General features: G+C 70.6%; 106 protein-coding genes, 6 pseudogenes and 1 riboswitch. Of the genes and pseudogenes, 64 read left to right on the forward strand and 48 right to left on the reverse strand.

Going from position 1 to position 104725, the window contains the following annotated elements; genetic code table 11:
* Positions 1-184 precede the first annotated feature (184 nt).
* The 10 genes from ACIQMR_RS32325 (at position 185) to ACIQMR_RS32370 (ending at position 10411) form a co-directional block, all read left to right on the forward strand.
* Entirely contained in the window at positions 185-793 is a 609-nt protein-coding gene (locus tag ACIQMR_RS32325) for a CDP-alcohol phosphatidyltransferase family protein (RefSeq protein WP_401394878.1), read from the forward strand.
* A 114-nt stretch (positions 794-907) separates the two neighbouring features.
* Positions 908-3403 carry a sugar phosphate nucleotidyltransferase gene (locus tag ACIQMR_RS32330; RefSeq protein ID WP_401394881.1) on the forward strand — a complete coding sequence of 832 codons (2496 nt, stop codon included), beginning with the start codon at positions 908-910 and terminating at the stop codon, positions 3401-3403.
* 109 nt (positions 3404-3512) lie between these two features.
* Positions 3513-4442, forward strand: a complete 930-nt coding sequence (locus tag ACIQMR_RS32335; RefSeq protein ID WP_401394884.1) for a DUF881 domain-containing protein — start codon at positions 3513-3515, stop codon at positions 4440-4442.
* On the forward strand, positions 4439-4771 hold the full coding sequence (locus tag ACIQMR_RS32340; protein ID WP_242332811.1) for a small basic family protein: 333 nt from the start codon (positions 4439-4441) through the stop codon (positions 4769-4771). Before ACIQMR_RS32335 ends, ACIQMR_RS32340 begins: the two co-directional genes overlap by 4 nt.
* A gap of 5 nt (positions 4772-4776) precedes the next feature.
* Positions 4777-5718, forward strand: coding sequence for a DUF881 domain-containing protein (locus ACIQMR_RS32345; RefSeq protein WP_401394887.1), 942 nt, complete (start codon positions 4777-4779; stop codon positions 5716-5718).
* Between the two features lie 82 nt (positions 5719-5800).
* Complete coding sequence (locus ACIQMR_RS32350) at positions 5801-6733, forward strand: FHA domain-containing protein (RefSeq protein ID WP_401395140.1); 933 nt, start codon at positions 5801-5803, stop codon at positions 6731-6733.
* A 15-nt stretch (positions 6734-6748) separates the two neighbouring features.
* Positions 6749-7486, forward strand: a complete 738-nt coding sequence (locus ACIQMR_RS32355) for a MerR family transcriptional regulator (protein ID WP_401394890.1) — start codon at positions 6749-6751, stop codon at positions 7484-7486.
* A 75-nt stretch (positions 7487-7561) separates the two neighbouring features.
* Positions 7562-8035, forward strand: a complete 474-nt coding sequence (locus ACIQMR_RS32360) for a bifunctional nuclease family protein (protein ID WP_026281837.1) — start codon at positions 7562-7564, stop codon at positions 8033-8035.
* A gap of 231 nt (positions 8036-8266) precedes the next feature.
* On the forward strand, positions 8267-8815 hold the full coding sequence (locus ACIQMR_RS32365) for a MerR family transcriptional regulator (RefSeq protein WP_401395142.1): 549 nt from the start codon (positions 8267-8269) through the stop codon (positions 8813-8815).
* An 87-nt stretch (positions 8816-8902) separates the two neighbouring features.
* Positions 8903-10411 (forward strand): DNA polymerase IV, encoded by a 1509-nt coding sequence (locus ACIQMR_RS32370; protein WP_401394893.1) that lies wholly within the window; start codon positions 8903-8905, stop codon positions 10409-10411.
* Between the two features lie 146 nt (positions 10412-10557).
* On the opposite strand, the pseudogene ACIQMR_RS32375 reads toward ACIQMR_RS32370, so the two are convergent.
* Positions 10558-10755, reverse strand: a pseudogene (locus ACIQMR_RS32375) (PRC-barrel domain-containing protein); the annotation flags it as partial.
* A gap of 62 nt (positions 10756-10817) precedes the next feature.
* A riboswitch (glycine riboswitch) is annotated at positions 10818-10913 on the forward strand.
* 178 nt (positions 10914-11091) lie between these two features.
* Between ACIQMR_RS32375 and gcvP the strand changes: the two are divergent.
* On the forward strand, positions 11092-13977 hold the full coding sequence (gene gcvP, locus ACIQMR_RS32380; protein ID WP_401394896.1) for an aminomethyl-transferring glycine dehydrogenase: 2886 nt from the start codon (positions 11092-11094) through the stop codon (positions 13975-13977).
* A 79-nt stretch (positions 13978-14056) separates the two neighbouring features.
* On the opposite strand, the gene ACIQMR_RS32385 is transcribed toward gcvP, so the two are convergent.
* Positions 14057-14254, reverse strand: a complete 198-nt coding sequence (locus tag ACIQMR_RS32385; RefSeq protein ID WP_401394898.1) for a DUF5999 family protein — start codon at positions 14252-14254, stop codon at positions 14057-14059.
* Between the two features lie 291 nt (positions 14255-14545).
* Positions 14546-15136, reverse strand: coding sequence for a hypothetical protein (locus ACIQMR_RS32390; protein ID WP_401394901.1), 591 nt, complete (start codon positions 15134-15136; stop codon positions 14546-14548).
* Between the two features lie 479 nt (positions 15137-15615).
* Between ACIQMR_RS32390 and ACIQMR_RS32395 the strand changes: the two genes are divergently transcribed.
* Complete coding sequence (locus ACIQMR_RS32395) at positions 15616-17118, forward strand: glutamate-cysteine ligase family protein (protein ID WP_401394903.1); 1503 nt, start codon at positions 15616-15618, stop codon at positions 17116-17118.
* An 84-nt stretch (positions 17119-17202) separates the two neighbouring features.
* On the forward strand, positions 17203-18006 hold the full coding sequence (locus tag ACIQMR_RS32400; RefSeq protein WP_401394906.1) for a CPBP family intramembrane glutamic endopeptidase: 804 nt from the start codon (positions 17203-17205) through the stop codon (positions 18004-18006).
* A 107-nt stretch (positions 18007-18113) separates the two neighbouring features.
* On the opposite strand, the gene ACIQMR_RS32405 is transcribed toward ACIQMR_RS32400, so the two are convergent.
* Positions 18114-18935: a PhzF family phenazine biosynthesis protein gene (locus ACIQMR_RS32405; RefSeq protein WP_401394909.1), complete on the reverse strand. Its 822-nt coding sequence runs from the start codon at positions 18933-18935 to the stop codon at positions 18114-18116.
* A gap of 140 nt (positions 18936-19075) precedes the next feature.
* Here ACIQMR_RS32405 and ACIQMR_RS32410 point away from each other — a divergent pair, with 140 nt between their 5' ends.
* Positions 19076-19699 (forward strand): PadR family transcriptional regulator, encoded by a 624-nt coding sequence (locus ACIQMR_RS32410; protein ID WP_401394911.1) that lies wholly within the window; start codon positions 19076-19078, stop codon positions 19697-19699.
* Between the two features lie 111 nt (positions 19700-19810).
* Here ACIQMR_RS32410 and ACIQMR_RS32415 read toward each other — a convergent pair whose 3' ends face one another.
* Entirely contained in the window at positions 19811-20239 is a 429-nt protein-coding gene (locus ACIQMR_RS32415; protein WP_401394914.1) for an SRPBCC family protein, read from the reverse strand.
* Positions 20240-20458: 219 nt separating this feature from the next.
* On the opposite strand from ACIQMR_RS32415, the gene ACIQMR_RS32420 reads away from it, so the two are divergent.
* From ACIQMR_RS32420 to ACIQMR_RS32430, 3 genes are all read left to right on the forward strand, one after another.
* Positions 20459-20989 (forward strand): Clp protease N-terminal domain-containing protein, encoded by a 531-nt coding sequence (locus ACIQMR_RS32420; protein WP_401394917.1) that lies wholly within the window; start codon positions 20459-20461, stop codon positions 20987-20989.
* A gap of 40 nt (positions 20990-21029) precedes the next feature.
* Positions 21030-22022 (forward strand): EamA family transporter, encoded by a 993-nt coding sequence (locus ACIQMR_RS32425; protein WP_401394920.1) that lies wholly within the window; start codon positions 21030-21032, stop codon positions 22020-22022.
* A 232-nt stretch (positions 22023-22254) separates the two neighbouring features.
* Positions 22255-23232: a DMT family transporter gene (locus tag ACIQMR_RS32430; protein WP_401394922.1), complete on the forward strand. Its 978-nt coding sequence runs from the start codon at positions 22255-22257 to the stop codon at positions 23230-23232.
* A 110-nt stretch (positions 23233-23342) separates the two neighbouring features.
* On the opposite strand, the gene ACIQMR_RS32435 is transcribed toward ACIQMR_RS32430, so the two are convergent.
* Positions 23343-24014: a pyridoxamine 5'-phosphate oxidase family protein gene (locus tag ACIQMR_RS32435; protein ID WP_401394925.1), complete on the reverse strand. Its 672-nt coding sequence runs from the start codon at positions 24012-24014 to the stop codon at positions 23343-23345.
* Positions 24015-24050: 36 nt separating this feature from the next.
* On the opposite strand from ACIQMR_RS32435, the gene ACIQMR_RS32440 reads away from it, so the two are divergent.
* Positions 24051-25382, forward strand: a complete 1332-nt coding sequence (locus tag ACIQMR_RS32440; RefSeq protein WP_401394928.1) for an aminotransferase class I/II-fold pyridoxal phosphate-dependent enzyme — start codon at positions 24051-24053, stop codon at positions 25380-25382.
* On the opposite strand, the gene ACIQMR_RS32445 is transcribed toward ACIQMR_RS32440, so the two are convergent.
* On the reverse strand, positions 25373-26389 hold the full coding sequence (locus tag ACIQMR_RS32445) for a DMT family transporter (RefSeq protein ID WP_401394930.1): 1017 nt from the start codon (positions 26387-26389) through the stop codon (positions 25373-25375). The genes ACIQMR_RS32440 and ACIQMR_RS32445 overlap by 10 nt on opposite strands.
* Before the next feature lie 74 nt (positions 26390-26463).
* Here ACIQMR_RS32445 and ACIQMR_RS32450 point away from each other — a divergent pair, with 74 nt between their 5' ends.
* Entirely contained in the window at positions 26464-27363 is a 900-nt protein-coding gene (locus ACIQMR_RS32450) for a LysR family transcriptional regulator (RefSeq protein ID WP_401394933.1), read from the forward strand.
* A gap of 79 nt (positions 27364-27442) precedes the next feature.
* On the opposite strand, the gene ACIQMR_RS32455 is transcribed toward ACIQMR_RS32450, so the two are convergent.
* A complete protein-coding gene (locus tag ACIQMR_RS32455; RefSeq protein ID WP_401394936.1) occupies positions 27443-27910 on the reverse strand; it encodes a pyridoxamine 5'-phosphate oxidase family protein in 468 nt (155 codons plus the stop codon).
* Positions 27911-28037: 127 nt separating this feature from the next.
* On the opposite strand from ACIQMR_RS32455, the gene ACIQMR_RS32460 reads away from it, so the two are divergent.
* Entirely contained in the window at positions 28038-28688 is a 651-nt protein-coding gene (locus ACIQMR_RS32460; RefSeq protein ID WP_401394939.1) for a cysteine hydrolase, read from the forward strand.
* 142 nt (positions 28689-28830) lie between these two features.
* On the opposite strand, the gene ACIQMR_RS32465 is transcribed toward ACIQMR_RS32460, so the two are convergent.
* Positions 28831-29337, reverse strand: coding sequence for a Rieske (2Fe-2S) protein (locus tag ACIQMR_RS32465; RefSeq protein ID WP_401394942.1), 507 nt, complete (start codon positions 29335-29337; stop codon positions 28831-28833).
* A gap of 382 nt (positions 29338-29719) precedes the next feature.
* Here ACIQMR_RS32465 and ACIQMR_RS32470 point away from each other — a divergent pair, with 382 nt between their 5' ends.
* Both ACIQMR_RS32470 and ACIQMR_RS32475 read left to right on the forward strand, forming a co-directional pair.
* On the forward strand, positions 29720-30379 hold the full coding sequence (locus ACIQMR_RS32470) for a DJ-1/PfpI family protein (protein WP_401394944.1): 660 nt from the start codon (positions 29720-29722) through the stop codon (positions 30377-30379).
* 2 nt (positions 30380-30381) lie between these two features.
* Entirely contained in the window at positions 30382-30711 is a 330-nt protein-coding gene (locus tag ACIQMR_RS32475; protein ID WP_401394947.1) for a hypothetical protein, read from the forward strand.
* A gap of 35 nt (positions 30712-30746) precedes the next feature.
* On the opposite strand, the gene ACIQMR_RS32480 is transcribed toward ACIQMR_RS32475, so the two are convergent.
* The 3 genes from ACIQMR_RS32480 to ACIQMR_RS32490 all read right to left on the reverse strand — a co-directional run bounded on the left by ACIQMR_RS32480 (position 30747) and on the right by ACIQMR_RS32490 (position 33144).
* A complete protein-coding gene (locus ACIQMR_RS32480; RefSeq protein WP_401394950.1) occupies positions 30747-31217 on the reverse strand; it encodes a DUF6114 domain-containing protein in 471 nt (156 codons plus the stop codon).
* Between the two features lie 85 nt (positions 31218-31302).
* Entirely contained in the window at positions 31303-31929 is a 627-nt protein-coding gene (locus ACIQMR_RS32485; RefSeq protein ID WP_401394953.1) for a DUF6230 family protein, read from the reverse strand.
* A gap of 393 nt (positions 31930-32322) precedes the next feature.
* On the reverse strand, positions 32323-33144 hold the full coding sequence (locus ACIQMR_RS32490; protein ID WP_401394956.1) for an isocitrate lyase/phosphoenolpyruvate mutase family protein: 822 nt from the start codon (positions 33142-33144) through the stop codon (positions 32323-32325).
* Between the two features lie 255 nt (positions 33145-33399).
* On the opposite strand from ACIQMR_RS32490, the gene ACIQMR_RS32495 reads away from it, so the two are divergent.
* Entirely contained in the window at positions 33400-34215 is an 816-nt protein-coding gene (locus ACIQMR_RS32495) for a GntR family transcriptional regulator (protein WP_401394959.1), read from the forward strand.
* Positions 34216-34502: 287 nt separating this feature from the next.
* Complete coding sequence (locus tag ACIQMR_RS32500) at positions 34503-35654, forward strand: hypothetical protein (RefSeq protein WP_401394962.1); 1152 nt, start codon at positions 34503-34505, stop codon at positions 35652-35654.
* A gap of 226 nt (positions 35655-35880) precedes the next feature.
* On the opposite strand, the gene ACIQMR_RS32505 is transcribed toward ACIQMR_RS32500, so the two are convergent.
* Positions 35881-37941, reverse strand: coding sequence for a phosphocholine-specific phospholipase C (locus ACIQMR_RS32505; RefSeq protein WP_401394965.1), 2061 nt, complete (start codon positions 37939-37941; stop codon positions 35881-35883).
* Positions 37942-38381: 440 nt separating this feature from the next.
* The gene (locus ACIQMR_RS32510) at positions 38382-38636 is read right to left on the reverse strand and encodes a hypothetical protein (protein ID WP_401394968.1); all 255 of its coding nucleotides are present in this window, start codon (positions 38634-38636) and stop codon (positions 38382-38384) included.
* A gap of 670 nt (positions 38637-39306) precedes the next feature.
* On the opposite strand from ACIQMR_RS32510, the gene ACIQMR_RS32515 reads away from it, so the two are divergent.
* The 9 genes from ACIQMR_RS32515 (at position 39307) to ACIQMR_RS32555 (ending at position 46386) form a co-directional block, all read left to right on the forward strand.
* Positions 39307-39522: a hypothetical protein gene (locus ACIQMR_RS32515; protein WP_401394971.1), complete on the forward strand. Its 216-nt coding sequence runs from the start codon at positions 39307-39309 to the stop codon at positions 39520-39522.
* 490 nt (positions 39523-40012) lie between these two features.
* Positions 40013-40144, forward strand: a complete 132-nt coding sequence (locus tag ACIQMR_RS32520) for a hypothetical protein (protein ID WP_401394973.1) — start codon at positions 40013-40015, stop codon at positions 40142-40144.
* 166 nt (positions 40145-40310) lie between these two features.
* The gene (locus tag ACIQMR_RS32525) at positions 40311-41156 is read left to right on the forward strand and encodes a HipA family kinase (protein ID WP_401394975.1); all 846 of its coding nucleotides are present in this window, start codon (positions 40311-40313) and stop codon (positions 41154-41156) included.
* Positions 41153-41536 carry a DUF3037 domain-containing protein gene (locus tag ACIQMR_RS32530; protein WP_358663934.1) on the forward strand — a complete coding sequence of 128 codons (384 nt, stop codon included), beginning with the start codon at positions 41153-41155 and terminating at the stop codon, positions 41534-41536. Before ACIQMR_RS32525 ends, ACIQMR_RS32530 begins: the two co-directional genes overlap by 4 nt.
* Positions 41537-41766: 230 nt before the next feature.
* Positions 41767-42528, forward strand: coding sequence for a 3-oxoacyl-ACP reductase FabG (fabG, locus tag ACIQMR_RS32535; RefSeq protein WP_401394978.1), 762 nt, complete (start codon positions 41767-41769; stop codon positions 42526-42528).
* Positions 42529-42544: 16 nt separating this feature from the next.
* Entirely contained in the window at positions 42545-43318 is a 774-nt protein-coding gene (locus tag ACIQMR_RS32540; protein WP_401394980.1) for an SDR family oxidoreductase, read from the forward strand.
* 118 nt (positions 43319-43436) lie between these two features.
* Complete coding sequence (locus ACIQMR_RS32545) at positions 43437-45017, forward strand: ABC transporter substrate-binding protein (protein WP_401394983.1); 1581 nt, start codon at positions 43437-43439, stop codon at positions 45015-45017.
* A gap of 100 nt (positions 45018-45117) precedes the next feature.
* Complete coding sequence (gene ung, locus ACIQMR_RS32550) at positions 45118-45801, forward strand: uracil-DNA glycosylase (RefSeq protein ID WP_401394985.1); 684 nt, start codon at positions 45118-45120, stop codon at positions 45799-45801.
* A 111-nt stretch (positions 45802-45912) separates the two neighbouring features.
* Entirely contained in the window at positions 45913-46386 is a 474-nt protein-coding gene (locus ACIQMR_RS32555; RefSeq protein WP_266376047.1) for a hypothetical protein, read from the forward strand.
* 19 nt (positions 46387-46405) lie between these two features.
* On the opposite strand, the gene ACIQMR_RS32560 is transcribed toward ACIQMR_RS32555, so the two are convergent.
* Positions 46406-46915 (reverse strand): DinB family protein, encoded by a 510-nt coding sequence (locus ACIQMR_RS32560; RefSeq protein WP_401394988.1) that lies wholly within the window; start codon positions 46913-46915, stop codon positions 46406-46408.
* A gap of 287 nt (positions 46916-47202) precedes the next feature.
* On the opposite strand from ACIQMR_RS32560, the gene ACIQMR_RS32565 reads away from it, so the two are divergent.
* Positions 47203-48108, forward strand: a complete 906-nt coding sequence (locus ACIQMR_RS32565) for a Gfo/Idh/MocA family protein (RefSeq protein WP_401394991.1) — start codon at positions 47203-47205, stop codon at positions 48106-48108.
* Here the strand turns inward: ACIQMR_RS32565 and lnt are convergent.
* The 4 genes and pseudogenes from lnt to ACIQMR_RS32585 all read right to left on the reverse strand — a co-directional run.
* Complete coding sequence (gene lnt / locus ACIQMR_RS32570) at positions 48032-49639, reverse strand: apolipoprotein N-acyltransferase (RefSeq protein WP_401394994.1); 1608 nt, start codon at positions 49637-49639, stop codon at positions 48032-48034. The genes ACIQMR_RS32565 and lnt overlap by 77 nt on opposite strands.
* A 72-nt stretch (positions 49640-49711) precedes the next feature.
* Positions 49712-50173 carry a nuclear transport factor 2 family protein gene (locus ACIQMR_RS32575; protein WP_401394997.1) on the reverse strand — a complete coding sequence of 154 codons (462 nt, stop codon included), beginning with the start codon at positions 50171-50173 and terminating at the stop codon, positions 49712-49714.
* Positions 50174-50222: 49 nt separating this feature from the next.
* Entirely contained in the window at positions 50223-52235 is a 2013-nt protein-coding gene (locus ACIQMR_RS32580) for an APC family permease (protein WP_401395000.1), read from the reverse strand.
* Positions 52236-52339: 104 nt separating this feature from the next.
* Positions 52340-52471 (reverse strand): annotated as a pseudogene (locus tag ACIQMR_RS32585) (undecaprenyl-diphosphatase); the annotation flags it as partial.
* A 439-nt stretch (positions 52472-52910) separates the two neighbouring features.
* Here ACIQMR_RS32585 and ACIQMR_RS32590 point away from each other — a divergent pair.
* From ACIQMR_RS32590 to ACIQMR_RS32600, 3 genes and pseudogenes are all read left to right on the forward strand, one after another.
* The gene (locus ACIQMR_RS32590; protein WP_401395003.1) at positions 52911-53177 is read left to right on the forward strand and encodes a hypothetical protein; all 267 of its coding nucleotides are present in this window, start codon (positions 52911-52913) and stop codon (positions 53175-53177) included.
* A gap of 160 nt (positions 53178-53337) precedes the next feature.
* Positions 53338-53487: pseudogene (locus tag ACIQMR_RS32595) on the forward strand (transposase); the annotation flags it as partial.
* A gap of 76 nt (positions 53488-53563) precedes the next feature.
* Positions 53564-53833, forward strand: a pseudogene (locus ACIQMR_RS32600) (3'-5' exonuclease); the annotation flags it as partial.
* An 81-nt stretch (positions 53834-53914) separates the two neighbouring features.
* Here the strand turns inward: ACIQMR_RS32600 and ACIQMR_RS32605 are convergent.
* The 7 genes and pseudogenes from ACIQMR_RS32605 to ACIQMR_RS32635 all read right to left on the reverse strand — a co-directional run bounded on the left by ACIQMR_RS32605 (position 53915) and on the right by ACIQMR_RS32635 (position 58112).
* Positions 53915-54268, reverse strand: coding sequence for a DUF4333 domain-containing protein (locus ACIQMR_RS32605; RefSeq protein ID WP_401395006.1), 354 nt, complete (start codon positions 54266-54268; stop codon positions 53915-53917).
* A 92-nt stretch (positions 54269-54360) separates the two neighbouring features.
* Positions 54361-54873 (reverse strand): hypothetical protein, encoded by a 513-nt coding sequence (locus ACIQMR_RS32610; protein WP_401395008.1) that lies wholly within the window; start codon positions 54871-54873, stop codon positions 54361-54363.
* A 59-nt stretch (positions 54874-54932) separates the two neighbouring features.
* The gene (locus ACIQMR_RS32615; protein ID WP_401395011.1) at positions 54933-55430 is read right to left on the reverse strand and encodes a hypothetical protein; all 498 of its coding nucleotides are present in this window, start codon (positions 55428-55430) and stop codon (positions 54933-54935) included.
* A 58-nt stretch (positions 55431-55488) separates the two neighbouring features.
* On the reverse strand, positions 55489-56820 hold the full coding sequence (locus ACIQMR_RS32620; RefSeq protein WP_401395013.1) for a hypothetical protein: 1332 nt from the start codon (positions 56818-56820) through the stop codon (positions 55489-55491).
* 11 nt (positions 56821-56831) lie between these two features.
* The gene (locus ACIQMR_RS32625; RefSeq protein WP_401395016.1) at positions 56832-57239 is read right to left on the reverse strand and encodes a hypothetical protein; all 408 of its coding nucleotides are present in this window, start codon (positions 57237-57239) and stop codon (positions 56832-56834) included.
* Positions 57240-57349: 110 nt separating this feature from the next.
* Positions 57350-57575 (reverse strand): annotated as a pseudogene (locus ACIQMR_RS32630) (aminoglycoside phosphotransferase family protein); the annotation flags it as partial.
* Between the two features lie 222 nt (positions 57576-57797).
* Positions 57798-58112, reverse strand: a complete 315-nt coding sequence (locus tag ACIQMR_RS32635; protein WP_401395019.1) for a hypothetical protein — start codon at positions 58110-58112, stop codon at positions 57798-57800.
* Between the two features lie 63 nt (positions 58113-58175).
* On the opposite strand from ACIQMR_RS32635, the gene ACIQMR_RS32640 reads away from it, so the two are divergent.
* Both ACIQMR_RS32640 and ACIQMR_RS32645 read left to right on the forward strand, forming a co-directional pair.
* Positions 58176-58556 (forward strand): carbamoyltransferase N-terminal domain-containing protein, encoded by a 381-nt coding sequence (locus tag ACIQMR_RS32640; protein WP_401395022.1) that lies wholly within the window; start codon positions 58176-58178, stop codon positions 58554-58556.
* Between the two features lie 5 nt (positions 58557-58561).
* Positions 58562-58744 (forward strand): carbamoyltransferase N-terminal domain-containing protein, encoded by a 183-nt coding sequence (locus ACIQMR_RS32645; RefSeq protein ID WP_401395145.1) that lies wholly within the window; start codon positions 58562-58564, stop codon positions 58742-58744.
* Between the two features lie 324 nt (positions 58745-59068).
* On the opposite strand, the gene ACIQMR_RS32650 is transcribed toward ACIQMR_RS32645, so the two are convergent.
* From ACIQMR_RS32650 to ACIQMR_RS32665, 4 genes are all read right to left on the reverse strand, one after another.
* Positions 59069-59944 carry an undecaprenyl-diphosphate phosphatase gene (locus ACIQMR_RS32650; protein ID WP_401395025.1) on the reverse strand — a complete coding sequence of 292 codons (876 nt, stop codon included), beginning with the start codon at positions 59942-59944 and terminating at the stop codon, positions 59069-59071.
* A gap of 217 nt (positions 59945-60161) precedes the next feature.
* Positions 60162-61241 carry a winged helix-turn-helix transcriptional regulator gene (locus tag ACIQMR_RS32655; protein ID WP_401395028.1) on the reverse strand — a complete coding sequence of 360 codons (1080 nt, stop codon included), beginning with the start codon at positions 61239-61241 and terminating at the stop codon, positions 60162-60164.
* Between the two features lie 47 nt (positions 61242-61288).
* A complete protein-coding gene (locus ACIQMR_RS32660) occupies positions 61289-61753 on the reverse strand; it encodes a winged helix-turn-helix transcriptional regulator (protein ID WP_401395031.1) in 465 nt (154 codons plus the stop codon).
* A gap of 67 nt (positions 61754-61820) precedes the next feature.
* Positions 61821-62525 carry a TVP38/TMEM64 family protein gene (locus tag ACIQMR_RS32665; protein ID WP_401395033.1) on the reverse strand — a complete coding sequence of 235 codons (705 nt, stop codon included), beginning with the start codon at positions 62523-62525 and terminating at the stop codon, positions 61821-61823.
* A 49-nt stretch (positions 62526-62574) separates the two neighbouring features.
* Between ACIQMR_RS32665 and ACIQMR_RS32670 the strand changes: the two genes are divergently transcribed.
* The 5 genes from ACIQMR_RS32670 to ACIQMR_RS32690 all read left to right on the forward strand — a co-directional run bounded on the left by ACIQMR_RS32670 (position 62575) and on the right by ACIQMR_RS32690 (position 66737).
* On the forward strand, positions 62575-63273 hold the full coding sequence (locus ACIQMR_RS32670; protein WP_401395036.1) for a DNA alkylation repair protein: 699 nt from the start codon (positions 62575-62577) through the stop codon (positions 63271-63273).
* A 98-nt stretch (positions 63274-63371) separates the two neighbouring features.
* Positions 63372-63539, forward strand: a complete 168-nt coding sequence (locus ACIQMR_RS32675) for a hypothetical protein (protein ID WP_401395038.1) — start codon at positions 63372-63374, stop codon at positions 63537-63539.
* Positions 63540-63649: 110 nt separating this feature from the next.
* A complete protein-coding gene (tuf, locus tag ACIQMR_RS32680) occupies positions 63650-64819 on the forward strand; it encodes an elongation factor Tu (protein WP_401395041.1) in 1170 nt (389 codons plus the stop codon).
* A 66-nt stretch (positions 64820-64885) separates the two neighbouring features.
* Positions 64886-65782 (forward strand): patatin-like phospholipase family protein, encoded by an 897-nt coding sequence (locus ACIQMR_RS32685; protein WP_401395044.1) that lies wholly within the window; start codon positions 64886-64888, stop codon positions 65780-65782.
* A gap of 109 nt (positions 65783-65891) precedes the next feature.
* On the forward strand, positions 65892-66737 hold the full coding sequence (locus ACIQMR_RS32690) for a spermidine synthase (RefSeq protein ID WP_401395047.1): 846 nt from the start codon (positions 65892-65894) through the stop codon (positions 66735-66737).
* Between the two features lie 32 nt (positions 66738-66769).
* On the opposite strand, the gene ACIQMR_RS32695 is transcribed toward ACIQMR_RS32690, so the two are convergent.
* Genes ACIQMR_RS32695 through ACIQMR_RS32705 form a run of 3 tightly spaced genes read right to left on the reverse strand, consistent with a single transcriptional unit; the run spans position 66770 to position 69748 of the window.
* Positions 66770-67273 carry a nucleoside deaminase gene (locus ACIQMR_RS32695; RefSeq protein ID WP_401395049.1) on the reverse strand — a complete coding sequence of 168 codons (504 nt, stop codon included), beginning with the start codon at positions 67271-67273 and terminating at the stop codon, positions 66770-66772.
* Between the two features lie 29 nt (positions 67274-67302).
* Positions 67303-68640: an MFS transporter gene (locus ACIQMR_RS32700; protein WP_401395051.1), complete on the reverse strand. Its 1338-nt coding sequence runs from the start codon at positions 68638-68640 to the stop codon at positions 67303-67305.
* 43 nt (positions 68641-68683) lie between these two features.
* Complete coding sequence (locus ACIQMR_RS32705; RefSeq protein WP_401395054.1) at positions 68684-69748, reverse strand: hypothetical protein; 1065 nt, start codon at positions 69746-69748, stop codon at positions 68684-68686.
* A 95-nt stretch (positions 69749-69843) separates the two neighbouring features.
* Between ACIQMR_RS32705 and ACIQMR_RS32710 the strand changes: the two genes are divergently transcribed.
* The 4 genes from ACIQMR_RS32710 (at position 69844) to ACIQMR_RS32725 (ending at position 72292) form a co-directional block, all read left to right on the forward strand.
* The gene (locus ACIQMR_RS32710; RefSeq protein WP_401395057.1) at positions 69844-70299 is read left to right on the forward strand and encodes a DUF4442 domain-containing protein; all 456 of its coding nucleotides are present in this window, start codon (positions 69844-69846) and stop codon (positions 70297-70299) included.
* A 195-nt stretch (positions 70300-70494) separates the two neighbouring features.
* Entirely contained in the window at positions 70495-71196 is a 702-nt protein-coding gene (locus tag ACIQMR_RS32715) for a DedA family protein (RefSeq protein WP_401395060.1), read from the forward strand.
* Between the two features lie 34 nt (positions 71197-71230).
* Complete coding sequence (locus ACIQMR_RS32720) at positions 71231-71767, forward strand: gamma carbonic anhydrase family protein (RefSeq protein ID WP_401395063.1); 537 nt, start codon at positions 71231-71233, stop codon at positions 71765-71767.
* 351 nt (positions 71768-72118) lie between these two features.
* Positions 72119-72292 (forward strand): CsbD family protein, encoded by a 174-nt coding sequence (locus ACIQMR_RS32725; protein WP_401395065.1) that lies wholly within the window; start codon positions 72119-72121, stop codon positions 72290-72292.
* Positions 72293-72754: 462 nt separating this feature from the next.
* Here ACIQMR_RS32725 and ACIQMR_RS32730 read toward each other — a convergent pair whose 3' ends face one another.
* Positions 72755-74026, reverse strand: coding sequence for an aromatic acid exporter family protein (locus ACIQMR_RS32730; RefSeq protein ID WP_401395068.1), 1272 nt, complete (start codon positions 74024-74026; stop codon positions 72755-72757).
* Between the two features lie 156 nt (positions 74027-74182).
* Here ACIQMR_RS32730 and ACIQMR_RS32735 point away from each other — a divergent pair, with 156 nt between their 5' ends.
* On the forward strand, positions 74183-74920 hold the full coding sequence (locus ACIQMR_RS32735; RefSeq protein ID WP_401395071.1) for an acyltransferase: 738 nt from the start codon (positions 74183-74185) through the stop codon (positions 74918-74920).
* Positions 74921-74937: 17 nt separating this feature from the next.
* Here the strand turns inward: ACIQMR_RS32735 and ACIQMR_RS32740 are convergent, their stop codons facing one another.
* Positions 74938-75804: an EamA family transporter gene (locus ACIQMR_RS32740; RefSeq protein ID WP_401395072.1), complete on the reverse strand. Its 867-nt coding sequence runs from the start codon at positions 75802-75804 to the stop codon at positions 74938-74940.
* A gap of 92 nt (positions 75805-75896) precedes the next feature.
* Between ACIQMR_RS32740 and ACIQMR_RS32745 the strand changes: the two genes are divergently transcribed.
* Both ACIQMR_RS32745 and ACIQMR_RS32750 read left to right on the forward strand, forming a co-directional pair.
* Positions 75897-76469 carry a helix-turn-helix domain-containing protein gene (locus ACIQMR_RS32745; RefSeq protein ID WP_401395075.1) on the forward strand — a complete coding sequence of 191 codons (573 nt, stop codon included), beginning with the start codon at positions 75897-75899 and terminating at the stop codon, positions 76467-76469.
* 44 nt (positions 76470-76513) lie between these two features.
* Complete coding sequence (locus ACIQMR_RS32750; protein WP_401395078.1) at positions 76514-77071, forward strand: YbaK/EbsC family protein; 558 nt, start codon at positions 76514-76516, stop codon at positions 77069-77071.
* A gap of 19 nt (positions 77072-77090) precedes the next feature.
* Here the strand turns inward: ACIQMR_RS32750 and ACIQMR_RS32755 are convergent, their stop codons facing one another.
* The gene (locus ACIQMR_RS32755) at positions 77091-77498 is read right to left on the reverse strand and encodes a CoA-binding protein (RefSeq protein ID WP_401395081.1); all 408 of its coding nucleotides are present in this window, start codon (positions 77496-77498) and stop codon (positions 77091-77093) included.
* Between the two features lie 58 nt (positions 77499-77556).
* Here ACIQMR_RS32755 and ACIQMR_RS32760 point away from each other — a divergent pair, with 58 nt between their 5' ends.
* Positions 77557-78183 (forward strand): YigZ family protein, encoded by a 627-nt coding sequence (locus tag ACIQMR_RS32760; RefSeq protein WP_401395083.1) that lies wholly within the window; start codon positions 77557-77559, stop codon positions 78181-78183.
* A 144-nt stretch (positions 78184-78327) separates the two neighbouring features.
* Here the strand turns inward: ACIQMR_RS32760 and fmdA are convergent, their stop codons facing one another.
* The 3 genes from fmdA to ACIQMR_RS32775 form a co-directional block, all read right to left on the reverse strand.
* A complete protein-coding gene (gene fmdA, locus ACIQMR_RS32765) occupies positions 78328-79578 on the reverse strand; it encodes a formamidase (RefSeq protein ID WP_401395086.1) in 1251 nt (416 codons plus the stop codon).
* Positions 79579-79602: 24 nt separating this feature from the next.
* Positions 79603-80238: an AmiS/UreI family transporter gene (locus tag ACIQMR_RS32770; protein WP_401395088.1), complete on the reverse strand. Its 636-nt coding sequence runs from the start codon at positions 80236-80238 to the stop codon at positions 79603-79605.
* A 183-nt stretch (positions 80239-80421) separates the two neighbouring features.
* Positions 80422-80964, reverse strand: coding sequence for an FmdB family zinc ribbon protein (locus ACIQMR_RS32775; protein WP_401395090.1), 543 nt, complete (start codon positions 80962-80964; stop codon positions 80422-80424).
* On the opposite strand from ACIQMR_RS32775, the gene ACIQMR_RS32780 reads away from it, so the two are divergent.
* The 4 genes from ACIQMR_RS32780 (at position 80963) to ACIQMR_RS32795 (ending at position 87525) form a co-directional block, all read left to right on the forward strand.
* On the forward strand, positions 80963-82126 hold the full coding sequence (locus ACIQMR_RS32780) for an NAD-dependent formate dehydrogenase (protein ID WP_401395093.1): 1164 nt from the start codon (positions 80963-80965) through the stop codon (positions 82124-82126). The genes ACIQMR_RS32775 and ACIQMR_RS32780 overlap by 2 nt on opposite strands.
* Before the next feature lie 218 nt (positions 82127-82344).
* Positions 82345-82767: a hypothetical protein gene (locus ACIQMR_RS32785; RefSeq protein WP_358663966.1), complete on the forward strand. Its 423-nt coding sequence runs from the start codon at positions 82345-82347 to the stop codon at positions 82765-82767.
* A gap of 193 nt (positions 82768-82960) precedes the next feature.
* The gene (locus ACIQMR_RS32790; RefSeq protein ID WP_401395096.1) at positions 82961-84127 is read left to right on the forward strand and encodes an exonuclease SbcCD subunit D; all 1167 of its coding nucleotides are present in this window, start codon (positions 82961-82963) and stop codon (positions 84125-84127) included.
* Positions 84124-87525, forward strand: coding sequence for an AAA family ATPase (locus ACIQMR_RS32795; protein WP_401395099.1), 3402 nt, complete (start codon positions 84124-84126; stop codon positions 87523-87525). The genes ACIQMR_RS32790 and ACIQMR_RS32795 overlap by 4 nt, the downstream gene beginning before the upstream one ends.
* Here the strand turns inward: ACIQMR_RS32795 and ACIQMR_RS32800 are convergent.
* Complete coding sequence (locus ACIQMR_RS32800) at positions 87515-87961, reverse strand: Lrp/AsnC family transcriptional regulator (protein WP_401395102.1); 447 nt, start codon at positions 87959-87961, stop codon at positions 87515-87517. The two genes, ACIQMR_RS32795 and ACIQMR_RS32800, sit on opposite strands and share 11 nt — an antisense overlap.
* A 94-nt stretch (positions 87962-88055) precedes the next feature.
* Here ACIQMR_RS32800 and ACIQMR_RS32805 point away from each other — a divergent pair, with 94 nt between their 5' ends.
* On the forward strand, positions 88056-88550 hold the full coding sequence (locus tag ACIQMR_RS32805) for a rhodanese-like domain-containing protein (protein ID WP_401395104.1): 495 nt from the start codon (positions 88056-88058) through the stop codon (positions 88548-88550).
* 91 nt (positions 88551-88641) lie between these two features.
* Here ACIQMR_RS32805 and ACIQMR_RS32810 read toward each other — a convergent pair whose 3' ends face one another.
* Positions 88642-90336 carry a DUF885 domain-containing protein gene (locus ACIQMR_RS32810; protein ID WP_401395106.1) on the reverse strand — a complete coding sequence of 565 codons (1695 nt, stop codon included), beginning with the start codon at positions 90334-90336 and terminating at the stop codon, positions 88642-88644.
* 58 nt (positions 90337-90394) lie between these two features.
* Complete coding sequence (locus ACIQMR_RS32815) at positions 90395-90904, reverse strand: Lrp/AsnC family transcriptional regulator (RefSeq protein ID WP_358663970.1); 510 nt, start codon at positions 90902-90904, stop codon at positions 90395-90397.
* Between the two features lie 60 nt (positions 90905-90964).
* On the opposite strand from ACIQMR_RS32815, the gene ACIQMR_RS32820 reads away from it, so the two are divergent.
* Entirely contained in the window at positions 90965-92230 is a 1266-nt protein-coding gene (locus ACIQMR_RS32820) for a trans-sulfuration enzyme family protein (RefSeq protein ID WP_401395109.1), read from the forward strand.
* Here the strand turns inward: ACIQMR_RS32820 and ACIQMR_RS32825 are convergent.
* The 3 genes from ACIQMR_RS32825 to ACIQMR_RS32835 form a co-directional block, all read right to left on the reverse strand.
* On the reverse strand, positions 92130-93635 hold the full coding sequence (locus tag ACIQMR_RS32825) for a GNAT family N-acetyltransferase (protein ID WP_401395112.1): 1506 nt from the start codon (positions 93633-93635) through the stop codon (positions 92130-92132). The two genes, ACIQMR_RS32820 and ACIQMR_RS32825, sit on opposite strands and share 101 nt — an antisense overlap.
* Positions 93636-93838: 203 nt before the next feature.
* Entirely contained in the window at positions 93839-95398 is a 1560-nt protein-coding gene (locus ACIQMR_RS32830; protein WP_401395115.1) for an alkaline phosphatase D family protein, read from the reverse strand.
* A 280-nt stretch (positions 95399-95678) separates the two neighbouring features.
* Positions 95679-96509 (reverse strand): alpha/beta fold hydrolase, encoded by an 831-nt coding sequence (locus tag ACIQMR_RS32835; RefSeq protein WP_401395118.1) that lies wholly within the window; start codon positions 96507-96509, stop codon positions 95679-95681.
* A gap of 196 nt (positions 96510-96705) precedes the next feature.
* Here ACIQMR_RS32835 and ACIQMR_RS32840 point away from each other — a divergent pair, with 196 nt between their 5' ends.
* Together ACIQMR_RS32840 and ACIQMR_RS32845 are read left to right on the forward strand one after the other, a co-directional pair.
* Positions 96706-97587, forward strand: a complete 882-nt coding sequence (locus ACIQMR_RS32840; protein WP_401395148.1) for an RNA polymerase sigma-70 factor — start codon at positions 96706-96708, stop codon at positions 97585-97587.
* 291 nt (positions 97588-97878) lie between these two features.
* On the forward strand, positions 97879-98643 hold the full coding sequence (locus ACIQMR_RS32845) for a GntR family transcriptional regulator (RefSeq protein ID WP_401395121.1): 765 nt from the start codon (positions 97879-97881) through the stop codon (positions 98641-98643).
* A 36-nt stretch (positions 98644-98679) separates the two neighbouring features.
* On the opposite strand, the gene ACIQMR_RS32850 is transcribed toward ACIQMR_RS32845, so the two are convergent.
* From ACIQMR_RS32850 to ACIQMR_RS32860, 3 genes are all read right to left on the reverse strand, one after another.
* Positions 98680-99837 (reverse strand): ROK family transcriptional regulator, encoded by a 1158-nt coding sequence (locus tag ACIQMR_RS32850; RefSeq protein WP_401395124.1) that lies wholly within the window; start codon positions 99835-99837, stop codon positions 98680-98682.
* Between the two features lie 89 nt (positions 99838-99926).
* Positions 99927-100577: a response regulator gene (locus ACIQMR_RS32855; protein ID WP_385480683.1), complete on the reverse strand. Its 651-nt coding sequence runs from the start codon at positions 100575-100577 to the stop codon at positions 99927-99929.
* Between the two features lie 4 nt (positions 100578-100581).
* Positions 100582-101760 carry a sensor histidine kinase gene (locus ACIQMR_RS32860; protein WP_401395128.1) on the reverse strand — a complete coding sequence of 393 codons (1179 nt, stop codon included), beginning with the start codon at positions 101758-101760 and terminating at the stop codon, positions 100582-100584.
* Positions 101761-101866: 106 nt separating this feature from the next.
* On the opposite strand from ACIQMR_RS32860, the gene ACIQMR_RS32865 reads away from it, so the two are divergent.
* From ACIQMR_RS32865 to ACIQMR_RS32880, 4 genes and pseudogenes are all read left to right on the forward strand, one after another.
* Positions 101867-102802, forward strand: coding sequence for an ATP-binding cassette domain-containing protein (locus ACIQMR_RS32865; protein ID WP_401395131.1), 936 nt, complete (start codon positions 101867-101869; stop codon positions 102800-102802).
* 1 nt (position 102803) lies between these two features.
* On the forward strand, positions 102804-103541 hold the full coding sequence (locus ACIQMR_RS32870; protein ID WP_401395134.1) for an ABC transporter permease: 738 nt from the start codon (positions 102804-102806) through the stop codon (positions 103539-103541).
* Positions 103542-103581: 40 nt separating this feature from the next.
* On the forward strand, positions 103582-104019 hold the full coding sequence (locus tag ACIQMR_RS32875) for a hypothetical protein (RefSeq protein ID WP_401395137.1): 438 nt from the start codon (positions 103582-103584) through the stop codon (positions 104017-104019).
* A 37-nt stretch (positions 104020-104056) separates the two neighbouring features.
* Positions 104057-104565, forward strand: a pseudogene (locus tag ACIQMR_RS32880) (IS5 family transposase); the annotation flags it as partial.
* Positions 104566-104725: the final 160 nt, after the last annotated feature.

The raw sequence follows: 104725 nt of genomic DNA on the forward strand, positions 1-104725 counted from the left end.
GGGGACCCTGTGGGAGAGTAGGACACCGCCGAACAAATTGTGGGGAAAGCCCCGGACCAGGTACTGGTCCGGGGCTTTTCTGCGTTCCAGGGCCCATGGGTGACGACCCCTGTGTATACCCCGAATCCGCCTGAGGGTAAGGTCATGGGGCATCGTTGGTACGTTCGGCACAGGAGGCCCCCGGGTGGAGGTCCAGGAGACCCGTGTTCAGACCGACCGGGTACTCACCATCCCCAACATCCTCAGCATGGCTCGCCTGCTTGGCGTACCGCTGTTCCTGTGGCTGATCCTGCTGCCCGAGTTCGGCGGCCCGAAGGCCGACGGCTGGGCACTGCTGGTGCTGGCGCTGAGCGGGGTCACTGACTATCTGGACGGGAAGCTGGCCCGGCGCTGGAACCAGATCAGCAGCCTGGGACGGATCCTCGACCCTGCCGCCGACCGGCTTTACATCCTTTCCACCCTGGTGGGCCTGACCTGGCGCGAGATCCTGCCACTGTGGCTGACCCTGGCTCTTTTGGCACGGGAGTTGATGCTCCTGGTGATGGTGGGAATCCTCCGCCGGCACGGCTATCCGCCTCCCCAGGTGAACTTCCTGGGGAAGGCCGCTACCTTCAACTTGATGTATGCGTTCCCGCTCCTGCTGCTCAGTGACGGAAACACGTGGCTTGCGTCACTTGCCGAAGTCTTCGGATGGGCGTTCGCAGGATGGGGTACAACTCTGTATTGGTGGGCAGGGATCCTCTACGTGGTTCAGGTCCGCCGACTCGTCAAGGCTGATGCCGTGGCTGATTGAGCCGTATGCACAGAGCTGTGCAGAGTCCGCCGGTCCGACGTGACATCGAGAAGGACCTGCCCGGACGGGTGAAGTCGGCTGGACCGTCGTCTCTTCAAGGAGGACGCTTCCGACATGAAGGCCGTCGTGATGGCTGGCGGCGAAGGTACGCGACTTCGCCCCATGACCTCGAGCATGCCCAAGCCACTCCTGCCGGTGGCCAATAGGCCGATCATGGAGCATGTGCTGCGCTTGCTGAAGCGGCATGGGCTCAATGAGACGGTCGTAACCGTCCAGTTCCTGGCCTCCCTCGTCAAGAACTATTTCGGTGACGGCGAAGAGCTGGGAATGGAGCTCACCTATGCCAACGAGGAGAAGCCACTCGGCACCGCGGGGAGCGTGAAGAATGCCGAAGAGGCGCTGAAGGACGACGCGTTTCTCGTCATCTCCGGGGACGCTCTCACCGACTTCGACCTGACCGATCTCATCTCGTTCCACAAGGAAAAGGGCGCACTGGTCACGGTGTGCCTGACCCGGGTGCCGAATCCTCTCGAATTCGGCATCACCATCGTGGACGAACACGGGCAGGTCGAGCGGTTCCTCGAAAAGCCGACCTGGGGCCAGGTCTTCTCGGACACCGTGAACACCGGCATCTACGTGATGGAGCCCGAGGTCTTCGACTATGTCGAGGCCGATGTGCCGGTGGACTGGTCCGGTGATGTCTTCCCGCAGCTCATGAAGGAAGGCAAGCCGATCTACGGCTACATCGCCGAGGGCTACTGGGAGGACGTGGGCACCCACGAGAGCTATGTGAAAGCCCAGGCGGACGTCCTCGAAGGCAAGGTCGACGTCGAGCTCGACGGCTTCGAGATCTCGCCCGGCGTATGGGTGGCCGAAGGTGCCGAGGTCCATCCGGACGCCGTACTGCGCGGGCCGCTCTACATCGGGGACTACGCAAAAGTCGAAGCCGATGTCGAGATTCGCGAGCACACCGTCGTCGGGTCGAACGTGGTCGTGAAGAGCGGCGCGTTTCTGCACCGTGCCGTCATCCACGACAACGTGTACATCGGGCAGCACAGCAATCTGCGCGGCTGCGTGATCGGTAAGAACACCGACATCATGCGAGCCGCACGGATCGAGGACGGCGCCGTCATCGGCGACGAGTGCCTGATCGGCGAGGAATCGATCGTCCAGGGCAATGTGCGCGTCTACCCGTTCAAGACCATCGAGGCCGGCGCCTTCGTCAACACATCGGTGATCTGGGAGTCGCGCGGCCAGGCGCATCTCTTCGGGGCCCGGGGCGTTTCCGGGATCATCAACGTCGAGATCACGCCCGAGCTGGCCGTGCGCCTCGCGGGGGCGTACGCCACCACGCTCAAGAAGGGCGCCACCGTCACCACGGCACGTGACCACTCGCGAGGTGCGCGGGCGCTCAAACGGGCCGTGATCTCCGCGCTGCAGACCAGCGCCATCGACGTGCGCGACCTGGAGAACGTGCCGCTGCCCGTCGCCCGTCAGCAGACCGGCCGCGGAAGCGCCGGCGGCATCATGATCCGTACGTCGCCCGGTGTGCCGGACTCCGTCGACATCATGTTCTTCGACGAGCGCGGAGCCGACCTGTCGCAGGCCGGACAGCGGAAGCTGGATCGCGTCTATGCGCGTCAGGAGTACCGGCGGGCGTTCCCGGGCGAGATCGGTGACCTGTACTTCCCCGCCAGCGTCTACGACTCGTACACGGGTTCGTTGTTGCGCAACGTCGACACGACGGGGATCGCCGAGGCGGGACTCAAGGTCGTCGTCGACGCGTCGAACGGCAGCGCCGGGCTCGTTCTGCCGAGCCTGCTCGGCAAGCTCGGCGTGGACGCGCTGACGATCAATCCCGGGCTCGACGAGTCCCGCCCCACCGAGACGGTCGATCAGCGCCGGTCCGGTCTGGTGCGGCTCGGTGAGATCGTGGCGTCCGCACGGGCCGCGTTCGGCGTGCGCTTCGACACCGTCGGTGAACGGCTGTCACTCGTCGACGAGCGGGGGCGCATCATCGAGGACGACAGGGCACTGCTCGTCCTGCTCGACCTCGTGGCCGCCGAGCGTCGCAGTGGACGGGTCGCCCTGCCGGTGACGACGACACGGATCGCCGAGCAGGTCGCCGCGTACCACGGCACACAGGTGGAGTGGACGACCACCTCGCCCGACGACCTGACCCGGGTCGGCCGGGAGGAATCCACCATCTTCGGCGGAGACGGCCGTGGCGGGTTCATCGTGCCCGAGTTCAGCAGCGTCTTCGACGGGACGGCGGCGTTCGTGCGGCTCATCGGGCTGGTGGCCCGCACCCAGCTCACGCTGAGCCAGATCGACGCGCGGATTCCGCGGGCGCATGTGCTGCGCCGGGACATGGCGACGCCATGGGCGGTGAAGGGCCTCGTGATGCGCAGGGTGGTCGAGGCAGCGGGAGACCGCTCCGTCGACACGACGGACGGCGTGCGCGTCGTCGAGGCGGACGGCCGGTGGGTGATGGTGCTGCCCGCCCCGGCCGAGGCCGTCACCCATCTGTGGGCCGAGGGTCCGGACGACGCGTCCGCCCAGGCGCTCCTCGACGAGTGGTCGGCTGTGGTGGACAGCGCAGGTCAGTGAGCAGGTCGGTGACCTGACAGCGGTGCGCCGGAGGACGGGTGGGCCCGTCCTCCGGCGTAGTGGTGGGGCCATTCGGCGGTAGCGCTTGCGGCGTGCGACGATGTGCGGCATGCCGCAGCAGCCCCCCGTCCGGAGCACCGCCTCACCGCCGCCGCGCCCGGATGCGTCCATGTCGCTGCTGAACAATGTCATGGACCACAGCCTCGACGACGGTTACGCGGAGGCCGCGGCCCGCAGGCAGGCCGAGGGAGGGCCGCTGCCGAAGACGCTGCGGGCCCGGCTGTGGCTCGGGGCGGGACTGGTGCTGGCGGCACTCGTCGTGACGCTCGGTGCCGCGCAGGCGCGGATATCGGCACCCGTGGTGGCGAAGGAGCGCGAGGAGCTGATCGACCGCATCGACGCGGAGACGTCGGCGGCCGACGAGTTGGAGAAGAGCGTCGACCGTCTCCGTGACGAGGTCGGCGAACGGCAGCGCAAGGCCCTGGAGAAGCACGGCGGCAGCCAGGGCGACCTGGTCGCCCTGCTCTCCGGCGCCACCGAGGTGACCGGCCAGGGCGTCAAGCTCGTGGTCGACGACGCCAAGGACAGCGAGTCGGCCGGCGGCGGTCCGCGTGAGAACAGCGGCTTCTCCGACACGGGGCGGGTTCGCGACCGCGACATGCAGCGCGTCGTCAACGGGCTCTGGGAAGCGGGTGCGGAGGCCGTCTCGATCAACGGACAGCGGCTGACCGCGCTGTCCGCGATCCGTGCGGCCGGCGACGCCATACTCGTCGACAACAGACCGCTGGTGCCGCCCTACACGGTGCTCGCGGTGGGGGACGGGAAGAAGCTCAGCACCGGCTTCCAGGACGGTGCGGACGGCCAGTACCTCCATGCGCTGCAGGAGAACTTTGGCATCCGCACCAGCATCGCCGCCCAGGAAGAGGTGCGCCTGCCTGCCGCGCCGAGCCTGATCGTACGTACCGCAGAGCCGAGGACCGCCGGTGCCGCAGCGCGCACCGGGCAGGGCACGGCAGACACAGGGAAGGGCACATCGTGATCGCCGTACTGGGCCTCGTCGTGGGAGTCGTGGCGGGATTGTTGCTCCGCCCCGAAGTTCCGGCGGTGGTCGAGCCCTACCTGCCGATCGCCGTCGTCGCGGCCCTCGACGCGGTCTTCGGCGGACTGCGGGCCATGCTCGACGGGATCTTCGTCGACAAGGTCTTCGTCGTCTCGTTCCTGTCGAACGTCGTGGTCGCCGCGCTGATCGTCTTCCTCGGCGACAAGCTGGGCGTCGGAGCCCAGCTGTCCACGGGTGTGGTGGTCGTGCTCGGCATCCGGATCTTCTCCAACGCGGCAGCCATCCGCCGCCACGTGTTCCGGGCGTGAGGCCGATGAGCGACAACGACACGACTCCTCTGAAGCCGGTCGATCACCAGGCGCAGCCCCTGCCGAGCCAGTCCGCGGCTGCGGAGACCGCGGAGAGGGACGCCCCGAAGGCGCAGTCCCCGAAGGCACAGCCCCCGGCGACGCAGGCCGCGGGCACACCGGACGCGGAGACGCCCGACGCGCAGACGGCGGCCGCCGAGAGGGCGCCGTCCGCCGAAGGAGCGCAGCTGACAGGCCGGCAACGGCTGGTCGAAGGGCTCTGGCCGCCCCGCTTCTCCCGCGCCCAACTCATCGTCGCGCTCCTGCTGTTCGTCCTCGGTCTCGGTCTGGCGATCCAGGTCCGCTCCACGAGCGACAACAGCGCGTTGCGCGGCGCGCGTCAGGAAGATCTCGTGCGCATCCTCGATGAACTCGATGACCGCACCGCGCGTCTGGAAGATGAGAAGCAGCGTCTCGAAGATCAGCGCACAGAGCTGGAGACCAGCTCGGACCAGGCCGAAGAGGCGCGGAAGCAGACCCAGGAAAAGGAGCGCCAGCTGGGCATCCTTGCCGGTACGGTGGCGGCCGAGGGTCCCGGTATCACGCTGACCATCGACGACGGCGCGGGCGCCGTCGAGTCGGACATGCTGCTCGACGCGATCCAGGAGCTGCGCGCCGCGGGCGCCGAGGCGATCCAGGTCAATGGTGCCCGGGTCGTCGCGGACTCGTACTTCTCCGGCGGTGACGGCGACATCGAGGTGGACGGGAAGAAGATCACTGCCCCGTACCGGTTCAAGGTGATCGGCAAGCCCCAGGACCTCGAGCCGGCGCTCAACATTCCCGGGGGCGTGGTGCAGACCTTGGAGAAGGAGCAGGCCACCGTCACGGTGGCGCGGTCTCAGAAGATCGTCGTGGACGCCTTGCGACCTGTGGAACGGCCTGACTACGCTCGGTCGTCCTCCCGGTGAGGCGGGGGTGTGAGGGGGAGGCCGGACATGGACAAAGGGTTGCGGGGGGTCGGCGCATCGTAAGCATGCCGCGTGGTGGAAACTGTCCGGAGGGTACGGACGTTGTGAGGGTGTCCGGGTCGGCAAGTGTGTTCGTTCAGGGTTCCTGCCCCACGGGCGGGTCTATTTCGGTCAAGGGGAATCGCCCGTGAAGTTGTTCGGGAAGTTGTTCGGCAAGAGCGCACGCGATGACAGCGGCTCGGCCCGCCATCGCGCACCGCGCCATGGCCAGGAGGCGGAGCAGAGCGGCGAGCGCCCGCTCTTCCGGGACGAGGTCGCCGGGGGCGACATTCCCGGCGGTCAGGGCGCGTCTGCTGTTGACCCTGCCGGTCCCGGCCGCATAGGTTTCGGGGAACCGTCAACCTCAAGTGCGGGTGGAGGGTTTACGCCCGACCCGTATGCATCCCATGCCACCGCGGGGCAGCCGCGGCAGGAGGATCCGTCCATGCCGGTGTGTACGCGATGCGGCAATCGCAACGCCGAAACCAGCCGCTTCTGCTCCAACTGCGGCGCGCCGCTGCGGTCCGGAGCGCCTGCGGAGCGCGCTTCGGAGACGACCTCGACGATCTCCATCTCCGGGATCGAGGCCTATGAGGCGGAGGCCACAGGCCAGACGCCCATTCCCTCGCTCTCGCCCGAGGCCCAGGCGGCCGTCGAGGCGCTGCCGCTCGGCTCGGCGCTCCTCGTGGTGCGTCGCGGACCGAACTCGGGCAGCCGCTTCCTCCTGGACAGCGAGCTGACGACGGCGGGCCGTCACCCCCAGAGCGACATCTTCCTCGACGACTTCACGGTGTCCCGTCGCCATGTGGAGTTCCGCAGGGGAGCCGACGGCACGTTCACCGTCACGGATGTCGGCAGCCTCAACGGCACGTACGTCAACCGCGAGCCCATCGACTCGGTCGTCGTGGCGAACGGTGACGAAGTTCAGATCGGCAAGTACCGGCTGGTCTTCTACGCGAACCAGCGGGGCGTGTGACCCTCAGGGAAGTCCATGCTGCGAACTCCGACGGGCGGTGCCGGTCACGGCACCGCCGGTGGCAACCGGCTGGTCAGCATCGGCTCGGTGCTGACCCAGCTGCGTGACGAGTTTCCCGAGGTCACGATCTCCAAGATCCGGTTCCTGGAGGCCGAGGGGCTGGTCGAGCCGCAGCGCACCCCCTCGGGCTACCGCAAATTCAGCCCGGAGGACGTCGAGCGGCTCGCGCAGGTCCTCCGCATGCAGCGGGATCACTATCTTCCTCTGAAGGTCATCCGGGAGCATCTCGACGCCCTGGGGCGCGGTGAGGAGCCGTCGCTGCCGCCCCAGGGCGCGCCGGGGGACGCCGCCGCGGCAGGGGAGCTCCAGCCGGAGCGGCCCACCGCTGCCCGGGTCGGCCGGGCCGAGCTGCTCGCCGCCGCCGAGGTGACCGAGGCGGAGCTCGACGAATGGGAGTCCTACGGGCTCATCACTCCGGCGGCGGACGAGGGTTACGACGCCGAGTCCGTGACCGTGGCCAAACTGATCGCCGATCTGGGCAGATTCGGTCTGGAGCCGAGGCATCTGCGCGCGATGAAGGCGGCCGCGGACCGTGAGGCCGGGCTGGTCGAACAAGTGGTCGCCCCGCTGCGTCGGCATCGCAATCCGCAGACCAGAGCCCATGCCGAGGCGACCACGAAGGAGCTCGCGGCGCTCTCCGTACGGCTCCACGCGGCCCTGGTGCAGACGGCACTGGGTGTACGACTGCCCTGAGCATGCCCCGGGCTCGCAGCGAGCTCGGGGGAGCCCGACTACCCAAACCTGCCGAGCACGTCCTAGGGTTGCTGTGTGAACGAGCTCGACGTTGTGGGTGTCCGGGTGGAAATGCCCTCGAACCAGCCGATCGTGCTCCTGCGTGAAGTGGGAGGCGACCGCTACCTCCCCATCTGGATCGGACCGGGGGAGGCGACCGCGATCGCCTTCGCGCAGCAGGGCATGGCCCCCGCCAGGCCGCTGACCCACGACCTGTTCAAGGACGTGCTGGAAGCCGTCGGCCAGGAACTCACCGAGGTCCGGATCACGGATCTCCGTGAGGGGGTGTTCTACGCCGAGCTGGTCTTCGCCAGCGGGGTCGAGGTGAGCGCCCGGCCCTCCGATGCCATAGCGCTCGCGCTGCGCACCGGTACGCCGATCTACGGCAGTGACGGGGTCCTCGACGACGCGGGCATCGCGATCCCGGACGAGCAGGAGGACGAGGTGGAGAAGTTCCGCGAGTTCCTCGATCAGATCTCGCCCGAGGATTTCGGCTCCAGCAGCCAGTGACCAGGTACCCGCGACGTAAACCGGCGCACATGGGCAGATTCGAGCAGCCTTTCCCGGGAAATGGGAACGGGAAACCACTCTCAGGGTGATTATCACTCGGCGTGCCGAGTGTGGCGATCGTTGACGCACCCTTGGCGACTCCCTACCGTCGAGGAGGGCAGGTCAAGGACGGAGGTCGGCGTGAGAAGCAGCGGCGACGGTACGGCAGCGGGTCCCCTCGGACGCAGTCCGATGGAGGGCGTGCCGTATCCGCTTGACGGAAGCGCGACGGCCGAGCCGACGATCGAGACCATCGGCTACCGGGGGCCGACGGCGTGCGCGGCGGCGGGCATCACCTATCGGCAGCTCGACTACTGGGCTCGGACCGGTCTGGTCGAACCCAGCGTGCGGCCGGCGTACGGATCGGGCACCCAGCGGCTCTACAGCTTCCGGGACGTTGTCGTCCTCAAGATCGTGAAGCGCTTCCTGGACACGGGAGTCGCGCTGCAGAACATCCGGGCGGCGGTCCAGCACCTGAGGGCGCGCGGCTTCGAGGACCTGGAGCGCATGACGCTGATGAGCGACGGCGCGACGGTGTACGAGTGCTCGTCGCCCGACGAGGTCGTCGACCTGCTCCAAGGCGGGCAGGGCGTCTTCGGGATCGCCGTCGGTGTGGTGTGGCGGGATGTGGAGGCCGCGCTGTCGCAGCTGCACGGCGAGCGCATCGACACCGGAGAGACGCTGATCGGCCACGATCCGGGCGATGAGCTCGCGCGGCGCCGCCGTGAGCGGGCCGGCTGACCGCGTACCGACACCGGAGAGCGGCCGCGGGTCCGGCTCGCACGCTCGTGCGGCCGAATGTCAGTGCCGTAGGGCAGCATCAGAGCTGTGAGATCCGCGCCCACCATCCTGCATCTGGACATGGATGCGTTCTTCGCCGCCGCGGAGCAGGCGGCGAAGCCCAGCCTGCGCGGGAAGCCGGTCGTCGTCGGCGGCTTGGGTGTGCGCGGAGTGGTGGCCACCGCGTCGTACGAGGCGAGACGGTTCGGTGTGCACTCCGCGATGCCCATGGCGCAGGCGCGGCGTCTGTGTCCGAACGCCGCGTATCTGGTGCCGCGGTTCTCGCTCTACAGGTCGGTCAGCGACCAGGTGATGGAGCTGCTGGGCCGGCTGTCGCCCCTGGTCGAGCCGCTGAGCCTGGACGAGGCCTTCGTGGACCTGGAGGCGGGCGGCACGGCCCATGACGCGCACTCGGCGCGTGAGGCCGGTGAGCGGCTGCGCAGGGACATTCTCGAGGCCACGCGGCTGACCGGTTCTGTGGGCCTGGCCGGATCGAAGATGCTCGCGAAGATCGGCTCGGAGCAGGCCAAGCCCGACGGGCTGGTGCTGATAGAGCCGGGAACCGAGCGGGAGCTGCTCGGCCCGATGCCGGTCCGGACCCTGCCCGGGGTGGGCCCGGCGACCGGTGAGCATCTGCGGCGGGCGGGCATGACCACGGTCGCCGAGCTGGCGGAGGCCGGCGAGGACGAGCTGGTACGGCTCCTGGGGAAGGCGCACGGGGCCGCGATCCACCGGATGGCGATGGGATACGACGACCGGCCCGTGGTCGCCGAGCGGGACGCCAAATCGGTGTCGGTCGAGGACACGTTCGACGTTGATCTGCACGACCGTGTGCGGATCAGGACGGAGGTCGAGCGTCTCGCGGACCGCTGTGTGCGACGGTTGCGCGGGTCCGGTCACTCAGGGCGGACGATCGTGCTGAAGGTGCGGCGGTTCGACTTCTCGACCCTGACGCGGTCGGAGACGCTGCGCGGGCCCACCGACGACCCCGCGGTCGTGCGGGAGGCCGCGGCCCGGCTGCTGGAGGCGGTGGACACGACGGGCGGAGTCCGGCTGCTGGGCGTGGGGGTGAGCGGGCTCGCCGACTACACGCAGGAGGATCTGTTTGCTCAGGCCGCCGCGGGGGAGAGCCGGGAGGACGAGGCGGACACAGGTCCGGTGCGGGAGCCGGCCGGCGAGGAACCGCAGGAGCACCAGGAGACGCCGGCCCCGGCCGAACGTCGCTGGTCCGCGGGCCAGGACGTGCGGCACGCGGAGCACGGTGCGGGATGGGTCCAGGGCAGTGGGCTGGGACGCGTCACCGTCCGCTTCGAGGAGCCGTGGTCCGTGCTGCCGGGGCGGGTGCGGACGTTCGCCGTGGACGACGCCGATCTGGAGCCCTCGGAACCGCTGCCACTGGTGCGGCAGCCGCCGGATCAGTCGTCGTGCCCGGCAAGTCGGCCGAAGTCGCGGTCGCCCGCCGGTCCCGTGGCGGGGCCGGGCTTCCCGGCGGCGTCGTCGGAGGCCGAGGGAGGGGGGGTCGGCTTCTCCGGCGGAGCGGGCAGGTCCAGACCGTAGTGGTGGTACAGCTGCAGTTCCTGATCGGGGGAGAGATGCCGGCCGACACCAAAGTCGGGTGCGTCCTTGATCAGGGCGCGCTCGAAGGGTATGTGCAGGCCGTCCCCCTCCAGCTCGCTGGGCTCCAGCGGAACGAACGCGTCCCGGCTGAACAGCCCGGTGCGTACCGCAGCCCACTCGGGAACCCCCGTCGCGTCGTCCAGATACACCTCGTCCACGGTCCCGATCTTGGCGCCGTTGCGGTCGAAGGCCTTGCGGCCGATCAGGCTGCGCGGATCGATTTCGGTCTGCACGGTCCCTCCAACAGGTCGCAACGGATTACTGAATACTACGAAAGTGCACATCTGGGGCGTCGGCCACTCGACGGTCCCGGACGAGACGTCGCTGGTACGCTGGCAGCGGCTGCTGACCCCGTGCGGGAGAGCGCACCGGTGAAAGCCGGAGCCGCCGAAGGAGCAAATCCTCCCCGGAATCTCTCAGGCCCCTGTACCGCACGGACGAGGTCACTCTGGAAAGCAGGGCGGGCGTCGGACGGCATCCGCTCTCACCGACGGTGAAAGCCGGACCGCCCCCGGGGCGATCCGGTGAAGCTCTCAGGTTGAGATGACAGAGGGGGAGGCCGTCCGGGCACCCGCGCCGTGGTGCCCCTCGAAGGTCGTAACGACCAGGAGGCCTCCGCAATGACCGCCAACCGCATTCCGCTCTCCCAGCTGGAGCGAGGCACCCCCTTCGAGCAGCGCCACATCGGGCCCGACATCGAGGCCCAGGCGAAGATGCTCGCGCAGGTCGGCTACGGCTCGCTGGACGAGCTGACCGCCGCCGCCGTACCGGACGTGATCAAGAACGCGGAGGCCCTGGGGCTCCCCGAGGCCCGCACCGAGGCCGAGGTCCTCGCCGAGCTGCGCATCCTCGCCGACCGCAACAAGGTCCTCGCCCCGATGATCGGCCTCGGCTACTACGGCACGTTCACGCCGCCGGTCATCCTGCGGAACGTCATGGAGAACCCCGCCTGGTACACGGCGTACACGCCGTACCAGCCGGAGATCTCCCAGGGCCGCCTCGAAGCCCTGCTCAACTTCCAGACGATGGTCGCCGATCTGACCGGGCTGCCCACCTCCGGCGCCTCCCTGCTCGACGAGGGCACCGCGGCCGCCGAGGCCATGTCCCTGTCCCGCCGGGTCGGCAAGGTCAAGAACGGCGTCTTCCTGGTCGACGCCGACGCCCTGCCGCAGACCATCGCCGTGATCGAGACCCGCGCCGAGCCGACCGGCGTCGAGGTCGTCGTCGCCGATCTCAGCGACGGCATCCCCGCCGGGATCGCCGAACGCGGCGTCTTCGGCGTGCTGCTCCAGTACCCGGGTGCCTCCGGCGCCGTGCGCGACATCAAGCCGGTCATCGACCAGGCCCATGAGCTCGGCGCGATCGTCACCGTCGCCGCCGACCTGCTCGCGCTGACGCTGCTCACCTCGCCCGGCGCGCTCGGTGCGGACATCGCCGTCGGCACCACGCAGCGCTTCGGTGTCCCCATGGGCTTCGGCGGTCCGCACGCCGGCTACATGGCGGTCCAGGACAAGCACGCCCGCAGTCTCCCCGGCCGCCTCGTCGGCGTCTCCGTCGACGCCGACGGCAACCGGGCCTACCGTCTCGCCCTGCAGACCCGTGAGCAGCACATCCGCCGCGAGAAGGCCACCAGCAACATCTGCACCGCGCAGGTGCTGCTCGCCGTGATGGCCGGCATGTACGCGGTCTACCACGGTCCCGAGGGCCTGAAGGCGATCGCGCGCCGCACCCACCGCTACGCCACGATCCTCGCCGAAGGTCTGCGCGCCGGGGGCGTCGAGCCGGTTCACGGCGCCTACTTCGACACGCTGACCGTCCGGGTTCCCGGCACGGCCGCCGGCATCGTCGAGGCCGCCCGTGAGAGCGGTGTCAACCTGCATCTCGTGGACGCCGACCATGTCTCGATCTCCTGCGACGAGACCACCCTGCGCGCCCAGCTGACCGCCGTCTGGTCCGCCTTCGGCGTCGACGGCGACATCGAGGCGCTCGACGCCACGGCCGCCGACACCCTCCCGGCCGCGCTGCTGCGCAACGATGACATCCTCACCCACCCGGTCTTCCACGCGCACCGCTCCGAGACCGCGATGCTCCGCTACCTGCGCAAGCTCGCCGACCGCGACTACGCGCTGGACCGCGGCATGATCCCGCTCGGCTCCTGCACCATGAAGCTGAACGCGACGACCGAGATGGAGCCGGTCACCTGGCCCGAGTTCGGCCAGATCCACCCCTTCGCTCCCGTCGGGCAGGCCCAGGGCTATCTGACCCTGATCCGTGAGCTGGAGGAGCGTCTCGCCGAGGTCACCGGCTACGACAAGGTGTCCATCCAGCCGAACGCCGGATCGCAGGGCGAGCTCGCGGGTCTGCTCGCGGTGCGCGCCTACCACCGCGCCAACGGGGACGAGCAGCGCACCGTCTGCCTCATCCCGTCCTCCGCGCACGGCACCAACGCCGCCAGCGCCGTCATGGCCGGCATGAAGGTCGTCGTCGTGAAGACCGCGGACGACGGCGAGATCGACATCGCGGACCTGCGCGCCAAGATCGAGCAGTACCGTGACGAGCTGTCCGTCCTCATGATCACGTACCCGTCCACGCACGGCGTGTTCGAGGAGCACGTCGCGGACATCTGCGCCCAGGTCCACGAGGCCGGCGGCCAGGTGTACGTCGACGGCGCCAACCTCAACGCGCTGGTGGGGCTCGCCAAGCCGGGCAAGTTCGGCGGCGACGTCTCGCACCTCAACCTGCACAAGACGTTCTGCATCCCGCACGGTGGCGGCGGCCCCGGCGTCGGCCCGGTCGGCGTTCGCGAGCACCTCGCCCCGTACCTGCCGAACCACCCGCTCCAGCCCACCGCGGGCCCGGAGACCGGAGTCGGTCCGATCTCGGCCGCCCCGTGGGGCTCCGCCGGCATCCTGCCGATCTCCTGGGCGTACGTCCGGCTGATGGGCGGCGAAGGCCTCACGCGCGCCACCCAGGTCGCGGTGCTCGCGGCGAACTACATCGCCAAGCGCCTGGAGCCGCACTACCCGGTGCTCTACACCGGCCCGGCCGGGCTCGTCGCGCACGAGTGCATCGTGGACCTGCGGCCGCTGTCGAAGGCGACCGGCGTCAGCGTCGACGACATCGCCAAGCGCCTGATCGACTACGGCTTCCACGCGCCGACGATGTCGTTCCCGGTGGCCGGCACACTGATGATCGAGCCCACCGAGAGCGAGGACCTGACCGAGATCGACCGGTTCTGCGATGCGATGATCGCGATCCGCGCCGAGATCGAGAAGGTCGCCTCGGGTGAGTGGCCCGCCGAGGACAACCCGCTGCGCGGCGCGCCGCACACCGCTGCCGCGCTCGGCGGCGAGTGGGACCACGCGTACAGCCGTGAGGAGGCCGTCTTCCCGGCCGGCGTCCAGCCCTCGGACAAGTACTGGCCGCCGGTGCGCCGCATCGACGGCGCCTTCGGCGACCGCAACCTGGTCTGCTCCTGCCCGCCGCTGGACGAGTACGACGGCTGAGGCACCCGCCGGGTCACCCCCGGACACACGTCAGGGCCGGTTCGGAGTTCTCCGAGCCGGCCCTTTCGTCCGTACTGACTCAGGCGGCCGTGACCACGCGCAGCGGCCGGTGCGGGGCGATGATCCGACCGTCCGGAAGCAGCTCACCCGTGTCCTCGAAGAGCAGGACGCCGTTGCACAGCAGGCTCCAGCCCTGCTCCGGATGGTGTGCCACGAGGCGCGCGGCCTCCCGGTCGGCGGAGGCGGCGGTCGGGCATGGTGGCTCGTGCTGGCACATGGGTGGGTTCTTTCGCTGCGATGTGGTGAGTGTCCTGCGGCTCGGTGCGGTGCTCATTGCCGCCCCCCGTATCTGTCGTCCGGTCCCAGTGTTGCCCCACGGGAGTCAATCCGCAGGTATTTCACGGCAGCTCGTCCTACCACTTAATGACGTGTCACCCGCGCGGACGGTTCAGCTCAACTGCACCGTCCCTTCGGGTGGTTCCAGGTAGCCGGAGCGGGCTAGTCCGGACGGGGCATGGTCATGCCCCGTGACCTGGGGTCACGGGGCATGCACACCCTGCTCCGGCGGTCAGGCGGGCGAGCCGAGCAGCGGCGCGGGGGTGACGCGCAGCGTCAGCACCGGCAGCAGATCGGCGACCCGGTGCGCCCGGTGCGCGGCGATGCCGGGCGGCGCGGGGGCCAGGGGCACCAGCAGGTCGGCGGGCGCGGGCCTGCCCTTGGCCGCGTCGGCCTCGCAGTCTCCGTGCAGCCACAGGGTCAGCATGTACAGCTCCGGTACGGAGAGCAGACGTGGCTGATAGCTCCCGGGAAGGGCCTCCGCCTGTTGGAGTGCTCGCTCGGTCGACGCGATGTACGGGCCTTCGAAGAAGTGCGAGAAGGCCCAGCCGTCCGGGGTCAGCATCGTGTCCGCGGCGGCGATGGCACGTTCACCGCCGCGGATCAGGAAGCGCCAGCCCGCCAGCCGGGTGCGTGGCCTGCGATTGCCGTGCGGAACCACCTGGTCCAGCACATGGACGGGGAGCGGGAGTTCGGCACTCACCGCTCCCTGGACGGAACGGAGGGCGGGGGTGCGGGCCTCGCGGACTGCGGCGGGGGAACCGAGTGCCGCGAGGACGCTGCGCAAAGCGGGTGCGGGAGCCGGAGGAACGTGCAGCGGCATGGTGGGTCGCCTCTCACTCAAGAGACAGGGTGATGCGAAGGGAGGTGCGGACGGCACTGTCAGCGTGGGCCGGAGGGGGCCGAAATTCCATGGCCGGGCGCCAACTCTCCGGTCCGTACGCAGAGTTTATACGACGCGTGTTCACTCAACGTTTCAGCTACCTGTCTCCGGCATTGCAGTCAAGGCCGAATCCGGCCTTTGCCACGGGGAGTTCCTCAAGATTCTCTGCGAACGCACCGCCATCACCTGGGCTGTTACCCCACAGGCGGACGGCCGAATCTCGTCGGAGTTTTTCACCACTCACCGGAAAGTGGAAACTGCGTACTGCGCCATGCCGACGGAATGTGCCGCACGAATGCAGGTTCGCGCGGGCGGTCCGCCGTCGCGCGCGAGGCGTTATGGATCACCGGGTCTGGGCATTATCGTCCGTGACATCAGCGGCTGGGCCAGGGGCTGCCCACTCGAGGAGGGACGCTTCGATGGGGGAGAAGGTCGTGGCAGGCGGGTTCGACCTGTCCGATCGGCAACGGTACCGGAGGAAGCTCCAGCAGTGTCTGGCGGGACTGGGGAGGCTCCTGGCGGAGAAGAGGTTCGATCGTCCCAAGAATCTGATGGGGCTGGAGATAGAGCTGAATCTCGCGGGCCCCGACGGGCTGCCGAGGATGATGAATGCTCAGGTGCTCGACCGCATTGCCAGTCGTGATTTCCAGACCGAGCTCGGAATGTTCAACCTGGAGGTCAACATAGCTCCCCACCGGCTGGGCGGCCGTGTCCTCGACCGGCTGGCGGAGGAGCTCCGCACCGGTCTTGGATATGCCCACCGCAAAGCCGCGGAGGTCGACGCCGGGATCGTGATGATCGGAATACTGCCGACCCTCTCCAGCAATGACCTGGTCTCCGCGAATCTCTCGGAGGTCGACCGCTACGCCCTGCTGAACGATCAGATCGTCGCGGCCCGCGGTGAGGACTTCGTCCTCGACATCGACGGGGTGGAGCGCCTCAGCTGCACCTCGACCTCCATCGCGCCCGAGGCGGCCTGTACGTCGGTGCAGTTGCACCTCCAGGTGACACCCGGCCGGTTCGCCCAGGTCTGGAACGCCGCGCAGGCCATCGCGGCGGTGCAGATCGCCGTCGGCGCCAACTCTCCGTTCCTGTTCGGCAGGGAGCTGTGGCGCGAGTCCCGGCCGCCGCTGTTCCAGCAGGCCACCGACACCCGGCCGCCCGAGCTCCAGGCACAGGGGGTGCGCCCGAGGACCTGGTTCGGCGAACGCTGGGTCGACTCCGCGTACGAGCTCTTCGAGGAGAACCTGCGGTACTTCCCCGCGCTGCTGCCGATCTGCGACGACGAGGATCCGCTGCGCGTGCTCGACGACGGCGGCGTACCGAGGCTGCAGGAACTCGTCCTGCACAACGGCACCGTCTACCGCTGGAACCGGCCCGTGTACGGGCTCGCCGACGGGGTGCCGCATCTGCGGGTGGAGAACCGGGTCCTCCCGGCCGGGCCGACCGTCACCGACGTGGTGGCCAACGCGGCCTTCTACTACGGACTCGTGCGGGCGCTGGCGGAGGAATCACGACCGCTGTGGACCCGGATGCCCTTCGAGACCGCCGCCGCGAACTTCGAGACCGCGTGCCGTCACGGCATCGACGCCGAACTCCAGTGGCCCCGACCGGGCCGCGGCGGCGGCCTCACCCGCGTGCCCGCCGTCAAGCTGGTACGCGACGAGTTGCTGCCGCTCGCCGCTGCCGGGCTCGACGCGTGGAACGTCGAGCCGGCGGATCGGGACTTCTACCTCGGCGCCATCGAAGGACGGTGCCGGCGCAGGGTGAACGGGGCGTCGTGGCAGGTGGACGCCTTTCACCGGGCGCTGGAGTCGGGCCTGGACCGGGAGGCCGCGCTGGCCGCCGTCACCCGCCGCTACAGCGAACTGATGCATCTGGGCGAACCCGTGCACACCTGGCCGTCGGCGCCGGCGCGCTGACGCCCGTCCGGCTCGGCCCTGCCTTCGACCTCCGCGCCGCCGTCGGGCAAGCTGTGACGGCGGACGAGGCAACAGGAGGCGGTTGTGCAGGCGGAGGCGGGACACGTGTCCGGATGGCTCCCGGAGGGGGGCTTGTCGCGCAGGACCCTGCGGTCCGAGACCCTGCTGGTACTGGCGCTCTCCCTGGGCGCCAGTGCGCTCTCGTCGCTGATCAGCTTCATCGGGTCGCTGACGAGGCCGGGCGGCCTCAAGGACCAGGCGGCCACGCTCAACAGCTCGTACGCCCCGGGCCGGCCCTGGCTCGACCTCGCCTGGCAGCTGTTCGGGATCGCGACGGCCCTGGTACCGGTCGCGCTCGTCGCCCACCTGCTGTTGCGCGAGGGCGTCGGCGGGCTGAAGGCCATCGGGTTCGACCGGATCCGCCCATGGTCCGACCTGGGACGGGGCGCGCTGGTCGCCGCCGGGATCGGCAGCGCGGGACTGGCGTTCTATCTCGCGGTCAGGGCCGCCGGGGGCAACCTGACGGTGGTGCCCGAGGCGCTTCCCGAGGTGTGGTGGAAGTACCCGGTGCTGATCCTCTCCGCGGTGCAGAACTCCGTGGTGGAAGAAGTCATCGTCGTCGGGTATCTGCTGCGCCGGCTGGACCAGTTGGGCTGGAGCCCGATGGCGGCCCTCGCCGCCAGTTCGGTGCTGCGCGGCTCCTACCACCTCTACCAGGGGATCGGCGGCTTCGTCGGCAACATGGTGATGGGCGTGGTCTTCGTGCTCCTGTACCGGCGGTGGGGCCGGGTGGGCCCGCTCGTGGCCGCGCACGCTCTCCTCGACATCGTGGCCTTCGTCGGTTACGGGCTGCTGGCCGGCCATGTGAGCTGGCTGCCCACCGGGTGAGCCGGGAGGCGACCGGCGGGCTCGATTCCGCGGGCCGCACCCCGGTGACGGTGATTCAGGGACGGGGACGCACCGTGGCGTGAGGCGCCGGCTCTGACCCACGCGCCTCAGGGCTTGCTGAGCAGTTCACCGTCGACGACCGTCACCGCGCGTCCGGTGAGCAGGACGCGATCGCCCCGCAGCGTCGTCCTGACCAGGCCCGAGCGAGCGGAAGCCTGCAGTCCGGTCAGTTCCGGGCTGCCCAGGCGGGCCGACCAGAACGGGGCGAGCGCGGTGTGCGCACTGCCGGTGACCGGGTCCTCGTCGATGCCGACGTTCGGGAAGAAGCAGCGCGAGACGTAGTCGTAGCCGCTTTCGGGGTCCGAGGCCGCGGCAGTGACGATGATGCCGCGCTTCGAGTGGGCGGCCAGCGCCCGGATGTCGGGCGCCAGGCCGCGCACGGTCGCCTCGTCCGCCAGTTCCACCAGCAGGTCACCGATGTGCTCGGCGGTGTCCCGTACCGACAGCGGAGCCGCTCCCAGCGCTTCGGCGACACCGTCCGGAGCCTCCACCCGGGTCAGCGACGACGCCGGGAAGTCCAGGGTGATCGTGCCGTCGTCGTGCGCCGTCGCGGCGAGGATCCCGCAGCGCGCCGCGAAGCGCACCGTGCCGGTCGCGGCGCCCGTCTCGCGCAGGACGTGCGCCGTGGCGAGGGTGGCATGCCCGCACATGTCCACCTCGGTGGCCGGGGTGAACCAGCGCAGTGCCCAGTCCGCCCCGCCGTCGGCGGGCAGCCGGTGGGCGAACGCCGTCTCGGAGAGGTTCATCTCCGTCGCCACGCTCTGGAGCCAGCCGTCGTCGGGGAAGGCGTCGGTGTCGAGAAGCAGCACTCCGGCGGGGTTGCCCGCGAAGGGCCGGTCGGTGAACGCGTCGACGATTCGAATCCGCATGCCGCCGACCGTAGGGGGGCCGGGAAGCCGCAGGCCAAGGCCAATCTCGAGGCACTGGACCGATCGAGGGTTGCTGAGCGACCTGTTCCGATATATCGTTGAGCCATCGCGACAGATCAACGATGGAGGGGAGCGTAGCAATGCGTTCACATGGACACGGTCATGGATCCGGGCCGGGACAGGGCAACTGCGGACCCGGTCATCGCGGTCGAGGTGAAGGCGGCGGTGAGTACGAGGGGCGCCGAGCCGCCTTCGGCCCGTTCGGGCCGGGATTCGGCGGGCCCCCGTGGGCCGGCGGCGGCGGACGCGGCCGAGGCCGGGGAAGGGCTCGCCGCGGTGATGTGCGTGCCTCGATCCTGGCCCTGCTGAAGGACCGTCCGATGCACGGTTACGAGATGATCCAGGAGATCGGCGAGCGCAGCGGCGGCGCCTGGAAGCCCAGCCCGGGCTCGGTCTATCCCACACTCCAGCTGCTGGAGGACGAGGGGCTGATCGCCAGTGAGAGCGAGGGCGGCAAGAAGCTGTTCACGCTCACCGACACCGGGCGCGCCGAAGCCGAGTCGGTTCCGGACGCCCCGTGGGAGGAGGCCGGCCGGGGTATCGACTGGGATGCCATGAACGAGATACGGCAGGCGGGATTCGGGCTGATGGAGGCGTTCGGCCAGGTCTGGAAGACCGGCACGCCCGAGCAGCGCCAGAAGGCGATCTCGGTGATCAACGAGGCCCGCAAGAAGCTGTATCTGATCCTGGCCGACGAGCACTGATCGACGGGCATTGACCGACGAGTACGGTGCGCCGGTGCGCCGGCGCACCGGCGGCCGCCACGGCGAAGGGCCCCGCACCGAGCGGGGCTCTTCGCTCGTGTCCGGAGGAGGTCAGCCGACCAGTCCGCCCAGCTTGCGCAGGGACTCGTTCAGGGCGGCGGTCGCCGAATCCTTGAGCTTGCCCGCCATCAGTGAGACGGCCGCGCCCGTGAACTCCCCGTCGATCCGGACCGTGGTGGCGTCGCCTTCCGGGGTGAGTGTGTAGCGGTTGCCGACGAGGACGCCCATCGGCCCCTTGCCCTTGATGGCGAAGACCCGCTCCGGCTCCAGTTCCTCCACGGTCCAGTTCACCTCTGCGGGAAAGCCCATCAGCTTCATGTTCTCGGCGAACGTCGCACCGGCCTCGAGCGTCTCCGGGCCGCCCTGCGGGAAGCTGGTGTGGGTGGCGTTCCACTGGCCGTACGAAGCGAAGTCCGTCAGCTGGGCCCACACCTTTCCGGCGGGCGCCTCGATGCGTGCCTCCGCGCTGACCTCGGCCATACGACCACCCCTTCTTCATCGGGTTCCGGTGCCGATCCGGTTCCGGTGTCGCGGAACGTAGCCGTGTGACCTCGAACATTCAATACTGATGAAGTGTCAGATCTCGATGGGTCTCCTCCATAAGGAGGAGGTGGGGGCCCACGTGCCCAACTTCTGCGGGATGCCCAGATGCTCCCGCGTGGCGATGTTCCTGCCGTGCGGGACTGATGAGGTGGAAGCGTGCAATTCCCTGTCCCGCGGGTACCCCAGCAGCCCGTACCCACCCGCGCCGGGACCGACGCCGGACTCACCGAGGAACTGGCTTCGGCCGTCGCGGGTGCGCGTCGGCGCGCGCTGCGGGACGGCGACCGCCAGATCGACACGGCCCATCTGCTGCACTCGCTGATCGAGTCCGACCCGGAAGTGCGCATGGTCTTCGCCGGCGCCGGTCAGCTCGCGCGGGTGCTCGGCTATCTCGTGCAACGCAGCATCGGGTACGGGCTGCGGTGGCAGGCGAGGGTCGAGGACTCCGGGACGCTCCCCGTGGCCGGGGACCCCGAGCAGGCGGGCTGGTCACCGTCGGCGGCGGCCGCCATGGAGGACGCGCTGGCGCGGGCCGGGCGACGCGGGGTGACGCGTGCCGCCGGTCTCGATCTGCTCGCCGCCCTCGCCGCGGACCGTGACTGCCGGGCGGTCGATGTGCTGGAGCACGCGGGGGTCGACACCGCGCGGCTGGCGGGCCGCATCGGCGAGCTGTCTCAACAGGTGTAACGGATGTGACGCTCCTGACGCGGGCTGCCATGATGTGCCGATGCACGCGTCTCAGGGAAGGAGCGCCGGCCTGGGACTCGCCCTGGCCTCGGCGTTCGCATTCGGTGGTTCAGGTGTGGCGGCCAAGCCGCTCATCGAGGCGGGACTCGACCCGCTGCATGTGGTGTGGCTCCGGGTGGCAGGTGCGGCCCTCGTCATGCTTCCGCTCGCCTGGCGCCACCGCGACCTGCTGATACGCAAGCCGGCGCTGCTCGCCGGCTTCGGGCTGCTCGCCGTCGCCGGTGTCCAGGCCTGCTACTTCGCCGCGATCTCCCGTATCCCCGTCGGGGTCGCCCTGCTGATCGAGTACCTGGCTCCCGCACTGGTCCTCGCCTGGGTCCGCTTCGTCCAGCGCCGACCGGTCACCCGGGCCGCCGCGGCCGGTGTGGTCCTCGCCGTCGGCGGTCTCGCCTGCGTGGTCGAGGTCTGGTCGGGAGTGAGCTTCGACGTGATCGGACTGCTGCTGGCCCTGGGGGCGGCCTGCTGCCAGGTCGGCTACTTCGTCCTGTCCGACCAGGGCGGCAGCGGTGACGACGCCCCGGACCCGCTCGGCGTGATCGCGTACGGGCTGCTCATCGGCGCCCTGGTGCTGACCGCCGTCGCGCGACCGTGGGAGATGGACTGGGAGTTGCTCGGCGGCACCGCCGCGATGAGCGGGGCAGCGGTTCCGGCGGCTCTGCTGCTGGGCTGGATCGTGCTGATCGCCACGGTCGTCGCCTATGTGACCGGTGTCGTCTCCGTACGCAGGCTCTCACCGCAGGTGGCCGGGGTGGTCGCATGTCTGGAGGCGGTCATAGCGACCGTGCTGGCGTGGGTGCTCCTGGGCGAGCACCTCTCCGCGCCGCAGATCTTCGGGGGTGCGGTGGTCCTGGTGGGTGCCTTCATCGCCCAGTCCTCCACCCCCAAGGCGGCATCGGGGCCGGTGGCAGGCGGCCCCGGGCAGGTGCCGTCGGCGGCAGAGGGTGACTTGTCGGCCGGACGGGCCACGGCTTAGGGTGTCGATCATGCGTTTGACCGTACTTCCGCCGCCCGCCGCATAGCGCGGGCGGCTCTCCGCTGACGAAGACCGGATCCGGGGTGTCATGTCCCCCGGACGGTTCGTCGCTGCCCGCGTGCGGAGCCCAGCGGCCAACTGCCCTGTCTTCAACGGCCCGTCGTGGGGATGCCCCACACCCTCAGTGGGAGGGCCGCCGGGGAATGCCCCGGACACTCAGTGGAGTCTTCACGTGTCGAATCCTTCTTCGGCTGCCGCTTCCGGCCTGCCCGTCGGACGCAGCCTGATCTATCTCGTCGTGGCCGGTGTGGCCTGGGGGACGGCGGGGGCTGCCGCCTCGCTGGTCTTCGAGGTCAGTGATCTGGGCCCGCTCGCCCTGTCGTTCTGGCGCTGCCTCGGCGGAATGGTGCTGCTGGCGGGTGCGCTCGCGCTGCGCGAGCGCACCCCGGCGTCCTCGGCGTCCCCGGCCGAGCCACGCCGTCGCCGACTGCTGCGCATCCTCGGCACCGGCATCGGTCTGACCGTCTTTCAGAGCGCCTACTTCGCCGCGGTCGAACAGACCGGCCTCGCGGTCGGCACCGTCGTCACCCTGGGTGCGGGACCTGTCCTGATCGCCCTCGGTGCCAGGATCACGATGGGCGAGCGGCTCGGCGGTGGAGGGATCGCCGCGGTCCTCGGCGCGCTCACGGGCCTTGTCGTGCTGGTGCTCGGCGGTGAGGGCGGCACCGTGCGGCCGGCCGGCGTGGTGCTGGCGGTGCTGTCGGCCGCGGGCTATGCGGCCATCACCCTGCTCACCCGGTGGCTGGGACGGGACGGACGTGGTGCCGACGCGCTGTCCACGACCATGTGGACGTTCGTGGTCGGAGCGGTCGGGCTGCTGCCGCTCGCGCTCATGGAAGGGCTACTGCCGCACACCGCGGAACCGGCGCGGGTGCTGTGGCTGTTGGTGTACGTCGCCGCCGTGCCCACGGCGCTCGCGTACGCGCTGTACTTCGCGGGCGCGGCGGTCGTCCGGGCCGCGACGGTGTCGGTGATCATGCTGCTGGAGCCGGTCAGCGCGGCGGTACTCGCGGTGACCGCGCTGAACGAGCGGCTGACCGCCGCGACCGTGGCGGGAACGGTGGTGCTGCTCGCCGCGGTCGTCGGCCTGGCCTGGCAGGAGGCCCGGCTGGCGGCGAACCGGCGCAGAGCGGCGCACGCGCTGACCTGACCTGGCTCGACCTGATCCGATCTGCCCGACCTGGCTCAACAGCGGCGGGCGGGCCGGTGCGACCGCGCCGGCCCGCCCGCTCGTTCGCTCGTCCGTGTCCCGAACGCGCCCTACGGAGCCGAGAGGTACTCGGGCAGTGCCACCGACGGGTCCAGGTCGTCCGCGGGAACCGGGGTGCCGTGGCCGTGGACCAGCGGGACCACGCCCGTCCAGTACGGCAGGGACAGGTCCTCGGGATCGTCGCTCGGCCCGCCCGTGCGGACCTTCGCGGAGACCTCGTCCAGGTCGAGGCGGAGCACGGCCGTCGCGGCCAGCTCCTTGGCGTCGGCCGGTCGGGAGTCGCGCGAGCGGCCGGGCACCACATGGTCCACCAGGGCGTCGAGCGCCGAGCGCTTCTCCTCGGGGTCGGTCACCTGGCGGGCGGTTCCGTGGACCACGACGGAACGGTAGTTGATCGAGTGGTGGAAGGCGGAGCGTGCCAGAACCAGGCCGTCGACGTGGGTGACCGTCAGGCAGACGTCGAGTCCCGGGTCTGCCTGGCCGGCCATGCGCAGCGGCCGGGAGCCGGTCGAGCCGTGCACGTACAGCGTGTCGCCGACGCGCCCGTAGAGGGTGGGCAGCACGACCGGTGCCCCGTCGCGGACGAAGCCGAGATGGCAGACGTACGCCTCGTCGAGTATCGAGTGCACCAGCTCGCGGTCGTAGGAGGCGCGGTCGCGTGAACGCGTGGGGACGGTCCGTTCGGTCGTCCGGTAGGAGGGGTTCGCCTGCAGCGGGGCCATTGCTGATCTCCATTGCACTAGTGCATAATCTGTTTTGTGCTAGGAGAGTATCGAATCACGGGTCGTCGCGCATCGGAGATTGCCGCGAGCGTCGAACGCGGAATCGGGGCCGGGGACCTCGCCCCGGGTCAACTGCTGCCGCCCATGCGGGAGTTGGCGGGCGAGCTGGGTGTCAATCCGAACACCGTCGCGGCCGCGTACCGGACCCTGCGCGACCGTGGGGTGATCGAGACGTCCGGGCGCAGGGGCAGCCGGGTGCGGGAGCGGCCCGCCAGCACGGTCCGCGGCTCGCTGCGCATCGACGCCCCGCCGGGCGTACGGCAGATCTCCGAGGGCAACCCGGACACCGCTCTGCTGCCCCCGCTGCACCACGCCTTCGCGGCTGCGGCACGGCACCACGACGACCGGCCCGTGCTCTACGGGCAGGCGTCCGTGGACCCGGAGCTGGCGCGGCTCGCCCGCGCCGGGCTGGACGCGGACGGGGTGCCGGACGGTCCCATCGCCGTCACCTCCGGTGCGCTCGACGCCATCGAGCGGGTGCTCGGCGCCCATCTGAGGCCCGGTGACGCCGTCGCCGTCGAGGATCCCGGCTGGGGGAGCCTGCTGGACCTGGTCCCCGCCCTCGGACTGCGGCCCGTACCCGTCGCCCTCGACGACGACGGACCGCGCCCCGAGGAGGTGGACCGGGTGCTCGGCCACGGGGCCAGGGCCCTGATCGTCACCGACCGGGCGCAGAACCCCACCGGAGCCGTCATCGCCCGTGCGCGGGCGGGAGCGCTGCGCGACGTGCTCGCCCGGTATCCGCGGACACTGCTGATCGAGGACGACCACGGCCACGCGATCGTGGACCAGCCGCTGCACCCACTCGCCGGGGTCACGGACCACTGGGTGCTCGTACGCTCCGTGGCCAAGGCGTACGGACCGGATCTGCGGCTCGCCGTGCTCACCGGGGACGAGGTCACCGTCGACCGGGTCCAGGGTCGGCAGCGCCTCGGTCCGGGCTGGGTCAGCCGGCTCACCCAGCGGGCCGTGGTGGAGCTGTGGACGTCGGGCGCCGTCGACCCCGCGGCGGTCGCGCGTGCCTACGGCGAGCGGCGGGACGCGTTGCTGCGGGCGCTGGCCGGGCGAGGCGTCGAGGCGCGGGGCCGTAGCGGGATGAACGTGTGGGTGCACGTGGCGGACGAGACCGGAACGGTGGCACGCCTGCTGCACGCGGGATGGGCGGTCGCTCCCGGGGCGCGCTTCAGGATCTCCTCGCCGCAGGGCGTGCGTCTCACGGTGTCCGGCCTGACCGCGGACGACATCGGCCGGCTCGCCGAAGCGGTGGCCTCGGCGACCGGCCCGGTGCGCCCGCGCACCTACGGCTGACCGTCGGGGCGATCCGCCCGCACGGGACTCGTCCTCGCCCTCGGCCTGCTCTGGGTGAGCGCGGCGCCCGCAAGTACGACCAGGGCGCCGACCGGGGTGTTCCAGCCGAGCCGCTCGCCGAGCAGTGTCACGCCGGCCGCCGTGGCGATGACCGGGATGAAGTACGTGACCATCGTCGCGGTCGTGGGCCCGACCTCGGCGACCAGCCCGTACTGCAGGAGCATCGCGAAACCCGTCCCCAGCGCGCCGAGGGCGACCACGGCGAGCAGCGGAACGACCGGGAACGCACTCGGCAGCGTGGTGAACACCGGGGTCACCACCGCCAGTTGGAGCGTGGCGAGCAGCAGCTGGGCCCCGGTCAGCGACAGGTTCGAGTGAGAGGAGCCCGCGAGCGTACGGCGGACGTAGATCCAGCCGACCGGGTAGCTCAGCGAGGCGAGCAGCGCCAAGGCGGTGCCTCCGGCATCGAGCCCGGAGAAGCCCTGCCAGGCGCCCAGCACGGTGAGCACGCCGATGAACCCGATCCCGAGGCCGGCCACGCGGCGACGGGTGGGCCGGTCCTCGGACAGTGCCACGAGGGACAGCGCCATGCCCCAGAGCGGGGACGTGGCGTTGCAGATCCCGGCCAGGGTCGAGGGGATCGTCAGCTCGGCGTAGGCGAAGAGCGAGAACGGAAGCGCGTTGAGGAAGAAGGCGGCGACGGTGAGATGCGCCCAGGTGCGCGCGCCGCGCGGCAGCCGCTCGCGCTTGACCGCCATGGCCGCGGCGAGCACCGCCGTACCGAAGAGCAGCCGGCCGAGGGTCACCTGGAAGGGTGCGTAGCCCTCCGTTCCGACCTTGATGAGCAGAAAGCTGAAGCCCCAGATCAGGGCGAGCACGGCGAACCTGATGCGCCAGTCGAGGGCGGGGCGGCGGGTGGCCGGGGGCAGCGCTGTAGTGGGAGTGGAAGCAGGCGGGGAACCCGGGGTGGAAGTGGGCCTGGGCGACGGCGGCGTGACGGTGCTCATGTCGTCCACTCTGGAGCCAGTATTCTCGTAGAACAAGCGAGACTTCTTTGAAGGATTCGCTTAGCATTGCTTACATGTTGAACCTGGAGCGCCTGCGGACCCTCGACGCGCTGGCCCGGCACGGTTCGGTCAGCGCCGCGGCGGACGGGCTGCATGTCACCACCTCGGCCGTGTCCCAGCAGATGGCGAAGCTGGAGCGTGAGGTGGGCCAGCAGCTGCTGGCCAAGTACGGGCGCGGGGTGCGGCTCACCGATGCCGGACGACTGCTCGCCGACCATGCCGCGCGCATCCTCTCCCAGGTGGAGCTGGCCCAGGCCGATATCGAGGCGCAGCGCGGACAGGTCGTCGGTGAGGTGCGGGTCGGGGCGTTCCCGACGGCCGCGCGCGGTCTCTTCCCCGCGGCTCTCGCGGCCCTTCGGGCCGACCATCCCGAACTGCGCGTGCGCACCAGCGAGCTGGAGCCCGAGCACGCCGTACGCCATGTCATCCGGGGCGACCTGGATCTGGCCGTCGCGCTGGACTGGAGCAACAAGCGGCTGCCGGTGCCGGGCGGGCTGGCGCGGGAACAGCTCATGGACGACGCGGCCGACGTGGCGATGCCGGCGGACCACCCGCTCGCGGGCCGCGCCGAGGTGGACCTCGAGGACTTCGCGAACGACGAGTGGGTGTCCTGGCCCGAGGGCGAATTCTGCTACGAGTGGCTGATGTTCACCCTGCGCGCGAAGGGGATCGAGCCGCGCATCGCCCACATGGCGGGCGAGCACCACACCCAGCTGGCCCTGATCGCGGCGGGATTCGGGGTCTGTGTGACGCCGCGGCTGGGACGGGGGCCGGTGCCGGACGGCGTCAGGCTCGTCCCCGTACGGCAGAAGACGCTCCGGCACATCTACGCGATCTGGCGCACCGATGCCGACAGGCGGCCGTCGATCCGCGCGGCCGTGGGTGCGCTGCGGGTCGCGGCGGCGTCCGCCTGACGCGCGCTGGGCGTCGGCGGCCCATGACGGCGCTCCGCGTCGGCACCCCCGGACCGGCGCGCTCGGACGGCAGCCGGGTTCAGAGGTCGCCGAGTTTGCGGAAGTCCCACGACGCGATCGCGTCCGGCGTCAGCCGCACCCATGCGTGGCGGCCGTCGTGCGGCATCGTGTCCAGGCCGAAGTTCTTGCCGGCGAACAGACGCTCGGGCGCCTCGAGTTCCGGGCAGGGCTCGCCGGTCCGCGGGGACTCGCCGACGAAGACCGCCGTGCCGGACAGCTCCACGCCACGCAGCTCGCCGTAGTCCTCGCCGGCGTCCACCACCACCGCGATCCGCGCATCGCGGCTCAGTTCCGCCCAGCGGCGGCTGCGGGTGATCGAGTAGAGCCACAGGGACGTTCCGTCCCAGACGAACCAGAGGGCGCTGACATGCGGCCGCCCGTCGGCCGACACCGTCGCCACCCGGCAGGTGCGCTGCTCGGCGAGGAACGTGTCCAGTTCCTCCGGCGCCATCATGATCCGGCGGCCCCGGCGCTGAGTGACGGCCATCCGAGGCCCCCTCCCGATAGGTGACTAGGTGTCAGAAATCATGAGGGCTCTTCCCTCGTGACGCAATGGCGGTTAGCGTCGCGCGCCCGGTCACCCCGTGACACGCATCGACGAGAGGGGCGCAGCGATGCCCTCGTACGAACAGCTGGTGCAGCAGCTCGACCCGGCCGGCACGGTCCTGCTGACCGTCGAGTGCCAGCAGGGTGTCGTCGGCAGGGACAGCGCCCTGCCGGAACTCGCCGCGCAGGCACGGTCGTCCGGGGCGCTGGAGAATGTGGGGCGGCTCGTCGCCGTCGCCCACGAGACCGGTGTGCAGGTCATGCACGCGGTGGCGGAGCGCCGCCCCGACGGACGTGGCGCCAACCACAACGCCCGCCTCTTCAGGGCGGCCGCGCGGCTGCCCGTGCAGCAGCACTCCGGCAGCAAGGCGGTCCGCATCGCCGAGCCGATCGAGGTCGCGGACGAGGACATCGTCGTCCGCAGAATGCACGGCCTGTCGCCGATCGCGGGCACGGACGTCGACGCGCTCCTGCGCAATCTGGGCTGCCGCACCCTGGTCATCACGGGTGTCTCGGCCAATGTGGCGATACCGAACACCGTCTTCGACGCCGTCAACCTCGGTTACACCGCGGTCGTTCCCGCGGACGCGATCGCGGGGGTGCCCCCCGAGTACACCCCCGCGATGATCAGGAACACGCTCGCTCTCGTCGCCACCATCACCGCCACGGACGACGTGCTCGCGTGCTGGAAGGGCCCGCGCCGAGCCGCGCGGTCGTGAAGGGGCCGGGGACGCGATCCGGTCCGGCCCGGTCGGCTCCGGTCCGATCCCGTACGGTCCGATCCCGTACGGTCCGATCCCGTACGGTCCGGCTCGGTCCGGCCCGGCCCGACGCGGTCAAGCGCGGCCCGGCACCGCACGATCAAGCGAGCTTGATCGAGTCGCCCTCGACGACGATCGACGTGGCCGACAGCGGCGACGTCGCCGGTCCGCCCTTCACACTGCCGTCCGTCGCGTCGAACATGCTGTTGTGGCACGCGCAGTTGATCATGCCGTCGGAGACGTCCTTGACCGCGCAGCCCTGATGGGGGCACTTCGACGAGAATGCCTTGAACTCACCGGCCTTCGGCTGGGTCACCACGACATCGCCGAAGACCTTGCCGCCACCCTCCGGGACGTCCGCGGTGCTGCCGAGGACCTTGCCGCCGGCTCCGCCCGTCGTTCCGCCGGTGCTCCCACCGGTCGACCCACCGGTGGACCCGCCTGTCGTACCGCCTGTCGTGCCGCCGTCCGCCGGCGTCTCCGCCACGCTGCCCGAGCTGTCCGATCCACCGCACGCCGTCAGCGCCACGGCGAGTCCGGCGCCGCCCGCCGCCGTGAAGACGGTGCGGCGCGCCACGGCGCGCGCCGGTCCCTGCGTTCCCGTCATGCCGGCTCCCTCTTTCCACGGTCGGCCCCCGTCCTGGGCCGCTCGTGTTGTTCTACGGGACCCGGCGCCACCACGTTCAACGGCCACGCCGGAAAGCCACGAAGTAATCGACCTCGTTCCCCGGCGTCCTCAAGGCCGACGATCACCCGTACGGACGTCATGCACGCCCGGCCGCGGGCTGTTGACCGGCGGCTCCCGGCAGCCCCGAGCGGCTGCTTCCGGCTGGCCGATCTGACCAGGCAATGTGGGCATCATGCCTGGTCAAGCGGGTTGGCGAGAATCAGTTGACCCATGGCAACCCGGCCTATGTTCATGATCGCGGGGCCTGGCTACCGTCGATCCACCGACCGCTGGTCGCCACAAGCCAGGAGGAGGGAGCGACATGATCGCCCAGGTGGTTCTGTTCGACGGATTCGACCCGTTGGACGCCGTCGCACCGTACGAGGTGCTGTCCGCAAGCGGAATGGTCACCCGGAACGGCGTAGAGGTGGAGTTCGTCTCCGCGGAGGGTCCGCGCGAGGTGCCCAGCGGACTCGGTGGACTGTCCCTGCGCGCCACGGCCGCCCTACGACCGCAGCACGCGGACCTGGTGGTGGTGCCCGGCGCGCTCGGGAGGCTGCCCGACGGGAACGAGCCGGCCGAGGACAGCATCCCCGCCGTCCTCGCACGCACGCTCGACACCCCGCTGCCCGCCCTGCTCAAGGAGTCCCTGGACCGGCCGGGGTTGACCGTGGCCACCGTCTGCGGTGGTTCACTCGTGCTGGCGATGGCGGGACTCATCGAGGGCCGCCCCGCCACGACCCACCACCTGGGCAGGGAACTGCTCGGGGCGACCGGAACCGTCGCGGTGGACGCCCGCGTGGTCGACGACGGCGACCTGGTGACCGGCGCGAGCGTGACCTCGGGCCTGGACGTGGCGCTCTACCTGCTGGAGCGCGAGCTCGGCCCGCGCGTGGCCCACGCGGTGGAGAAGCTCATCGCCTACGAACGTCGTGGCACGGTGTGGCGCGCGACCGGCGCCGAGCCGACGGTGGAGGTCTGAACATGGCCACGAACACCGTCGAGGGCACCTGGAACCTGGTCATCGCGACGCCGATCGGCAAGCAGCGCGTCGTCCTCGTCCTGACCGCCGAGCAGGGCGCACTGTCGGGTGTCGCGCGCGACGAGCGGCACGGCCTGGAGAGCGCCCTCACCGCCCTCACCCAGGAGGGCGAGCGCCTGACCTGGGCCCAGTCGGTCACCAAGCCGATGCGACTGAACCTGACCTTCGACGTCACCGTCGACGGCGACCGGATGACCGGCAAGGCGACGGCCGGCCGACTGCCCTCCTCCACCGTCACCGGGCACCGTGCCACGACGGACCCGCCGGTGTGACCCACCGTGGGGCCGGACTCCCGCCCCGGAGCGAATCAGGGGGTTCCGGGACGTGCCGTGGGCTGCGGCCGGGCGGCGGTGCTCGGCGGAGTCCAGGCGCAGGCCAGTGATCCGCCGATGAGTCCGGAGAGCAGACCGAGCAGAAGACCCCCGAGGTTGGCGACGGGGAAGGAGACGAGGGCGAGGAGGAGGGCCGCCGCCCCGGCGAAGACACGTACCTCCTGGTGGAACCAGAGGGTGAGGCCCAGGACGATGAGCAGGACCCCGATGATCAGGGACCCTGCCCCGGCCGAGGTGGAGAGGGCCAGAGGAATGCCTGCCAGGCTGAGGTTCACGTAGGCGAAGTAGATGATGGGCACCCCGGCCGCGAGGGTGAAGAGGCCCGCCCAGAAGGGGCGTTCCCCTCTCCAGGTCCTGAATCCCCGCAGGGCTTCGGCGCATCTGCGGCGCAGTCCGGGGAGGGCGCCGGACGGTTGCGGACGGGCGCCGGACGGTTCCTTGATCATGCTGGTCTTCCCTGTGGTGGAGCGGGACGGGCGGGACGTACGGCGAGTTGCTACGGAGCGTCCGCCCCGGCACCGGTGGACGAGGTCAGAAACACTCGTGAAGGCCCTGCTTCAGCCTCAGCTCGAGGTCGGGGGCGCTGAGGGTGGCGGCAGAGACCGCGACCGCCCGGTACTGCACGTCGGTGAGGACGACCTCCTCGGCCTGCTGGGCGATGCCGTCGGGGTTGAAGAAGGGCGACTTACGGTCGCCTCGGTTGATCTCCCCCTCCGTGAGCGAGCCCGCCGCGATGCCGATGTCGAGGTCGGAGAGCGATGCCTGATCGGCTTCGAGGGTCGTCGCGTCGACATAGAAGTCCTTCGCCACCGCCTGGCCGCCCTGCTCCGCGGCTGTGAGCCTGAGCGTGTAGGGGCCGAGGACGGGAACCGGGACCACCACGGACTGGCAGAGTGCGTCGATCTTCACGTGCTTGGCTCCGGTGACCACGACCGGCACGAGGTCACCCTTCCTGGTCCTGTCGACCATGCCGTAGATGCTCAGTCCCCGGGCGGCCAGCCTGTCGGCGGAGAGCTTGAACTTCTGGCCGGAGATGAGGAACGACGCGGCTAGAGCCCCCTGCGCCATGGTGAGACCAAGGGCCGCGGTGACCAGCAGGCTCGGCACCATGACGAGTGCGAAGCGCCTCCAGCGGGTCCTGCCGCTGTTCTGCGACATCCCGTTCCTCTCTCGTAAGTTGTCAGCCGTACAGCCGAGCCCTGCGCCGTCGGGCAGGCTCGCCTGTCAGGTGAGGCGCGGACCGTGCCGATCGCGAGAGGTGATCCCCGGTGCTGCACACGAGCCTGCTGTGCACGGAAGCTGTCGGCACGTCAGCAGACGCAAGCGGGTGACCGGCACATCCTCATCGGCCCGAGGCCGCGCGGGAGCCTCGGGCCGTGCATGTGTGAGGGGGCGTCGCATGCCCTGGATCGTGAACCGATCCCGGCGGACGGCCTGGGGAGATGCCGACGGAGGTCACAGCGACGCGTCACGACACGCCCGCGCGTGAGGGCGGCATCGAGCGGTTCCAGAAGACGGCGATCCGGCGGTGACCGCGGGACCGCCCGCGTCTCAGTGTGCGGGTTCGGCCAGGAGCAGGGTGTTGAGGGTGGCGTAGTCGAATCCGCCCCGCAGCGTGTCCGTCGTGCCCTGGGACAGCAGTTCGTGGGCGGCGCGCCGGACCAGTCCGTACGCCGCCTCGGCGATGGAGGACCCCGCGCTGATGCGGGCGACTCCCGTCCCGGCGAGCTCGGACGCGGGCAGCGCACCGGGGCCGGTCAGGACGTTCACCGGCAGGGGCGAGGAGTCCACGAGCGTCTCGACCGTCCGGGCGTCCAGCGTGCCGAGAACGAAGATGCCGTCCGCGCCGGCCTCCGCGTATGCGCGGCCGCGGGCCAGCGTCTCGTCCAGCCACGCCGCGCGGTCACCGGGCGGCAGTCGGTGCGTGTCGATGCGGGCGTTGATGAACAGCGGGATGCCCGCCTCGTCCGCGGCCCTGCGGGCGGCTGCGATCCGTTCGGCCTGCTCGGCGACGGGACGCAGGGTGTCCTCGAGGTTGATGCCGACGGCGCCGGCCGCCAGGACGCCTCGTACGGTCTCGGCCACGCCGGCCGGGTCGGTCGCGTAGCCGCGCTCGATGTCCGCGGTGACCGGTGCGTCGACGGCGGCCGTGATCCTGGCGATCGCGCGCAGTGCCTGGTCGCGGCCGAGATGGTCGCCGTCGCCGTACCCGAGTGACCACGCGACCCCGGCGCTGGTGGTCGCGACCGCGCGGGCGCCTGCCTCCGCCACCACGCGCGCGGACGCCGCGTCCCACGCGTTGGGAAGGATCAGCGGACTGCCCGGCACATGCAGAGCGCGGAACGTCTGTGCCTTGTCAAGAAGTGTCGCCATGAGCGGTATTGCACCACGAGCACCCGAGAAGCCCTGCTACGGGAGCGGGTACCCGCTGCTGTCCGGCTCGCGCGCCGTGTCCGGACGCGGACGCGGGCGCGGAAGCCGACGTTCCACCGGACAGGGACCCGCGGTGATGACGGCTTGTTTCAGCTTGTGGGATGGCCGGGTCCCGGCTTGGCTTAGAGGTGTAGACCAATGCTAGCTTGATGCCGCACTGCGCTCGGACCGTCACATTCCGTGAGGTGAATTCCCGTGTCCCCATCGCGCCGTCAGCGTGATGCCGTTCCGGCCTATCTGCGCATCTCCGCACACCTTGAGGGTGAGATCGCGGCAGGCCGTATGCCCTCGCACACCAAGCTGCCTCCCGAGCGGATACTCACCGCCCGGTTCAGCGTGAACAGGTACACCGTCAGAGCCGCTCTTCAACGCCTGCGGGACAAAGGTCTCGTGGTGACGGACCGCCGGGGCACGTACGTGGCCGGGGCCGCCGCCGCGTCAGGACCGGAGTCCGGCGCGCAGGTCACCCGCGCGGCGTTCACGGAGGCGGAGCAGGCCGTGCCGGTCTTCCCCGTCGATGTCGCCGACTGTCTGATCCAGGGGCGTCTGTTCAGCGCACCGGTTTCCGCGGCCATGGCCGGTGTGCTCGGCATCGCGCCCGCCCGGGCAGCTCTGGTGCACCACCAGCGCGCCGTCACCGTCTCCGGCGAGCCGATGCACGAGGCCGTCACCCGCTTCACGCCCATGGCCGTGATGGAGGTCCCGGAACTCTCCCGCTACCTGTCCCGGCTGCCGGTCACCGACCCCGATCTGCGGCTGTTCCATCAATGGATCATCCGTGCCGGATTCCGTCCGGCCGTCAGAGAGACGATCACGCTCACCCGCCACGACACGCAGCCCGGGTCCGCGACCAGCCCTGAGCTGACCGTACGCCGGTACCTGCGTGACCAGCGGGGCCGTCTGCTCGCCGTCACCGACCTGACGTTCCACCATGCCTGGCAGCAGATCACCCTCGACTACACCGATCCCGTCGCCAGCACCCACTGCGTGCAGGCAGCACCGCCCTGCTGATCCCGCGGACGAGCGCGATGTGCTCTCAGCGGAGGGCTGACTCAGGCGTGGCCCGTGCTCAGGAGGTCAGGAGGTCAGGAGGTCAGGGCCACGTTGACGACGGTGCCTGTGCGACGGGCGTGTCCCGCGGCGCGCCGATCCGGCTCGTGCAGGATCGCTCACAGGGCATTCCCTTCGAACTCTGCGTACGGCCCTTCGGGAGTGGTCGACCGTGGACGGGGTACTGCTTCCCTCGCCAGGCCCATGGACCATACTGGTCGGGCTCCGATCACCCACAGAACGACTCCATGGCCAAGAACAGCAGCTCCTCGACCACCGTCCCCGACACCGTGTGGCTGGGGCGCGGGCGCCACCTCGGGCCCGAGCCCGAGCAGGACGTCCGGCGCAACCTGATCGCTCTCACGTCGGCCGGGGTGCTCGACGACTTCCGGGACCTCGACCCCGTCGAGGCCGCCCGCTCCACCGTCCTGTACCCGCGCGACGAGTCCGCGGACCCCGGCCCGGCGGCCCGCCGCCTCTTCGAGGCCCGCTGGCGCGTGGCCGACGACGTCACGGTGCGGGCACAGCTGACCACGTACGACGCCGAGGCCCGCCGCAAGGACAGCGAGGGCGTCACCTGGGTCCTCGCGGCGAAGGCGGAGCGGGCGTGGGCCGCGCACTGGCCCTCGCCCGCCACCATGTTCTGGCCCGACAGCGACCGGGTCGCGTGGGATCACGACACCGTGCCGGGCGTGCGCCTGCGGACGACGAACCACCTGCCGAAGGACGACGACGAGCTGCGCCGGCGGCTGCGCGACTGCGCCCGGGACAGCTGGTTCATCCATGTCGTGGTGCACGAGGCGATGACGCCCGACGCGAGGGGCCAGCAGCCGGTCTCGGCGTTCCTGCCGCCGAGCCTGCGGCACAGGGTGGTCGAGCACCGGGGCACGCCCGAGCAAGCACAGATCGTCGACTACGCGATGAAGCGGGAGCTGAGCGTCCGGATGCCGCGCGGCGGCGCGGTCGTCCTGCCCACGGCGCCTCAGGGCCCGGGATACGACGCGGACCGCTTCACGGTGCGCAGTGTCTTCCTGGACGGCTCGGAACCGACCGAACTGATCGACAGGGTGAAGGAGTTCGCCGCACTGCCGCGGCCGCTGCCGGCCGACGCCGAGCGAGCCCTGACGAGGCTGCGCCAGGGCTGGCACCTGCTCACCCCGGACGAGGAGCTGGCCCACGCCCTGGGCATGGTCACCAAGTACGCCGAGGCGCTCGACGCCATGACGAACTCCCGTGACCTGTACCGAGAGGCGGCCGAGGCGGCGCAGGCCGCGCTGGCCGAGGTGACCGGAGGCGACGGCGTGCCCCGGCCCGCCGTGCCGGGCCAGGCCAAGGCGGACGGCTCGCCGCTGAGCGCCCTCACGAAGGCGTTCGGCCGCTTCCGGGACCCGCAGAAGTAGCACGGCACGGTGTGGTGCCACCCTTCGCACGACCGTGCCCGAGCCCGGTCGGGAGTGCGATCGGGCCTGCACGCCGGCATGATCGCGAAGGCGCACCGTGCCACCGCGTCGCGTCCCTTGCCGAGCGGGGCGCCGAGGGCCGACGCGCAGCGTGACGACCGCTGCGCCCGCCGGCCTCGGCCGACGGGCGGGCGAACGCGGCTGCCACGTATCCCGAGGGACCCGGTCAGACGGTCTTGATCGCCGGGTCGGAAACGCCCGGAGCCCCCGTTTCCACGTGGCCGGCGAAACGGCGCAGGAAGGTCGTGTCCACGTCGGAGACGACCTTGACGTCGTACCAGCGGCCCGTGGCGAGCAGGTTCACCGTGTGGGAGACGGTGGCGCCGGGGTTGACCCTGAAGGTCTGGGCGGTGCCGCCGTAGGCGTTGGACACGGTGAGGTTGACCGCGGTCGTGCCGGGGTTGGTCAGGGTCAGGGCCAGGTTGCCGTTGGAGACGACGTGGCGGGCCGTGACTTCGGGCCCGGCCTGCATCGTGGGACCTTTCCAGGTGCGCAGGAAGCCGTTGGGGCCCCACACGGTGAGGTTGATCTGGTTGCCGGTGGCGGCGCTGGTGCTCCAGGTGTCGGAGAGCGTCTTGCCCGCCTCGACGGTGTAGGGCCAGGGGCCGTCCGTGCGGTTGCCGGAGGTGATGTGGAAGTGGGCGCCGAGGGCGGGTCCGCTGGAGAAGGTCAGGGTGAACTTGCCCGTGGTGACGTTGCGCGTCCCGTCGGCGTAGGGGCTGTAGCCGAGGGGCCGGGTCGGCTTGGAGCCGGATTCCTGCTTCGGCAAGGTGCCCGTGGCCGGCGTCACCGGATGGTAGGACGGGTGGCGGTCGTGGTCCGGCGGGACGTAGCCGGCGGTCGACGGGAGCGCGGCGGGGGAGGCGTCCGCCCGGCTGAAGTCGAAGGCAGAGGTCAGGTCACCGCACACCGCGCGGCGCCACGGGGAGATGTTGGGCTCCTGCACCCCGAAGCGCTTCTCCATGAAGCGGATGACCGAGGTGTGGTCGAAGGTCTCGGAGCAGACGTAGCCGCCCTTGCTCCAGGGGGAGACCACGATCATCGGGACGCGCGGGCCGAGGCCGTAGGGTCCGGCCGCGAAGCCGCTGCCACCGGGGTACAGGTCCTTCGAGACGTCCGCCGTCGACAGGCCCCACGCGGCGGATGCCGGCGGATACGGGGGAACGACGTGGTCGAAGAAGCCGTCGTTCTCGTCGTAGGTGATGAAGAGCGCCGTCTTCGCCCATACCGCGGGGTTGGAGGTCAGCGCGTTCAGGACCTGGGAGATGTACCAGGCGCCGAAGTTCACGGGCCAGTTCGGGTGCTCGCTGAAGGCCTCCGGTGCGGCGATCCACGAGACCTGCGGCAGACTGCCGCTCGCCACATCGGCGCGCAGGCGGTCGAAGTAGCCGCCGCCCGCCTTGACGTCGGTGCCGGTGCGGGCCTTCTCGTACAGTGGGCTGCCGGGCTGGGCATTGCGGTAACTGTTGAAGTACAGCAGCGAGTTGTCACCGTAGTTGCCGCGGAAGGCGTCGTTGATCCAGCCCCAGGACCCGGCGGCGTTGAGGCCGTCGCCTATGTCCTGGTAGACCTTCCACGACACTCCGGCGGCCTCCAGGCGCTCGGGGTACGTCTTCCAGCCGTACCCGGCCTCCTTGTTGTCGAGGACCGGGCCGCCTCCGGTGCCGTCGTTGCCGGTATGGCCGGACCACATGTAGTAGCGGTTCGGGTCCGTGGCGCCGATGAAGGAGCAATGGTAGGCGTCGCACACGGTGAAGGCATCCGCGAGGGCGTAGTGGAAGGGGATGTCCTTCCGGCTCATGTACGCCATGGTCGTTGCGGTCTTGGCCGGCACCCACTTGTTGTACTTACCGTTGTTGTACGCCTGGTGGCCCCCGGCCCAGTCGTGGTTGAGCCCCTCGACGAACTGCAGGCCCAAGTTGGTGACCTGCGGGTTGAAGGGGAGGATGTCCTTCGTTCCGTTGGACTGGTAGAAGACCGACTTGCCGTTGTCCTGGAGGACCGGCCGCGGGTCACCGAAGCCCCGTACGCCCTTCATCGCCCCGAAGTACTGGTCGAACGACCGGTTCTCCTGCATGAGGACGACGATGTGCTCGACGTCCTGGATCGTGCCGCTGGACACTTCGGCCCGGATGGCGGCGGCCCGCGCGATGCTCTCGTTCAGCATCGCGGCAGCGGCGGTACCCCCGGCGATCTGCAGGAACCTGCGGCGATTGAGTTCTGTCATGGAGTGATGACCTCTCCGGGTGAGGGGGGAGTCGAGGGGTGCCCCAAGGACAGCCGCACCGGGCGAATGGACGGCGGTCCCTGTCTGATACGCGGCCGTACAGCCGGAGAACGGAACGCTGTTCCGCCCGGCGCCACCGTTGATGCCCACCGCGGCCATGGGCAGCCGGAGAGCGCTCCGGCCCGGTGGAGATGATGGGTCACCACCACGGGGCGGTCAACGGACGAGCGCTCAACCGCACAGATACGCACACACTGCTGACGGCTGATGGGCACTCGGCAGCGAGGGGCGCGTGAACGATCGCCGCGGAGCCTGACTCCGGCCCGTGTCGGCGACCGGATCCCCTTCGGCCGAGCGCCCTGTGATCACTGCAGTTCACGCGCCGGTGGGCTGCTCTCTCGTGTCCCGGCCGGGCGGTGGTCCCCGAGGCTGTCGAGGTCCTACGGTGTGCGGGCGAGGCTGACGGTGCTTCCGTCGGCCACCGCCGTGGACGGCGTTCCCTTGCCGGCCGCGAGGACGATGCGGAAGTCGGCCTCCGTCCCGGTGCGTGCCGCCTTGAACGCGCCGTTGTCGGTGGACAGTTCCGCGCTGTTCGGCCGGAGCGGCCCGGGGTTCGCTCCGGCACCGGTCAGTCGCCAGGGAGCCCGCCCGCATGACCGGGTGACATGCTGGCAGAGGTCACAGCGCCCTTTCATGCGGGACACTCTCGGCAGCCGTCGGCGTAGCCGGTGCGAGCGGTGGGCTGTGGTCGGGTCGGGCGTGAACTCGGCTGCGGTGCGGTGGAGATGGCGCCTCGCTGGTCGCAACGGTGGAGGTGGCGGGTGCCGTTGGTGATGAGCTTCTGGCGGAGCGGGAGTCGGCTGCCCGGGCGAGCTGCAGGATGACGCCTCCGAGCCTGGCGCGCACTGTGGAACGCGGGGCGGCCGGGGCAGCCGGCTTCGCGTAGGCGCACGAGGTCGGCCACTGCGAGCCGCGGCGCAGCCGCTGGGGAATGACGCACGTATCCCGCGCCGCGCCGGGCGTGGACGTTGCCGCCGTGTCAACAGGCGTCCGATTTGCCTAATATTTACTGTTTGACTTCATTCCGTCCTCGCGCTTAGGCTGGGGCCGCGTTGGTGCAAACAGGGACGACTTGCGCATGCGCCGCCATTCGGATGGATGTGCGGCCGTCTCGGAGCCAGTCGGGGATCGCGACCGATCGAGATCGCGGCCCGAACGGCCAAGCGGCAGTCTCGGGTTTGGGTTACAGAGCACCAGACATGGGCCGCGAATCAATCTCTCGCGCAAGCTCTCGTGCAGCGCGTTGAGTTCCGCGGCTTCCGGGCCTGCGAGAAGATCTTCGTCATCCCCGGAAAGGGGAGCATCATGCATACGAGCGTGTCCAGGGTCAGCCGTCTGCTCGCCGTTCTGTTCGCCACGATCGCCCTCGCCTTCGCGAGCGCCGGCGCCGCCAGTGCGCAGAGCTGGGCCTCATGGGACCACGGGTCCAGCTACTCGTCCAACGGCTACGACCACGGTGGTGGTTACGGCGACGATGACGATGACGATGACGACGACTACGACGACGACAACGGGTGGTGATGCGGACAACTGCCGCCCATAGCCCGTCGGCGTAGAGCGGCTCCGCCCAGTCTGTCGATCTCCGGGCAGTCACTCGAAGTGACTGCCCGGAGAGCCGTCTCAGCTGACGACGGCGTCGTGGAGTCCCCTGGATGCTCCGGAAGGACGGCCGAGCGCAGCCGGATCGTGGAGCAGCCGATGCAGCGGACCGTGCAGGTCTGTACCGCAACTCTTCACGCCCGTGGCAGGCGCGCCGAGTGTCCTCCCTGGCACGGGGTACACGGCAGGAACGGCAATGGCGGTCTGCCGTGAAGTGGCGCCGCAGTCCTGTCCCGAGGGGGTCGTCAGCGTGATGGTTCCACAGTTCGCGTACACCGGGCCTGCTGTCATCGGCGGGGTGCCTTTTGATCGCGTGCAACTGGCGGAAAGCCCGCCCGGCGAGGGCGGTCCCGCCTGGGCGGGAGCCACGACGTTCAGACAGGAGGAGGCACCCGAAGGGTTCACGCCCCGAATGGCTGTCGACTCACCGATGGTCGTCGGCTTGCCCGACGGCCGTACAGGTGAGGCACTCGTCGTCAACATCCACTTCAACGGCCAGGGCTGGACGATGGAGTTGATCGGGTCGGGCCCTGTGCCTCAGTAGTCCCCGCTCGCTCCGCCCCGCTGCTCCGGGACTCTTCTCTCCCGGCCCGTGCATGGGGCAGCTCGGGCGGTGGCAGGGGAATCCGTCCGGGAATCCGTCCCCGGATGCAGGCGGTGCTTGGCTTGTCCGTGGATTGGCAGGGAGGCCACCCGTATAACCTGGGGAAATGCTGACAGAGGTCACAGCGACCCGCTACGTCACGCCCCTGCGTGAAGGCGGCTCGCTCCCGGGCATCGTCGAGGCCGACGATCTCGGTACGTACGTCATGAAGTTCACCGGGGCGGGGCAGGGCCGGAAGACGCTGGTCGCCGAGGTCATCTGCGGGCAGCTCGGGCGGCGGCTGGGACTTCGGGTCCCCGATCTCGTGCAGATCCAGCTCGACCCGGTCATCGGGCTCTCGGAGCCCGACCAGGAGGTGCAGGAGCTGCTCAAGGCCAGCGGCGGCCTCAACCTCGGCATGGACTTCCTGCCCGGCTCGATCGGCTTCGACCCGCTCGCGTACGAGGTGGACTCCGCGGAGGCGGGCCGGGTGGTCTGGTTCGACGCGCTCATCAACAACGTCGACCGCTCCTGGCGCAACCCCAACATGCTCGTCTGGCACGGCGACCTGTGGCTGATCGACCACGGCGCCACCATGATCTGGCACCACAACTGGCCCGGCGCGCAGGCGTCGGCCGCGAAGCCGTACGACGCCTCCGACCACGCCCTGGCGCCGTTCCGGCCCGACATCGCCGCGGCCGCCGCCGAGCTGGCGCCGCTCGTCACCGAAGACCTGCTGACCGAGGTCGCCACGGACGTCCCGGACGAGTGGCTCGTCGACGAGCCCGGCTTCGACTCCACGGACGCGCTCCGCCGCGCCTATGTGGATGCCCTGCTGCCGCGTGCGGCGGACATCCACGAACGGATCACGCTGAGCGCGCCCTCCCGGACCCGGCCCTCGCAGGCGCCCGGCTGGCTGACCGACCACCTCGCCCCCTGGCCGCACCCGACCAAGAAGGGCGGGGACCAGTGAGCGACCGCGACGTCTTCGAGTACGCCCTGCTGCGGGTCGTCCCGCGCGTCGAGCGCGGTGAGTGCTTCAACGCGGGCGTGGTGGTCTACTGCCGCGCCAGGTCCTTCGTGGCCGCCCGTACCCATCTGGACGAGGCGAAGCTGAGGGTGCTGGATCCGGAGGCCGACATCACCGGTGTACGGGCGGCGCTCCACGCGGTGGAGGGTGTCTGCCGGGGCGGCGACGACGCCGGCCAGGCGGCCCGGGACGACGCGGGCCGGCGTTTCCGCTGGCTGATCGCCCCGCGCTCCACGGTCGTCCAGCCCGGACCCGTGCACACCGGACTGACCGCCGATCCGGAGGCCGAGGTCGAGCGGCTGCTCGACCTGTTGGTGCGCTGACTGTCGGTGCGCTGACGGCGGCGCGCCGGCGGGTGCTCACCTCCGGGGCGAGCGCCCCGGAGGTGAACCGGGCCTCAGAACGACGGGTGCACGTTGACACCGGGTGCCAGGGCTTCTAGCGTCTCGTCTGCTGAAGGTACTAAGCGGTCGCTCACCCCTGGCGGGGTGGAGCCGACGGGCGGTGCCGGGCGAGCCGTATCCAAGGGATCCGAGGACGAGGAGAACCAACCATGTCCACCACAGAGCAGCGCGTCGCGATCGTGACGGGAGCGGCGCGCGGCATCGGTGCCGCGACCGCCCTGCGCCTTGCGGCCGAGGGCCGTGCCGTCGCCGTACTCGACCTCGACGAGGCGGCCTGCAAGGACACCGTTGAGAAGATCACCTCGGCCGGCGGACAGGCCATCGCCGTCGGCTGCGACGTCTCGGACTCCGCCCAGGTCGAGGCCGCCGTGGCGCGTGTCGCCGCCGAGCTCGGCGCGCCGACGATCCTCGTCAACAACGCGGGCGTGCTCCGCGACAACCTGCTCTTCAAGATGAGCGAGTCCGACTGGGACATCGTGATGAACGTGCACCTCAAGGGCGCGTTCCTGATGGCCAAGGCCTGTCAGAAGCACATGGTGGACGCGGGCTTCGGCCGGATCGTCTCGCTCTCCTCGAGCTCCGCCCTCGGCAATCGCGGCCAGGCGAACTACTCCGCCGTCAAGGCGGGCCTGCAGGGCTTCACCAAGACCCTCGCCAAGGAACTCGGCAAGTTCGGCGTCACCGCCAACGCCGTCGCGCCCGGCTTCATCGTCACCGAGATGACCGCGCAGACCGCCGCCCGTGTCGGCATGGGCTTCGAGGAGTTCCAGGCCGCCGCCGCCACCCAGATCCCCGTGCAGCGGGTCGGCAGGCCCGAGGACGTGGCCAACGCCATCGCCTTCTTCACGGGGGACGACGCCGGCTTCATCTCCGGCCAGGTCATGTACGTGGCCGGCGGCCCGCTCAACTGATCGGGAGGGGACCGACATGACCGCACAGGAGCAGGAGCTTCCCCCGCTGTCGGGCAAGGTGGCCCTGGTGACGGGTGGCAGCCGCGGCATCGGCTACGGCGTCGCGCAGGCCTTCGTGGCGCGCGGCGACCGGGTCTGCATCACCGGACGCGGCGAGGAGGCGCTCAAGGAGGCCGTCGAGACCCTCGGCGCCGACCGGGTGATCGCCGTCGCGGGCAAGGCCCACGACGAGGCACATCAGGCGATCGCCGTCGAGCGCACCATGGAGGCGTTCGGCCGCGTCGACTTCCTCGTCAACAACGCCGGCACCAACCCGGTCTTCGGCCCCATGGCCGAGCTGGACCTCAACGTGGCCCGCAAGGTCTACGAGACGAACGTGATCTCGGCGCTCGGCTTCGCCCAGCAGACCTGGAAGGCCTGGCAGAAGGAGAACGGCGGTGCGATCGTGAACATCGCGTCCGTCGCCGGCGTCTCCGCGTCGCCCTTCATCGGGGCGTACGGCATGAGCAAGGCCGCGATGGTCAACCTGACCCTGCAGCTGGCGCACGAATTCGCGCCGGTCGTCCGGGTCAACGCGATCGCGCCCGCCGTGATCAAGACCAAATTCGCCGAGGCGCTCTACGAGGGCCGCGAGGCCGAGGCGGCGGCCGCCTATCCGCTGGGCCGGCTCGGCGTTCCGTCGGACGTCGGAGGAACGGCGGCGTTTCTCACCTCCGACCAATCCGACTGGATCACGGGGCAGACACTTGTCGTCGACGGCGGTATTTTCCTGAATGCCGGAGTCCACTGAGCCGGTTTGTGCCTGAATGGCTCAGGATTTACTCAAGTGCCCCACCGGACCTCCGCGTTGATCCGGTGGGGCACTGCGGTATGGTTCGCCGACCCATGGCTGAACGAGGAGCGTGCACGTGTTCAACCGGACGATGCTGCAGGCGGCTGCAGCCCTTGCGTCCATATCCCTGGTGGCGGGATGCAGTCTGTTTTCGGACGACGACGTCGATGGGGCGCAGCAGATAGTGGTCGGTACGACGAGTGCACCCAGCACACTCGATCCGGCCGCCGCGTGGGACGGCTCCTGGGAGCTGTACCGGAATGTCTTCCAGACCCTTCTGAGCTTCCCCACCGGAAGCACCAGCCCGCAGCCGGATGCGGCGGAGGGGTGCAAGTTCACCGACCCTACCAATACGGCTTTCCAGTGCAAACTTCGTGAAGGCCTGACATTCTCCAACGGTCATCCCCTGGACGCGGCCGCTGTCAAGCACTCCATCGACCGTATTCAGAAGATCGATGTCGTCGGCGGTCCCAACGGGCTGCTCGGGTCGCTTCGCGATGTGGAGAAGGAGGACGACCGGACCGTCACCTTCCATCTGACCAAGCCGGACGCCACCTTCCCGTTCATACTCGCCACGCCGGCCATGTCCCTCGTCGACCCTGCCGAGTATCCGGCGGCCAAGCTCCGTGAGGACGGCAAGGTCACCGGCTCCGGCCCGTACACCCTCCAGTCGTACCAGGAGGGCCAGCAGGCGGAGCTGAAGAAGAACACCCGGTACAACGGCTTCGCCGACCGCAAGAACGACGGCGTGACCATCCGCTACTTCAAGGAATCCGAAGCGATGGTGGCGGCGCTCAAGCGGAAGGAGATCGACGCCACCTACCGCGGTCTCACCGCCGAGGAGGTCGTCGACCTCCAGGCGAAGAAGAAGGCGAACGAGGGCCTCCAGCTCGTCGAGACCACCGGCGCCGACATCCGCTACCTGGTGTTCAACCCGAAGGACCCGTCCGTCAGCAAGCTCCCGGTCCGGCAGGCGATCGCCCAGGTCGTCGACCGCGGCGCGCTGGTCGCCAAGGTGTACCAGGGCACCGCCGAGCCGCTGTACTCGATGGTCCCCAAGGGCATCGCCGGCCACACGACCGGCTTCTTCGACAAGTACGGCGAGCCGGACGTCCCCAAGGCGCGCGAGATTCTCAAGGACGCGGGGATCGACACTCCCGTCCAGCTGACGTTCTGGTTCACCACCGACCGGTACGGCTCGTCGACGGCTCCGGAGTTCGCGGAGCTGAAGCGCCAGCTGGAAGAGTCGGACCTGTTCAAGGTCACGCTCCAGAGCAAGCCCTGGAAGGAGTTCCAGGAGGGGTACAAGACCGGTCAGTACCCCGTCTTCGGGCGAGGCTGGTTCCCGGACTTCCCCGACCCGGACAACTTCATCGCGCCCTTCGTCGGCAAGAACAACGTGCTGGGCACCCCGTACGAAAGCCCGGAGATCACCCAGCAGCTGCTGCCGCTGACGAGGCAGAAGAGCGACCGCGGGGCGGTGTCGAAGGAGTTCCAGCGGGCCCAGTCGATCCTCGTGGACGACGTGCGGCTGCTGCCCCTGTGGCAGGGCAAGCTCTACGTCGCGTCGAGCGAGGAGATCGCGGGCGGCGAGCGGGCCCTGGATCCCCAGACGGTCATGCAGATGTGGGAGCTGCACCGGCAGACCAGCTGGTAGCGGCGGCCGCCTCCGCGTGCGGCGGCCGGCCGGAGTGATTGTCAGTGGCCGCAGGTAGGTTCTGTGGTCGAGAACTGATCGCACACCGGAGGTTGTTGACGTGACCGACACCGACATGCTGCCCGAGTCCTGGCGCGGCGTCCTCGGCGAAGAGCTCCAGAAGCCGTACTTCAAGGAGCTCGTCGACTTCGTCGAGGACGAGCGCGCCAGGGGGCCGGTGTACCCGCCCCGCGAGGAGGTCTTCGCGGCGCTGGACGCCACGCCCTACGACCGGGTGAAGGTGCTGGTCCTCGGCCAGGATCCGTACCACGGTGAAGGACAGGGCCACGGGCTCTGCTTCTCGGTGCGCCCCGGCGTCAAGACCCCGCCCTCCCTGCGGAACATCTACAAGGAGATGCAGGAGGAGCTGGGCCTTCCGGTGCCGGACAACGGCTATCTGATGCCGTGGGCCCAGCAGGGTGTCCTCCTGCTCAACGCGGTGCTGACGGTCCGGTCGGGCGAGGCCAACTCCCACAAGGGCAAGGGCTGGGAGAAGTTCACCGACGCGGTGATCAGCGCCGTGGCGACGCGGCCCGACCCGGCGGTCTTCGTCCTGTGGGGCAATTACGCGCAGAAGAAGCTGCCGCTGATCGACGAGACGCGGCATGTCGTGGTGAAGGGCGCCCACCCCTCTCCGCTGTCCGCGAAGAAGTTCTTCGGCTCCCGCCCGTTCACCCGGATCAACGAAGCGGTGGCGGCTCAGGGGCATGACGCCGTCGACTGGCGCATCCCCGACCTGGGCTGACGATGTGGCGCACCTGGCTGACAGGTTCGGGCCCGTGCCCGAGCCTGTGCCGGAATGCCGCCCACGACGGTTAGCGTCGGGCCGACGCAGGTCACAGCCGGGAGGGCCGTAGTGGTGGAGCAGCAGGAGGCGTCCGAGGACGCGCTCATGACCAGGATCGGGCAGGCGATCATGCTGCTCCACGGCGGCGACCGTGAGGAGGCACGCAACCGTTTCGCCGAGCTGTGGGCGCAGATCGGGGAGGACGGTGATCCCCTGCACCGCTGCACCCTCGCCCACTATCTGGCGGACACCCAGGACGACCCCGGCGACGAGCTCGCCTGGGACCTGCGGGCGCTGGCGGCGGCGGAGGCGCTGACGGACGAGCGGCTGGCGCAGCACGACGCCGCTGTGGCCGTGCGCGGCCTGTATCCGTCGCTCCATCTGAATCTCGCCGCGGACTATGTGAAGCTCCAGCGGCCCGAGGCCGCGCGCGTCCATCTGGATCGTGCGCGGGCGGCCTCGGGCGCTCTCGGGGACGACGGTTACGGCGACGGGGTGCGCGCGGCGATCGACCGCCTGGACCGGCGGCTGTCCGAGCAGTGACGCGGGCCCGGAGGGTGGTTCAGACGCCCGTCGCGCCGTCGATGCGCTCCCTGAGCAGATCGGCGTGCCCGTTGTGCCGGGCGTACTCCTCGATCATGTGGACGTAGATCCAGCGCAGACTGAACTGCCGGTCGTGACGCTTCGCGGCGGACACGTCGTCCAGGGACCTCGGCGCGGACAGCTCGCGGGCGTGTGCGATCTCTGCCTGCCACGCGCTGTTCGCGGCCTCCCAGGTGTCGTCGGCGGACAGATGGAACTCCCCGTCGGGGTCGTCCTCGCTGAAGTAGAGCGGTGGGGCGTGCTCCGCCGCGAGGACCACGCGGAACCAGGTCCGCTCGACGTCGGCCATGTGCCGTACCAGCCCGAGCAGGCTGAGCTCCGACGGCGGGGCCGATGCCTGCCTCAGCTGTTCGTCGTCGAGCCCGGCGCACTTCTGGGCGAGGGTCTCGCGGTGGAATTCGAGCCAGCCCTCCAGCGTCTCCCGCTCGCCGGCGGTGGTGGGCGGGTAGGTCCGTTCGGTTGTGGTCATGCCTCACATCCTCGGCGACGCGCGCTCCTTGCCGCCAGACGATTCACGGACGGACCGCACCATGGTGATCGCCGGCCGGGCCACCATGACGGGCCACAGGGCCCTGCGGAGCGGCGCAGCGGCCGGCTCCCGTCCGCAACACCCTCGTCGCGGCCGTCTCCCGGCTCGGACCCGGCCTCGTGCTGCGCGGCTTCGACGGCATCGCCGACCGGCGCCCGCCCCGGCACACGTATGCTGCCGGAACGGCGCGGACGACGACGCCGCGATCACCTGACAGGGAGGCCCACGTGAAGGTCGGCTGCATCGGGCTCGGAGACATCGCGCAGAAGGCCTATCTGCCGGTGCTCACCACCCGGCCGGGCGTCGAGCTGCATCTGCACACCCGGACGACCGCCACGCTGGACCGGGTCGCCGCGGCTCACCACATCCCGGGCGACCGCTGCCACACCACGCTGGACTCGCTGCTCGCCCAGGGGCTGGCCGCCGCCTTCGTGCACGCCCCCACCACCGTCCACCCCGAGCTGGTCACCCGGCTCCTGGAGGCCGGCGTCCCGACGTACGTCGACAAGCCGATCGCCTACGAACTCGCCGACTCACAGCGCCTGGTGGAGCTGTCCGAGCGGACGGGCACCAGCCTCGCAGTCGGCTTCAACCGCCGCTTCGCCCCCGGTTACGCGCAGTGCCTGGAGCATCCGCGCGAGCTGATCCTCATGCGCAAGAACCGGGTCGGACTCCCCGAAGACCCCCGCACCCTCGTCCTCGACGACTTCATCCACGTCGTCGACACCCTGCGCTTCCTGCTCCCCGGTCCGGTCGAGCACACCGATGTACGGGCCCGGGTCCGCGACGGTCTCATGCACCACGTCGTGCTCCAGCTGTCCGGCGACGGATTCACCGCCATCGGCATGATGAACAGGCTGAACGGCTCGACCGAGGAGATCCTCGAAGTGTCCGGACAGGACACCAAGCGGGAGGTCGTCAACCTCGCGGAGGTCATCGACCACAAGGGCCAGCCGAGCGTACGGCGGCGCGGTGACTGGGTACCGGTGGCACGCCAGCGCGGCATCGAAGCGGCCGTGCTCGCCTTCCTCGACGCCGTACGCGCCGACAAGTTCCTCAGCGCCCAGGACGCACTGGCGACCCATGAACTGTGTGAGCGGGTGGTGCGGGAGGCTCTGGAGCAGGCCTCCTGAGGGCGCGCAGCCCCTCGGCCGCGCACAGCACGGCCAGCACCGCCAGCGCGCCGTACACCGCCCAGTCGCCGGACCGTACGTACGGCGTCGTGCCACGGGCGAGCGGGATGTCGTAGACGGCCGCGGTACTCGCGTCCGTACCGAGCCGGCCGCCGACCCGCTCACCCTCCGGCCCGTACACCGCGCTCACACCCGTCAGCGTGGCGTGCACCATCGGCCGGCCCGTCTCCGCCGCCCGCAGCGCCGCCAGCGAGGCGTGCTGCTCGGGCGCCCAGCTGTTCTGGAACGTCGAGGTCGCGGACTGCGCCACGAGAAGCTGGGCGCCGCTCCGGGCGAGCCTCCTGCTCATGTCGGGGAACGCGGACTCGAAGCACACCAGCGGACCCATCCGCAGCCCGGCGCGGTCCTTCCCGCCGGGCAGCACCATGACGACCTGGCGGCTGCCGCGCATCCGGTCCTCGCCCGCCGCCTTGCCCACCGACGTGGCCCAGCCGAGCACGGCACGCGCCGGTACGTACTCGCCGAACGGCACCAGCCGCATCTTGTCGTAGCGGTCCCCGGTCGGACCGTCCGGACCCACGAGGACGCTGCTCTTGAAGATCCCGGGCCGGTCCGAGCGCCGGGCGTCCACGTTGACCAGGACGTCGGCGCCCACCTCACGCGACAGGGCGGCGAGCCGTGCCGCGAGATCCGGCCGCGTGACGAGATCCGCGCCGACGCTGCTCTCGCCCCACACCACGAGGTCCGGCCGCTGCCCGGCCAACTGCCGGGTCAGCTCCTCACCGCGCGCGAAGCGCCGCTCCGCACCGCCGACGCCGTTGATGACTCCGGGCTGTACGACGGCGACCCGGATCACCTGGCCCGCCCGCTCCGGCCGCGGCGACCACAGCCACACCGCACCCGCGGCCACCGCACAGGCGCAGCCGCCCGCGACCGCGGGGACACGCGCCGAGGGCACGGCGAGCAGGACGGTCACCGCCGTGTTCACCGCGACGACCAGCAGGCTCACCAGCCACACCCCGCCCACCGAGGCGAGCCGCAGTGCCGGGGAGACCTGCCACTGGCTCGCGCCGAGCAGCCCCCATGGGCCGCCCAACCCCTCCCAGGACCTGACGAGTTCGACCATCAGCCAGCCCGACGGCACAGCGGCGAGCGCGGCGGTCGCGCGCGCCGCCGACGGCGTTCCGCCCAGCAGCGAACGGACCAGCCACCCCCAGGGTGCCCAGAGCAGCGCGAGCAGCGCCGCCACGACGACGAGGAAGACATGGAGGTTCGGCAGCAGCCAGTGATGCACGGCGATCATGAATCCGGTCCCGCCGAGCCAGCCGTCGAGGGCGGCCCGCCGGCCCGTGGGAGCCGTACGGATCAGCAGCAGCCACGGCACGAGCGCGAGGTAGGCGAACCACCACAGCCCGGGATCGGGGAAGGCGAGCGCGGGCAGCGCACCGGCCGTCACCGCGGCCGCGCCACGCCACCACGGGGACGACGACAGCCTGGTCGGCCACTCCCGCCGGCCCACCGGAATCCGCATGCGGCGCCTCCCCGAGAGCAGTGTCTGTCTCCAGTGTGAAGGAGCCGCGCGGCCCGGGACAGGCGACGTCGATCATTCAGCGGCAGTCGCCAGGAACGCGGCCTGCCGCCATTTCTCCAGCACTGTCACCGAGCGCAGTCGCCAGCCACCGTCCGCACGCGCCAGCGCGAACGCGTACCGTCCGCCGGACACGAAGTCCTCGCCCGACTCCAGCCGCATAGGGTTCACGTAGTCGGCCTGCGCCTCGGCCCGGTCGCCCGGGTACCCGCCGAGGTCCTGAAGATGCACCCGCCGGTTCACGATCAGGTGCTGGCGTACGGGGAACAGCCGCATCGTCTCCGCCAGCCAGCCGGCCACCTCCTCCGCAGGCCCCTCGATGCCGCCGGCGCCGCGGTAGTCGGCGCGTCCGTCAGGGGTGAAGAGGGCCCGGTACCCGGTCCAGTCTGCGTCGTCCACGGCCACCGCGTATCCGGTGATCACTTCATCGATGGCCAGCCGGTCCATCACGGTCGCGAGATCCACGCGCTGCGTCATCGGCCAAGTGTGGGTCAGCGGGCGCGCCACGCCAAGGGTCCACGCAGGGTCAGCGCCGGGAGTGCGAGGCCGGTTCGCCGCGGCGGACCGCGCCGGGGGCGCGGGCCGCCGGATGGTCCGCGTGGGCGGAGGAGCTGAGCTGCCAGGGGACGCTCGTCACCATGACCCCGGGGGTGAACAGCAGCCGGCTCTTCAGCCACAGCGCCGACTGGTTGTGCAGGAAGTTCTCCCACCAGTGGCCCACGACGTACTCGGGGATGAAGACGGCGACCACATCGCGGGGGCTCTCGCGCCGGATGGAACGCACGTACACGAGGACAGAGGCGGTGATCTCCCGATAGGGCGAGTCGAGGACCTTCAGCGGCACCTCGATCCCGTACTCCTCCCACTTCCGCTGCAGTTCCGCCGAGGCAGCCCTGTCGACGGCGACGGTCAGCGCCTCCAGCCGGTCCGGCCGCAGCGCACGCGCGTACGCCAGGGCCCGCAGCGTGGGCTTGTGCAGGGTGGAGACCAGCACGATGCCCAGGACCCTGGAGGGAGGCGCCAGATCGCGGCGCGGGTCGGTGGTCGCCAGTTCGGCCGCCGTGGTGTCGTAGTGCCGGCGGATGGCCCGCATGTTCACCCACAGCACGGCGGCGGCGAGCACCGCCAGCCAGGCACCTTGGGTGAACTTGGTGAGCAGCACGATCACCAGGACCAGGGCCGTGATGAGCGCGCCGGTCGCGTTGATGACCCGGGCGACGCCGTGGCGGCGGCGCAGGACGGGATCGGTCTCCGTGCGCAGCTCCCGGTTCCAGTGCCGGACCATTCCGGTCTGGGAGAGCGTGAAGGAGGTGAACACACCCAGGATGTACAGGTGGATGAGGCTCGTGACGTTCGCCTTGTACGCCCACAGCAGCAGTCCGGCGACGACCGCGAGGGCCAGGATGCCGTTGGAGAAGGCCAGCCGGTCACCGCGGTTGTGCAGCTGGCGGGGCAGGTAGCGGTGCTGGGCGAGGATCGAGGCGAGCAACGGGAAGCCGTTGTATGCGGTGTTGGCGGCGAGGATCAGGACGAGCGCCGTGGCGGCCTGGACGTAGTAGAAGCCGAAGCTGGAGCTGCCGCCGAAGACGGAGGCGGCCAGCTGTGCGATGACGGTGCGCTGCGTGTAGTTCGCGCAGTCGGCCAGGCCCGACAACCGGCAGGGGTCCTCGGCGATGTGCACCTTCGCGATGATCGCGAGCGTCGTCACCCCGACGAACATGGTCACGGCGATGAGGCCCATGGCGGCCATGGTGGTGGCGGCGTTCCGCGACTTCGGCTTGCGGAAGGCCGGTACCCCGTTGGAGATCGCCTCCACTCCGGTCAGCGCCGTACAGCCGCTGGAGAAGGCCCGCAGGACCAGCATCACCAGCGCGAGACCGACGAGGTCGGCGTCCGCGGGGTCGGGCTCGATGCCGTACTGGGCGGTCTCGGCCACCGGGGCGTCCCCGAGCAGATAGCGGAGCAGTCCCGTGCCGCACATGATCAGTACGCCGGCGATGAACAGATACGTCGGTGCGGCGAAGGCCCGGCCGGACTCGCGCACGCCGCGGAGGTTCATCGCGGTCAGCAGGCCCACGAAGACCAGCGCCATCAGCACGCGGTACTCGGCGAGTTCCGGGATCGCCGAGATGATGTTGTCCACCCCGGAGGCCACCGACACCGCGACGGTCATGACGTAGTCGACCAGCAGCGCGGCGGCGACCACGAGACCGGCGGAGGGGCCCAGATTGGTGGACGCGACCTCGTACGAGCCGCCGCCGCTCGGGTAGGCGTGCACCACCTGGCGGTACGAGAGCACGACGACGGTCATCAGGAACACGACCGCGGCCGCGATCCACGGGGTGAAGTGCAGGTAGGCCAGGCCGCCGAGGGTGAGGACCAGGAGGATCTCCTGGGTGGCGTAGGCCACCGAGGAGAGCGGGTCGGAGGCGAAGATCGGCAGCGCCAGCCGTTTGGGAAGCAGGGTCCCGCCCAGTTCCTCGCTGCGCAGCGCGGGGCCGATGACCAGCCGTTTCAGGACCGCCGTCACGTTGAACACGGCGTGAGCGTATGTGGGGGACCCGGCCGGGTCCGGCCCCGCCGCGCCGTTGCGCGCCGGGGCCGGGTGCGTCATGGGCCGGCCGGGGGAACGCCGACCGGAGGTCAGCTCCCGGACTCTCCCGCATGCGGGCTCAGCACGTCCGTGCCGACGAGTGCGAAGATCAGGATGCCGAGCAGGATCCGGTAGATGACGAACGGCATGAAGCTCTTGGTCGAGATGAACTTCATGAACCAGTTCAAATCGAGGTTCTGAGCGGCTCTGACCTGCTGTTTCGACCACTCTTCAAGATTGAATGGGAGAGCAGTGGGAGATGGCACTTTCGAGTGCTCTCCCTCGCCGGCCACGAAGCGCAGCCACCTGGTTTGCAGCGAATCGGCGATCTCCTGCTCCATGGTCAGCCTCGATGCGTCAGTGGTGATCGCTGTTTCTTGAGGCGATCAGTTCAACCCAGTTTGTCCCGAGAGTGTCGGGCGAGGTCGTCGCGTGTCGCTGCGGCTGCGCCGGGTTCCACGGGCCCGGAGACTGCGGGTTCCCTCCGTTCTGGTCTTCGTCGGGTCGGGGTCCGGCTGTCAGACATCCCATGCCGTAGTGGTGTCAAGCTGCGGCTGGGAGAGTTGCGTGGTGTGACCAGGCGGTGGCCTTGTTGCAGAGGGTGCGGGCCTTGAGGCAGCCGTGGAGGATGCCGACGGGGCGGTTGCCGAGCTGGCGAAGGGCGGGGTTGTAGTTCAGGTCCCGGGCTCGTTGCTTGTCGTAGTAGCGGCGGGCGCCGGGCGAGATCGGCAGTGTGCAGAACGCCTGACGTTGCAGGGCGTCCGCGAGGCCGAGCGTGCCGAGTTGGAGCGGCTGCGGCGGGAGATGTCGGAGAAGGACACGCGGATACGCGAGCTGGAGATGGAACGTGATGTCCTCAAGCGATGCATGGTCCTCTGGGCGAAGTAACCGGGACGGACCCGGCCGCCCTGGCCGTGTTCATCTGTAACCAGAGGACCGAGCACCGCATCCCGCACCGGCCGGCCTGCAGAGCTCTCAGGGTGTCGGAGTCCTGGTTCTCAAGTGGCGCGACGAGCCCGCCACTGCGCGTGAGGTCCGGCGCGGACAGATGGCCGACGTGGTCCGGCAGATCTTCGAGGACTCCGGCGGCACCTACGGTTCCCCGAAGGTCGGGCGTCCCCTGGTCCGCGCGGGCTGGAGGGTGTCGGTGAACACCGTCGCCCGTCTGATGGCCGAGATCGGGCTGGCGGGGCGGAAGGTGCGCCGACGGCGCGGGCTGACCCGGCCCGGCAAACGGCCGGCGGCCCCGGACTTCGTGCGGCGGGACTTCACCGCGGGCACTCCATGCGCTGTGCGCCCACTAAGGGCTGTCGCTCAACGACGCGCATGACGCGAGGGCGGACGCCGTGGCCGCCGCACGCGTGGTGCGGCGCATGGGGGAGAAACACCAGCCTGTCGGAGTGATGCCCCTGGAGGACCTGCACGGCCTTCAGGTGGCTGCGGCAGCCGAGCAGTCGCTGTCCTTGCAGGCCTATCTGCGGCGCACGGCGGATCCGGCTGCAGTCGTCGAGCCGGCCTGGCCGCTCATCCCCCGGAAGCGATGACCGTTCCGGTGAGCGCATTCCGGGAGACAGCCTGTCCCTCGGAGAAGATGATCCGACGCCGTGGCCGAGGAGGCCAGGGTGTCAGTTCGGGGCCGGGGAAGCCGCGTCGTCGGCCTTGATGTCGAAGTTGATCTGCTTCCCCTCGACCGAGGTGACCTTGACCGACACGCCCAGCGTGCTGCCGTCGTTTGCCGTGAGAGTGCAGCGGGTGGTGGCGCCGACCTTCCCGGCGAGCTCCTCGGGACAGGTGATGTCCGGCTTCGGCTGGCCCGTGGTGGCCGCGAGCTTTTCGGAGACCGTCGTGGCGAGCTTGTCCGAAGACAGCTTCGGCTCCGAGTTTCCGACGCTGACCGAGCCCGAACAGCCGACGAGCAGCGCGCCGGCGGCCACGGCCGAGAGGCTCCACGTCACTGCGGTCAAGCGGGCTATGGGCATGGGGAGCTCCATTTCGAGTGATCAGGACAGTCGCCGGAAGCATACGTGGCACCGTGCCGCCGGCATGTCGCCGGAGAGTGCCGACGGGCCGCTCAGAGCTTGCCGAAGATCACTCCGCGCCAGGTCCAGCCCGACTTGAGGGTGGTGTTCCGCAGGGGGTCCGTCAGCTGCGCGCTGTCGAAGCTGAAAGACTCGGTCGCTTCGAGGCGGCCGCTCTCCCCCCGCTGGAGGGTGTACCGGCGGGAGACGGTCCTGCCCCCGCCGCGGGCGTACTCCGCCGAAGTCTGGAGCCGCGGAGGATTCCCGACGCGGGTGACCTCCCACTGCTCCTCGACGGCACGCAGCTCGGGGACGTCCTCGGCCAGACGCATCCGGATCCGGATGGCGTGCGTCAGCTGGGACCCGATGAAGAAGGTCTGCCAGGCGGGCTCGGCGATCCGCCACTCCGCCACCAGATCGGCGCCGTGCGCCGCGCCGTCGCTGATGATGAACGGGACATCCGGCCGGTTGAGACCGAGCAGAGCTGTCCGCAACTCCTCGGCCGATCGTGGCGCGACCCCGGCCTCGGGGCGCTTGGTTCCGGTCAGCATGTCGAAGAATCCCATGAGGTCAACCTATGAGGGGTCGGATTGTCGCTGCAAGAAGGGCTGTTCCGGCGGACGCCCTACGAGGTCGCGTCAGTGTCCGGGCGGACCGTGCGCACGAAGTCCCGGAAGTCCTCCACGACGGTGCTGTGCTGGGAGGCGGTCACCGTCAGGATCAGACGGATCACCGCCCGCCTGCTCGGATCGGTGACGTCGAGCATGGACAGGTAGACCTGCGACTGCACGAGGTTGCGGAGCGCGCCCCCGGCGACGGCCGAGACGGCCAGGGTCTGGGTGAGGCCGGGAGCCTCCTCGGAACCGACCTCGCGGCGTTCGGCGATGTCGACCGACGCGGCGGACCTGCGCAGGTTCTCCACCGATTCGTCGGCGATCTCGGGGAGCGTCGCCGCGTCCGAGCGGAACTCGCCGTCGACCGTGATGTTCGCGGTGAATCCCGCATCCGGATGCGGGTGCAGGGCGACGAACGCCGCGCCCGCCGCGCCCACTCCGTCCGGCGGTGTGGCGCGCCAGCCGTCCGGCAGTTCGAACGCGATCGGTACAGGCAGGGTGGTGGTCATCCCGGTTTCTCCTTACGGCGACGGTGTGCTTACGGCAGCGCGTCCGCGGTGGCGGGCGTCAGAACACGCTGCCGATCCCGTCTCCTACCCAACCCGCCGCATCGCCCACGGCCCCGGCCGCGTCGCCCACGGTATCGACGACCTTTCCCGGATCGACGGTGAACTCGAAGCCCACGGCGCCACCGAGGCCGGGCGAAAGGCCCACCTTCGGACCGAAGTGCCATACGCCGTTGGCGTCCTTGCTCGCGTTCAGACTCGCCTCCGCGCCGGGACCCGCCCAGCCCTCGGCCGTGACACCCGCGCCGATTCCACCGATGTCCGCGCCCGCGCCGGCGCTGGCCTTCGCGCCGGCGAAGGCCTCGGCGCCCAGCTGCACGCCGTCCAGACCCGCTTGCGCGTTGACCCCGGCCTCGGCGCCCGCCATGGTCTCCGCCCGACTGTACACGCCGACGGTGCCGACGTCGGCGGTGCCGTTGGCCGAAGCCTCGCCGCCCGCGAAGGCATTGGCCTCGGCCTGGGCGCCCTCATTGGTGATGCCGGCGGCCGCCGAGGCCTTGGCGCCCGCATAGGCTTCGGCTTCTCCGGCCAGCTTGACCGGACCGTTGGTGAGCGTGCCCTCCGCCTTGGCGCGGCCGAGGTCGGCGTGCGCCTCGGCCTCGGCCAGCTTCCCCTTCCCGATGTTCGGACCGCTGGCGTCCGTCCCGACTCCTGGCCCCGAGGCCTCGGAGTCGGTCTCGGAGACCCATCCGTCCTTCTTGCCGGGCTTGGGGTCCGGCTTACCGGCCTTCGCCAGATCGCCCTCGGCCCGGGTGTTGAACCCGCCGATGCCGATACCGTCCAGCGAAACATCGCTCGTCGCGCGGGACAGCGCCCGCTTCACGCTCTGGTCGGCGGCGTCGACGGCCTTGACCGCCTTGGCTATCTCGTCGGTCCAGCCCTGCGCCTTCACCCGGGCGTCGGCCAGCAGGCGAGTGTGGTCGGCGTCGTGCTGGAAGACGTACCGCTCCTGCGTGGAGAGGTTGTCGTAGCCGACGAAGGTCGCCTTCCCGGCGCTGTCGACCTTGTATTCCTTCTTCTCTGCGTCCTCGACCAGGTCCTTGACCGCCTTCTGCAGGCGGGTCAGCTCGGTCTGTGCGTCCGTGAGGAGGCTGGCGATGGCCAGTGCCTCGGTCTTCGCCGCCCCGAACTCGAAGGCGGTGGCCGCGGCGTTGTTCTGCTGGGCGCTGAAGGCCTGGCCCTGCCAGTTCCCGTTGGCCAGCACGCCTTGCACGTTCTGCTCGTAATTGGTCTTCAGCTCACCGAAGCGCTCGCCCATCTTCTTCCACGCCCCGGCCACGTCCGTGAAGGAGGACAGATCGGCCGTCACCACGTCCTGATAGTTCAGCGTCATGGTGGTGCCCGTCACATCCCGTCGAAGCTGCTGGGGAGCCGTATGGAGCTGGCCTGAGTGCCGGTGGCGAGGTCCTGGTTGTGGAGGATGTTCTTCGCGCCCTTGAGCCCGTTGAGCTCATGCTGCAACCGGCCCATCAGTCGGTTCGCCTGCCCCTGCCAAGCGCCCAGCGCGTCGGAGACGCCCTGGTCCGAGGCCCAGCCGGAGAGCCCCTTCAGCCCGGTGTCCTGCTTCAGCAGGGGGCTCGGGGGAGCCGCCGACGGGGCGAGGAAGGGAGTCCGCACGGATCCACCGCCGACCGCCATGCGACCGGCCGCCTGGGTGTCGGGCATCAGATGTTCTTCCATGTACTTCGTCGCGCGTTTCTTGTCGCTCGCCGAGCTTGCGAGCTTCTGCTCGCCGCCTTCTCCGGTTTCCATGGGCAACCCCCTTTGCAATCGCACCTGTTCGGCCTCACAGCCAGGAGGCATAGTACGGAACGATCACCGCTCACCGGAACTGCACCCCCCCAGGTCGTTCAGAAGGGGTATCAGCGGACCTCGGGATCGGCCTCGCGCAGCGAAGCCACCCGGCGGCGGAACTCCGCCGGCGCCTTCGGGTTTGCCGGGGCGTGCTGGGAGACCCACGCGCAGCTCGTCGTCTCGCGGGCTCCGCGCAGGACCGCGACAGCCCTCCCAGGTGTGGACGTCCCAGCCATAGGCCGCGGTGAACGCGTCGTACGACGCCGCGGGCAGGCCGTACCGGTCGCGGGAGATCCGCGTCGAGAACGACGAAGACGACGACCACAACCCGGACACCTGCTGGCAGGGCGGTTTTGACTGCATCCTCGGCAACCCGCCCTGGGAGCGCGCCAAGATCCAGGAGAAGGAGTGCTTCGCCTCCCGCGACGAGACCGTCGCCGACGCGCTGAACGCCCACGAACGCAAGAAGCTCATCGCGGCGCTTCAGCAGAGCGAGGACGCCGTCGACCGCGAGCACTACGACGACTTCCAGGTGGCGCTGCGCGAGGCGGCAGGTACGACGCTGATGCTCCGCAACTCCGGCATCTTCCCGCTCACCGGACGCGGCGACGTCAATGCGTACGCGGTGTTCGCTGAGCGCGCCCGGATGCTGCTCGCGCCGAAGGGCATGTCGGGGCTTGTTCTGCCGACGGGGATCGCGACGGACATGACGACGTCGCGGTTCTTCGGGGATCTGGTGGAGCGGCGGCAGTTGGTGACGGTGTTGGACATGGAGAACGAGGAGAAGGTCTTTCCCGACGTCCACAACCAGTACCGCTTCTGCCTGTTCACCGTTCGTGGACCGGACGGGCGCCATGCTTCCACCTCTCCGCCTGCCTGGTCATCGACGGGAAGGTGGTCGACTTCGCCGAGGAGGAGCGCTTCTCCCGCCGCAAGCACCACAAGGACTCCCGCTCCTGCGCGGCGGCCGCGGCCTACTGCCTGTCCGAGGCCGGCTTCACCCTGGCCGACGCTGACGAGATCGCCATCGCCTTCAACCCGGCCTGGCCTACGCCGAGCGACATCTGCACGGACGCCGAGCTGATCGCCGAACTCCTCGACCCCGCCCTGTTCGGCCACCACCGGCCCCGGCAGGTCACCGTGGTCGAGCACCACCTCGCGCACGCCGCCTCCGCCTTCCAGCCCAGCGGCTTCGACGAGGCCGCCGTCCTGGTGGTCGACGGCTCCGCCGACGGCGTCTCCGCCACCCTCGCCACGGCACCGCCGACGGACTGAAGGTCCTGCGCCAGTTCCCGTTCAGCCAGTCGCTGGGCTGGTTCTACGAGACCGTCGCCGAACACCTCGGACTCGGCAACTGGATCAGCTCCGGCAAGCTCATGGGCCTGGCCGGCTACGGCAACCCCGACCGCTACACCCTCGACTTCCTCACCGCCCGCGCCGGCGGCTCGTCGAGAAGGGGCTGAGCGACGTCATCGTGACGGCCGCAGTGGCACTTGCCACCATCAGCCCGGACCCGGAGAAGGCGCTCGCCGGCCGTGTCCAGGGCCTGCTGGCGCGCCTCAGCCTCGACTGACCCGCGCCGGCCGCCACGCGGAAGGGCCCGCACAGCTGCTGCTGTGCGGGCCCTTCCGCGTCATCCCCTGCTTTGCGGACGCACACGTCCTAGTGGGGCGTATCCCGCCTCCCCGGTGGGAGATGAGTTGGGAGACAAGTGGGAGATGATCATGGCGTGGTGCTGCAATCAGGAGCTAGGAAATGCTAGGTAGCGCTACCTGTGTGGCTCGGTTTCAGCCGCCGGATTCGCCCGCGTGCGGGCTCAGCACACCGGCTCCCACCAGCACGAACAGCAGGATGCCGAGCAGGATCCGGTAGATGACGAACGGCATGAAGCTCTTGGTCGAGATGAACTTCATGAACCAGGCGATGACCGCGTAACCGACGCCGAACGCGATGACTGTCGCGAACGCGGTCGGGCCCCACGACACATGGCCGCCCTCACTCGCGTCCTTGAGCTCGAAGAGCCCCGAGGCGAGCACGGCCGGGATCGCCAGCAGGAACGAGTAACGGGCCGCCGCCTCACGGGTGTAGCCCATCAGGAGACCGCCGCTGATGGTGGCTCCTGAGCGCGAGACGCCGGGGATCAGTGCCATCGCCTGGCAGACGCCGTAGATCAGACCGTCCTTGATGCTCAGGTCCTTCAGGGACTTGCGCTCCCGGACCACGCGGTGCTTCCCGCCGATCTCGTCGCGGGCGGCGAGACGGTCGGCGACGCCGAGGACGATGCCCATGACGATGAGCATGGTGGCGGTCAGCCGCAGGTCACGGAACGGGCCCTCGATCTGGTCCTTGAGCGTCACCCCGAGCACGCCGATCGGAATGGAGCCGACGATGACCAGCCAGCCCATCTGCGCGTCGTGGTCACCGCGCATCGCCTTGTTCGTCAGCGAGCGGAACCAGGCGGAGACGATGCGCGCGATGTCCTTGCGGAAGTAGATCAGCACGGCCGCCTCGGTGCCGATCTGGGTGATCGCGGTGAAGGCGGCACCGGGGTCGTGCCACCCCGCGAACGCCGCCGTGAGACGCAGATGCGCGCTGGAGGAGATGGGCAGGAACTCCGTCAGCCCCTGGACGAGCCCGAGGATGAATGATTCGAACCACGACATGAAAGCTAAGCCATCCAAGTGCTGGTCAGGTCGGAACGTCGGAAGGTACGGGACGGGCCGCGATCATGCGCCCACCGCGTGGCAGCGTAGCGCCCGCCGGTGTCCGGCCGTCCGGCGGGCTGCTCGTACGGGAACTCCGCGCTCCCGGCGCGCGAAAGGCCGGGTCGCGTTCCCGGCCTCAGGACCGGGAACGCGCACTCAGGACCGGGGACGCGCTCTAACGAAGCGGGGACGGCGGCGGGCCGCCGACCAGGCCCTGGTGGGCCGCCTGGAGTCCGGCCTGGAACCGCGTCCGGGCGCCGAGAAGGTCCATGATCCTGCGCATACGGCGCTCCACCGTGCGCTGCGCGACACCGAGACGGCGGGCGATGGCCTGATCGGTGAGGCCCGAGGCGGACAGGGCGAGGAGCCGTTCGTCCTCGGCGGACAAAGGATGCTCCGGGGGCGTCCGTCGGTCGGCCGGCCACAGCGGTACCGCTCGCCGCCACAGCATCTCGAACAGCACCACGAGTGCGTCGAGCAGCGCGGAGCGCTGCAGCACCATCACCTCGCGCTCGGTCGGCAGCACGAACGGCACGAGGGCGGTCCGCCGGTCGGCGATCACCAGCTTGAGCGGCACCTCGTCGACGACCCTGCTGTCCTCGCCCAGCAGCGCCAGCTCCCGGCACAGGCCGAGCTGTCCGGGCGAATCCAGCGAGCTGTGGTCGTAGATGGTGCGGTAGCGCACCCCGCGGCGCATGAGCTCTCCCTGTACGGAGATCTGCCGTTCGGCAGGCTGGGCGACATAGGGGGGCCGGTCGAGGATGAGCACCTCGTCCTTGGTGGACTGCTGGGTCTGGAAGAAGCGTTGAGCGATCGCGTCCCGTCCGGTCAGCACCTGGACCGACGGGCCCGTGCCGACGCGCTGTCCGTTGCGGAACTCCTCGGCGAGCGGGGCCGCCGCAAGCCGTGCGCGCTCGATCTCCTCCTGCCGCTGCAGGGCCAGCACCTCGGTCACGACGTCGGGGGGCGCCGGGGCGAAGCGCACCGGACGGCTGGGGACGCGGGTGAGCATGCCCCGCTTCTCGAGCGATCGCGCCCTGCGCCGGACCCGGGCGGCGTCCCAGCCGGTGGCCGCGGCGAGTTCGGCGACGGTCGCGCCGGGGCGGGCGAGCAGGAACCGGTAGAGGCGTTCGTCGGCGGCGGGCACGCCCAGCGCGGCCAGCCGGTGCTCCGTGCCGCCGCCCGGCGGATCCGCCGCCCCGGTCTGCCGCCCGCCACCCATGGTCCGCCCTTCCCGCGCGCTTCGTCGGGACACCGGCCCGACGTTAGGCGGACGGCGGTCAGTGGTCCAGACCCCTGGAGTCAGCCCACGGTCTCCGCGGCCGGGCCGGACACCGTCCAGCCCGGCGCGTGCACATGCGGCGTCAGGGTGTCCGGGGTGGCCTCCGCGCCGCAGGCCGTACAGACGACCACCGGCCGCAGCTCCTCGCCGCACGAGTGCTCCAGCACCGTCGGCGGGTGCCCGGGCAGATGCCGGTCGCCCCAGGCCATCAGCGTCACCAGGACCGGGTACAGCTCGCGGCCGGCCTCCGTCGGGACGTACTCGAAGCGCTGGGGACGCTCGCTGTAGGGGACCTTCTCCAGCACTCCCGCCTCGACGAGGCGGCGCAGCCGGGCGGTGAGGATGTCGCGCGGTGCGCCGGTGTTGCGGGCGATCCGGTCGAAGCGGCGGACGCCGAGGAAGACCTCGCGAAGAACGAGCAGGGCGTACTTCTCTCCGACGAGAGCGAGGGTGCCGGCGATGGAGCACGGCCGGGAGGTCTTCATGGCTCCAGCTTAGGAGCGGAGGGTTGGAATTCCCAACCCAGTGGCCCGCCGGTCGACGGGCAGCGGGTCACACCGAGCGCAGCCGGTGCCGTTTGCGCCAGGCGACGAGCGCTCCGGCCAGGGTCGACGCGACGATGAAGCCCGCGGCGATCAGGAAGACGGGTGACGTGGGCGAAGCCGCGCTGCTGCCCGCCACCACGTAGGCCGCGGTGTTCGGGACGGACCCGATGCCGGTCGCCAGGAGGAAGGGCAGGTAGCCCATCCGTGACACGGCGGCGCAGTAGTTGCTGGCGGCGAACGGGATACCGGGGAGCAGCCTCAGGACCAGCACCGATCGGAAACCGTGCCGGCTCAGCTGGCCGTCCGCCGCCGTGAGCCAGCGTCCCCTCAGCAGTGGCCTCAGGGCGTCCTGACCGAGGAGCCGCCCGAGGGTGAACGAGATGCCCGCGCCCAGCACGGTGCCCGCGATCGCCGCCGCCAGACCGGCCTGCGAGCCGAACAGCGCACCGGCCGCCAGATTCAGCAGCGGGCGTGGCACGAACGCAGCCGTGCACAGCCCGTACGCGGCGGCGAAGAGAGCCACCGCCGCCCCGCCGCTCACCTGCGGCGGCCAGCCCGTCGCCAGCAGCTGCTGTGGTTCGTACGCCACGACCGCGGATGCCGCGCACGCCAGCAGCAGCACCAGCAGCGCAAGCCGTGACCAGGGTGAGAGGAGGACGCGGCCGCAGCGGAGGGCGAGGCCGTCGCGCGGCCCGGGGACGGGGTCGAGCATCCGGGGAGACTAACCGACGCGGTCGTATGATCGCCGTAATGTGTGGCGCATGACCCTCCCCGTACCGCGCAGCGCACTCGCCGACACGGTGCTCGAACGGCTCACTGTCACGTACACCGGTGCGGCCGACCCGGTCCGGGCCCGCGAGGCCGCCGCCTACATGAAGGACATCGCACCCTTCCTCGGCATCCGCACCCCCGAACGGCGTCGCCTGTCCCGTACGGTTCTCGACGGCACCCCGAGGCCCGCCGAGGCCGACTGCGCGGCGATAGCCCTGCGCTGCTGGGAGCTGCCCGAGCGCGAGTACCACTACTTCGCCGTCGACTATCTGCGGCGCCACGCCGGACGCTGCTCCTCGGGCTTCCTCCCGGTCGCCCGCCACCTGATCGCCACGGTCTCGTGGTGGGACACGGTGGACATGCTCGCCGCCCACGTCGTCGGTCCGCTCGTCGCCGCCGACGCGGAACTCGTCGCCGCGATGGACGAGTGGATCGAGGACGACAACCTCTGGGTCGCCCGCACGGCCCTGCTCCACCAGCTCGGTTACAAGCAGGCGACGGACGCGGAACGGCTCTTCCGGTACTGCCTGCGCCAGTCCGGGCACTGCGACTTCTTCATCCGCAAGGCGATCGGCTGGAGCCTGCGCGAATACGCCAAGACCGACCCGGACGCCGTACGGGACTTCGTCGCCACGTCCCGTGACCGGCTCGCGCCGCTCTCGGTGCGCGAAGCTCTCAAGAACCTGTGACGCCGGCCGGGAACCGGTGATCAGCGCCGGTGACCGGTAACTCCCGCCCGGGGGAAAACCATTCGACGGCCGCCCGCACGGTCGGCGATCATCGACGCATGTTCCGGTACGCCTTCCCCGCAGCGCCGTCCGCAGTCGCGGACGCGCCGAAGGCTGCCTTCCTCCTCGCAGCAGCAGCAGCAGCAGCAGCCGTCGCGGCAGTCGCCGCTGCTGTCTTCGCAGCCGCAGCGGCCACAGCGGCGCCCCTCGACGGCGCCCGAAGCTGACCCTTCCCGGAATGTCCGGCGGACCCCGCAGGGGGAGGGTCGGTCCGGCCAAGGGGTCCCCCTCCGCAGGGAGTTCACTCTTCGAGTTCCGGGAAGGAACTGCGACAGCCATGCCCAAGACGGCATACGTGCGCACCAAGCCGCACCTCAACATCGGCACCATGGGCCACGTCGACCACGGCAAGACCACGCTGACCGCCGCCATCACCAAGGTCCTCAGCGAGCGCGGGACCGGCACCTTCGTTCCGTTCGACCGGATCGACCGGGCGCCGGAGGAGGCCGCCCGGGGCATCACGATCAACATCGCGCACGTCGAGTACGAGACCGACACCCGGCACTACGCGCACGTCGACATGCCCGGCCACGCCGACTACGTGAAGAACATGGTCACCGGCGCCGCCCAGCTCGACGGCGCGATCCTCGTCGTCTCGGCGCTCGACGGGGTCATGCCGCAGACCGCCGAGCACGTCCTGCTGGCCCGTCAGGTCGGCGTCGACCACATCGTCGTCGCGCTCAACAAGGCCGACGCGGGCGACCCCGAGCTGACCGACCTGGTCGAGCTCGAGGTGCGCGAGCTGCTCACGGCGCACGGCTACGGCGGCGACGCGGTGCCGGTCGTCAGGGTCTCGGGGCTCAAGGCCCTGGAGGGTGACCCGCGCTGGACGGCCGCCGTGGAGGCGCTGCTCGACGCCGTCGACACCTATGTGCCGATGCCGGTCCGCTACACGGACGCGCCGTTCCTGCTCCCGGTGGAGAACGTGCTCACCATCACCGGGCGCGGCACGGTCGTCACGGGCGCCGTCGAGCGCGGCACCGTGCGCGTCGGCGACCAGGTGGAGGTGCTCGGGGCGGACGTCACCACCGTCGTCACCGGCCTGGAGACCTTCGGCAAGCCGATGGAGTCCGCCGAGGCCGGCGACAACGTGGCGCTGCTGCTGCGCGGTGTGCCGCGTGACGCGGTGCGGCGCGGCCATGTGGTCACGGCGCCCGGCAGCGTCACGCCCAGCCGCCGTTTCACCGCCCAGGTGTACGTCCTGTCCGGCCGTGAGGGCGGCCGTACGACGCCGATCGGCACGGGCTACCGGCCGCAGTTCTACATCCGCACCGCGGATGTGGTCGGGGACGTCGACCTCGGCGAGGCGGGGGTCGCGCGTCCCGGCGACACGGTCACCATGACCGTCGAGCTCGGCCGCGACACTCCGCTGGAGCCCGGGCTGGGCTTCGCGATCCGCGAGGGCGGCCGCACGGTGGGCGCGGGCACCGTCACCGAGCTGGCCTGAGCCGAGGGCCCGCTTCCCGCCGTCCGCGGGGGAGCGGGCCCGCCCCGTACACGTCACACTGCTGCCATGGCGGACACTGACGCGCACGAGGACGTGGTGAGGGACGAGCCGACGAAGAGCCGTCGGACGGCACTGGTACTCGGCGGTGGCGGGCTCGCCGGGATCGGCTGGGAGGTCGGCATCCTGCACGGCCTCGCCGAGGCCGGCGCCGACCCGACCGGCGCCGATCTGATCGTCGGGACCTCGGCGGGCTCGGTCGTCGGAGCCCAGCTCACCTCCGGCCTGCTCACCCTTCCGGAGCTGTATGAGCGTCAGCTCGCCGATCCGGAGGGTGAGGTGCCCGCAGGCATGGGCCCCACCGTCCTCGCCCGCTACCTCTGGGGGGTGCTGCGCTCGCGCGACGCCGAGGCGTACGGCGCGCGCATGGGGCGGCTCGCGCTGTCCACCCGTACCGAGCCGGAGGAGGTACGGCGGGCCGTCTTCGCCGCCCGGCTGCTCACGCACGACTGGCCGCGGGCGCGGCGGCTCGTCGTCACCGCGGTGGACGCCCTGACCGGGGAGTTCCGGGCCTTCGACGAGGCGAGCGGTGTACCGCTGCTCGACGCGGTCGGCGCGAGTTGCGCCGTGCCCGGCGTATGGCCGCCCGTCACCATCGGCGGGCGGCGTTTCATCGACGGCGGAGTGCGCTCGTCCACGAACGCGGACCTCGCGGTCGGCTACGGCACGGTCGTCATCGTCGCGCCGATCTCGGTCGGCGGCGGGCCCGTACCCTCGGCGCGCGTGCAGGCGGCCAGGCTCACCGCGGCGGGGGCGCACGTGGTCCTGATCACCCCGGACCGGGCGGCCCGCCGGGCGTTCGGGCGCAATGTGCTGGATCCTTCGCGCCGGGCACCGTCCGCCCGGGCGGGCCGTGCCCAGGCGGTGGCGCACGCCCAGGCCGTACGGGCGATCCTGCCGGGCTGACCCCGACCATCCGGCGTCCGGGCCGTGGCGGCGCAGGCGCGGAACCCCGGTGTTCGAGAGCTGGCCCCGGCGTTCGAAAGCGGTCGCACCCTGGGCGCACAATGGCCGGGTGGACGAGCCCCTTCCCGTCATCCGCGCCGTCGACCACGGCACCGCCAAGCTCATGCCCGACATCGACCGGGCGCGCGCCTGGCTGCTGACCGTGGACGGGGCGCCGCAGTCGTACGTCGACCTCGACGATCCGACGCACCTCGAATTCGAGTACGCGCGACGCCTCGCGCACGTCCTGGACTGCGTGGGCGACGAGAGCGCGCCGCTGGACGTACTGCACCTCGGCGGCGGGGCGCTGACCCTGCCCAGATACCTCGCGGTCACCCGTCCGGGCTCACGGCAGGACGTGGTCGAGGCCGACCGCGGTCTGCTGGCGCTCGTCACCGAGCGGCTGCCGCTGCCGTCCGGTCCGGGAATCTCCGTGCACGGGGCCGACGCGCGGCAGTGGCTGGAGCAGGCTCCGGCGGACTGCGCGGACGTGGTGATCGCCGATGTGTTCGGCGGCTCGCGGGTGCCCGCGCATCTCACCTCCCGCGAGTACGCCCGGTCCGTGAACCGCGTCCTGCGCTCCGGCGGGATCTACGCGGCGAACCTCGCCGACGGTGCGCCCTTCGCCTTCCTCCGCTCCCAACTGGCCACGTTCGCCACCGTGTTCCCTGAGCTGGCGCTCATCGCCGAACCCGGAGTGCTGCGCGGCCGCCGCTTCGGCAACGCCGTACTGCTGGCTTCGCACACCGGCATCGACACCCCCGCCCTCGCCCGCCGTACCGCGTCCGACGCGTTTCCGGCCCGCGTCGAGCACGGCGAGGCCCTGCGCCGATTCATCGGTGACGCCACGGCCGTACGGGACGAGAACGCGGTCGCCTCACCGCAACCGCCGGACGGGGCCTTCAGCATCGGCTGAGGTGCCTGCCGCGCCACCGGTGGGGCCAACGCTCACGCCTCGTGCGTCCGGCCGCGGAAGCGCCGGTGCAGCTCGCGTACCTGCTCGGCGAGAGCGGGGACCGGCCCCTCCACGGGCAGGCCCGGGACGACCTCACCGACCGGCAGCGTCCGCACGGGGGACGGCGGAACGCCCAGCTCGCCGAGCCAGGCCGTCGTCTGCTCGGAGGAGCTCACGTACACGATGCGCCCCAGCCCGACCCAGCCGTGCGCCGCCGCACACATCGCACAGTGCTCGCCCGAGGTGAACACCGTGGCCGCCGCCCGGGCTTCCGGGGTCATGTTCTCGGCAGCCCAGCGGGCCAGCGCGAACTCCGGATGGCGCGTCGGGTCGCCCGTCGTCACCTCCCGGTTGCGGTCCTCGGCGAGCACGCTGCCGTCCGCCGCGACCAGCACGGAACCGAAGGGATGATCACCTGCTTCCACCGCCTCGGCGGCGAGCTCGACACAGCGGCGCAGATGCCGCAGCTCGGCCTCGGTGCGTTCGTCGTGCGTCACGGTCACTCCGTTCGTCGGCCGGACGCCCGCTAGAGCGATTCCCGGGTGTGGAGGTCGGTCCCGGTCGCCGTCGCGGAGCCGGTCCCGGCCACGGTCGCGGCAGCCGCGGTGGGCGCCGTGAGGTGACCGGCTATCCGCTTCGTGCGTCGCGTCAGGTTCCGTACGTCCGGGACCAGCAGCACCAGCGCCGTCACGACCACGATGAGCGCCGCACAACCCCACAGTGCGCTCTGGCGGCCGAACACGCTCTCCGCGGGGCCGGCCAGGGCGGTCGAGAGCGGGAGCATCGCCGTCGACCCGAACCAGTCGTACGCGGAGACCCGGGACAGCTTCTCCTCGGGGATCTCCTGGTGCAGCGTGGTCATCCAGGCGACGCCGAACACCTCGATGGCGACACCGCTCACGAACATGACCACCATCAGCGCGCCGATCGACACCGGCACGGCGAGCGCCGCCGAGGGGAGTGCCAGCGGGAACACGCACAGCGTGCCGGCGAGCAGCATGCGCCGCGGCTTCCACCGCATCATCAGCAGCGCGCCGCCCAGCGTGCCCGCTCCGAACGCCGCCAGCGCGAGTCCCCAGGGCCGTGCCCCGCCCAGCGACTCCTCGGCGACCAGCGGCCCGTACACCGCGTCGGCCGCACCGACGACCGCGACCACGACCGAGAACTGCGCCACGATCGACCACAGCCAGGGACGGCTGATGACCTCCTGCCAGCCGTCGCGCAGATCGGCCAGGAGTCCGCCGCCGGGCTTCCTCGCCGGTATGTGGCCGACGTCGAGGAACGCGCGGAGCGCACCCGCGACCGCGAAGGCGGCGGCGTCGATGGCCAGCACCCACCCCGGCCCGACCGCGGCGATCATCGCGCCGCCGAGCGCCGCGCCGCCGATCCCCGCTCCGTGCATCGCCATCCGGAAGAGCGCGAACGCCTTGCTCGCCTGCTCGCCGGTGACGCTCGACATCAGCATGCCCTCGGCGGCCGGGTTGAAGAACGCCTGCCCGGTGCCGCAGAGCGCGGTGAGCAGCATCATCTGCCACAGCTGCGGTTCCCCGGCCAGCACCAGTACGGCGAAGGCCGCCTGCGACACGCAGTTGAGCGCGTTGGCGGCCACCATCACCCGGTGTCGCGGCAACCTGTCCGCGATCGCGCCGCCGATCAGCAGGAAGAGGACGAGCGGCAGGGTGCGGGCCGCGGCGACCAGGCCCACGTCGCCGCCGTCGCCACCCGACTCCAGCACGGCGAACGCCGCCGCGATCAGCGCACCGTGGGTTCCCAGATTGGTGACGATCGCGGCGGCGGTCAGCAGTGAGTAGTTGCGGCCGGCCCATTCGGGGCGGCGGTGGAGGAGCGGCGTACGAGAAGTCACCCGGGGACTATCGCTGGCGCCGCCCCTCCTTGCCAAACCGGATTCAGGACGCCGGGGCGTCGGCCAGCCGCACGGTGCCGAGGATCTTCTGAATCGTCGCGTCCGGGATCTCGCCCGCGACGCCCTTGTTGGCGTAGAGCACCCAGGAGGCGAAGTTGCCTTTGGTGTTCTTGAAGGAGAAGGCGATCGACTTGCCGTCGGTGTCGCACTTGTCCTTCTTCTGGACTCCGACGGCGGTGGCCGTCGCGACATGGCCGCTCAGCCCCGACTTCGTCGTGTAGGGCTGCGCCTTGGTGACCTTGACCGTGCCCTTGGGCTCGGTCTGCGCGTAGGCGGCCCAGGACCAGTTGCCCGCCTCGTTGTAAGCCGCCTCGGCCGTGTCCTTGGCGCCCTGGCCGCCCTTGGTCCCGGTCGCGCCCAGACCCGAGTCCTCGGCCTTGCCGTCCAGGTCGGAGTCGACCGAGCACCACTTGCTCTTGAAGTAGGCCGGGGCGGTCATCATGACCGCGGGCGAACCGTCGCCCTTCTTCTCGTCCTCGAACCCGGTGGCGACGCCGGCGCTCGCCACCTCCCAGTCCGCGGGCACGTCGAACTGCGTGCCGTGCTTGGGGTTGGTGACGACCTTCCAGCCCGCGATCGTCGGCTTGGCCCCGTTGGAGCCGTCGCGCGGGTTGTCGGTGGGGGACGGGGCCTCGGCCGGCTCCGTCGGCGACGTCGACGGCTTCTTGTGGTCCGCGACGTCCTTGCCCTTGTCGTCGTCCTTCAGCACGACGGCGCCCGTGATGAGGGCCGCGGCGACGACGGCGGTGGCGGCGATGATCGCGACGAGGACCGTCTTCTTCTTGTCCTGGGACGGGCCGGGCCCGCCCGGGTGCGGCGGACCGGGAGTGGCGTACTGCGGCACGGTCGGCTGCTGGTAAGGGTTCGGCTGCTGGGGACCCTGCTGCGGATACCCGGGCTGCTGCGGATAGCCGGGCTGTTGCTGGTGTCCCGGCTGCTGGTATCCCGGCTGCTGGTAGGGATTCGGCTGCTGGTATCCCGGCTGCGTGTACGGGTTCTGGTCCTGCGGGTTCTGCTCGCCCCCGGGCGGCTGCTGTCCTGGCCACATGGCCAGTAACCATAGAGGTGCGGGGTGTTCGGTGGCACGCCCGCCCCCGTGAGGGGATGGCGAAGTTCCGCTACTCGTGGGTAACATCCCGTGTCATGAGTGCAGACCAGAAGTCCGTCGGCGAGCTGCTCGCCGCCACGGTCCCCATGGCCAGGACCCTCAACCTGGAGTTCCTGGAGACCACGGCCGAGCGCGCCGTGGTGCGTATGCCGGACCAGCCCGACTACCACAACCACGTCGGCGGACCGCACGCCGGCGCGATGTTCACCCTCGCCGAGTCCGCCAGTGGCGCGATCGTGCTCGCCGCCTTCGGCGACCAGCTGTCCCGCGCCGTGCCGCTCGCGGTCCGGGCGGAGATCGGCTACAAGAAGCTCGCGATGGGCGTGGTCACCGCGACCGCGACCCTCGGCCGCCCCGCCGCAGACGTCGTCGCGGAGCTGGACGCCGGCGGGCGCCCCGAGTTCCCGGTCACCGTCGCGATCACCCGTGACGCGGACGGAGCGGTGACCGGCGAGATGACCGTCGTCTGGACCCTGCGTCCGAACAGCTGACATCCACGACATGTGAGACACCGTGAGAGTGCCCCTCGCGTCCGGCTCCGGAGGCGAGGGGCACTGTTGCCTCCGAGGTAGGCTGCCCGGCGTGCGCCGCAGGCAGCGCGCCGGGCGGCCCAGCCCGATCACACACGGGCACGGCCGCGCCCACCGACCACGGGCCAGGGCCGCCGACAACGGGAGGATCCAGCGTTGCACGTCCAGGAGTGGCTCGAGACCGTGCCGGCCATGGCCGTCTACGTCCTGGTGGGGGTGGTCATCGGGCTGGAGAGCCTCGGGATCCCGCTGCCGGGCGAGATCGTCCTCGTCAGCTCCGCGCTTCTTGCCTCCCAGCACGGCGACATCAACCCCTGGGTGCTCGGCGCCTGTGCCACAGCCGGCGCGATCATCGGCGACTCGATCGGATACGCCATCGGGCGCAGGGGCGGCCGGCCGCTGCTGACCTGGTGCGGCGGGAAGTTCCCCAAGCACTTCAGCGCGGCCAACATCGCGCTCGCCGAGCGGTCCTTCCAGAAGTGGGGCATGTGGGCCGTGTTCTTCGGCCGCTTCGTGGCGCTGCTGCGGATCTTCGCCGGTCCGCTGGCGGGCGTACTGCGCATGCCGTACTGGAAGTTCCTCATCGCCAACGTCTTCGGCGGCATCCTGTGGGCAGGCGGTACGACCGCCGTCATCTACTCGGTCGGTGTCGTCGCCGAGGCCTGGCTCAAGCGCTTCTCCTGGCTGGGGCTCGTCCTGGCCGTGCTCATCGGCGTCACGTCGATGCTCGTCCTGAAGAACCGGGCCAAGAAGGCCGCCGAGCGTGCGCAGTGCGAGCCCGGCGCCGAGACGCCCGCCCCCGCGGACGTCTCCGCCGAGGCATCGCCTACGGTGCAGGTCGGCGCGGCCCAGAAGTAGGACGCGGCCCGGAAACAGGGACGAGGAGAAGACGATGGCGGAGCGCGAGCGGGCACTGATCTCAGGAGTGGGCGGGAAGGAGCCGCACATCGCTCCGGAGGCGTTCACCGCGCCCACGTCCGTCGTGATCGGCGAGGTCACCATGGAGGCCGGTGCGAGCGTCTGGTACCACACCGTGCTGCGCGCCGACTGCGGTCCGATCGTCCTCGGCGCCGACAGCAACATCCAGGACAACTGCACCGTGCACGTCGACCCCGGATTCCCCGTGACCGTCGGCGAGCGCGTCTCCGTCGGCCACAACGCCGTCCTTCACGGCTGCACCGTCGAGGACGACGTGCTCGTCGGCATGGGGGCGACCGTCCTCAACGGCGCCCACATCGGCGCCGGTTCGCTCGTGGCGGCGCAGGCCCTCGTCCCGCAGGGCATGCGGGTGCCGCCGGGCTCCCTGGTCGCCGGTGTCCCCGCCAAGATCAGGCGCGAGCTGACCGACGAGGAGCGCGAGGGCATCAAGCTCAACGCCGCGATGTACCTGGAGCTGGCGAAGAACCACCGGGCCGCGGTCGAGGGCTGACCGCCCGATCCGTGGATGACCTCCGGTGCCGCGGGTAGTCGCAGCGCGTGGAGGAACGCAGGCCGACCCGGAAGGCTCAGCCATGACCACCCCGAACGAACCAGCACCTGACGGGCCCGCGCCGGTACCGAGCGGCCCCGATCCCGTGCCGCGTGACCCGCAGCCGCCCGGGCCGGAGCCCGCGCGGCCCCCGGATCCGGAGCCGGAGCCGGGCACCCGTCCGCTGCCCGAGCCGCCCGACTGACGGCCACCCGTCTGACCGTGTGCGCTTCGTCACCGATTGCAGACGCTGGGTGATCGGCGCAAGGTGGATACGCCAGTCCACCCCCCCACACTGAAGGGACCACCGTCATGGGCAAGGCAAAGGCCAAGGCGAAGCAGGCCAAGGGCAAGATGAAGGAAACCGCCGGCAAGGCCATGGGCGACCGTGAGATGCAGGCGGAGGGCCGTGGCGAGCAGATGGCGGGCAAGGCCCGGGAGGCCACGCAGGAAGCCGCCGAGCGGATGAAGCGGCCCCAGCGGTAAGTCGCCTGTGCGTCTGCTCGCAGACGCCGCTCGTGACCCGGGCGGCCGCACCCGCACTCCGCGCGGTGCGGCCGCCCCGGCACGTCCCGCCGGTGTCATCGCACCCGCTCCCGCCCGGCCGACGACACCTCACGCGCTGCCGCATCGCCTGGCGTCACGTCACCCGCTGTCGCCTGCCTGGCGTCGTCTCACCCGCTGCCGCCTGCCTGGTGTCGGCTCACGCGCTGCCGCACCGCCGGGCGTCACGCCACCAGCTGCCGCTCGACGGCGGTGTCACCATCACGCGCTGCCGCACCGCCGGGGCGTTACGTCACCCGCCGTCGCCCGCCCGGTGTCACCTCACGAGCTGCCGCCCGCCTGGCGTCGTCTCACCCGCTATCGCCTGCCCGGCGTCACGTCACCCGCTGCCGCCCGCCTGGCGTCGTCTCACCCGCTATCGCCTGCCCGGCGTCACGTCACCCGCTATCGCCTGCCCGGCGTCGTCTCGCCCGCTGCCGCCCGCCTGGCGTCGTCCATCCCGCTGCCACCCCGCCGTACGCTCCCGCGGATCCGGCGCTTCAGGTCGTCGAACCACTGGCTGCCCTTGGGCCGCTCCGTGGCGTGCCGGTCGAGTTCCTCGATCAGCCGTTCGGAGCGCTTCTCGACGTCCAGTTCGTCCAGGATGCGGTCCGCCTCCGCCAGCAGTGCGCCATGGAGCTGCCAGTGCTCCGTGTTCTCGCGCACGCCGGCCAGCAGCAGCGCGGCGACCCGGTTGCGGCTGGCGCGGCCGGCGGCCAGCTCGCGTGACAGCCGGGCCTCCGCCTCCGCGCCGTTCGCCGAGGCCTGGGCGGTGATCAGCTCGGCGAAGGCCCCGATCGCGTCGGACAGATGCCCGAACAGCTCCTGCAGCCCGGCGGTCACAGGAGGCGGGAACAGAGTCCCTGCCGACCGGGTCTTGGCGAGGTCGGTGAGCGTACGGCAGGACACCCGCAGGATCACCGCACAGATCTCCAGCGCGTCCAGCCCCGTACGCAGCACGAGCCGCGACAGCAACGGCTCCTTGACCCGGGGATTCAACCGCAGGCTGTCCTCCGCCTGGCGCAGCGCCGCGTCCACCTCGACGATGTCATGGTCGAGACGCCGCGCCTCGTGCAGCCGGGCCGCGGCCTGCGCCACCGTAGTGTGGTCGCCCAGCTCGTCGGCGATGTGCGCCAACAGCCCCCGCATCCGGGAGGCGAGGTCCGTGATCGCCGCACTCGCGTCGCCCACCCATACGGGCGGAACGAAGAGGATGTTGAACAACAGGCCCACCACGGCGCCGATCAACGTCTCCAGAATGCGGTCCCAAGCCGTCGCCGTCACCTGGGTCACGCCCAGGACGAGCATGGCGCTGATGGCCACTTCGGGCACGAACTCGCCGACCTTCACGAACCGGCCGATCACCAGCGACGCGAGGATCACCAGCCCGAGACTCCACCAGCTGAGACCCACCAGGGCGCTGAAGCCGATCGCGATCAGCACGCCCGCCACGACGGAGTTCACCCGCCGGATGCCGGTGGTCAGCGTCGAGTAGAGGGTGACCTGGACGACGAGGAGCGCGGTCAGCGGTGCGGTGAGCGGCGCTGGCTCGCTGCTCAGCTGGAGGGCCACGACGTAGGAGATCACCGCGGCCGCGGTGGAACGCACCGTCTGGACGACGGCCGGTTCCCGGTGGCGTCGTACGAGATCGCGGAGTGGTTCGCTGGCTTCTGCCACCCTCTGCCCTTCCCTCGTCGCGCGTGTGCCGGTCTCCCACCCCAGACTGCCGTGTGCCTCGACGACCGCAATTCCACGCGCGCCGGGCCCGACGTGGGGCGAAGATCACAGCACAGCTGCCGGGAGACCTGCCGCCCGGCCGACTAGCGTGTCCGGGTGCCGGAAAAAAGGAACACGTTCTCCTCACTGAGCGCCTGGCGGCGGCGGGTGCTCGCGCGTGCCGTACACCGCGGCATGCGCTGGGTACAGGAAGCGGGAGCGGTCACCGCGGAGCAGCCCGGGGCGCTGCGATTCCGCAGGATCGGCCCCGGGACGCGGCTGGCGTTCCCGCAGGGAACCGTGTTCGGCGAGGCGTGGATCGAGCTCGGTGACCACTGCATCATCGGCGAACAGGTGACGCTGACCGCGGGCATGATGCCGGATCTCGACCTCGGGCCCGACCCCATCCTCACCCTCGGCAACGGTGTGGTCCTCGGCCGCGGCAGCCATGTCATCGCCGACACGACGGTGACCATCGGCTCCGACACCTACTGCGGCCCCTACGTCTACATCACCTCGACCAACCACAGCTACGACGACCCGCACACGCCCGTCGGCAAGCAGTGGCCGCGCGCCGAGCCCGTGGAGATCGGGCCGGGGTGCTGGCTGGGCACGGGCGCGGTGATCCTGCCCGGGGCACGGCTCGGCCGCAACGTGGTCGTGGCGGCGGGTGCGGTCGTCCGCGGCGAGGTGCCCGACCACGCGGTGGTCGCCGGCGCGCCCGCCAGGATCGTACGGAGCTGGGACCCGGAGCAGGGCTGGCAGCCGCCGCTGCGGACGCCCGCGCCGGTGCCGATCCCGGAGGGTGTGACCCCGGAGCAGCTCGTCGCTCTCGCGGAGCTCGAAGAGCGCTGATCAGCCGTTCGGCCGAATCAGCCCGTCGCCAGCAGCACCGTGCCGACGAGGGCGAGTCCGGCACCGGCGGCCTGTACCGCGCGCAGGCGCTCCTTGAGCACGCCCCGGGCCGCGAGCGCCGTCACCACGGGGTAGAGCGAGGCGAGCACCGCGGCGACCGCGACCGGGCCGTGCTGCGCGGCGATCGCGTACGTACCGTTCGCCGCGACGTCCGCCAGTCCCACGAAGGCGAGGGCCGGCAGCGAGGCGCGGACCGTCCGCAGCCCGCCGTCCTCCGGCAGCGCCCGGCCACCCCGCTTCACCGAGACGTACAGCGCCGCGCCGCCCACCGTCACGTTGGTGACGCGCTGCACGAACAGCGCGAGGAAGAGCCCGGTGAGCGTGGTCGACGCCTCGGCGATGAGCGCCATCACGGACCCGAAGCCGAAGGCCGCGAGCAGCGTGAGCAGGACCGCCTGCCGCTGCACCGGTGCGCCGCGCAACTCGGGGCCGCCCGCCAGCAGTACCCCGACCACCGCCACGCCGATGCCCGCGAACTGCAGCACCCCCGGCCGCTCACCGAGGAGCAGCCCCACCGAGACCGGCACGATCACGCCGAGGGAGCCGAGCGGGGACACGACGCCCATCGGCCCGAGCGCCAGGGCCTTGTAGAAGCTCAGCATCGCGACCGGGCCGACGACGCCGGCCGCCACCGCGTACCAGAGCTGGGGGCCGGTCTCGCTCCAGCCGCCGGTCGCGACGACGACCGCGCCGAGCACGACCACGGCGATCGTCTGTGAGACCACGACGACCGTCAGCGCCGGCACGCGTCGTGTGAGCAGCCCGCCGCCGAAGTCGGCCAGCCCCCACAGGAGGCTGGTGGCCAGGGCGAACAACGCTGTCATGGGTGCCTCGCAGTACAGTTCGGTGAACGATCGGGTGCACCACACCGTAGTGCAATGTGTTGAACTATTCCATTGATTATATTGGACGGAATGTGTCGGACCTCGACCAGCTCACGCAGTCGCTCGCCCGCAATCTCAAGCGCTGGCGCGGTGAGCGGGGCTTCACGCTCGACGCCCTCGCCGCCCGCTCGGGCGTCAGCCGCGGCATGATCATCCAGATCGAGCAGGCGCGCACCAATCCGAGCGTCGGCACGACGGTGAAGCTGGCCGACGCCCTCGGCGTCAGCATCACCACGCTCCTCGACTACGAGACGGGCCCCCAGGTCCAGCTCGTGCCTCGCGAGCAGGCCGTCCGCATGTGGTCCACCCCGGGCGGCAGTTCGACGACGCTGCTCGTCGGCACCGAGGCCCGCGGTCCACTCGAACTGTGGGCCTGGACGCTGATGCCGGGCGAGGAGAGCGCTTCCGATCCGCATCCGGACGGGACCGTCGAACTCCTCCATGTCACCGCGGGCGAACTCACCCTCGTGGTCGACGGGAAGCCGTACGCCGTGCCGGCCGGAACCTCCGCGACCTACGAGGCCAATGTGCCGCACACCTACCGCAACGCGGGCACGGAGACCGTCGAGATGACCATGGCCGTCTCCATTCCGCCCGTCCGCTGAGACGGCTCCTCGCACCGGTCCCGTCCGCTGTTAGCGTGCTTCGTATGCGCGCACCCATCGGAAACTTCGACGAGGCCCGGCCCGCTCCCGACTGCCTGGACCTCCTCACCCCGCCGGTCGCCGATGCCGTGCGGTCCTGGCACGGCGACGTCCCGGCCGATCAGCTGCTGTACGTCGACACCGACCCGGCGATCGCCGACACCGCGGTCTTCGTCGAGCACCACGGCGCCGACCTCCTCGACTCCTCCGCCAACTGCGTCGTGGTGGCGGGCAAGCGCGGTGGCGAGTCGACCCTCGCCGCGTGCCTGGTCCTCTCCCGGACCCGGGTCGACGTCAACGGCGTCGTGCGCAAGCAACTCGGTGCCCGCAAGGCCTCGTTCGCCCCCATGGACCTCGCCACGGGCGAGACGGCCATGGAGTACGGCGGCATCACCCCGATCGGGCTCCCCGCGGACTGGCCGCTGCTGGTCGACTCCGCGGTCGTCGACACCGAGTGGGTGCTCATCGGCAGCGGACGGCGCCGCGGAAAGCTGATCGTGCCCGGCAAGGTCTTCGCCGGGCTGCCGGGTGCCGTGGTGCTGGAGGGGCTCGGCACCGGCTGAGCGGGAGGCCCCCGGGCCGCTATCGCAGCGTGGGGAACTCGATCGCGGGACAGCGGTCCATCACCATGTCGACGCCCGCCGCCCGCGTGCGGTCGTACGCCGCTTCGTCGATCACCCCGAGCTGGAACCAGACCGCCTTGGCGCCCTTGGCGACGGCTTCGTCGGCGACCTCGCCCGCGAGTTCGCTGTTGACGAAGACATCGACGACGTCGACGTCGAAGGGAACGTCGGCCAGCGAGGCGTACCCCTGCTCTCCGTGGACCGTCTCGGCCTTCGGGTGCACCGGCACGATGCGCTTGCCGTAGGCCTGGAGAACCCGGGCGACCCCATGGGCGGCACGGGACTCGTTGTTCGACAACCCCACCACGGCCCATGTGTCACCGCTGCGGGTGAGGATTCGCCGGATCGTCTCTGCGTCTGCGTACATACCCGCCACAACCCATGGCCCGCGCGGACCATTCCCGGCCGCGGCATAGGCTGGCCGGATGCAGGAGCAGTACCGGACGGTGGCCCGTGAGGGCGTGCACGAGACCGAGATCAACCGATCGCGCTTCATCTGCGCGCTCGCGCCCGCCGCGACCGAGCAGGAGGCCCAGGACTTCGTCGCGCGCATCCGCAAGGAGCATCCGACCGCCACCCACAACTGCTTCGCGTACGTCATCGGCGCCGATGCCGCGGTCCAGAAGGCGAGCGACGACGGCGAGCCCGGCGGCACCGCGGGGGTGCCGATGCTGCAGATGCTGATGCGCCGTGAGGTCCGCTACGCCGTGGCCGTCGTGACGCGCTACTACGGCGGAGTCAAGCTGGGCGCAGGCGGACTCATCCGCGCCTACGGCGGCGCGGTCGGCGAGGCGCTCGACGCTCTGGGCACCGTCACGCGGCAGCGCTTCCGGCTGGTCACGGTGACCGTGGACCACCAGCGGGCGGGCCGGCTGGAGAACGATCTGCGCGCGACCGGGCGGGCGGTGCGGGACGTGCGCTACGCCGAGGCGGTCACGATCGAGGTCGGGCTGCCGGACGCCGATGTCGGCGCCTTCCGGGCATGGCTCGCGGACACCACCGCGGGGACGGCGGAGCTGGAGCTGGGCGGGGAGGCGTACGGCGACGTCTGAGCGGCGTGCGGTCGGGGAGTGCGGGCGGCGTCCGTGCTGTGTCCGCACGGCGCGGTACGGCCCCGCGGGCGGGGAGACCGCGGAGCCGTACCGCACCCTCGGACCGTGGCCGCCAGGTGCCCGCCCGGGGCCGTGGGTGTGCGGTCAGATGCTGGTGAGCGCCGCCTGGCCGCGGTCCGCCCTCATCGGGCCGGCCGGGGAGGGGCGCACGTCGAAGTCGAACATGGCCGTGGGCACGTACAGCGAGCAGCAGGCGTTGGGGATGTCGACGATTCCGCTGATCCGCCCTTCGATGGGGGAGGAGCCGAGCAGCAGGTAGGCCTGTTCACCGCTGTAGCCGAACTTCTTGAAGTACTCGACGGCGTTGAGGCAGGCGCGACGGTAGGCGAGGGTCGCGTCCAGGTAGTAGTTCGTGTCCGTGTCGTGGTCGACGGAGATACCGATGAAGGTGAGGAACTCCGTGTACCGCGGCTCGACGTTGCCCGGCATGAACACGGGGTTGGTGGAGATGCCGTACGTCTCCATGCCGCCCTTGATCAGTTCGACGTGGAAGTCGATGAAGCCGCCCATCTCGATGGCGCCGCAGAAGGTGATCTCTCCGTCGCCCTGGCTGAAGTGCAGGTCGCCGCCCGAGAGCTTGGCGTCCTTGACGTGCACGGGGTAGAAGACCCGCGATCCCCGCGTGAAGTTCTTGATGTCGTGGTTGCCTCCGTTCTCGCGGGCGGGCACGGTGCGTGCGCCTTCCTCGCCTATGCGCTGTGCGAGGTCGCCGGTGGCCGTGCCGGCGAGCGCGTTCGTGCCGTCCGGCGGTACGGCCAGCGGGGGAACCCGGTTCGGGTCGGTCTCGATCAGCGCCTTCTCCCGGGCGTTCCACCGGGCGAGCAACTCGGCGGACGGCGCGGTCCCGAAGAGACCGGGGTGCGTGATCCCCGTGAAGCGGATCCCGGGGAGGTGGCGGGAGACCGCCTGCTGGCCGTGGAAGTCCCATATCGCCTTGTAGGCGTCCGGGAAGTAGTCCGTCAGGAAGCCGCCGCCGTTGGCCTTGGCGAAGATGCCGGTGTAACCCCAGCCCTGGCCCGCCGCGTCCCCGCTCTGCTGAGGAACGGGACCCAGGTCGAGTATGTCGACGACGAGCAGGTCGCCGGGTTCGGCGCCCTCCACGCCTATGGGGCCGCTGAGCATGTGCGGGATGGTCAGGTCGATGTCGCGCACGTCGTTGGCGGAGTCGTTGTTGCCGACCTGGCAGTCGGTCCAGTCGCGGCACTCCATACGGAACTCGGCTCCGGGCTTCACCATGGTGACGGTGGGGATGTCCGGGTGCCACCGGTTGTGTCCGGGAACGTCCTGGTCCCGCATGGACTTGCTGTGGTCCACATGGAAGACGATGTCAGGCATGACAGCCTCTCAGTTCTGATCGGATCAGGATGATGTGCCGGCGCTTCCGGCCGCCGCGGGTTCGCTCGTCGGCTGCCTGGATTTCCGGGTGAGCGGCCACAGCACCACGAACACCACGGCGAAGATCCCCAGCGCGATGGCGATCTCCGTGGTGTGCTTCCAGTAGCCCGACAGCAGCAGCGCCGCGGGAATCACGCCGGTGACCCAGCCCTGGATCGCCGTCACCCAGCCGACATATGTGGCGAGGCTCTGCATCTTGAGGCCGAGTAGCAGGAAGAACAGGAACCACAGGAATGCCCAGTAGAGCCAGATGACCCCGAACGGGTAATCCTTGAGCAGGTGGAAATTCGCGAACGAATATCCCAGGGCGGTGATCGACACGAACAGCGAGTAATAGCCGACGCCGGTGGAGTCTATGTTGCACAGCAGGTTTATCCCTACGTACAGGTAGGTGAAGCCGAACAGATAGATGCCGGATGCCGCCAGAATCTTGTCGGGGTCACCGCCCGCGGTGAAGATGAGATAGGTGGGCGTCAGTACCTGCAAGGCTCCGACAAAGAGGTTGAACACCGCTGCCGCCCGGGCGTCGACTTTCCCCAGAAGCAGCAGCCCGTTGATGAAGAGCACCGCACCGACGAAGAGCAGTCCCACGTTTCCCACGGGACGCACCTCCTAAGTCCGCGTGGGGAGCGGAATTCCGGGGGAACCGGTTCGCCGATGTGCTGCCGGTATGCCGGCCCGCGACTCCCGGCCCGCGTCGTTCCGCGTACTGGCCCGGGCAGCGGCACCGGTCGGTCCGGCGCCGGAACCCGCTTGAGAGCTCAGATTCGGCGACCACCGCCTTCAGGGCCGCGGCAGACGCGACAGCGCCGGGTGCGGGGGCCTCGGAGCCCTCGTGGCGCGTGGCGGTATCGCGGAGACTACGTCCGGATCCTCGCGGGACTGATCCTCCCGGGCATGAAGGGAGGCGGCCTCGGGCGAGGTCCGCGTCAGGCCGGGCGAGGAATACACCCGTCTCGCGGAGCCTGCGCAAACAGAGCAGCTGTAAACGCTGGGTGCCGTTCCGATCGCCAACCGCACATCGAAAGGACCACAACGACTGCAAAGATATTCATAGGTTGCCATCAGCCGCCTCCGGATTGCGGGCGCACGCTGATCGACCCCCAGCGACTGCGGCACGCCCTGTTGAGCGCGCGCCACATCTTTTCGCTCATTTTCAGGAGACGACCTGGCGGCGTACTTGTCAAGGTCCACAGGGGCCAAAGTCCCCGGGTGCGGCCCCTCCTTGACGGTCGGGCTTCCGACGTATGCTCGAATCAATACGGTTCCACCGGAGCCGACATCGATGCCACCGGTGCTGAGGCCCGATCGATGGAGGGCAGCCATGGCGAAGATCCTTTCGGTGCTCTATCCCGATCCGGTGGGCGGATATCCTCCCGCCTACGCCCGCGACGAGATTCCCACCATCACCAGCTATCCGGGCGGACAGACCGCGCCCACCCCGGAAGCCATCGATTTCACCCCGGGCGAGCTGCTCGGCTGCGTCTCGGGAGAGCTGGGGCTGCGCCGCTTCCTGGAGGACCGCGGCCACACCTATGTCGTCACCTCCGACAAGGAAGGGCCGGACTCCGTCCTGGAGCGCGAACTCCCCGACACCGACGTGGTGATCTCGCAGCCCTTCTGGCCGGCCTACCTGACCGCCGAACGGATCGGCCGCGCCCCCCGGCTCAAGATGGCGGTCACCGCGGGCATCGGGTCCGACCATGTGGACCTGCCCAGCGCCATCGCGCACGGCATGACCGTGGCCGAAGTGACGTTCAGCAACAGCATCAGCGTGTCCGAGCACGCCGTCATGCAGATCCTCACCCTGGTGCACGACTTCGTGCCCGCCCACGACTGGGTGACCACGAAGCAGGGCTGGAACATCGCCGACAGCGTCTCGCGCGCCTACGACCTCGAGGGTATGGAGGTGGGCGTCCTCGGCTCGGGCCGGATCGGCCAGGCGGTACTGCGCCGGCTCAAGCCGTTCGACGTCAACCTGCACTACTGCGACGTGCACCGACTGCCCACCGACGTCGAGGAGGAGCTGGGGCTGACCTGGCATCCCGACGTCCGTTCGCTGGCTTCCGTGGTCGATGTGCTGTCGATCCACACCCCTCTCCACCCCCAGACGCAGAACCTCTTCGACGACGAACTCATCGGAGCGATGAAGCGCGGCGCCTACATCGTCGACACGGCGCGCGCGCTGATCGTCGACCGGGACGCCGTCGTACGGGCCCTGAACAGCGGCCAGTTGGCCGGGTACGCCGGCGACGTGTGGTATCCGCAGCCGCCACCGCCCGACCACCCCTGGCGCACCATGCCGCACGAGGCGATGACCCCCCATGTGTCGGGCTCGACCCTCTCCGCGCAGGCCCGCTACTCGGCGGGCGTCCGGGAGATCCTGGAGTGCTGGTTCGACGGGCGCCCCATCCGCTCGGAGTACCTGATCGTCGACGGCGGCGGACTGGCCGGGACGGGAGCCCGCTCCTACACGGTGGCCGGATGACGCCATCCCGTACGACGCGAGGGTGACGACGTCCTGGCAGGTCACCGGCCTGCTGTGAGGCGGTTCACTCGGATGTCGCTGGACTCGGGGGACCGCTCGCTCTAGCGTGCATATTTACCTTTATTTCGCGAATGCGGGGGCAACGACGCCACGCATACCGAAGGGCATGGCACTTCGCGAAGAACCAGGATGTACGCCGGAGAGGTGGATCAGTGAGCATGGACGCCGTATGGGTCCGGGGCGTGACCGGCATTCAGATGCATCACGTGACCGACCTCCAGGATGCCGGCAGGTTCTTGGGCAATGCAGCGATGGCCCTGCGGGCCGCGCACGTACGCACCGGTACCGACCGGTACTCCAGCATCGCCACCGAGCTCAGGGCCCTCGTGACTCGGGTGCGGGAGCTGGAGGACGAGGCGCGCACGGCCATGCACGACCTTCACGCGACCGACCCGGAGCGCTTCGCCCGCTGCCGGGACGGCCACGAACCGTGGCCCGGCGAGATCCAGGCGGGCTTCATCCCGCGGCACACCTGCAAGGACGAGTGCCTCTACCACGATCGCAACGTCCTCGACGCGATCATGCAGTGCACCTGCGGCAGGCCGCCGTGCCAGGCGTGCGACATCGGCGGCAAGCTGTAACGGACGCGACGGCTCCGCTGCGACCACCCCTCCTCCGCCTCGCTCGTCCCGGACACCGGTGAAAAACCGAGGTCCGTGACCGAGCGGGCACCCACCGGCGCTAACGTGGTGGGTGCCCGGCGGCGGGGATCTCCTGCCCGCCGGCGCCGGCTCCCGGGCCGGGGAGGGGAAGAGCGCAGGTCGGAGCCGTTTCTTGAGATTTCTGCACACGTCGGACTGGCATCTCGGGCGGTCGTTCCACCGCGTGAGCCTGCTCGACGCCCAGGCGGCCTTCCTCGACCACCTGGTGACCACGGCACGCGAGCACGACGTGGACGCGGTGCTGGTGGCCGGAGACGTCTACGACAGAGCCGTACCGCCGCTGGCCGCCGTGGAACTGTTCGACCAGGTGCTGCACCGGCTCGCCGACGCGGGTGTGCCGACCGTGATGATCTCCGGAAACCACGACTCGGCCCGTCGCCTCGGCGTCGCCGCCGGTCTCATCGAGCGCGCCGGAATCCATCTGCGTACCGACCCGGCCGGGTGCGCGGGCCCGGTGGTTCTCACCGACGAGCACGGCGACATCGCCCTCTACGGACTGCCGTATCTGGAACCCGCTCTGGTGCGGGACGAGTTCCGGACCCGGACGGCCGGCCACGAGGCCGTACTCGGCGCGGCGATGGAGCGCGTACGGGCGGACCTCGCACAGCGCGCGCCGGGCACGCGGTCCGTCGTCCTGGCGCACGCCTTCGTGGCGGGAGGGCAGCCGAGCGACAGCGAACGGGACATCACCGTCGGCGGGGTCGCCGCCGTCCCCGCCGGGGTCTTCGACGGAGTCGACTACACGGCCCTGGGGCACCTGCACGGCTGTCAGACCATCAACGACCGCGTGCGCTACTCGGGTTCCCCCCTCGCGTACTCGTTCTCCGAGGCCCAGCACCGCAAGACCATGTGGCTCGTCGAACTCGGGCCGGCCGGCGAGATCGCGGCGGAACGGCTGGACTGCCCGGTGCCGCGCCCGCTCGCCCGTCTCCGGGGCAGGCTCGAAGACCTCCTCGCGGACCCCACGCTGGCGCGCCACGAGCAGTCCTGGGTCGAGGCGACCCTCACCGACCCGGCCCGTCCCGCCGACCCCATGGCCCGGCTCGCCGAGCGCTTCCCGCACACCCTGAACCTGGTCTTCGCGCCCGAGCGGGCCGACGAGGACCCCCTCTCCTCGTACGCGGAGCGGCTGCGCGACCGCGACGACCACCAGATCGCGGAGGACTTCGTGACCCACGTGCGCGGGGGGACCGGCCCCGACGAGCGCGAACGGGCCGTGCTGCGCGGCGCGTTCGACGACGTACGCGTGGGCACGGCCGTCCGCGAGGTGGCCGGGTGAGGCTGCACCGACTGGAGATCGCCGCCTTCGGTCCCTTCGGCGGACACCAGCGCATCGACTTCGACGCGCTCTCCGCCGCCGGGCTGTACCTGCTGCACGGGCCGACCGGGGCGGGCAAGACATCCGTCCTCGACGCGGTCTGCTACGCGCTGTACGGGGCGGTTCCCGGCGAGCGGCAGAGTCCGGGCGCCTCACTGCGCAGCGACCACGCCCCGGCCGGGACGTACACCGAGGTGTGTCTCGAACTGACCGTGGGCGGACGCCGGTTGGAGATCACCAGGCGTCCCGCGCAGCCGCGCCCGAAGAAGAAGGGCACCGGCCTCACCACGGAGAAGGCACAGAGCTGGCTCCGTGAGTACGACCCCCGGCCCGGCGAGTGGAAGGCCCTGAGCCGCTCACACCAGGAGATCGGCGAGGAGATCACGCAGCTCCTCGGCATGAGCCGCGAGCAGTTCTGCCAGGTCGTGCTGCTGCCGCAGGGCGACTTCGCCCGCTTTCTGCGGGCCGACGCGGAAGCGCGCGGCAAACTCCTCGGCAGACTCTTCGACACCCGGCGGTTCGCGCTCGTCGAGGAGCGGCTCGCCGAGCTCCGGCGCACCGCGGAGCATCAGGTCCGGGAGGGCGACGAGGCGCTGCTCGCCATCGCCCACCGGACGGGCCAGGCGGCGGGAGCCACGGCCGGTGACTGGCCCGCCCCGAGCCACCGGCCGGGGGAGCCCGGCCTCGCCGACGCGGTCCTGCAATGGGGGGCCGTGGCCCGGGCCGGTGCCCGGGAATCCCTCGACATCGCCGACTGCGCCCTGTTCGCGGCACAGAGCCGTCAGGCCGCGGCACGGCACGCCCTTGACGCCGAGCGGGAGCTGGCCGGGCTGCAGCAACGCCACGCCGACGCGCTGCGGCGCTCCGGGGAACTGGAGGCACGCAGGCCCGAGCGGGACCGGGCCAGGGACCTGCTCGACAAGGCCCGCAAGGCGGAACTGGTCGGCCCCGCACTCCGGTTGCGCGAGGACGCCGACCGGGAGCACCGGGTGGCGAGCGCAGCCTGGCAGCGGGCCAAGGGCCTGCTGCCGCCGTCCCTGGCGGACGCCGGAGCGGACCAGCTCTCCACGCTGGAGCGCGACCTTCGCCAGGAACTCGGTGGCCTCGACGCGGCCCACCGCGCCGAGCGCCGCGGTGCCGAACTCGCCCGCGAGCGCGCCGACCTGGACCGCCAGGCCCGCCACGACGACGATCTGCTCCAGGACGCGGAGGGCTGGCTGACCGACTGGGAGACGGTACGCCGCGGCCTCCAGGACCGCGTCGAGGCCGCCCAGGACGCCGCCACCCGGGCCGAGCACCTCAGCGGCCGGCTCGGCCCCGCGCGGCAGCGGGTCTCCGCCGCCCGCGAACGCGACCGGCTCGACGCGCTCGCCGGCGCCGTCGAGGACGACCTCCGAGGCGCCCGCGACCGTGCCCATGCCGCCCATGAGACGTGGCTCGACCTCAAGGAACGGCGACTTCGCGGCATCGCCGCCGAACTCGCCACCGGACTGACCCCCGGCGAGCCCTGCGCCGTCTGCGGCTCCGCGGACCATCCCGCACCGGCCGAGGCCGGCGAGGCCCATGTCGACCGGGCGAGCGAGGACGCCGCGTACGAGACCTACACCCGCGCGGACACGGCCCGCGCCGACGCGGAGCGCCGACTCGCCGTCGTCCGTGAGGCGTTCACGGCGGCCAGGAACACGGCCCGCGAGTCCGACGCCGCGCGGCCCCCGGCCGGGCACCCGGCGCAGGGCAGCGGGGAGACGGGCGCCGGGACGGTGGACGCGGCGGCCCATGCCACGGTCGGCGGGCGGGCGGCGGCGTGTGCGACCGGCGGCGCCGCCGACGGGCACGAGGCAGCGCCGGATCCGGCCGGCCGACGGCCGGACGAGGCCTCCGGGCTCGGCACTCAGGCGCGGACCACGGATGCCGGCGCGGCAGCGCCTGCGCCGACAGCCGGCCCCACCGGCAGCGCCGGCTCACGCGCCGACGCAGTCCCGGGGCAGCGTGTCGCGAGCGACGGCCCGACGGAGCCGCCGACGGCCGCCGCGAACGCCACCGCCCCCACCGGCGGGGGGCCCGACCGCGCGCCGGGCGGCCAGGACCCCGCCGTCGAGGACCTGGAGGCCGTCGTCGCGCGGCTGGAGCGCAAGCACCGCGACGCGCACGCCCTGGCCGCCGGCACGCACGATGCCCGCGAGGAGCTGGTCCGGGCGGAGCGGGAGCACGAGGAGCGGCTCGCGGCCCGGCAGGAGGCACAGCGGCGCGGGGTCGCGCGGACCTCGCGGCGGGAGGCGCTCGAGCGGGAACAGGCCGTGCTGGACGCCGAGGTGGCCCGCGTCGTCGGGGACGCGGGGAGCGTCGCCGAGCGTGCCGCGCTGCTGGAGCGCCGGATCGGACTGCTCGCCGAGGCGGCCGACGCCGTACGCGCGGCGGACGTCACGGCCCGGCGATTGAAGGAGGCCGACGACCGGCTCTCCGACGCGGCGTTCCGCGCCGGGTACGACACGCCCGCGGCCGCGGGCGCCGCGCTGCTCGGGGAGGCGGAGCAGCGCGACCTCCAGCGCCGGATCGACGCCTGGCAGGCCGAGGCCGCCGCGGTGGCCGACCGGCTCGCCGAACCGGAGTCCGTCGCCGCCGGCGCGCGCCCGGCAGCGGACCCGCACTCCGCACAGCACGCCCACGACGTCGCAGAGTCCGCGCTGCGCGACGCCGTATCCGCCCTGGACGCCGCCCGCGAGCGCTGCGCCGAGCTCGCCCGGCTCTCCCGCCGGGCCGAAGGCGAAGTGCGCCGGCTCGGTCCGCTGCGCGACGAGTACGACCGCGTCGCCCGGCTCGCCGGCCTCGCCGCCGGTACGTCCGCCGACAACGAGCGCAAGATGCGCCTGGAGTCCTACGTCCTCGCCGCGCGCCTCGAACAGGTCGCGGCGGCCGCCACCGTACGGCTGCGGCGCATGTCCTCCGGCCGCTACACGCTCGTGCACTCCGACACCCGCACGGGCGGCAAACGCTCGGGCCTCGGCCTGCACGTCGTCGACGCGTGGACCGGCAGCGAACGGGACACGGCGACACTCTCCGGCGGCGAGACGTTCTTCGCCTCCCTCGCCCTCGCCCTCGGCCTCGCGGACGTCGTCACCGACGAGGCGGGCGGCGTACGCCTGGACACCCTCTTCATCGACGAGGGCTTCGGCAGCCTGGACGAGCAGACCCTGGACGAGGTGCTCGACGTCCTCGACTCCCTTCGGGAGCGCGACCGCAGCGTCGGCATCGTCAGCCACGTCGGCGATCTGCGCCGCCGCATCCCGGCCCAGCTCGAAGTCGTCAAGGAACGGAGCGGGTCGGCGGTGCGGCTGCGGGCGGCAGCGCTCAGCGGCTGACCGCACGCCGGGGCAGCGGCGAGGAGTACACGATGCTCGTCGTCACCGAACCGAGTGCCCCGATCCTCCCCGACACCTCCTCCAGATGACTCATGGACCGCGCGGCGACCTTCAGGACGAAGCAGTCGTCGCCGGTCACATGGTGCGCCTCGAGGATCTCGGGCGTCGTCCCGAGCAGATCGTGGAACGGCTTGTAGTTGCCGTTCGGATACCGAAGCCGGACGAAGGCGAGGATCGGCAGCCCGAGGCGCTCCCGGTCCACGACGGCCGTGTAGCCCGAGATCACTCCCGCCTCCTCCAGCCTGCGGACGCGTTCCGTCACGGCACTCGGCGACATCGAAACGGTTCTGGCCAGCTCGGCGAAGCTGGCTCGTCCCTCGCTCTGCAGGGCGTCGAGAATGCGCCAGTCCGTGGCGTCCGGTGAATATTCGGTCATCCCTGAGAGTTAGCAGGGGATTCCCCGGCCGATCAAGAGTTGTGCCGGGGATCGTCACTTCAGGAGGGCGATCGACGATCGTAGATTCCTGGTCATGACAACGCCGCAGACCGTCCCGAATCGCGTCCTCCGGGTGCCCCCGGCCTCTCCCGCGGCGGCCGCCGCCCACTTCTCCGCGAGCCTCGCCTTCCATGCCGATGTCTCCGACGTCGCCGCCGCGGTGGGCGCCCGGGAGTCCGGCGGCGACCCCGGATTCGTCGTGCTCGACTCCCGCTCCACCGAGGCCTGGGACCAGGGGCACGTGCCCGGCGCGATCCATCTGCCCACCGCCCTGGTCCCCGAGCAGGCGGAGCGGCTGCTGGACCGGTCCGTTCCGGTCGTCACGTACTGCTGGGGCCCCGGCTGCAACGGCGGCACGCGAGCCGCCCTCGCTCTCGCCGAACTCGGCTACCAGGTCAAGGAGATGCTCGGCGGCTTCGAGTACTGGGTGCGCGAGGGCTTCGCGTACGAGACCTGGGAAGGCACGCAACGCCAGGCGCCCGACCCGCTGACGGCCCCGGCCGGAGCCGGAACCGACTGCGGCTGCTGACCCGTGCCCCGTCGCACGGGCGACTCCGGTCGTACGGGCTCACCGCCCGGCAGCCCGTACGACCAGGAGCGTCACACCGGAGCAACGACCGTCAGAGCTTCGACAGTTCGTCCACGAGATCGTCCAGACCCAGCGGCCCCTGCGAGAGCGCCGCCATGTGCCAGGCCTTCGCGTCGAAGGCGTCACCGTGCGCCGCACGGGCCCGCTCGCGGCCGAGCAGCCAGGCACGCTCGCCCAGCTTGTAGCCGATGGCCTGGGCCGGCATCGAGAGATAGCGCGTCAGCTCGCTCTCGACGAAGTCCGCCGGCCGTCCGCTGTGCCGGCCGAAGAACTCCTCCGCCAGATCCGGGGTCCACCGCTCACCGGGGTGGAACGGCGAGTCCGCGGGGATCTCCAGCTCCAGGTGCATGCCGATATCGACGATGACCCGGCAGGCCCGCATCATCTGGGCGTCCAGATAGCCCAGCCGGCGCTCCGCGTCGGGCAGGAAGCCGAGTTCGTCCATGAGGCGCTCCGCGTACAGGGCCCAGCCCTCCGCGTTGGCGCTGACGCCCCCGATGGTCGCCTGGTAGCGCGAGAGCCGGTCGGCGACATGGACCCACTGCGCGATCTGCAGATGGTGACCGGGCACGCCCTCGTGGTACCAGGTGGAGACCAGGTCGTACACGGGGAAGCGGGTCGCGCCCATGGTCGGCAGCCATGTCCTGCCGGGCCGCGAGAAGTCCTCGGACGGCCCGGTGTAGTACGGAGCCGCGGCTCCTCCCGGGGGCGCGATCCGGGACTCCACCACACGGACCCGCTCGGCGAGTTCGAAGTGCGTGCCGTCGAGCGCCTCGATGGCCTCGTCCATCAGCTTCTGCAGCCACACCCGGACTTCCTCGACGCCCTCGATGTGCGTGCCGTGCTCGTCGAGATGGGCCAGCGCCTCCCAGGGCCCCGAGCCGGGCAGGATCCTGTCGGCCTCCGTCTTCATCTCCCCGAGCAGCCGGTGGTACTCGGACCAGCCGTACGCGTACGCCTCGTCGAGGTCGAGTTCCGTGCCGTTGAAGTAGCGCGACCAGCGGGCGTACCGCTCGCGGCCCACCGTGTCGGGGGCGCCCTCCACCGCGGGGGCGTACACCTCGCGCATCCAGTCGCGCAGTGCTGCGAGGGCCGCGGTGGCGACCCCGGCGGCGCTGCCGAGTTCGGCGCGCAGCTCGTCAGGACCGGCCGTGACGAACTCCTCGAACCAGCCGCGTCCGTCGTCCGCCGTCGCGCCCGACCACTCGTCGAGCTGGGTGATGAACGAGGCCGTGGCGCGCGGGCCGGCGGGCAGCTTGCGGTCCAGGCCGAGCGCCAGCGAGGCGCGGTAGCCGTCCAGCGCGTCCGGGACGGCGCGCAGCCGCTCGGCGATCGCCGCCCAGTCCGACTTCGACGCGGCCGGCATCACGGTGAAGACGTTGCGCACGGCATGCGCGGGGGAGCGCAGATTGCTGACGGTGCGCAGTCCCTCCTCGGCTTCGTGCACGGCCAGTTCGGCGGTGAGCCGCTCGCGCAGCAGACGCCCGCAGCGCCGCTCCGCGTCCGAGTGGGCGCCGGGCAGTTTCTCCGCCTCGTCGAGCCGCACGAGCGTCACGCGGGCGAGTTCGGCCACGGCCTCCTGGCCGGCCGGGGAGAAGTCGGGGAGGCGGCCCGCGCTCGCCGGAACTCCGAGGTAGGTACCGGTGATCGGGTCGAGGTCGATGAGTGCGTCGACGTAGGCGTCGGCGACCTGGCGGGGCAGGGCGCTGCTCGATGTCTCTGGCATACGCTCATCCTGGTACGAGTGAGGGCCCGCCGTCATCACCGTTCGATCTCCGTCGGTCTCAGTCGGCTGACAAAGGAGCATGCCTGGTGGGCTCCTGGACCGGTGGCATGAGCGGTCCGCAGTCCCACTGCTGGAAGATCAGACGGGTCTCCACACGGGCGACTTCGCGCCGCGAGGTGAACTCGTCGAGCACCAGTCGCTGGAGGTCCGCCGTGTCAGCAACGGCGACATGCACCAGATAGTCGTCAGGTCCGGTCAGATGGAACAGCGCACGTGACTCGGGCAGGGCCCGGATCCGGTCCACGAAGGGTCCGATCAGTTCCCTCCTGTGCGGGCGCACCTGGACCATGAGGAGGGCTTCGAGGCCCCTGCCGAGTTTGGCCGGATCGAGTCGTAGCTGATGTCCGAGGATCACCCCGCTGCGGCGCAACCGGCTCACCCGGTCCAGACAGGTCGAAGGAGCGACGCCCACCTCGGCGGCCACCTCCCGGTAGGTGGTCCGGGCGTCGTTCTGGAGAACGCGCAGTATGTGGAGATCCACCGGGTCCAGAACGACAGAATCGGCCATGGCCCGAACGTAACACGGAGCGACGACACTACTGCCCGGTAGTTGTTCAGAGTGCGCGCCATGGACTACGCCGCCTCGACCGCCCCCACCCACACCCCCACCAGGGCGCTCGCCACCGAAGCCGTGCACGCCGGCCGCGAAGATCTCGTGGAGCTCGGCCTGCACGCCGTTCCGATCGATCTGTCGACCACCTACCCCTCGCACGACGTGGAGGCGGAGGCGGCACGTATCGACACCTTCGCGGCCACCGGAGGGCGCCTGGAGGGGCCGCCCGTCTACGCCCGGCTCGACAACCCCACGACGGCCCGCTTCGAGACCGCGCTGGCCAGGCTCGAGGGAACCGAGAGCGCCGTGGCCTTCGCCAGCGGCATGGCCGCCCTGACCGCGGTGCTGCTGGTCAGGGCCTCGATGGGCCTGCGCCATGTGGTGGCGGTCCGGCCGTTGTACGGATGCAGTGACCACCTCCTGGAGGGCGGTCTGCTCGGGACCGAGGTGACCTGGACCGATCCGGCCGGGGTCGCCGACGCGATCCGGCCCGACACCGGGCTCGTGATGGTCGAGACACCCGCCAACCCGACGCTGGCCGAGGCCGACATCAAGGCGCTCGCCCACTCCTGCGGCTCGGTCCCGCTGCTCGTCGACAGCACCTTCGCCACGCCCGTTCTGCAGCGGCCCGTGGAGCACGGCGCCCGGATCGTGCTGCACAGCGCGACCAAGTACCTGGGCGGGCACGGCGATGTGATGGGCGGCGTCGTCGCCTGCGACGAGGAGTTCGCGGCCGCGCTGCGGCAGGTGCGCTTCGCGACCGGTGGGGTGCTGCACCCGATGGCCGCCTATCTGCTGCTGCGCGGGCTGTCCACGCTTCCCGTACGGGTCCGTGCCGCGTCAACGACCGCCGCCGATCTGGCCCGGCGGCTCGCCGCCGACCCGCGCATCGCCCGGGTCCACTACCCCTCGGTGGGCGGTGCGATGGTCTCCTTCGAGGTGTACGGCGATCCGCGCGACGTGATCGCCGGTGTCCGGCTCATCACCCCCGCCGTCAGCCTCGGCAGCGTCGACACGCTGATCCAGCACCCGGCCTCCATCAGCCACCGGATCGTGGCCGAAGGAGACCGGCGTGCCGCAGGCGTCAGCGACCGGCTGCTGCGGATGTCGGTCGGGCTGGAGGACGTCGAGGACCTGTGGGCCGATCTGTGCGAGGCGCTCAGCGCTCGGCGTGGTCCCCTCAAGTCCGTTCGTGCGGAAGCGCCCGCTCGTGAGGCAGTGCGTGCGGCAGCTCGTACGGAAGCCGGGAGCGCACCGGAGTCGCGTCCAGCCGTGCGGTGATCACGAGCGTGCCCTCCTCGATCTGGTAGTCGAGCGGGAGACCGAGCCCGCGCATGGCCGCGACCATGCCGGTGTTGGACGCCTGCGTCACGGCGTACACGCTCTCGCATCCCGCCTCGACGGCCATCGCGACCAGCCGGCCCAGCAGCTCGGAGCCGATGCCGCGGCGCTGCCACTCGTCCTCGATCAGCAGCGCGACCTCGGTCTCGTCGCCGTCCCAGAGCAGATGGCCCAGGGCGACGATGCGGCCGGAGGCCGTCTCGACGGCGAGGGTGCGGCCGAACCGAGGGCTGAGGAGATGGTTCAGATAGCGGTCCGCGTCGCCGACCGGTCCGTGGTAGCGCAGGCCGAGGGTGCGTGCGGAGCAGCGATCGTGCATCGCCCGGGCGGCGCTGACATCGCTCCGGTCGGCGCGGCGCACGGTGATCTCGTTGCCCTCCGGGAGCGTCAGCACATCCTGGCTGCGCGGGATCCGGGGCCCGAGCCGGGCGTCGAGCTCGACGAGCGCGCGAGCCCGGGCGAACTCGGTGGGCGTGAACGGCAGATAGGCGCGCTCGACCGTGATCGTGCCGCCGTTCGGATCCCGCAGCCGGATCACCGTCTCGTCCAGCACCCCCTCCTCGGGCGCCGGCTCACCCGTCGGCCTGCCCCCGAGGGACTCGGCGGGCAGCGAATGGATGGTGCAGCGGCCGAGCAGCTGGCGCAGCGCGAGGGGAAGCTCCGCCGCGTCGAGCGCGGTCCGGGTGGCCAGCCCGAGCAGCCGGGTCGGGGTGTCGACGAGATCGTGCGCGTCCGCGCGCTCGATCCAGGTGCTGCTGCCGCCCGCGGCCGACACCTCGCGGGTGATCTGCTGCGCTTGGAGCCCGGCCGGTGCCCGCAGCAGGAACTCGTCGACGGTTCCCTGCGCCAGAGGGTGCGTCTGCAGCGTCAGGATGTCCACGTGGTGGCCGGCCAGGACCGTGCACAGCGCGGCAAGGCTGCCCGGCTCGTCCCGCACGGTCGTACGCATCCGCCACAGCGCGGTCTCGCGTGCACCGGAACCGCCGGGCTCGCCGGGACCGCTCCGGCCGGCGCCGGTGCTTCCGGCGCCTGCGGTGCCGGCCGGGCCGGACGTACCCGATGTACCGGACACGCCGGCGGTCCCGGAGCCCAGGGCCCCGGGACCGCCGGTATCGGCGGCCGGGGGCGCATGGCTGTGGCGGCGTGCCCACCATGTGTGGAACGCGGCCGTGGCGACGAGTGCGACGGCGGAGGCGACGAGCAGGTACGGACCGTCGGGACCGTGGGCGATCATGTTGGCTATGGCGTCGGCCACGGCGACGGCGGTGAACAGGGCGGCCAGCTCGACGAGGTCCCGGCGCCAGTGGTGGCGCCGGGCGCCCTTCACGGAAGTCACATCAGTCATGCCACCACTGTGACCGAGTGGTGTTGCCTGATCACGAACACTTTGTGACTGATGGGTTAAGGCGGGTTCTTGCATGTTATGGACTGCTTTCTCCCGGAAATGTCGCTGAGGGTTCGCGGCGGTGCCGCAACACGGTCAGCAGCCTGCCGGGCAGCGCGACGACCTGTGAAGGCCCGGGCCGGAGAAGACGCGGGACTCCGCGATCAGCCGCGGTCCTGGCCGACCCGCCCGGGCTGAAGAACCTTGCTGAACAGGACCGTTCCGCCCTCGGCTCGCAGCCGCACGGTCAGCTCGCCGCTGCCGCCGTCGATGTCGACCTCGCCGAAGTACTGGGGCGACTCCATCGGGGACACGTTCGCCCGCTCCGGCGCCCGTACGAAGACCCGATCGGGACCGAACGTCCCGTCCAGCGCGTTGGCCGGGAAGCCCCCCGCCGCAAGCGGCCCCGAGACGAACTCCCAGAAGGGGGCGAAATCCTTGAACGCGGCCCGCTCCGGAGCGTAGTGCTGCGCCGAGGTGTAGTGCACATCGGCGGTCAGCCACAGCGTGCCGGTGATCCGCCGGTGCTTGATGAACCGCAGCAGTTCCGCGATCTGCAGCTCACGCCCGAGAGGGGCGCCGGGGTCGCCCTGCGCGACCGCCTCGAAGTTCACAGCGCCGTCCGGGACGACGAGCCCCAGCGGCATGTCCGAGGCGATCACCTTCCATACCGCCCGCGACCGCGACAGCTCGCGCTTCAGCCAGGACAGCTGCTCCGCGCCGAGGATCCCGGTCGTGTCGTCGGCCTGGCGACCGGGAGAGTTGGCGTTCCGGTGCGAACGCATGTCGAGCACGAAGACGTCCAGCAGCGGCCCGTACCGCACCACGCGGTGCATCCGCCCCTCGCTGCCGCGAGGACTCAGCGTGGAGACGGGGAAGTACTCGCCGAACGCCCTCATCGCCCGTGCGGCGAGCACGTCGACGTCCTTCTCGGTGTAGCGCGCGTCGTCGAGGAGCTGGCTCGGGTACCAGTTGTTGCGCACCTCGTGGTCGTCCCACTGCGCCACCGTCGGGACCTGCGCGTTGAACCGGCGGACGTTGTCGTCCAGCAGGTTGTAGCGGAAGTTGCCGCGGTACTCGGCGAGCGTCTCCGCGACCTTCGCCTTCTCCTCGGTCATGACATTGCGCCACACGCGCCCGTCCGGCAGCGTCACGCTCGGGACGAGGGGCCCGTCCGCGTACACCGTGTCCCCGCTGGAGAGGAAGAAGTCCGGGTCGAGGCGGCGCATCTCGTCGAACGCGCGGAAGCCGCCGACGTCCGGGTTGATGCCCCAGCCCTGCCCGGCGATGTCGCCCGACCACAGGAAGCGGACCCCCGGCCCGCGCCGTGCGGGAGCCGTGCGGAACGTCCCGTACACCGGCTCCCCGGTGCGTCGCGGGTCGTCGGGGTCGGCTGTCGTGACCCGATAGTGGATCTGCTCACCGGCCGGCAGCCCGCGCAGCGCGGTCGTCCCGGTGAAGTCGGTTCCGGGGCCGAGCAGCGGGCCGTGCCATCGGTGCGTCCGGCGGAACGACTCGGTCGCCGACGTCTCGACGATCATCCTGGCCGGCCGGTCGGAGCGAACCCACACCAGCCCCGACGACGACGTGACATCGCCCACCTGGACGCCCCAGGCGGCGTTCGGCCTCCCGCGCAGCGCCTGCGCCGGGGCTGCCGCCCCGAGGGAGAGGGCCGCGGAGGCGGCGAGCGAACCGCGGAGAACGGTACGGCGGTTGTAGGACATGGTGCGCCTCCTGGGGAGCGAGTGGGGGACCGCGTGCCGTGCCCATGCCTAGTGCGTGACAAAGACCGGAACGCGAACCACACATGAACACCCCGTCCGCGCCCCGCAGTTCGGGCTCCCGAGCCCTGAGGAAGGGGGATGCGCGGACGGTGATGTCCTGGCTGACTCCCTGCCCGGGACGTGTTCGTGGAGCGCCGCAGGTAGAGGGGAGTGTGCTCCTCGGCACTGGAGTGGCGCTCGGCTCCGAGGTGGCGGCGCCGCGCCGGACGGCGGCAGGGCGTCAGCGGCTGCCGTCGAGGATGACGCGGGCGACGAGAGCCGGATCGTCGTTCATGGGTACATGACCACAGCCGGGCAGCCGCACGAGCCTCGCACCCGGAATGGCGTGCTTGGCGCGGACGCCCTGACGGCGCAGCAGCAGACGGTCCCGGGAGCCCCACGCGACCGTCACCGGCAGGTCGGGCACGTCGGAGGTGAACAGAACCCCGCGTCCGGCATCGAGCGTCCGACGGAAGCCGGTGGCGTCGCGCAGCGCCACGGTCTCGGCCACAACCGCATGCGGTGAACGGCGTCCGGGCCGCGCGTAGATGGTGCTGGTCAGTGCCGCCCGGCCGGCCTGCGTACGCGACAGCCGGTCGATGAGGGGCAGGGGCATCATCCTGGCGCCACGGCGCATGGCGAGCAGCGTCCCGAAGGCGTATCGGCGCTCGCTCTCCGTCCAGAACCCGGCGGGGGACAGTGCCGTGACGGACCGGACGAGCTTTCCCCGGCCCAGTTCGAGGGCGAGCAGCCCGCCGAGGGAGTTGCCCGCGACATGGGGCCGCTCGACGCCGAGCGCTTCACAGAGCGCGCCCAGCACGGGGACGACGGTGGAGAGGTCGTAGGACATGCCCTGCGGAAGAGCGGGGGAGGTGCCGAAGCCGGGGAGATCGACGGCGATGACGTCGCGCTCCTGGGCGAGGACCGGCAGGACGGGCTCCCATGCCTGCCAGTGGTGACCGATGCCGTGGAGCAGCAGGAGCGGCTCTCCCGCGCCGAGACGCTCGTACGACACGGACAGTGCCTGGCGCCCGGCAGGGGAATCGACCGTGAACGAGACCTTCGAGACCATGCTGCTGCTCCCTGACCGTGGACTTCGCCGAACGGCTCCGCATGCGCGCTTCAGAGACGCCTTGTCAGCAACAATTACCCATGAGTAGCCCGCAGTTCAAGAGGGAGTCCGTACCGGGGTGCGCGCGGGCCACGCCCCGAACGCCCCGGCCGGATGCGAGCTGGACATCGAGGGTGCCGTCGGCTGGGATGGAGACGTGGCCGGCGAAACCGTGACGGAAGTCTTTGAAGCCCACCGCTCCGTGCTGACGGGCGTGGCGTACCGCATGCTCGGACGGTTCTCCGACGCCGAGGACGTGGTGCAGGAGGCATGGCTGCGCTGGTCCGCCGAAGATCGCGGCGAGGTGCGCGAACCGCGCGGCTATCTCGTACGGATCACCACCCGGCTCGCCATCGACAGGCTGAGGCACGTGCAGTCGCGCCGCGAGGCCTACGTCGGGCCCTGGCTGCCCGAGCCCATCGCGACCCGATCGGGCCACACGGTCCCCGACGCCGCCGAGCGGGCCGAGCTCATGGAGTCCGTATCGCTCGCCGTCCTCGTCGTTCTCGAATCCCTCTCCCCGCTGGAGCGCGCGGTGTTCGTGCTGAGAGAGGCCTTCGGTTTCCCGTACGGCGAGATCGCCACCACCCTCGACCGCGGCGAAGCGGCCGTGCGGCAGCTCGCCGGACGCGCCCGCCGCCATGTCGACGAGCGCAGACCCCGGTACGACGTGGATCCCGCCGAACGCCGTGACCTGACCGAGCGGTTCCTCGCCGCGGCATCCGGCGGCGACCTGGACGCTCTGCTCAGCCTGCTCGCCCCCGACGTACGGCTCATCGGCGACAGCGGCGGCAAGGCGAAGGCGCCGCTGCGCGTCATGGAGAGCGCGGACAAGGTGGGGCGCTTCCTGTACGCCGTGGCCAAGGAGCCGATTCCCGGGTCCGAATTCCGTCTCCTCGAAATCAACGGCGCGCCCGGTCTGCTGATGCTCTCCGACGGCAAGCCGGACACCGTCGTCCAGATCGAGGCCAGGAACGGCCGTATCCAGTGCGTCTACATTGTGCGCAACCCGGACAAGCTCACCGCACTCACGGCATAGCGCGGTCGTGAGGTCGTGAGGTCGTGATGTCGTGACGTCGTGGGGTCGTGACGTCGCCGTCCGGAGCGCCGTGACCGACCTGGATGCGGGGCTTTGTGCTGCCCCGTGTTCACCGCGGCAGGAACGTCGTGTGAACGCTCTGTGGCAGAGGGCCGCTCCCCTGAGTAACAGCCACAGGATTGGTCTTGACCAACGAGAAGGGCCGCCCTATGGTCGCAGAGTTAGTGCAGGAACCTTTAATAAACAAGGGCACGGAAAGCCGCCGGGGCCACGGTGATTGCGGAGGACAGGGTGGGGACCACGCAGCTGGAAACGGTGCCGGAGCCGAAGTACTGGCACCTCAAGACCGTCATCGGCGAGGCACTCGACTCCGACTTCGCGGTCGGCGAGATCCTGCCCAACGAGCGTGATCTCGCCGCTCGCTTCGGCGTCGCACGCGCCACGCTCCGTCAGGCGCTCGAACAGCTGGAGCTGGAAGGCAGGCTGCAGCGCCGCCGCGGTGTCGGCACGACGGTCGCACCGCCCCGTATGGGCGTCGACGTCTCCACGTCCACGCACTACTGGCCCGGAGCTCCCCGGGATGCCTGGCAGCCGGTCGACTGCGCCAACACCGTGCCGCCCGCCGCCGTCGCGCGCATGCTGGACACGGAAAGCGACGAGACCGTGCATGCGGTGCGCAGGATGCTGGCCACGCACGGCCAGCCGGTCGCCGCCGAACTGCTGTACGTTCCGGCCGGATCCGTGCCCGAGCTCTCCGCGATCGACGCCCCCTCCGGTGCGACCCGCGCCCGCGGTGTGCTGCGCGAGTTGCAGCGTCTGACCCTGGAGGGGCAGGACCGCGCGGTGGAACTCGGCTCGGCCCGCGCCGACGACGCCAAGGAACTGGACCGCCTCCCCGGCGCGCCCGTTCTCGTCGTCACCACCCGCTACTTCTCCGAGGGCCGCACGGCCGTCGTGTCCGTCGCGACGTACCGGGCCGACACCTGCCGGCTGACCTTCGGCGACTCGGGCGACCTGGAGATCCGCCACCACAGCCAGGAGCGACGCGCCTCCTGACCACCCGGCTTCCCGCCCCACCACGGCCCGTCGCGCTCAGCGACGGGCCGTCACCGTTCCCTCGACGGCGAACAACTGCTTCTCCACATGGTCCAGGGCCAGCCGCAGCGCCCCCGTCGCCACCGCTGCCTCACCGAGCAGCGAGAGCGCCACACGAGGCGGCCGAAGGCAGTAACGGGACAGTTCGTCGCGCAGTGGATCGAGTACTCCGTCCAGGCCGGCCGCCCAGCCGCCGATCACCACCAGCTCGGGATCGAGCGCCAGCACCAGCGCCGCGACGTCGTGCACCAGCCGCTGGATGAACCGGTCGACCGCCGCCAGCGCCCGCTCGTCCCCCTGCCGGGCATGGGCGAACACCTCGGCCACTGCCTGCTCGTCCAGGGGATGCAGCGGCTCGCCCGTCGTCGACAGCAGTGTCTCCGGCGTGGCCTCCCTGCCCAGCAGATGCAGTGCGCCGATCTCGCCGGCGGCGCCGCCATAGCCCCGGTGCAGCCGCCCGCCGATGAGCGAGCCCGCACCTGGACTCAGTCCTGCCAGCACGAACACGATGTCGTCGGAGTCCGTCGCGGCGCCCTTCCAGTGCTCGGCCACCGCCGCGGCATTGGCGTCGTTCTCGACGAGCACCGGGCAGCGGAAGGACCGTCTCAGCCGCTCACCCAGGGCCAGCCCCGTCCAGTCCGGCAGTGCCGTGCCCAGCCGTACGGTCCCGTCCGCCTCGACGATGCCCGGACTGCCGACGCCCACCGCGCGCAGTGAGCTGCGGGCCACACCGGTCCGCCGAAGCACATCGGCCACGACCGTACGGACCCGCTCCAGCCGCTCATCGGCGGACGCCGTCTCGGCCACTTCCCGCGATCCCGCGCCGATGATCCGGCCGTCGAGCCCCGAAAGCAGCGCGGCGACCCGGTGCGGGCCGATCTCCACACCCAGAAGGTGTCCCGCCTCGGCACGGAACCGGAACCGGCGTGCCGGCCGCCCCTGCCGCCGGGCCTCGCCTTCCTCGGGACCGGTCTCCAGCACGAGCCCGGACGCGATGAGCCCTTCGAGCACGCCCTCGACGGTGGGCCTGGAGAGACCCGTGACCCGAGTCAGATCGGTGAGCGTGGGGGAGTCGGCGCCCCGCAGCGCATGGAGTACCACCGCGGAATTGATCCGCCGCAGCAGCGACGGGTCCCCGCCGGTCAGCTGCCCCACCGTGTGTCCTCCCAGCTCGTACGCATGTCTGGCGGATCGTACTCAATGGTGGCGGGGCGCGGCGAGCGCCGTACGGACCGGGTCCGCACTCAGGCCGGAGCCACGAAACCGGACTCGTATGCGGCGATCACCGCTTGAGTGCGGTCGCGAGCACCCAGTTTGGCGAGCACCGCGCTGACGTGGGTCTTCACGGTCTCCGTCCCGACGATCAGTTCGGCGGCGATCTCGGCGTTGGACAGGCCTCGCGCCATCAGCCGCAGCACCACCTCCTCCCTTTCTGTGAGCGACGCGCGCTCCATGGCTGCACGAGCCGCGTTGTTCCCGTATTCGGCTGCCAGCGATCGCACCGCCGACGGGAACAGGAGCGACTCGCCTTCGGCGATCAGCCGAACCGCGTTGACGATCTCCGTGGGCCGGGCGCGCTTGAGCAGAAAGCCGTCCGCCCCTGCCCGCAGGGCCCGATACACGTACTCGTCGTTCTCGAAGGTCGTGACGACCAGGATCTTCGGCGGCTCCGCGACGCTCCGGAGCACCACCTGGGTCGCTTCGATACCGTCGAGCAGAGGCATCCGGACATCCATGGCCACCACGTCCGGACGCAAGCTCCGCACCATCGGGAGTACGGCTGCGCCATCGGCCGCCTCACCCACCACAGTGATGTCGGGCTGTGCTTCGAGGACCGCACGCAGTCCGGCGCGCACCAGCGGCTCGTCATCGACCAGAAGAACGCTCACAGGCATCACGTCAGCGTATGCCGTCCAGCGGCAGCCGGACCTGCACCCTCCAATCCCCCTCGTGCGGGCCGCATTTCGCCTCACCTCCGAGGAGCGCCGCCCGCTCACGTATGCCACGAAGTCCACCGCCGGTCTGAGCGCCCGGCGCGGCCGGGGGCAGCGGATTGGTCACCTCCATCTCGAGCTGCCGCTCCAGGGCGGCCACGCACACCCGGACCGGCACGGGCCCGCAGTGGCGCAGGACGTTGGTCAGCGCTTCCTGAAGGATGCGGTACCCCTCCCGGGACACCGGGCCGGGCACCGAGTCCAGGGGACCGGTCAGTTCGACGTCCACCTTCGCTCCCGACATCCGTGCGGATTCCAGCAGCCGATCGGCCTCGACAAGGGTCGGGCGGGGCGCGACCCGATCACCTGATGCACGCAACACCAGAAGCACTCGTTCGAGGTCATCCATCGCGGCCCGACCCGTTTCCTCGATGGCCGCCAGGGCCCGGGCGGTGAAAGCCTGATCATTGGCGGCACGCGCCGCGCCCGCCTGGACCACCGCGACCGTCAGCGCATGCCCGATCGAATCATGCAGTTCCCGGGCGATCCGGTTGTGCTCCAGCAGCAGTTCGGTACGGGCTTCCAGCGCGGTCAGCCGCTCGGCCGCGGAGGGTCCGAGCAGTCGACGTGCGACGGCCGTGACCAGACCGCCGAGCATCACGATCGCCACCGGAAGCGCCAGCAGCGGCAGCGGTGCGAGCACCCCGGATATCCAGCGTGGTCCGGCGATCGGCAGCACCGCCTCACCGCTCGCGGGCGAGCCGGTCGCCGCGAGGATCAGATCCACGCCGAGCATCGGGAGCCGCACGGTGACGAGAGCGGTCACGACGGCGAGCACCAGCCGTATCTCCAGCCAGAGCACCGTCCGCCACCGGTCGGTCCAGGTCGTGGCCGGCCCGGCGGCGATCGTGGGGTGCGGTGATCCGCGCTCTCCCGGCGCCAGCATCAACTGCGCCTGGATCCCCTCGGCCGTGCGAACGGACGGGACGAGCCCGAGCAACAAGGGGAACAGCAGGGGCACAAGGACCATCGGGACCGACTGGAACACGAACAGCCACACGGCGTAGAGCAGCACCGGGATGCACAGGTGCAGCCAGCGTGTGTAGGTGACCGGCCGGAAAAGCAGCCGGAGGAATCGGGACATGACGCCATCGTGCCAGCGGCGTGATCGACTCGGCTCCCCCGCGCGGGGGAAGCGAACTCCCCTTCCGGGGGAGGTCTGTCACCGGGCCGACGGCCACGCTGTAGGCATGAAACGGATCACCGTCCAGCAACTGACCAAGACCTACGGCACCGGTGTGCGCGCAGTCGACGGACTCAGCTTCACCGTTCACCCCGGCCGGGTCACCGCATTCCTCGGTCCGAACGGCGCCGGCAAGTCGACCACGATGCGACTCGTGCTGGGCATCGACCGGCCGACATCGGGCACCGCGACCATCGAGGGCCGGGACTATGCGTCGTTCCGCACGCCCCTGCGCCATGTCGGTGCCCTGCTCGACGCGGATGCGGCCCACGGCTCACGTACGGCCTGCGATCACCTCCGCTCCCTCGCCGCCGCCAACCGCATCCCGGCCGGCCGGGTGGAGGAGGTGCTCGATGAAGTGGGACTCACGCCCGTCGCGGGCCGTCGGATCAAGACCTTCTCGCTGGGGATGAAGCAGCGCCTCGGAGTCGCCGCGGCACTGCTCGGCGACCCCGAGGTGCTGATGCTGGACGAGCCGTCCAACGGGCTCGATCCAGAAGGCATCATCTGGATCCGCGAGCTGATACGGCGGCTCGCGCGAGACGGCCGGACCGTCCTCGTCTCCAGCCATCTCATGACTGAGACGACCACCTTTGCCGACCATCTCATCGTCCTCGGTCGCGGGCGACTGCTGGCCGACACCCCAATGCAGACGTTCCTCAACGACCGCGGGGCGGCCCGCGTGCGCATCCGTACGACGCAGCCGGCCCGACTGCTCGACGCGCTGGTCCACCGGGGATACGCGCCCGTGCAGGACGACGACGGCCTGATCAGGATCGACGGACTCAAGGCGGAGGAGGTAGGTGCCATCGCCGCGCAGCACGGCGTTCCCGTCCTGGAACTGGCCGACGAACAGACGACGTTGGAACAGGCCTATCTCGATCTCACCGCAGAGACGGCGGAATTTGTCAGCACCTCCGCGTCGAAGTCTCGGGAGGGCTGACGTGACACCCACCGCCGTGCTCCACTCGGAGTGGATCAAGATCAAGTCCCTGCGTGCATCCTCCGGATCCCTGATCGCCGTGTTCGCCGTCACTGTCGCCATCACCGTGCTCGTCAGCGCCACCGTCGGTCAAGCCGAAGCGGACAACCCCGGCACCGATCCCGTATTCGGTGCCTTCTATGCCCTGAACTTCGGACAGATCGCAGCTATCAGCTTCGGAACGACGGCCATGTCGTCCGAGTACCACCAAGGAGCTCTGCGGATTTCCCTGGCCGCAGTGCCCGACCGAACACTCTTCTATACGGCCAAAGCAGCGGTCGTGGGATCTCTCGCACTCTGCGTGGGAACGCTGACCTCGTTCGCCGCCTTTCTGTCGGGGCAGTTGTTCATGGGCCCCTATGCGATCGGACTGGGAGAGCCAGGAGCCCTGCGCGCAACGTTCGGCGGCGGCATATACCTGGCCTTGCTGGCACTCCTGGCCGCCGGTCTGACCGCCGTCCTGCGCAGCGGAACCGCAGTCCTTGCCGTCCTCATACCTTTCGTTCTCGTCGTCTCCTTCGTCGTGGGTGACACCATGGGAAGCATTGCGGACTTCCTGCCGGACAGGGCCGGGCAACTGGTGCTCCACCAGTACCCCGACGGTGCCATCGGACCCTGGACCGGCCTCATGGTCACGGCAGTATGGGCAGTCGGAGGTCTCGTGGCCGGCTGGTGGTGCGTACGACGCAGGGACGCCTGACAGGCCGCCATATGTCAGTGGGGGAGGGTTTACTGAATCCATGACCATCGCACGGCATTTGGCGACCATCGATCTGCTGCGCTCCCGGCCCTTCCCCTCGGAGTCGGTCCGGTCGGACGTGGGAATCAGTGCCCCTGGCTACCACACGGCCGAGCTGAGCACGAGCGAGGAGTTCTGGGAGGACCGCTCGGACATGGAGATCGTCGGCGAGCAGTACGAGGCGGAGCGTGAGGCGCTCGCCGTGCTGCTGGGCCAACGGTGGGGCCAACCTCAGGTCTTCAGCATGGGCTCGGTACTGGCGAGGTCGGTCGAAGGAGAGGAGCGAATACCGGAGCCCTGGGACATGCTCAGCGCATCGGTACCCGACGTGCATCTGTGGCACGTTGACGACCAGTGGGTCGTGCTCGGTGTGTCGAAGTGGGACACCGAGCTGCCGTATCAGCTGCTGGCCGTCGTCACCGAGATCGATCCGCCTTAGATCGTGTCCTATGTGGTGCTCGGTCGTTGGGCTGTTCATGGGTCGGGGTACGTGGAGTTGGATTGTTCCGGACGGGCTGTGGGAGATTGCGGTGCCGCTGATCCCGCCGTCGAGGTCGCGTCCGCAGGGCGGGGGAACGCAGGACACGCCTGATGAGACGCTCTTCGCGGCGATCATCTATGTGCTGGTCAGCGGCTGTTCCTGGCGTGCGTTGCCGCCGTGTTTCGGGATGTCGAAGTCGACTGCGCATCGCCGGTTCCTGATCTGGTCCCGGGCCGGGGTGTGGGGCCGGCTGCACGAGGAAATCCTTCGCCGGGTCGACGACTCCGGCCTGCTGGACCTCTCCCGAGCCGTCCTCGATTCCGCCCATGTGAGGGCGAAGAAGGGGGCGAACTCACAGGTCCGAGTCCCGTGGACCGGGGCAAACCGGGTTCCGAGATGCACGTCCTGTCGGACTCGAACGGACTGCCCCTCGTCGTCGGCGTCTCCGCGGCAAACACGCACGACAGCCTCGCGCTGAAGCCCATGGTCGCGGGTCACCAAACGAGTCCCAATGGAGTTGTCAATCCCGGCTGGTGACTCGCTGTCAGTGGATCAGCCCAGCGGGATGGGGTTCGGCGGTGCGGTGATCTCGAAGGTGCGGCCGTCGCGTATGCGAGCCCACAAGACACTCAAGCGGCGGCGTGCAAGGGCGATGACGGCCTGC

Origin of the sequence: Streptomyces sp. NPDC091376, assembly GCF_044757085.1 — a bacterium.
Taxonomy (GTDB): domain Bacteria; phylum Actinomycetota; class Actinomycetes; order Streptomycetales; family Streptomycetaceae; genus Streptomyces; species Streptomyces pratisoli.

Coding starts and splice junctions, on each gene's coding strand:
- ACIQMR_RS32330 (WP_401394881.1), top strand. CDS start 908: ATGAAGGCCGTCGTGATGGCTGGCGGCGAAGGTACGCGACTTCGCCCC.
- ACIQMR_RS32335 (WP_401394884.1), top strand. CDS start 3,513: ATGCCGCAGCAGCCCCCCGTCCGGAGCACCGCCTCACCGCCGCCGCGC.
- ACIQMR_RS32345 (WP_401394887.1), top strand. CDS start 4,777: ATGAGCGACAACGACACGACTCCTCTGAAGCCGGTCGATCACCAGGCG.
- ACIQMR_RS32355 (WP_401394890.1), top strand. CDS start 6,749: ATGCTGCGAACTCCGACGGGCGGTGCCGGTCACGGCACCGCCGGTGGC.
- ACIQMR_RS32365 (WP_401395142.1), top strand. CDS start 8,267: ATGGAGGGCGTGCCGTATCCGCTTGACGGAAGCGCGACGGCCGAGCCG.
- gcvP (WP_401394896.1), top strand. CDS start 11,092: ATGACCGCCAACCGCATTCCGCTCTCCCAGCTGGAGCGAGGCACCCCC.
- ACIQMR_RS32385 (WP_401394898.1), bottom strand. CDS start 14,254: ATGTGCCAGCACGAGCCACCATGCCCGACCGCCGCCTCCGCCGACCGG.
- ACIQMR_RS32390 (WP_401394901.1), bottom strand. CDS start 15,136: ATGCCGCTGCACGTTCCTCCGGCTCCCGCACCCGCTTTGCGCAGCGTC.
- ACIQMR_RS32395 (WP_401394903.1), top strand. CDS start 15,616: ATGGGGGAGAAGGTCGTGGCAGGCGGGTTCGACCTGTCCGATCGGCAA.
- ACIQMR_RS32405 (WP_401394909.1), bottom strand. CDS start 18,935: ATGCGGATTCGAATCGTCGACGCGTTCACCGACCGGCCCTTCGCGGGC.
- ACIQMR_RS32410 (WP_401394911.1), top strand. CDS start 19,076: ATGCGTTCACATGGACACGGTCATGGATCCGGGCCGGGACAGGGCAAC.
- ACIQMR_RS32415 (WP_401394914.1), bottom strand. CDS start 20,239: ATGGCCGAGGTCAGCGCGGAGGCACGCATCGAGGCGCCCGCCGGAAAG.
- ACIQMR_RS32425 (WP_401394920.1), top strand. CDS start 21,030: ATGCACGCGTCTCAGGGAAGGAGCGCCGGCCTGGGACTCGCCCTGGCC.
- ACIQMR_RS32435 (WP_401394925.1), bottom strand. CDS start 24,014: ATGGCCCCGCTGCAGGCGAACCCCTCCTACCGGACGACCGAACGGACC.
- ACIQMR_RS32445 (WP_401394930.1), bottom strand. CDS start 26,389: ATGAGCACCGTCACGCCGCCGTCGCCCAGGCCCACTTCCACCCCGGGT.
- ACIQMR_RS32450 (WP_401394933.1), top strand. CDS start 26,464: ATGTTGAACCTGGAGCGCCTGCGGACCCTCGACGCGCTGGCCCGGCAC.
- ACIQMR_RS32455 (WP_401394936.1), bottom strand. CDS start 27,910: ATGGCCGTCACTCAGCGCCGGGGCCGCCGGATCATGATGGCGCCGGAG.
- ACIQMR_RS32460 (WP_401394939.1), top strand. CDS start 28,038: ATGCCCTCGTACGAACAGCTGGTGCAGCAGCTCGACCCGGCCGGCACG.
- ACIQMR_RS32465 (WP_401394942.1), bottom strand. CDS start 29,337: ATGACGGGAACGCAGGGACCGGCGCGCGCCGTGGCGCGCCGCACCGTC.
- ACIQMR_RS32470 (WP_401394944.1), top strand. CDS start 29,720: ATGATCGCCCAGGTGGTTCTGTTCGACGGATTCGACCCGTTGGACGCC.
- ACIQMR_RS32475 (WP_401394947.1), top strand. CDS start 30,382: ATGGCCACGAACACCGTCGAGGGCACCTGGAACCTGGTCATCGCGACG.
- ACIQMR_RS32480 (WP_401394950.1), bottom strand. CDS start 31,217: ATGATCAAGGAACCGTCCGGCGCCCGTCCGCAACCGTCCGGCGCCCTC.
- ACIQMR_RS32485 (WP_401394953.1), bottom strand. CDS start 31,929: ATGTCGCAGAACAGCGGCAGGACCCGCTGGAGGCGCTTCGCACTCGTC.
- ACIQMR_RS32490 (WP_401394956.1), bottom strand. CDS start 33,144: ATGGCGACACTTCTTGACAAGGCACAGACGTTCCGCGCTCTGCATGTG.
- ACIQMR_RS32500 (WP_401394962.1), top strand. CDS start 34,503: ATGGCCAAGAACAGCAGCTCCTCGACCACCGTCCCCGACACCGTGTGG.
- ACIQMR_RS32505 (WP_401394965.1), bottom strand. CDS start 37,941: ATGACAGAACTCAATCGCCGCAGGTTCCTGCAGATCGCCGGGGGTACC.
- ACIQMR_RS32510 (WP_401394968.1), bottom strand. CDS start 38,636: ATGAAAGGGCGCTGTGACCTCTGCCAGCATGTCACCCGGTCATGCGGG.
- ACIQMR_RS32515 (WP_401394971.1), top strand. CDS start 39,307: ATGCATACGAGCGTGTCCAGGGTCAGCCGTCTGCTCGCCGTTCTGTTC.
- ACIQMR_RS32520 (WP_401394973.1), top strand. CDS start 40,013: ATGGCTGTCGACTCACCGATGGTCGTCGGCTTGCCCGACGGCCGTACA.
- ACIQMR_RS32525 (WP_401394975.1), top strand. CDS start 40,311: ATGCTGACAGAGGTCACAGCGACCCGCTACGTCACGCCCCTGCGTGAA.
- fabG (WP_401394978.1), top strand. CDS start 41,767: ATGTCCACCACAGAGCAGCGCGTCGCGATCGTGACGGGAGCGGCGCGC.
- ACIQMR_RS32540 (WP_401394980.1), top strand. CDS start 42,545: ATGACCGCACAGGAGCAGGAGCTTCCCCCGCTGTCGGGCAAGGTGGCC.
- ACIQMR_RS32560 (WP_401394988.1), bottom strand. CDS start 46,915: ATGACCACAACCGAACGGACCTACCCGCCCACCACCGCCGGCGAGCGG.
- lnt (WP_401394994.1), bottom strand. CDS start 49,639: ATGCGGATTCCGGTGGGCCGGCGGGAGTGGCCGACCAGGCTGTCGTCG.
- ACIQMR_RS32575 (WP_401394997.1), bottom strand. CDS start 50,173: ATGACGCAGCGCGTGGATCTCGCGACCGTGATGGACCGGCTGGCCATC.
- ACIQMR_RS32605 (WP_401395006.1), bottom strand. CDS start 54,268: ATGCCCATAGCCCGCTTGACCGCAGTGACGTGGAGCCTCTCGGCCGTG.
- ACIQMR_RS32610 (WP_401395008.1), bottom strand. CDS start 54,873: ATGGGATTCTTCGACATGCTGACCGGAACCAAGCGCCCCGAGGCCGGG.
- ACIQMR_RS32615 (WP_401395011.1), bottom strand. CDS start 55,430: ATGACCACCACCCTGCCTGTACCGATCGCGTTCGAACTGCCGGACGGC.
- ACIQMR_RS32620 (WP_401395013.1), bottom strand. CDS start 56,820: ATGACGCTGAACTATCAGGACGTGGTGACGGCCGATCTGTCCTCCTTC.
- ACIQMR_RS32625 (WP_401395016.1), bottom strand. CDS start 57,239: ATGGAAACCGGAGAAGGCGGCGAGCAGAAGCTCGCAAGCTCGGCGAGC.
- ACIQMR_RS32650 (WP_401395025.1), bottom strand. CDS start 59,944: ATGTCGTGGTTCGAATCATTCATCCTCGGGCTCGTCCAGGGGCTGACG.
- ACIQMR_RS32660 (WP_401395031.1), bottom strand. CDS start 61,753: ATGAAGACCTCCCGGCCGTGCTCCATCGCCGGCACCCTCGCTCTCGTC.
- ACIQMR_RS32665 (WP_401395033.1), bottom strand. CDS start 62,525: ATGCTCGACCCCGTCCCCGGGCCGCGCGACGGCCTCGCCCTCCGCTGC.
- ACIQMR_RS32670 (WP_401395036.1), top strand. CDS start 62,575: ATGACCCTCCCCGTACCGCGCAGCGCACTCGCCGACACGGTGCTCGAA.
- ACIQMR_RS32675 (WP_401395038.1), top strand. CDS start 63,372: ATGTTCCGGTACGCCTTCCCCGCAGCGCCGTCCGCAGTCGCGGACGCG.
- tuf (WP_401395041.1), top strand. CDS start 63,650: ATGCCCAAGACGGCATACGTGCGCACCAAGCCGCACCTCAACATCGGC.
- ACIQMR_RS32685 (WP_401395044.1), top strand. CDS start 64,886: ATGGCGGACACTGACGCGCACGAGGACGTGGTGAGGGACGAGCCGACG.
- ACIQMR_RS32705 (WP_401395054.1), bottom strand. CDS start 69,748: ATGTGGCCAGGACAGCAGCCGCCCGGGGGCGAGCAGAACCCGCAGGAC.
- ACIQMR_RS32710 (WP_401395057.1), top strand. CDS start 69,844: ATGAGTGCAGACCAGAAGTCCGTCGGCGAGCTGCTCGCCGCCACGGTC.
- ACIQMR_RS32720 (WP_401395063.1), top strand. CDS start 71,231: ATGGCGGAGCGCGAGCGGGCACTGATCTCAGGAGTGGGCGGGAAGGAG.
- ACIQMR_RS32725 (WP_401395065.1), top strand. CDS start 72,119: ATGGGCAAGGCAAAGGCCAAGGCGAAGCAGGCCAAGGGCAAGATGAAG.
- ACIQMR_RS32740 (WP_401395072.1), bottom strand. CDS start 75,804: ATGACAGCGTTGTTCGCCCTGGCCACCAGCCTCCTGTGGGGGCTGGCC.
- ACIQMR_RS32750 (WP_401395078.1), top strand. CDS start 76,514: ATGCGCGCACCCATCGGAAACTTCGACGAGGCCCGGCCCGCTCCCGAC.
- ACIQMR_RS32755 (WP_401395081.1), bottom strand. CDS start 77,498: ATGTACGCAGACGCAGAGACGATCCGGCGAATCCTCACCCGCAGCGGT.
- ACIQMR_RS32760 (WP_401395083.1), top strand. CDS start 77,557: ATGCAGGAGCAGTACCGGACGGTGGCCCGTGAGGGCGTGCACGAGACC.
- fmdA (WP_401395086.1), bottom strand. CDS start 79,578: ATGCCTGACATCGTCTTCCATGTGGACCACAGCAAGTCCATGCGGGAC.
- ACIQMR_RS32780 (WP_401395093.1), top strand. CDS start 80,963: ATGGCGAAGATCCTTTCGGTGCTCTATCCCGATCCGGTGGGCGGATAT.
- ACIQMR_RS32775 (WP_401395090.1), bottom strand. CDS start 80,964: ATGGCTGCCCTCCATCGATCGGGCCTCAGCACCGGTGGCATCGATGTC.
- ACIQMR_RS32785 (WP_358663966.1), top strand. CDS start 82,345: ATGGACGCCGTATGGGTCCGGGGCGTGACCGGCATTCAGATGCATCAC.
- ACIQMR_RS32800 (WP_401395102.1), bottom strand. CDS start 87,961: ATGACCGAATATTCACCGGACGCCACGGACTGGCGCATTCTCGACGCC.
- ACIQMR_RS32805 (WP_401395104.1), top strand. CDS start 88,056: ATGACAACGCCGCAGACCGTCCCGAATCGCGTCCTCCGGGTGCCCCCG.
- ACIQMR_RS32810 (WP_401395106.1), bottom strand. CDS start 90,336: ATGCCAGAGACATCGAGCAGCGCCCTGCCCCGCCAGGTCGCCGACGCC.
- ACIQMR_RS32815 (WP_358663970.1), bottom strand. CDS start 90,904: ATGGCCGATTCTGTCGTTCTGGACCCGGTGGATCTCCACATACTGCGC.
- ACIQMR_RS32820 (WP_401395109.1), top strand. CDS start 90,965: ATGGACTACGCCGCCTCGACCGCCCCCACCCACACCCCCACCAGGGCG.
- ACIQMR_RS32825 (WP_401395112.1), bottom strand. CDS start 93,635: ATGACTGATGTGACTTCCGTGAAGGGCGCCCGGCGCCACCACTGGCGC.
- ACIQMR_RS32830 (WP_401395115.1), bottom strand. CDS start 95,398: ATGTCCTACAACCGCCGTACCGTTCTCCGCGGTTCGCTCGCCGCCTCC.
- ACIQMR_RS32835 (WP_401395118.1), bottom strand. CDS start 96,509: ATGGTCTCGAAGGTCTCGTTCACGGTCGATTCCCCTGCCGGGCGCCAG.
- ACIQMR_RS32855 (WP_385480683.1), bottom strand. CDS start 100,577: ATGCCTGTGAGCGTTCTTCTGGTCGATGACGAGCCGCTGGTGCGCGCC.
- ACIQMR_RS32860 (WP_401395128.1), bottom strand. CDS start 101,760: ATGTCCCGATTCCTCCGGCTGCTTTTCCGGCCGGTCACCTACACACGC.
- ACIQMR_RS32865 (WP_401395131.1), top strand. CDS start 101,867: ATGAAACGGATCACCGTCCAGCAACTGACCAAGACCTACGGCACCGGT.
- ACIQMR_RS32875 (WP_401395137.1), top strand. CDS start 103,582: ATGACCATCGCACGGCATTTGGCGACCATCGATCTGCTGCGCTCCCGG.